At 65.0% G+C, this 111,164-nt stretch carries 111 protein-coding genes (1 of these 111 running past the window's edge); 53 read left to right on the forward strand and 58 right to left on the reverse strand.

Annotated features, from left to right (window positions below; all coding sequences use genetic code 11):
- The first annotated feature begins 169 nt into the window (after positions 1-169).
- Positions 170-457, forward strand: a complete 288-nt coding sequence (locus LZA78_RS10040; protein WP_233676803.1) for a hypothetical protein — start codon at positions 170-172, stop codon at positions 455-457.
- The gene (locus LZA78_RS10045) at positions 454-1,170 is read left to right on the forward strand and encodes a DUF6602 domain-containing protein (protein WP_233676804.1); all 717 of its coding nucleotides are present in this window, start codon (positions 454-456) and stop codon (positions 1,168-1,170) included. Before LZA78_RS10040 ends, LZA78_RS10045 begins: the two co-directional genes overlap by 4 nt.
- A 424-nt stretch (positions 1,171-1,594) precedes the next feature.
- Here the strand turns inward: LZA78_RS10045 and LZA78_RS10050 are convergent, their stop codons facing one another.
- The 5 genes from LZA78_RS10050 to LZA78_RS10070 all read right to left on the reverse strand — a co-directional run bounded on the left by LZA78_RS10050 (position 1,595) and on the right by LZA78_RS10070 (position 3,584).
- Positions 1,595-1,756 (reverse strand): hypothetical protein, encoded by a 162-nt coding sequence (locus tag LZA78_RS10050; RefSeq protein ID WP_233676805.1) that lies wholly within the window; start codon positions 1,754-1,756, stop codon positions 1,595-1,597.
- Positions 1,757-1,822: 66 nt separating this feature from the next.
- The gene (locus LZA78_RS10055) at positions 1,823-2,041 is read right to left on the reverse strand and encodes a hypothetical protein (protein ID WP_233676806.1); all 219 of its coding nucleotides are present in this window, start codon (positions 2,039-2,041) and stop codon (positions 1,823-1,825) included.
- A 56-nt stretch (positions 2,042-2,097) separates the two neighbouring features.
- Positions 2,098-2,304 carry a cold-shock protein gene (locus LZA78_RS10060; protein WP_096431786.1) on the reverse strand — a complete coding sequence of 69 codons (207 nt, stop codon included), beginning with the start codon at positions 2,302-2,304 and terminating at the stop codon, positions 2,098-2,100.
- Positions 2,305-2,519: 215 nt separating this feature from the next.
- Positions 2,520-3,326: a transglutaminase-like domain-containing protein gene (locus LZA78_RS10065; protein ID WP_438811073.1), complete on the reverse strand. Its 807-nt coding sequence runs from the start codon at positions 3,324-3,326 to the stop codon at positions 2,520-2,522.
- Between the two features lie 75 nt (positions 3,327-3,401).
- Entirely contained in the window at positions 3,402-3,584 is a 183-nt protein-coding gene (locus LZA78_RS10070; protein ID WP_233676807.1) for a hypothetical protein, read from the reverse strand.
- 822 nt (positions 3,585-4,406) lie between these two features.
- Between LZA78_RS10070 and LZA78_RS10075 the strand changes: the two genes are divergently transcribed.
- Both LZA78_RS10075 and LZA78_RS10080 read left to right on the forward strand, forming a co-directional pair.
- The gene (locus tag LZA78_RS10075; protein WP_306798974.1) at positions 4,407-4,676 is read left to right on the forward strand and encodes a DUF982 domain-containing protein; all 270 of its coding nucleotides are present in this window, start codon (positions 4,407-4,409) and stop codon (positions 4,674-4,676) included.
- A 55-nt stretch (positions 4,677-4,731) separates the two neighbouring features.
- Positions 4,732-5,445: a lysophospholipid acyltransferase family protein gene (locus LZA78_RS10080; RefSeq protein ID WP_233676808.1), complete on the forward strand. Its 714-nt coding sequence runs from the start codon at positions 4,732-4,734 to the stop codon at positions 5,443-5,445.
- A 646-nt stretch (positions 5,446-6,091) separates the two neighbouring features.
- On the opposite strand, the gene LZA78_RS10085 is transcribed toward LZA78_RS10080, so the two are convergent.
- Complete coding sequence (locus LZA78_RS10085) at positions 6,092-7,153, reverse strand: LacI family DNA-binding transcriptional regulator (RefSeq protein ID WP_233676809.1); 1,062 nt, start codon at positions 7,151-7,153, stop codon at positions 6,092-6,094.
- 112 nt (positions 7,154-7,265) lie between these two features.
- Here LZA78_RS10085 and LZA78_RS10090 point away from each other — a divergent pair, with 112 nt between their 5' ends.
- The 4 genes from LZA78_RS10090 to LZA78_RS10105 all read left to right on the forward strand — a co-directional run bounded on the left by LZA78_RS10090 (position 7,266) and on the right by LZA78_RS10105 (position 11,743).
- Positions 7,266-8,207, forward strand: coding sequence for a dihydrodipicolinate synthase family protein (locus tag LZA78_RS10090; RefSeq protein ID WP_233676810.1), 942 nt, complete (start codon positions 7,266-7,268; stop codon positions 8,205-8,207).
- 58 nt (positions 8,208-8,265) lie between these two features.
- Complete coding sequence (locus LZA78_RS10095) at positions 8,266-9,267, forward strand: TAXI family TRAP transporter solute-binding subunit (protein ID WP_233676811.1); 1,002 nt, start codon at positions 8,266-8,268, stop codon at positions 9,265-9,267.
- A 67-nt stretch (positions 9,268-9,334) separates the two neighbouring features.
- Complete coding sequence (locus LZA78_RS10100; RefSeq protein WP_233676812.1) at positions 9,335-11,248, forward strand: TRAP transporter permease; 1,914 nt, start codon at positions 9,335-9,337, stop codon at positions 11,246-11,248.
- A gap of 147 nt (positions 11,249-11,395) precedes the next feature.
- A complete protein-coding gene (locus LZA78_RS10105) occupies positions 11,396-11,743 on the forward strand; it encodes a hypothetical protein (protein ID WP_233676813.1) in 348 nt (115 codons plus the stop codon).
- A 482-nt stretch (positions 11,744-12,225) separates the two neighbouring features.
- On the opposite strand, the gene LZA78_RS10110 is transcribed toward LZA78_RS10105, so the two are convergent.
- Genes LZA78_RS10110 through LZA78_RS10125 form a run of 4 tightly spaced genes read right to left on the reverse strand, consistent with a single transcriptional unit; the run spans position 12,226 to position 14,613 of the window.
- The gene (locus tag LZA78_RS10110; protein WP_233676814.1) at positions 12,226-12,681 is read right to left on the reverse strand and encodes a DoxX family protein; all 456 of its coding nucleotides are present in this window, start codon (positions 12,679-12,681) and stop codon (positions 12,226-12,228) included.
- Entirely contained in the window at positions 12,675-13,439 is a 765-nt protein-coding gene (locus LZA78_RS10115) for an HvfC/BufC N-terminal domain-containing protein (RefSeq protein WP_233676815.1), read from the reverse strand. Before LZA78_RS10115 ends, LZA78_RS10110 begins: the two co-directional genes overlap by 7 nt.
- On the reverse strand, positions 13,426-14,283 hold the full coding sequence (bufB, locus tag LZA78_RS10120; protein ID WP_233676816.1) for an MNIO family bufferin maturase: 858 nt from the start codon (positions 14,281-14,283) through the stop codon (positions 13,426-13,428). The genes LZA78_RS10115 and bufB overlap by 14 nt, the downstream gene beginning before the upstream one ends.
- A 51-nt stretch (positions 14,284-14,334) precedes the next feature.
- A complete protein-coding gene (locus LZA78_RS10125) occupies positions 14,335-14,613 on the reverse strand; it encodes a BufA1 family periplasmic bufferin-type metallophore (protein WP_233676817.1) in 279 nt (92 codons plus the stop codon).
- Between the two features lie 105 nt (positions 14,614-14,718).
- Here LZA78_RS10125 and LZA78_RS10130 point away from each other — a divergent pair, with 105 nt between their 5' ends.
- A complete protein-coding gene (locus LZA78_RS10130) occupies positions 14,719-15,351 on the forward strand; it encodes a sigma-70 family RNA polymerase sigma factor (RefSeq protein ID WP_233676818.1) in 633 nt (210 codons plus the stop codon).
- Positions 15,348-15,980 (forward strand): NrsF family protein, encoded by a 633-nt coding sequence (locus LZA78_RS10135; protein WP_233676819.1) that lies wholly within the window; start codon positions 15,348-15,350, stop codon positions 15,978-15,980. The genes LZA78_RS10130 and LZA78_RS10135 overlap by 4 nt, the downstream gene beginning before the upstream one ends.
- 1 nt (position 15,981) lies before the next feature.
- Here LZA78_RS10135 and amaB read toward each other — a convergent pair whose 3' ends face one another.
- From amaB to LZA78_RS10160, 5 genes are all read right to left on the reverse strand, one after another.
- The gene (gene amaB, locus LZA78_RS10140; RefSeq protein ID WP_233676820.1) at positions 15,982-17,493 is read right to left on the reverse strand and encodes an L-piperidine-6-carboxylate dehydrogenase; all 1,512 of its coding nucleotides are present in this window, start codon (positions 17,491-17,493) and stop codon (positions 15,982-15,984) included.
- 88 nt (positions 17,494-17,581) lie between these two features.
- A complete protein-coding gene (locus tag LZA78_RS10145; RefSeq protein WP_233676821.1) occupies positions 17,582-18,925 on the reverse strand; it encodes an NAD(P)/FAD-dependent oxidoreductase in 1,344 nt (447 codons plus the stop codon).
- A 141-nt stretch (positions 18,926-19,066) separates the two neighbouring features.
- Positions 19,067-19,324 (reverse strand): DUF6455 family protein, encoded by a 258-nt coding sequence (locus LZA78_RS10150; protein WP_233676822.1) that lies wholly within the window; start codon positions 19,322-19,324, stop codon positions 19,067-19,069.
- Positions 19,325-19,348: 24 nt separating this feature from the next.
- A complete protein-coding gene (locus tag LZA78_RS10155) occupies positions 19,349-19,654 on the reverse strand; it encodes a DUF6455 family protein (protein WP_233676823.1) in 306 nt (101 codons plus the stop codon).
- A 153-nt stretch (positions 19,655-19,807) separates the two neighbouring features.
- Positions 19,808-20,533, reverse strand: coding sequence for a M48 family metalloprotease (locus tag LZA78_RS10160; protein ID WP_233676824.1), 726 nt, complete (start codon positions 20,531-20,533; stop codon positions 19,808-19,810).
- A 123-nt stretch (positions 20,534-20,656) separates the two neighbouring features.
- Between LZA78_RS10160 and LZA78_RS10165 the strand changes: the two genes are divergently transcribed.
- A complete protein-coding gene (locus LZA78_RS10165) occupies positions 20,657-20,911 on the forward strand; it encodes a DUF8831 family protein (protein WP_233676825.1) in 255 nt (84 codons plus the stop codon).
- Between the two features lie 70 nt (positions 20,912-20,981).
- Here the strand turns inward: LZA78_RS10165 and LZA78_RS10170 are convergent, their stop codons facing one another.
- Positions 20,982-21,230 (reverse strand): DUF167 domain-containing protein, encoded by a 249-nt coding sequence (locus LZA78_RS10170; protein WP_218628988.1) that lies wholly within the window; start codon positions 21,228-21,230, stop codon positions 20,982-20,984.
- 46 nt (positions 21,231-21,276) lie between these two features.
- On the opposite strand from LZA78_RS10170, the gene LZA78_RS10175 reads away from it, so the two are divergent.
- The 3 genes from LZA78_RS10175 to LZA78_RS10185 are packed head-to-tail and all read left to right on the forward strand — an operon-like array spanning position 21,277 to position 23,717.
- Positions 21,277-22,368, forward strand: a complete 1,092-nt coding sequence (locus tag LZA78_RS10175) for a class II histone deacetylase (RefSeq protein ID WP_233676826.1) — start codon at positions 21,277-21,279, stop codon at positions 22,366-22,368.
- A 57-nt stretch (positions 22,369-22,425) separates the two neighbouring features.
- On the forward strand, positions 22,426-23,031 hold the full coding sequence (locus LZA78_RS10180) for a nitroreductase family protein (protein WP_233676827.1): 606 nt from the start codon (positions 22,426-22,428) through the stop codon (positions 23,029-23,031).
- Positions 23,028-23,717, forward strand: a complete 690-nt coding sequence (locus LZA78_RS10185; RefSeq protein WP_233676828.1) for an EI24 domain-containing protein — start codon at positions 23,028-23,030, stop codon at positions 23,715-23,717. Before LZA78_RS10180 ends, LZA78_RS10185 begins: the two co-directional genes overlap by 4 nt.
- On the opposite strand, the gene LZA78_RS10190 is transcribed toward LZA78_RS10185, so the two are convergent.
- The 5 genes from LZA78_RS10190 to mce form a co-directional block, all read right to left on the reverse strand.
- A complete protein-coding gene (locus tag LZA78_RS10190) occupies positions 23,714-24,493 on the reverse strand; it encodes an anti-sigma factor family protein (RefSeq protein WP_233676829.1) in 780 nt (259 codons plus the stop codon). The two genes, LZA78_RS10185 and LZA78_RS10190, sit on opposite strands and share 4 nt — an antisense overlap.
- On the reverse strand, positions 24,490-25,005 hold the full coding sequence (locus LZA78_RS10195) for a sigma-70 family RNA polymerase sigma factor (protein ID WP_233676830.1): 516 nt from the start codon (positions 25,003-25,005) through the stop codon (positions 24,490-24,492). The genes LZA78_RS10190 and LZA78_RS10195 overlap by 4 nt, the downstream gene beginning before the upstream one ends.
- 39 nt (positions 25,006-25,044) lie before the next feature.
- Positions 25,045-25,413: a COG4315 family predicted lipoprotein gene (locus tag LZA78_RS10200; protein ID WP_233676831.1), complete on the reverse strand. Its 369-nt coding sequence runs from the start codon at positions 25,411-25,413 to the stop codon at positions 25,045-25,047.
- A gap of 81 nt (positions 25,414-25,494) precedes the next feature.
- Positions 25,495-25,764: a DUF1467 family protein gene (locus LZA78_RS10205; protein WP_233676832.1), complete on the reverse strand. Its 270-nt coding sequence runs from the start codon at positions 25,762-25,764 to the stop codon at positions 25,495-25,497.
- Positions 25,764-26,168, reverse strand: coding sequence for a methylmalonyl-CoA epimerase (mce, locus tag LZA78_RS10210; protein ID WP_218628618.1), 405 nt, complete (start codon positions 26,166-26,168; stop codon positions 25,764-25,766). Before mce ends, LZA78_RS10205 begins: the two co-directional genes overlap by 1 nt.
- Before the next feature lie 147 nt (positions 26,169-26,315).
- On the opposite strand from mce, the gene LZA78_RS10215 reads away from it, so the two are divergent.
- On the forward strand, positions 26,316-27,017 hold the full coding sequence (locus LZA78_RS10215; RefSeq protein ID WP_233676833.1) for a response regulator: 702 nt from the start codon (positions 26,316-26,318) through the stop codon (positions 27,015-27,017).
- On the opposite strand, the gene LZA78_RS10220 is transcribed toward LZA78_RS10215, so the two are convergent.
- The gene (locus LZA78_RS10220) at positions 27,014-27,730 is read right to left on the reverse strand and encodes a GNAT family N-acetyltransferase (protein WP_233676834.1); all 717 of its coding nucleotides are present in this window, start codon (positions 27,728-27,730) and stop codon (positions 27,014-27,016) included. The genes LZA78_RS10215 and LZA78_RS10220 overlap by 4 nt on opposite strands.
- A gap of 138 nt (positions 27,731-27,868) precedes the next feature.
- Between LZA78_RS10220 and LZA78_RS17790 the strand changes: the two genes are divergently transcribed.
- Positions 27,869-28,003 (forward strand): hypothetical protein, encoded by a 135-nt coding sequence (locus LZA78_RS17790; RefSeq protein ID WP_255697358.1) that lies wholly within the window; start codon positions 27,869-27,871, stop codon positions 28,001-28,003.
- A 71-nt stretch (positions 28,004-28,074) separates the two neighbouring features.
- On the opposite strand, the gene aspS is transcribed toward LZA78_RS17790, so the two are convergent.
- A complete protein-coding gene (gene aspS, locus LZA78_RS10225) occupies positions 28,075-29,856 on the reverse strand; it encodes an aspartate--tRNA ligase (RefSeq protein ID WP_233676995.1) in 1,782 nt (593 codons plus the stop codon).
- Between the two features lie 229 nt (positions 29,857-30,085).
- On the opposite strand from aspS, the gene LZA78_RS10230 reads away from it, so the two are divergent.
- The 6 genes from LZA78_RS10230 to LZA78_RS10255 all read left to right on the forward strand — a co-directional run bounded on the left by LZA78_RS10230 (position 30,086) and on the right by LZA78_RS10255 (position 37,795).
- Positions 30,086-31,378 (forward strand): glycosyltransferase family 87 protein, encoded by a 1,293-nt coding sequence (locus tag LZA78_RS10230; protein ID WP_233676835.1) that lies wholly within the window; start codon positions 30,086-30,088, stop codon positions 31,376-31,378.
- Positions 31,379-31,501: 123 nt separating this feature from the next.
- Complete coding sequence (gene carB / locus LZA78_RS10235) at positions 31,502-34,834, forward strand: carbamoyl-phosphate synthase large subunit (protein WP_233676836.1); 3,333 nt, start codon at positions 31,502-31,504, stop codon at positions 34,832-34,834.
- A gap of 199 nt (positions 34,835-35,033) precedes the next feature.
- The gene (locus LZA78_RS10240; RefSeq protein ID WP_233676837.1) at positions 35,034-35,627 is read left to right on the forward strand and encodes a rhodanese-like domain-containing protein; all 594 of its coding nucleotides are present in this window, start codon (positions 35,034-35,036) and stop codon (positions 35,625-35,627) included.
- 306 nt (positions 35,628-35,933) lie between these two features.
- Positions 35,934-36,275 (forward strand): carboxymuconolactone decarboxylase family protein, encoded by a 342-nt coding sequence (locus tag LZA78_RS10245; protein ID WP_233676838.1) that lies wholly within the window; start codon positions 35,934-35,936, stop codon positions 36,273-36,275.
- Positions 36,276-36,374: 99 nt separating this feature from the next.
- A complete protein-coding gene (locus LZA78_RS10250) occupies positions 36,375-36,875 on the forward strand; it encodes an EF-hand domain-containing protein (protein WP_233676839.1) in 501 nt (166 codons plus the stop codon).
- A 95-nt stretch (positions 36,876-36,970) separates the two neighbouring features.
- Positions 36,971-37,795: a GH25 family lysozyme gene (locus tag LZA78_RS10255; protein ID WP_233676840.1), complete on the forward strand. Its 825-nt coding sequence runs from the start codon at positions 36,971-36,973 to the stop codon at positions 37,793-37,795.
- A 51-nt stretch (positions 37,796-37,846) separates the two neighbouring features.
- On the opposite strand, the gene LZA78_RS10260 is transcribed toward LZA78_RS10255, so the two are convergent.
- The gene (locus tag LZA78_RS10260) at positions 37,847-39,289 is read right to left on the reverse strand and encodes an ArnT family glycosyltransferase (protein ID WP_233676841.1); all 1,443 of its coding nucleotides are present in this window, start codon (positions 39,287-39,289) and stop codon (positions 37,847-37,849) included.
- A gap of 17 nt (positions 39,290-39,306) precedes the next feature.
- Positions 39,307-40,293: a 2-hydroxyacid dehydrogenase gene (locus tag LZA78_RS10265; RefSeq protein WP_233676842.1), complete on the reverse strand. Its 987-nt coding sequence runs from the start codon at positions 40,291-40,293 to the stop codon at positions 39,307-39,309.
- A 175-nt stretch (positions 40,294-40,468) separates the two neighbouring features.
- Between LZA78_RS10265 and LZA78_RS10270 the strand changes: the two genes are divergently transcribed.
- Positions 40,469-41,035: an SH3 domain-containing protein gene (locus LZA78_RS10270; protein WP_438811068.1), complete on the forward strand. Its 567-nt coding sequence runs from the start codon at positions 40,469-40,471 to the stop codon at positions 41,033-41,035.
- A 48-nt stretch (positions 41,036-41,083) separates the two neighbouring features.
- Positions 41,084-41,968, forward strand: a complete 885-nt coding sequence (locus LZA78_RS10275; protein ID WP_233676844.1) for a cation diffusion facilitator family transporter — start codon at positions 41,084-41,086, stop codon at positions 41,966-41,968.
- 23 nt (positions 41,969-41,991) lie between these two features.
- Here the strand turns inward: LZA78_RS10275 and LZA78_RS10280 are convergent, their stop codons facing one another.
- From LZA78_RS10280 to LZA78_RS10305, 6 genes are all read right to left on the reverse strand, one after another.
- Positions 41,992-44,010 (reverse strand): M3 family metallopeptidase, encoded by a 2,019-nt coding sequence (locus LZA78_RS10280; protein WP_233676845.1) that lies wholly within the window; start codon positions 44,008-44,010, stop codon positions 41,992-41,994.
- Positions 44,011-44,078: 68 nt separating this feature from the next.
- Complete coding sequence (locus LZA78_RS10285; RefSeq protein ID WP_233676846.1) at positions 44,079-45,119, reverse strand: HesA/MoeB/ThiF family protein; 1,041 nt, start codon at positions 45,117-45,119, stop codon at positions 44,079-44,081.
- Between the two features lie 3 nt (positions 45,120-45,122).
- The gene (dut, locus tag LZA78_RS10290) at positions 45,123-45,593 is read right to left on the reverse strand and encodes a dUTP diphosphatase (protein WP_233676847.1); all 471 of its coding nucleotides are present in this window, start codon (positions 45,591-45,593) and stop codon (positions 45,123-45,125) included.
- 1 nt (position 45,594) lies between these two features.
- Positions 45,595-46,800, reverse strand: coding sequence for a bifunctional phosphopantothenoylcysteine decarboxylase/phosphopantothenate--cysteine ligase CoaBC (coaBC, locus tag LZA78_RS10295; RefSeq protein ID WP_233676848.1), 1,206 nt, complete (start codon positions 46,798-46,800; stop codon positions 45,595-45,597).
- A gap of 61 nt (positions 46,801-46,861) precedes the next feature.
- The gene (locus LZA78_RS10300) at positions 46,862-47,689 is read right to left on the reverse strand and encodes a ChaN family lipoprotein (RefSeq protein WP_233676849.1); all 828 of its coding nucleotides are present in this window, start codon (positions 47,687-47,689) and stop codon (positions 46,862-46,864) included.
- Positions 47,686-48,564, reverse strand: coding sequence for an RNA polymerase factor sigma-32 (locus LZA78_RS10305; RefSeq protein ID WP_233676850.1), 879 nt, complete (start codon positions 48,562-48,564; stop codon positions 47,686-47,688). The genes LZA78_RS10300 and LZA78_RS10305 overlap by 4 nt, the downstream gene beginning before the upstream one ends.
- 205 nt (positions 48,565-48,769) lie before the next feature.
- Here LZA78_RS10305 and LZA78_RS10310 point away from each other — a divergent pair, with 205 nt between their 5' ends.
- Positions 48,770-50,275: a YifB family Mg chelatase-like AAA ATPase gene (locus tag LZA78_RS10310; RefSeq protein WP_233676851.1), complete on the forward strand. Its 1,506-nt coding sequence runs from the start codon at positions 48,770-48,772 to the stop codon at positions 50,273-50,275.
- Here the strand turns inward: LZA78_RS10310 and gshB are convergent, their stop codons facing one another.
- The 3 genes from gshB to rsmI are packed head-to-tail and all read right to left on the reverse strand — an operon-like array spanning position 50,276 to position 52,490.
- Positions 50,276-51,217 carry a glutathione synthase gene (gene gshB / locus LZA78_RS10315; RefSeq protein WP_233676852.1) on the reverse strand — a complete coding sequence of 314 codons (942 nt, stop codon included), beginning with the start codon at positions 51,215-51,217 and terminating at the stop codon, positions 50,276-50,278.
- A gap of 59 nt (positions 51,218-51,276) precedes the next feature.
- Positions 51,277-51,633, reverse strand: a complete 357-nt coding sequence (locus LZA78_RS10320; RefSeq protein ID WP_233676853.1) for a YraN family protein — start codon at positions 51,631-51,633, stop codon at positions 51,277-51,279.
- On the reverse strand, positions 51,630-52,490 hold the full coding sequence (rsmI, locus tag LZA78_RS10325) for a 16S rRNA (cytidine(1402)-2'-O)-methyltransferase (RefSeq protein ID WP_233676996.1): 861 nt from the start codon (positions 52,488-52,490) through the stop codon (positions 51,630-51,632). Before rsmI ends, LZA78_RS10320 begins: the two co-directional genes overlap by 4 nt.
- Positions 52,491-52,634: 144 nt before the next feature.
- Here rsmI and LZA78_RS10330 point away from each other — a divergent pair, with 144 nt between their 5' ends.
- The 3 genes from LZA78_RS10330 (at position 52,635) to murJ (ending at position 58,165) form a co-directional block, all read left to right on the forward strand.
- The gene (locus tag LZA78_RS10330; RefSeq protein ID WP_233676854.1) at positions 52,635-53,807 is read left to right on the forward strand and encodes a penicillin-binding protein activator; all 1,173 of its coding nucleotides are present in this window, start codon (positions 52,635-52,637) and stop codon (positions 53,805-53,807) included.
- Positions 53,808-53,903: 96 nt separating this feature from the next.
- Positions 53,904-56,618 carry a [protein-PII] uridylyltransferase gene (locus LZA78_RS10335; RefSeq protein ID WP_255697374.1) on the forward strand — a complete coding sequence of 905 codons (2,715 nt, stop codon included), beginning with the start codon at positions 53,904-53,906 and terminating at the stop codon, positions 56,616-56,618.
- Entirely contained in the window at positions 56,618-58,165 is a 1,548-nt protein-coding gene (gene murJ, locus LZA78_RS10340; protein WP_233676856.1) for a murein biosynthesis integral membrane protein MurJ, read from the forward strand. Before LZA78_RS10335 ends, murJ begins: the two co-directional genes overlap by 1 nt.
- Here murJ and LZA78_RS10345 read toward each other — a convergent pair whose 3' ends face one another.
- A complete protein-coding gene (locus LZA78_RS10345; RefSeq protein ID WP_233676857.1) occupies positions 58,166-58,849 on the reverse strand; it encodes a rhomboid family intramembrane serine protease in 684 nt (227 codons plus the stop codon).
- A 98-nt stretch (positions 58,850-58,947) separates the two neighbouring features.
- Here LZA78_RS10345 and trpS point away from each other — a divergent pair, with 98 nt between their 5' ends.
- The gene (trpS, locus tag LZA78_RS10350) at positions 58,948-59,988 is read left to right on the forward strand and encodes a tryptophan--tRNA ligase (RefSeq protein WP_233676858.1); all 1,041 of its coding nucleotides are present in this window, start codon (positions 58,948-58,950) and stop codon (positions 59,986-59,988) included.
- A 46-nt stretch (positions 59,989-60,034) separates the two neighbouring features.
- Here the strand turns inward: trpS and LZA78_RS10355 are convergent, their stop codons facing one another.
- The 3 genes from LZA78_RS10355 to LZA78_RS10365 are packed head-to-tail and all read right to left on the reverse strand — an operon-like array spanning position 60,035 to position 62,311.
- Positions 60,035-61,348, reverse strand: a complete 1,314-nt coding sequence (locus LZA78_RS10355; protein WP_233676859.1) for an MATE family efflux transporter — start codon at positions 61,346-61,348, stop codon at positions 60,035-60,037.
- A gap of 7 nt (positions 61,349-61,355) precedes the next feature.
- Positions 61,356-61,868 carry a PaaI family thioesterase gene (locus tag LZA78_RS10360; RefSeq protein WP_233676860.1) on the reverse strand — a complete coding sequence of 171 codons (513 nt, stop codon included), beginning with the start codon at positions 61,866-61,868 and terminating at the stop codon, positions 61,356-61,358.
- The gene (locus tag LZA78_RS10365) at positions 61,865-62,311 is read right to left on the reverse strand and encodes a PaaI family thioesterase (RefSeq protein ID WP_233676861.1); all 447 of its coding nucleotides are present in this window, start codon (positions 62,309-62,311) and stop codon (positions 61,865-61,867) included. Before LZA78_RS10365 ends, LZA78_RS10360 begins: the two co-directional genes overlap by 4 nt.
- A 193-nt stretch (positions 62,312-62,504) precedes the next feature.
- Here LZA78_RS10365 and LZA78_RS10370 point away from each other — a divergent pair, with 193 nt between their 5' ends.
- The 9 genes from LZA78_RS10370 (at position 62,505) to LZA78_RS10410 (ending at position 70,676) form a co-directional block, all read left to right on the forward strand.
- Positions 62,505-62,873, forward strand: coding sequence for a MerR family transcriptional regulator (locus LZA78_RS10370; RefSeq protein WP_233676862.1), 369 nt, complete (start codon positions 62,505-62,507; stop codon positions 62,871-62,873).
- Between the two features lie 241 nt (positions 62,874-63,114).
- The gene (locus tag LZA78_RS10375; RefSeq protein ID WP_233676863.1) at positions 63,115-63,513 is read left to right on the forward strand and encodes a MerR family transcriptional regulator; all 399 of its coding nucleotides are present in this window, start codon (positions 63,115-63,117) and stop codon (positions 63,511-63,513) included.
- A 24-nt stretch (positions 63,514-63,537) separates the two neighbouring features.
- Positions 63,538-65,313, forward strand: a complete 1,776-nt coding sequence (locus tag LZA78_RS10380) for an acyl-CoA dehydrogenase C-terminal domain-containing protein (protein ID WP_233676864.1) — start codon at positions 63,538-63,540, stop codon at positions 65,311-65,313.
- A gap of 37 nt (positions 65,314-65,350) precedes the next feature.
- Positions 65,351-65,797, forward strand: coding sequence for a GFA family protein (locus LZA78_RS10385; protein WP_233676865.1), 447 nt, complete (start codon positions 65,351-65,353; stop codon positions 65,795-65,797).
- Complete coding sequence (locus LZA78_RS10390) at positions 65,797-66,009, forward strand: hypothetical protein (RefSeq protein WP_233676866.1); 213 nt, start codon at positions 65,797-65,799, stop codon at positions 66,007-66,009. Before LZA78_RS10385 ends, LZA78_RS10390 begins: the two co-directional genes overlap by 1 nt.
- Positions 66,010-66,146: 137 nt before the next feature.
- Entirely contained in the window at positions 66,147-66,773 is a 627-nt protein-coding gene (locus LZA78_RS10395) for a glutathione S-transferase family protein (protein ID WP_233676867.1), read from the forward strand.
- Between the two features lie 9 nt (positions 66,774-66,782).
- Positions 66,783-67,994, forward strand: coding sequence for an acetyl-CoA C-acetyltransferase (locus LZA78_RS10400; protein ID WP_233676868.1), 1,212 nt, complete (start codon positions 66,783-66,785; stop codon positions 67,992-67,994).
- Positions 67,994-68,494: a cupin domain-containing protein gene (locus tag LZA78_RS10405; RefSeq protein WP_233676869.1), complete on the forward strand. Its 501-nt coding sequence runs from the start codon at positions 67,994-67,996 to the stop codon at positions 68,492-68,494. Before LZA78_RS10400 ends, LZA78_RS10405 begins: the two co-directional genes overlap by 1 nt.
- Positions 68,487-70,676: a 3-hydroxyacyl-CoA dehydrogenase NAD-binding domain-containing protein gene (locus LZA78_RS10410; protein ID WP_233676870.1), complete on the forward strand. Its 2,190-nt coding sequence runs from the start codon at positions 68,487-68,489 to the stop codon at positions 70,674-70,676. The genes LZA78_RS10405 and LZA78_RS10410 overlap by 8 nt, the downstream gene beginning before the upstream one ends.
- A 48-nt stretch (positions 70,677-70,724) precedes the next feature.
- Here the strand turns inward: LZA78_RS10410 and LZA78_RS10415 are convergent, their stop codons facing one another.
- Complete coding sequence (locus LZA78_RS10415; protein ID WP_233676871.1) at positions 70,725-71,381, reverse strand: Hint domain-containing protein; 657 nt, start codon at positions 71,379-71,381, stop codon at positions 70,725-70,727.
- A 59-nt stretch (positions 71,382-71,440) separates the two neighbouring features.
- Positions 71,441-72,343 (reverse strand): DMT family transporter, encoded by a 903-nt coding sequence (locus tag LZA78_RS10420; RefSeq protein WP_233676872.1) that lies wholly within the window; start codon positions 72,341-72,343, stop codon positions 71,441-71,443.
- A gap of 124 nt (positions 72,344-72,467) precedes the next feature.
- Between LZA78_RS10420 and LZA78_RS10425 the strand changes: the two genes are divergently transcribed.
- Positions 72,468-74,093 carry an AMP-binding protein gene (locus LZA78_RS10425; protein ID WP_233676873.1) on the forward strand — a complete coding sequence of 542 codons (1,626 nt, stop codon included), beginning with the start codon at positions 72,468-72,470 and terminating at the stop codon, positions 74,091-74,093.
- Positions 74,094-74,217: 124 nt separating this feature from the next.
- Positions 74,218-75,231, forward strand: coding sequence for a hypothetical protein (locus LZA78_RS10430; protein ID WP_233676874.1), 1,014 nt, complete (start codon positions 74,218-74,220; stop codon positions 75,229-75,231).
- Between the two features lies 1 nt (position 75,232).
- Here LZA78_RS10430 and LZA78_RS10435 read toward each other — a convergent pair whose 3' ends face one another.
- The 5 genes from LZA78_RS10435 to LZA78_RS10455 form a co-directional block, all read right to left on the reverse strand.
- Entirely contained in the window at positions 75,233-75,874 is a 642-nt protein-coding gene (locus LZA78_RS10435; RefSeq protein WP_233676875.1) for an SPOR domain-containing protein, read from the reverse strand.
- Between the two features lie 64 nt (positions 75,875-75,938).
- On the reverse strand, positions 75,939-76,571 hold the full coding sequence (gene upp / locus LZA78_RS10440) for a uracil phosphoribosyltransferase (protein WP_233676876.1): 633 nt from the start codon (positions 76,569-76,571) through the stop codon (positions 75,939-75,941).
- A gap of 16 nt (positions 76,572-76,587) precedes the next feature.
- Entirely contained in the window at positions 76,588-77,811 is a 1,224-nt protein-coding gene (locus tag LZA78_RS10445) for a phosphopentomutase (protein WP_233676877.1), read from the reverse strand.
- The gene (locus LZA78_RS10450; protein WP_233676878.1) at positions 77,808-79,130 is read right to left on the reverse strand and encodes a thymidine phosphorylase; all 1,323 of its coding nucleotides are present in this window, start codon (positions 79,128-79,130) and stop codon (positions 77,808-77,810) included. Before LZA78_RS10450 ends, LZA78_RS10445 begins: the two co-directional genes overlap by 4 nt.
- Positions 79,130-79,522 carry a cytidine deaminase gene (locus LZA78_RS10455; RefSeq protein WP_233676879.1) on the reverse strand — a complete coding sequence of 131 codons (393 nt, stop codon included), beginning with the start codon at positions 79,520-79,522 and terminating at the stop codon, positions 79,130-79,132. Before LZA78_RS10455 ends, LZA78_RS10450 begins: the two co-directional genes overlap by 1 nt.
- A gap of 181 nt (positions 79,523-79,703) precedes the next feature.
- Here LZA78_RS10455 and LZA78_RS10460 point away from each other — a divergent pair, with 181 nt between their 5' ends.
- Positions 79,704-81,980 carry an NADP-dependent malic enzyme gene (locus LZA78_RS10460; protein WP_233676880.1) on the forward strand — a complete coding sequence of 759 codons (2,277 nt, stop codon included), beginning with the start codon at positions 79,704-79,706 and terminating at the stop codon, positions 81,978-81,980.
- Between the two features lie 228 nt (positions 81,981-82,208).
- Positions 82,209-84,104: a propionyl-CoA synthetase gene (locus tag LZA78_RS10465; RefSeq protein ID WP_233676881.1), complete on the forward strand. Its 1,896-nt coding sequence runs from the start codon at positions 82,209-82,211 to the stop codon at positions 84,102-84,104.
- A gap of 56 nt (positions 84,105-84,160) precedes the next feature.
- Here the strand turns inward: LZA78_RS10465 and LZA78_RS10470 are convergent, their stop codons facing one another.
- Positions 84,161-84,922: an NAD kinase gene (locus tag LZA78_RS10470; protein WP_233676882.1), complete on the reverse strand. Its 762-nt coding sequence runs from the start codon at positions 84,920-84,922 to the stop codon at positions 84,161-84,163.
- 168 nt (positions 84,923-85,090) lie between these two features.
- On the opposite strand from LZA78_RS10470, the gene glyA reads away from it, so the two are divergent.
- A complete protein-coding gene (gene glyA / locus LZA78_RS10475) occupies positions 85,091-86,383 on the forward strand; it encodes a serine hydroxymethyltransferase (RefSeq protein WP_233676883.1) in 1,293 nt (430 codons plus the stop codon).
- 44 nt (positions 86,384-86,427) lie between these two features.
- Here glyA and LZA78_RS10480 read toward each other — a convergent pair whose 3' ends face one another.
- Positions 86,428-86,793 (reverse strand): hypothetical protein, encoded by a 366-nt coding sequence (locus LZA78_RS10480; protein WP_233676884.1) that lies wholly within the window; start codon positions 86,791-86,793, stop codon positions 86,428-86,430.
- A gap of 77 nt (positions 86,794-86,870) precedes the next feature.
- On the opposite strand from LZA78_RS10480, the gene LZA78_RS10485 reads away from it, so the two are divergent.
- Complete coding sequence (locus LZA78_RS10485; protein ID WP_233676885.1) at positions 86,871-87,638, forward strand: alpha/beta fold hydrolase; 768 nt, start codon at positions 86,871-86,873, stop codon at positions 87,636-87,638.
- A gap of 3 nt (positions 87,639-87,641) precedes the next feature.
- Here LZA78_RS10485 and LZA78_RS10490 read toward each other — a convergent pair whose 3' ends face one another.
- The 4 genes from LZA78_RS10490 to LZA78_RS10505 form a co-directional block, all read right to left on the reverse strand.
- Positions 87,642-88,133, reverse strand: coding sequence for a cytochrome b (locus LZA78_RS10490; RefSeq protein WP_233676886.1), 492 nt, complete (start codon positions 88,131-88,133; stop codon positions 87,642-87,644).
- Positions 88,134-88,207: 74 nt separating this feature from the next.
- Positions 88,208-88,393: a CTP synthetase gene (locus LZA78_RS10495; RefSeq protein ID WP_233676887.1), complete on the reverse strand. Its 186-nt coding sequence runs from the start codon at positions 88,391-88,393 to the stop codon at positions 88,208-88,210.
- A gap of 131 nt (positions 88,394-88,524) precedes the next feature.
- A complete protein-coding gene (locus tag LZA78_RS10500) occupies positions 88,525-88,848 on the reverse strand; it encodes a hypothetical protein (RefSeq protein ID WP_233676888.1) in 324 nt (107 codons plus the stop codon).
- Positions 88,849-88,908: 60 nt separating this feature from the next.
- Complete coding sequence (locus LZA78_RS10505; protein ID WP_233676889.1) at positions 88,909-89,229, reverse strand: antibiotic ABC transporter; 321 nt, start codon at positions 89,227-89,229, stop codon at positions 88,909-88,911.
- Positions 89,230-89,575: 346 nt separating this feature from the next.
- On the opposite strand from LZA78_RS10505, the gene LZA78_RS10510 reads away from it, so the two are divergent.
- Together LZA78_RS10510 and LZA78_RS10515 are read left to right on the forward strand one after the other, a co-directional pair.
- Positions 89,576-90,670 (forward strand): efflux RND transporter periplasmic adaptor subunit, encoded by a 1,095-nt coding sequence (locus tag LZA78_RS10510; protein ID WP_233676890.1) that lies wholly within the window; start codon positions 89,576-89,578, stop codon positions 90,668-90,670.
- Positions 90,671-90,680: 10 nt separating this feature from the next.
- On the forward strand, positions 90,681-93,749 hold the full coding sequence (locus tag LZA78_RS10515; protein ID WP_233676891.1) for an efflux RND transporter permease subunit: 3,069 nt from the start codon (positions 90,681-90,683) through the stop codon (positions 93,747-93,749).
- 35 nt (positions 93,750-93,784) lie between these two features.
- Here the strand turns inward: LZA78_RS10515 and LZA78_RS10520 are convergent, their stop codons facing one another.
- The gene (locus tag LZA78_RS10520) at positions 93,785-95,380 is read right to left on the reverse strand and encodes a GMC family oxidoreductase (protein WP_233676892.1); all 1,596 of its coding nucleotides are present in this window, start codon (positions 95,378-95,380) and stop codon (positions 93,785-93,787) included.
- A gap of 200 nt (positions 95,381-95,580) precedes the next feature.
- Here LZA78_RS10520 and LZA78_RS10525 point away from each other — a divergent pair, with 200 nt between their 5' ends.
- The 5 genes from LZA78_RS10525 (at position 95,581) to rocF (ending at position 100,832) form a co-directional block, all read left to right on the forward strand.
- Positions 95,581-96,813 (forward strand): 3-deoxy-D-manno-octulosonic acid transferase, encoded by a 1,233-nt coding sequence (locus LZA78_RS10525; protein ID WP_233676893.1) that lies wholly within the window; start codon positions 95,581-95,583, stop codon positions 96,811-96,813.
- Positions 96,814-96,867: 54 nt separating this feature from the next.
- On the forward strand, positions 96,868-97,299 hold the full coding sequence (locus LZA78_RS10530; protein ID WP_233676894.1) for a DUF1178 family protein: 432 nt from the start codon (positions 96,868-96,870) through the stop codon (positions 97,297-97,299).
- Between the two features lie 92 nt (positions 97,300-97,391).
- Positions 97,392-98,036, forward strand: coding sequence for an SDR family NAD(P)-dependent oxidoreductase (locus LZA78_RS10535; RefSeq protein WP_233676895.1), 645 nt, complete (start codon positions 97,392-97,394; stop codon positions 98,034-98,036).
- 74 nt (positions 98,037-98,110) lie between these two features.
- Positions 98,111-99,820 (forward strand): methionine--tRNA ligase, encoded by a 1,710-nt coding sequence (gene metG / locus LZA78_RS10540; protein WP_233676896.1) that lies wholly within the window; start codon positions 98,111-98,113, stop codon positions 99,818-99,820.
- A 91-nt stretch (positions 99,821-99,911) separates the two neighbouring features.
- The gene (gene rocF, locus LZA78_RS10545; protein WP_233676897.1) at positions 99,912-100,832 is read left to right on the forward strand and encodes an arginase; all 921 of its coding nucleotides are present in this window, start codon (positions 99,912-99,914) and stop codon (positions 100,830-100,832) included.
- Between the two features lie 3 nt (positions 100,833-100,835).
- On the opposite strand, the gene LZA78_RS10550 is transcribed toward rocF, so the two are convergent.
- The 6 genes from LZA78_RS10550 to LZA78_RS10575 form a co-directional block, all read right to left on the reverse strand.
- On the reverse strand, positions 100,836-101,312 hold the full coding sequence (locus LZA78_RS10550) for a holin family protein (RefSeq protein WP_233676898.1): 477 nt from the start codon (positions 101,310-101,312) through the stop codon (positions 100,836-100,838).
- The gene (locus LZA78_RS10555) at positions 101,303-101,914 is read right to left on the reverse strand and encodes a holin-associated N-acetylmuramidase (protein WP_233676899.1); all 612 of its coding nucleotides are present in this window, start codon (positions 101,912-101,914) and stop codon (positions 101,303-101,305) included. The genes LZA78_RS10550 and LZA78_RS10555 overlap by 10 nt, the downstream gene beginning before the upstream one ends.
- Before the next feature lie 70 nt (positions 101,915-101,984).
- Complete coding sequence (gene ccmE, locus LZA78_RS10560) at positions 101,985-102,428, reverse strand: cytochrome c maturation protein CcmE (RefSeq protein ID WP_233676900.1); 444 nt, start codon at positions 102,426-102,428, stop codon at positions 101,985-101,987.
- Between the two features lie 67 nt (positions 102,429-102,495).
- Positions 102,496-103,524, reverse strand: a complete 1,029-nt coding sequence (gene argC, locus LZA78_RS10565; protein WP_233676901.1) for an N-acetyl-gamma-glutamyl-phosphate reductase — start codon at positions 103,522-103,524, stop codon at positions 102,496-102,498.
- A 27-nt stretch (positions 103,525-103,551) separates the two neighbouring features.
- Complete coding sequence (locus tag LZA78_RS10570) at positions 103,552-104,364, reverse strand: glutamate racemase (RefSeq protein ID WP_233676902.1); 813 nt, start codon at positions 104,362-104,364, stop codon at positions 103,552-103,554.
- An 88-nt stretch (positions 104,365-104,452) separates the two neighbouring features.
- Positions 104,453-107,848: an indolepyruvate ferredoxin oxidoreductase family protein gene (locus tag LZA78_RS10575; RefSeq protein WP_233676903.1), complete on the reverse strand. Its 3,396-nt coding sequence runs from the start codon at positions 107,846-107,848 to the stop codon at positions 104,453-104,455.
- 147 nt (positions 107,849-107,995) lie between these two features.
- On the opposite strand from LZA78_RS10575, the gene LZA78_RS10580 reads away from it, so the two are divergent.
- Together LZA78_RS10580 and purL are read left to right on the forward strand one after the other, a co-directional pair.
- On the forward strand, positions 107,996-108,904 hold the full coding sequence (locus LZA78_RS10580) for a LysR family transcriptional regulator (protein WP_233676904.1): 909 nt from the start codon (positions 107,996-107,998) through the stop codon (positions 108,902-108,904).
- Positions 108,905-109,284: 380 nt separating this feature from the next.
- Positions 109,285-111,164, forward strand: the 5' portion of a protein-coding gene (purL, locus tag LZA78_RS10585) for a phosphoribosylformylglycinamidine synthase subunit PurL (RefSeq protein ID WP_233676905.1). Its footprint extends 283 nt past the window's final position; 1,880 of the gene's 2,163 nt are visible here — the first part of the coding sequence; the start codon lies at positions 109,285-109,287; the stop codon falls past the right edge of the window.

Genomic DNA, 111,164 nt, shown 5'->3' on the forward strand with positions numbered 1-111,164 from the left:
ACGACAGACCCTCGAATATCGGCGCTTGCAGCACCACAAGCTCGCCGCATAACATCATCCCACAGACGAGGCCCGCTCTCCGCTAATCTACGCCACGAGTTGCGCCAAATGTTCTGACGACGGACACCACATCAATACTGTTCGGAATTCCGGACGGGCCGAAGAAATCATGATCGTGAAGGCGTGGCGGGAACAGAAGCGGCTTACATTCCCGTCTTTCTATTTGGAACTCGTCACCATCGAGGCCTGCCGCGGACGCAAGGTTGGTGATCTGTCGAAGAATGTATGGGCGACATTCGCCTATATCCGCGACAACATCAAAACAACCGTTTTTATAGACCCTGCAAACACCAACAACAGAATCTCCGACGACTTGACCGCAACGGAGAAGCAGGCCTTGGCCAATGCAGCTTCCATCGCACGGCAGGCCACCAACTGGAGCCAGATTGTCGTATGAACTGGTCTCTTCCCATCCTTCTCGACGAGCTGAATGCTTCCGTGACTGCCGACCTGCAGCGCGCGCGGAAAACTCTTGGGCATCCTACCGATCTTGGAGATGCGACCGAAGAAATCTGGATCGAGCTCTTCAACAAGTATCTTCCCTGCCGGTATCACGCCCTCAAGGCAACCGTCGTTGATAGTACAGGCACCTTCAGCGAGCAGATGGATGTGGTCATACACGACCGCCAGTACACGCCGCTCGTTTTCACGTTCAAGGACAAACATATCGTGCCAGCCGAGAGCGTCTATGCGGTGTTCGAATCAAAGCAAGAAATGAACGCAAACCATATCAGTTATGCCCAGAAGAAGATCGCCTCTGTACGCAAGCTACACCGCACCTCGCTTCCCGTCCCGACGATCGACGGAACAAAAAAGGCGAAGGATCTAACGCCGGTACTCGGCGGAATTCTAACGCTCAGTTGCAAATGGCACCCTGTCTTCGGTGATACCATGAGGCTCCATCTTGAAGCGGGGCAGGACGATGATCGTCTCGATGTCGGCTGCGTCGCCGAAAGCGGAAATCTCTGGCTCCATGAGGATGGCGGTTACCGATTGGCGGAGGAAACCAAGCCCGTCACGCGCTTCCTGTTGGAACTGATGTCGAGGCTGCAAGCGGTCGCAACTGTGCCAATGATCGACATGCGTGCCTATGCCAAGAAGTTGGAATAGGAGTCCGGTTGCAACCGAGGAGCGGGCGCCGCCATAGGGCGGCATCCATTAGCAGGCCCAAGCTTCGCGAAGCGCTTAACCGACACCTTGCGAAACCGACGACCTGATGAACGCGCTCGGCCCGAAGCCGACGTTCATGGGCAATGCGGCAAGCGCTGGGGGCTATGCGAACGCAACATTCCAGACGTAGCGCGGCCCCTGTCGCCTCTGCGGTAAAGCAAACATTTGTCACGCATTACAGAGTGCGCAGATTGCTCGGCTCGCCCTGGCCCGGGGGACCTGTGAAAAGCGAAACGGCAAGGAATTCCCCCTGCCGCTCCACCTCCCGGTGCGTGGATCGACGAACACAGATCGGCTCCACGTAGAGCCCTATCGCGCTCAGTCGCCGCACAGGGAATACCCACCGCCGAGGCGGTGAAAGCCGCTACTCCTGAATCCCCTGCGGCAACGCACGCCGCCGGTCCGGGGATATCTCGGTCACGAGGCTCTGGAAGAATTCGTCCCAGCCGAGGCCCGGATCTTCGTCCCGATGTGGTGCCTTGTGCGCCCCGTGGGTCTTGCCCGAAGGCATCTTGTCGGCAGGCATATTTGGCCCTCCGTAACATCCCGGAGAGAACCCCCGGGAATATCGTCTGATGGCGAAGCGCGCAGCTCAGTCGCGCGCATTCGCCTTTGCTGGTGGCGCGGCGGATGCCGGTCCAGCCCCCTTGCGCGCGATGCGGGCCGCGCGCAGCCGCGCAGTCAGATCTGCGCGGGTCTCGGCCTCGGTCTCGCGGATCAGCTTGACGGCGGCATCGGTGCGCTCCTGCGCCGTGGACGGCGCCTGAGCAATATCGCGGAAGAAACCGCTGGTCTTGTCCTTGCGGGGCATGACGCCTCCTTGATCGAGTGATCCGGCCATTGCGGCCGGATCCCGGATCGATCCGATCAGGCGACTTTCAGATCGCAAGCGGATTCACGGCCGTCGCGGCCGGATTCGACTTCGTAGGTGACCGGCTGGCCGTCATTGAGCTGCGCGATACCCGCGCGCTCGAGGGCCGAGATATGGACAAAAATGTCCCGCCCGCCGTTTTTCGGTTCGATGAAGCCGAAGCCTTTGGTGGTGTTGAACCATTTCACGGTGCCATTGGCCATCGTGAGATCTCCTCAAATGAATACCGCCCGCATGATGCGGCGGTCTGGCCCAGTCAATTCAAAAAGGCAGACTGAAGCCGACGAAGGAGACAGATGCAGTTGGGAACAACGTAGCTCATCCTCCCTATACGGTTTATCGGCCTTTAGCAAAGGAAAAGGCCCGCCACCGGATTTTCGCACCGATGGCCGGCCCTCGCCCGAACCTTTTGCACGGTTCAGTCGATCTGATCGGTCCAGACCTCGAAGCCCGTCAGCACATTCGCACCGAAGGAATGGATCAGCGGCACATCGGCAGCATCGCGCCCCCGGGCGACCAGCACGCGGCCGATGCGGGGGGTGTTGTTGCGCGGGTCGAAAACCCACCAGCGGCCATCGAGCCAGACTTCCATCCACGCTGCGAAATCGCCCGGCGGGTAGGGTGGTGGCATGCCGATGTCGCCCAGATATCCCGTGCAGTAGCGCGCAGGAATATTCATGCAGCGACAGAACGCGATCGCCAGATGCGCATAGTCGCGGCATACGCCCTGCGCCTCGGCATAGGCCTGCGCGGCACTGCGTGTCGCGCGCGCCGCCATGTAGTCGAACCGGATATGACGATGCACGAAATCGCAGATCGCCTGCACCCGGGCATGCCCGGGCGGGGTGTGCTCGAACAGGCGCCAAGCTGTATCGGAGAGCACATCTGTCTCGCAATAGCGGCTGCCCAAGAGGAAAGCGAGCGTCTCGTCGGGCAGGGTCTCGACCGGGCTCTGTCCGCCTTCTGGCGGCCGCGGGTCCGGCAAGCCACTGTCGCCGATCACCCCCTCGGTGCCGATGCTGAAATCCCCTGCCGGCGCCATCATGCGGGTGCACCAGTTGCCGAACCCGTCGCGATAGGCGCTCAGCGGCACGGGCGGCCAGGTTCGCACATGGTCGGGAAATTCCATATCGCCCACGCGCGAGAAATGCACATTCAGGAGCGCAATCATCGGCGTCGGTTGTGGCAGGCTCAGGGTGAACCGGCATCCGAGCTTGATCCGGATATCAGAGGCGCTCATCACGGATCTCGCAGATGGGGAAGACGAAAGGGGCACAGGCCGGGTCGGTCGCCGCGTGCCTCATTGCTTCTTGCGATCGAAACGGGACCAGGCCTTGGTCAACTCGGCGCCCTCGGGCGCGTAGGAGGTGTCGAAGATCGACGCGCGCACCGGCGGCTGCGGGGATTCGGGCTTCTGCGAGGTTACGGTCGTGGGACGCGCAGCCTCTGCGGGCGCGCGGTCTTCAGTTTCTGGCGATGTCATCTTGCTGCTTCCTTTTCTGGCAACACGTCCACTCAGGGTCTGATGACGCGTCGCACGGACGGAGGGCGCCGTCGCGATCAGGCCTTCGGCCTGCAGGTCCGCGGGATCGGATGGGCCGGGTGAACAGCCCAGCTCTCAGATCGGCGCCTCGGCGCCCGCGGAGGTCGGCTTCCGCCCCAGGGATGAACACTGCAGTTCCTAATGATATGGGCAAACCCCGCTCGATTGCGAGCCCTCGTTCCGCAAAGCTGGCGCGCGACGGCGCAAATGGCCCTTCCGCACGTTCCATGCGACTGGATTTTCAAAATAATCTCCTTTGACAGGAAGGGGTTGCCGGAACCGCGCGGCAGGAACGCTTTATTTTCTCGCAATTCGAGTAGCGAGCCCTTATCTCGGTCGTGCATCTCTTCTTCTCGGACCCTGTTCCTTCCGGCTCAGCTACGATCTTAAGCTTTGCCAAGCCCCTGCATCCTGCGGGCGGCACTTCGGAAAGGAACGCTCGATGACCGAAACAGGTCGCGTGAAACAGGTTGACCAGACCAGACAAAAGGTCCGAACCGCCGTGGCGGTCGACAGAAGGGATGGGCTCGTCCATGCCGCGGCATGCAGGCAATCCGAACTTGCCACCGGGCACAGGCCAGCTTGCGACGCGCGACGTAGCGCTTGACCACACTGGCAGGCTTCATGGCGTGCGCATTGCGCGGTCTGAGCCGATGCCGAACAAATCAATCTGGCGCAATCGGCCGCACCGGCGGAGCGCCTTTCGTGAGAGGAGCACCGGCTGTGTCGCGTGCCTCTCGTTTTTCAAGAAAGACCAATACTTTGATCGAAATCTACTGGGGTGAACCCATGTCGCTCGTCATCTCGCCGGAAGGCGACGTTCAGAAGTTCAGCACGATCGAACAGGCGCAATACTGGCTGCGCAGGAAATGGCCCGTCGCTGACGCGGCGCGCCAGCATGCGCTTGGCCGTCTCGAGGCTGCAATGGACTGCCTGGGCTCGGTCGGCGAGGCGCGCCACGCCTTCCTGAATGCGGCCCGCAGCGCCGGCTTTGTGCTGCAAGGCCGCCCGGACCTACCCCTCGCCGCCTGATATCGGTCAGGCCGAACCCGACGGCAGGCTTATGACACGGAGCACGAGGCCAAGGATGCTGATCGTCCGATCAAGACTTTTCGACGTGTTTTTCGGGCTCTGGACCTTACGGCAGAGTCCCTTCATCCCGACCCTTGCCCTGCTGCAACGCCCAAGCCTGACCCGCGCCGCTATCCGCTTCTGGACCCGCGGCGTGCTCGGCCTGTCGCGCCGCATCCTCGGGCTGCGTCTGCGCGAGGACGGCGTCGAAAACAAGCATCTCGGCGCCCCCTGCATCTATGTCTGCAATCACCAGTCCACTTGGGAAACGCTGGCGTTCAACCAGCTGGTGCCCGATGTCTGCATCATCGCCAAACAAGAGCTGCGCAAGATCCCGATCTTCGGCTGGTTCTTGAGCCATGCGCCGATGATCCTGATCGACCGCAGCGGCGGCGGCCGGGCGATGGCAGCGATGATCTCCGAGGCGCGACACGAGGTGGCGCGCGGCCGCTCGATCCTGATCTTCCCCGAAGGCACCCACATCGGCGTGCATGAGCAACGCAAGTTCCAGCCCGGACTGATCGCGCTCTATCGCAAGCTCGATCTGCCGGTGGTTCCGGTGGTTCATAATGCCGGGTGCTTCTGGGGCCAGGGCCCAAAGAGAGGCGGCACGATCGTCGTGTCCTATTTCCCGACGATCCCGCCGGGCCTCCCGCCCGCCGAAGTGATGGCGCATGTCGAGCAGTTGCTAAACGCCGAGAAGGGCCGCCTCGTCCAGGCAGAGACCTAGGGGCCCGCACTTCCCACCATCCTGTCCTCCTCACCGAGAAAGACCAACTTCCCGCACCTATTAATGCGGCTCGACTTCCCTCGGGGCTGTCTCGCATTCTCGAAAACGGAGTGAGGAAGATACCATACAAGTCATTCCGCCCGCGACCGACATCGCGCTCCAGCTGCGATCAGAGGCAAGGCTTCCGTGGCTGGTAGCGGGGCAATAGCTTCATTGCTTTGTGGCCAGGCGGCCCGGATGGATGTCCCTCGTCCGCATCCCCCATTACAGGGCGCAACGTAGGGGATACGCAGCAACTCGCATGAACGGCCGCTTTGCCAAGATTTCAGCGAGCGCCAAGCCGCACCGCCGTCAGGCCGCTCTCCGTCCTTAGTGCCCGACGTGAACCAGCAGAAGCAACTCCTCAGAGCCGTTCGGAAGCTTACCGCAAACGATCCATTTGATAATGAGTGCCAGTCACAACCGCTTAAATAATGAAGAAATTCCGCCCTCGCAGGTAACGGAGGATAGTTCTGCCGAGATCAGTTGCGGGAGGAATGGCCCCACCGTCGAACGTTCTCCATCTGGATCATCTACGCCCACCCCGATATGCGCAAAAAGAGGCGCGCCACCGGCACTCTACGCAAGCTTGGACGTAATGCGTGGTTTAGGGACGCGACGCGACTGCATTGCCATGCGCATCATGCCACCGCCTCGTTGACTTGCGCGGTATCAGTGTCGGAGCCACGCGTCGGATTGGCTGGCCGATCTCTTCCATGTCCTCTGATAGGAGAGACAGTGCCTCATGCGCGATCTGATCAAACGGGACTCGCACAGATGTCAGCGGCGTGGGCAAATGGCTAACGATCGGCACATCGTTGTAGCCCACCAGAGACATATCATCGGGGACCGACAACCCTATACTGGCAAGACCTGACAGGGCACCGATTGCCGTATTATCATTTACGGCGAAGATTGCGGTCGGTCGCCTGGGGAGTTCGAGGAGTTGACGCGCAGCTTCAACGCCGGCTTCAATGCTGAAACTCGAGCCGACAATCAGGTCTGGATCGGATTCCAGATCGGCTTCACGCATCGCCTGAAGGTAGCCAGCCCGCCGACCGGTTGCACTCGAGGCGTAGGACGGTCCCGCGATCAGGGCGATCCGCCTGTGTCCAAGGTCGATCAAGTGCCGCGTGGCAAGATATCCGCCGAGTTGATCGTCACCGACCGCCGAGAGGCTTACCCCGTCCGTCCTCAAGGTGAGGACATAGGGGACACCGCGGGCACGCAGTTCTTTGGTATAGATGTCTTCGTCGCGTGCGGTCGAAAGGATGAGACCATCCACACCACGGCGCAGCAACGCTTCCGCCGCATGTCGGACCGCGCCGGGTTCGTCTTCGGTCGAGGCAACGATCGTGAACTTTCCGAGCCGCATCGCGGCCCGAGCCAGCGATTCGTAAAGCATCGCCATCACGGTGTCAGTTAGGCGCGGAACAATTACCCCGATCATACCCGTCTCGCCGCGCCTCAGGCTGGCCGCAGAGATGTCGCGCACGTACCCGAGCTGCTCTGCGATCTTGCGAACATGTCGTGCTTTTTCGCTGTCGGAGCGCGGGAGGCGTTCGTCCAACATGCGGGAAACAGTTGATTTTGAAACACCCGCCGCACGGGCAACATCGTGAATCGTCACCTTGGAGCCGGTCACGTTGTGCTGGTTGCTATCGGTCATGATCGTGATGCCCTCTCTGTGCCAGCCGAGAATAGCACTTGACAGAAGGTTTGGGCAATGCAATTTTGGGAACGTTCCCACAATCGTTCCCATTTATCGGAGGAGAACCAGAATGACCCCCATGGACCTGCGCGGCCTCAGCCCTGCCCCCGTCACCGCGTTCAAGAAAAACGGCGATGTCGATTTCGACGCCAACGTGCGCATCGCGAAATGGCTCGCGTCGTTCGATGACGTGAAATCGCTCGTCATCCTCGGCCATGCCGGCGAAGGCACCTTCCTGACCGAAGGCGAGCGGCTCGACCTGATCCGCGCCTATGCGGATGCCGTCGACATTCCGATCATCGCCGGCATCACCGGTGAGGGCACCAAGGTCGCCGCAGAAGAGGCAAAGAAGTGCAAGGATGCCGGCGCGACCGGCGCGCTTGTATATCCGAACCACGGCTGGCTGCGTTTCGGCTTCCAAAAAGGCGCACCGCAGGATCGCTACAAGGCGATCTGGGAAGCCTCCGGCCTGCAGGAAATTCTGTTCCAATACCCGGCCGCAACAAAGGCGAATTATGATCTGGACACCCAGCTCGCAATCGCCGCCCAGGAAGGCGTCGTCGCCACCAAGAATGGTGTGCGCGACATGAAGCGGTGGTATGTCGAGATCCCGGCGCTGAAGAACGCGCAGCCTGATCTTCAGGTTCTGTCCTGCCATGATGAGTGGCTGCTCCCGACGATGTTCGACGTCGACGGCTTGCTGGTCGGTTATGGCAACATCGCGCCCGAACTTCTGATCGCGCTGATCAAGGCCGGCAAGGCGCAGGACTATACCGCTGCGCGCCAGATCTTCGAACGCCTCCTGCCGGTCACGCGCGCCGTTTACCACCGCGGTTCGCACATGGAGGGCACCGTGGCACTCAAGATTGGCCTGCGCCACCGCGGCGTGCTGGATCACGCAACGATCCGCGAGCCTCTCAAGGACCTGGGCGCTGCGGCTGAGCGTGAAATCGAGGCAGCCTTCGAGGCCGCCGGCATCGGTCGCGTAGAGAACCTGATGGCTGCCGAGTGATCGGCTTGCCCCCGCGCGTGTCGCGGGGGCAATCTACATTCAACGGGAGGAAACCAAAATGATCCGCAACTTTCTCGGACGCGCAAGCGCCGCCGCCCTCATGACAGGCTTGATCGTCTTCTCCGCCGGGACAGCTTCTGCCCAAGAGGTCCGCATTGGCGCAATGCGTGAAGGCACTTCCTGGTATATCTTTGCGGCGACACTCGAACAGATGGTCGAACCGATTCTGGGTGCCAATTCGGTCGAGGTCATTGCCCGAGGTGGCGGTGTCGCGAACCCGATGGTCGTTCAACAGGGCAAGGCAGAGATTGCTCTCTCGAACGTCGCCACGGCTAAGTGGGCCTACGAGGGCAACCCGGTTTACGAGGGCGCGTCAGCTCCTGACATCCGGTCGCTCGTCGGTGGACTGAACAATGTCTACATCGGCGTGATGGCAACCCAGAGCTTCATCGACGCCGCAGGCACAACTGATCTGGCCGAGATCATCAAATCCGGCAAGGGCTTCCGCCTGCTGCTGAAGCCGACCGGCTCCAGCTCGGTCCCTGCTGCCGAACTGATCCTGCAAGCTGATGGCTCTAGCTTTGAGGCTCTCAAGGCATCTGGTGGCGACGTGATCCAGGTTGCCGAGTCCCAGATCGCGGACTCGATCCGCAACGGCAACGCCGACATCTACGTCGACACGATGATCAAAGGCCACCCGACCATTACCGAGGTCAACCTGACCGCCGACACCGTGTTCCTGGACATCCCGCAAGAGGGTCTTGATCTTCTCGCAGCCAACGGCCTGACACCCGGCAAGTACGGCCCTTGGTTTGATGACCAAAAAGCTGAGAACACCGGCGCCAACCTCGGCACGGTGCTGATCGCCAACGCCTCGCTCAGCGACGACACGGCGTACCTCATCACCAAGACCCTGATCGAGAACGCGGCTGAATTGGGCGAAGCGCATGCCGCTTGGAAGGCGTTCGACCCCAAGACCGCCTTCCTGCCTGAGAACACTGGTGTCCCGCTGCATCCGGGCGCCGAGCGGTACTACCGCGAAATCGGCCTGATCAACTGATCGGGCAAGAGCCAGCGTTTCGGCGCTGGCTCGTATTCCTTCGCCGCCAACCTGAGAGGAGCAGGTCATGCGCACCGACACCCCCCTTCTGTCCACCAGGGCACTTGCCTTTGCCATCGGCATCGGACTGACCCTGTTTCAGATATGGTTGCTTTTCTACCCGCAGCAGCCGCTGCTTGAGCGCCCGATCCACCTCTGTGCAGCGTTGATCCTGCTGTTCCTGTACAAACCTCTTGAGACGCCTGCGCTTCCCGTCTGGCTTAAGCGCGGGATCGATGCCGTGCTCATCTTGGCAACACTTCTTGTCGGCGCCTACTATCTTCAGGGCTTCGAGCGGCTAACGACACGCATGGAGAACGTCTCGCCGGTCTTCCCGATCGACATCGCGGCCGGGTTTGCACTCGTTGCTCTTCTTCTGGAGGGGGCCCGCCGGGCCGTCGGCTGGATCTTGGTTTGGGTCTTGCTTGCCTTCATCGCATACGCGTTCTGGGGCAACTATTTGCCTGGCTGGCTGTCATTCCGCGGCTTCGGCATTGAGGCTGCGACCGAGATTACGACGATGACCACTGCGGGCGTCCTCGGCATCACCACCTCGACCTCGGTCGGATTCATCTTCTACTTCATCCTGTTTGGCGCCTTTTACGCGGCGGTGGGCGGTGGCCAATTCTTCATCGACCTCGCAATCCGTGCTGCGGGACGCGCGACCGGCGGAACCGCCAAAGCAGCCATCATCGGGTCGAGCCTGATGGGCTCCATCTCGGGAAGTGCCGTAGCAAACGTTGTCTCGACCGGTGTTTTCACGATCCCCCTCATGAAGCGCACCGGCATCCCCGGGCACCGTGCCGCCGGGATCGAGGCCATCGCATCAACCGGCGGTCAGATCATGCCGCCAGTGATGGGCGTGGCTGCCTTCATCATGGCGGAACTCCTCGGGATCCCCTATGTCGAGGTCGCGCTCGCAGCGCTTATCCCCGCGGTGGCGTTCTATCTGGCGCTGATCCTCGTCGTCGACCTTGCCGCGCGCCGTGATGGCGTACGCGCCATGACCGCCGAAGAGGTTGCCGAAACCGAGACCATCATTCCGCGGCTGCATCTAATCCTGCCCCCGCTGGTACTTATTGCTCTCCTGGTTTCGGGTTATTCCGCACCCTATTCGGCGGTCATTGCCTCTGTGTCCTGCCTTGTAGTGCCGTTTCTGCGCCGCAACACCTGGATTGGCTGGAAAGAAGTGCGCGAAGCATTTCTGGAGGCGCCGAAGCAAGCTGCCGAAGTCGCTGTTCCCATTGCCGCGATCGGCCTAGTGATCGCAGTTGCGGTCCAATCGAACCTCGCGCTGAAGTTTGCCGGATCGCTTATGGCACTGTCAGAGGGATCCATCTATGCCTCGCTCGCATTGGCCATGCTCGGCTGCATCGTCATGGGAATGGGCCTGCCGACTGTTGCGGCCTATATCATTGGCGCCGTGCTCTTCGTCCCGGCGATTCAGGACTTGGGCATCCCTCCGCTCGCCGCGCATTTCTTCATCTTCTACTACTGCGTCCTGTCGATGGTGACGCCCCCCGTAGCGCTTGCATCGTTCGCAGCAGCAGCCGTCGGACAGGCATCTACGATGAAGACCAGCCTTTCGGCCTTCGGACTGAGCCTCGTCGCCTTCTTTATTCCCTTTGGTTTCGTCTTCGACGTCGGGATCTTGGGAGAAGGGACGTTCATGGGCGTGGCCTTCAGTGCCTTCGGCCTCCTGATTTCGACGGCGCTCTGGGCGATCGCATTTGGCGGTTGGTGCGTCCGTCCCCTCGCCATTCCGACACGTGCGGTCATCGGCGCTGCGGGCCTTGCGGCCGTCATCGCCCCTTCCGGCTCCATCGTATGGCTCGGGGGACTGCTTGTCGGCTGGGGCGTCGTGGCAGCACTTGTGGTGTTCGGCAGAGGTAATCCGGCCTGGCTGTCAGGGCCAGTGTTCACCAAGCCAGCGATCGAATAGGTCGTAAGCGAGGTTACAAATAACCGCAGCGCCTGTTCGGGCGCTGCGGTTATTCCTTGGTTCCTAGATAGTCCGCAATTCTCCTTGGGAACAGTCCGAGCCTCTCGTTTCTGGCTTTCCGCTATCCCTGTCATTAACCTGGAAGCGATGCAGATCAATCCGCATAGGCATCCAGCAGTGCGGGCAGGACGACATCAACCCTGTCACCATGGCCATATCGGCCTTGAGCTGATCGACTTTGAGTTCGATCAAGAATACGCAAGGCAAACTGCGCTCGAAATTCCTAGCGCCATCCTTTTGAAGGAAGGCCGCCCTCCAGATGTGTTAGATGTGTTCTTGCCAAACCTGCGCGTGGATGAAGCGGACGCTTCGATTTCAAGGATCCGCTTCACCCGGATTGAAAACAGGAAATGCGTTCCATTGCTAGTCAACTACAAGAATACGGGGGCCCGCTTCTTCCGCATAGCTGAGCCTGATAGGCATTGCCGCGAATAATCGTTCTCCGCCTGATCTCGGAACTGTGTGTCGCCCACAGCAGATTCCTTGAGCGAGCCGAAGCTGGGCTATCAAAAGTTATGTTCAAACCCGATTAGCCTGACGCCATGGGTGCACTGCCTGAATGGCTCAACGGTTTCCCTGAACCCTCGAACACCTTCCCTGTTCCGCCAAATTGTTTCCCTGTTCCTTTGCCTAGGGAAACATCGGACAAGGCATTGAAAAATCTTCGCCAATCCGCACCGAGATCACCCTCAAGGCCCACAACTGCAGCGTTTTCCCTGTTTTTTCGCTGAAAAACAGGGAAAACCATGCCGAGACCAGTTCGCCCAGGCCTCCCTGCACTGCCACGCTCTCCCACACAGAATTAGCGATGCATCGCCCCGGCAGATTTGGTCTGCGTATGGCCGCCAACCACCTGACATCACGCAATAAACAAGGGAAACCCACCTCGGGCCGCCCCGCTCTTCCAGGTGTGGCGCCTAGACGTGGCGCGCCATCTCGGTCTCGGCGCGGCCGCGCAGCAAGAGCGCGTCCAGCGACAGCCGCCCCGGACCGCCCGAGATGAGGCCAAGGAAACAGGCGGCCCAGATGCCATGCACAGGCCAGGCGTCAGGATAAACGAAGACCTGGATCACCGTCGTCATCCCAAGCAGCGCCAGCGCCGCCAGACGTGTGCCTAGCCCCAAGACCAGAAGGATCGGCAGCGTCAGCTCGGCGCTGGTTGCCATTACTGCGGCAAGCTTCGAGGGGATCAGCGGCAGGGCGTATTCGTGCTCGAACAGGAAGAAGGTGCTGTCCTTGATCGAGAAACCCTCGATCTTGGTCTGCCCCGAGGCCCAGAAGGTCCAGGCAGGGAACAGGCGCAGCGCAAGCCCGGCAATATCCCAGGGCAGCCGTGCCAGAAGCGTGTCGGCGCGGTTCAACAGGTTCAGCATGTGCAGTCCTCCCATCCGATGATTGCGCCCGCCGCGAAGAGGCGGAACAGGATTGGCCCGACATCAAAGCCGGGCTCGGCCGTTGCTGCGGCCTCGGCCGCGCGGATCAGGGGCGCTTGCCCCAGCAATTCCCGCACAAAGGCCGCCTCGCCTGGGCCAAGTGACCAGACCGGCACGTCAAGCTTGCGATCGCGCAGGACAAGCGCCGTCTCGGGGCGGTCCTCGATCTCTTGCGGGGCGGCGCCGGGCTGGTTCGCGGCCCAGATCGCGCGGATCGCGTGGCTCGAGGCGATCAGGGTGACCGACGGGTGCAGCACCAGCCGGATCGCATCGGCACGCGCGGCCAGCGCGCCCAGATCGGCCGGGGCTAGCGCAGGCAGGTCGGCGGCGTGATAGGCCTGCCCGCGCGCATATTCGAGCCGCGCGACATCGGGCAGATAGGGCAGCGCAGCAACCGGCGGAAAACTCTCCAGAAATTCGGCGAACCCGCCCCCCCAGGCAAACAACATGGGTGAGCTCGGCGGATCGGCCTCGGCATAGACCCGCGCCATGGCGTTGAAGAAATCGGCACCCACGAGGCGCTCGATCACCGGAAAGCGGGCGGCCAGCGCACGGCCTAGCGAGTGCAGCACGTTGTTGCGATAGACGGCGAAACGCTGCCCGGCCTCGGCCGGGTCGCGCGCGGTCACGCCTTGCGGCAGCGCGCCGTCGAAGATGCCGCGGCGAAACGACTGCGCGAAGGCCTCATGCGCAGACATGGGTCCGCTCCGCCTGGGGTGCATGGGCGCGCAGGATATGGGCCGCGCGGCGGGCCTCGCCCAATAGGACCGGGTAATCGGGCACATCGTTGTCCCACTCGATCAGGCTGGGCAGCGGTCCGGTGCGGGCGATGACCTCGTCGAACAGCGTCCAGACCGGATCAGCCACCGGCGCGCCATGGCTGTCAATCAGCAAGGGCCCCGAGGGCAACTCCTCGACCGCGTGACCGCCCAGATGGATCTCGCCCACCCGATCGAAGGGGAAATCGGCCAGATAGGCGCGCGCATCGGTGCGGTGGTTCGTGGCCGAAACGAAGACGTTGTTCACATCGAGCAATAGCCCGCAGCCGGTGCGCTGCGCGACGGCGCGCAGGAATTCAGTCTCGGGGATGGTCGAGGTCTCAAAGAGAACATAGGTCGAGGGGTTTTCCAGAAGCATCCGGCGCCCGAGGGCCTCTTGCACCTCATCAACATGATCGCAAACAATACGCAGGGTCTCGTCGGTATAGGGCAAGGGCAGCAGGTCGTTGAGATAGGCCTCGCCATGGCTCGACCAGGCCAGATGCTCGGAAAAACTCTCGGGTTGGTAACGATCGATCAGCGCGCGTAGCCGCGTCAGATGCGCCGCGTCCAAGCGTCCCGGACCGCCAATCGACAGCCCCACCCCGTGCAGCGAGATCGCAAAATCGGCGCGCAGCGCGGCCAGCATCACATGCGGCGCCCCACCGGCGCCCATGTAATTCTCGGCATGGATTTCGAAGAACCCCAGATCGGGGTCGCACTTGATCTGCGAGAAATGCTCGGGCTTGAAGCCAAGGCCGGGGCGGGCGGGAAGCTGGGTCATCGTCTCTCTCCTCAAGGGGAAAGGGGCGCGGCAAGACCGCGCCCCGCCAGATCACATCTTGATCGGTTCGAGCGAGCCCATCCCGTGCGGCGTCTTGATCGTCGCGCAGGTGCCGGCGGGGACGTATTTCCAGGCGTTGCCTTGGTAGTCCTTGGTCGCGGTGCCGGCGCAGGTGGTGCCGGGGCCGGCGGCGCAATCGTTCTTGCCGGCCATGGAAACGCCATAGCACTTTTCCATCTCGCCCTCGGCATGGGCGGCCTGCGCGGCAACCAGCGTCAGCGCGGTGGCCAGCGAGGCGGTGAGCGGGAGGGTCTTGGAAATGATCGACATTGAAGGTTCCTCATCTGTTGTGCAGAGGCGCTCTTGCGTCCTCGGGATGTCCATTCGCGCCGCCTGGCCCCGGGGTTACAGGCCTCACGCACTGGTGATCATTTCGTGATCGTCAAAGTTTTTTGCCCCGACGTCACGCGGGCGTGTAACAATCGGGTCGCTGTGAACGAATGGACCGGCACGATGTCAGACACCGAAGAGCTTTGGTCCGGAATGATGCGGGCGGCCAATCGCGGTGACGCGCAGGCATATGCGCGTCTGCTGCATGCGATCTCGCCCGTGCTGCGCGGCGTGGTGCGGGCGCGGGGGCGCACGCTGCCGCCCGATCAGCACGAGGATATCGTGCAGGAGGTGCTCATGGCGATCCACGCCAAGCGCCACACCTGGCGCGAGGATCAGCCGATCCGCCCGTGGCTTTTCGCGATCACGCGCTACAAGGTCGCCGATGCTTTCCGCCGCCGGGGTGTCGCGGCCACGCCGATCGAGGATGTCGCGGAGCGTCTGGCGGATGAAGGGGCCGGTGCCGCCATCGAAGAGATGGAGGCCGCGCAAGAGATCGAGCACCTGCTAAGCGTGCTCGACGCGCGTTCGGCCGAGATCGTGCGCGCCTTGAAGCTGCGCGAAGAGGCCCCGGCGCAGGTCGCAAAGGGGATGGGCATGTCCGAGGGCGCGCTGCGGGTCAGGCTGCACCGCGCGCTGAAGAAACTCGAAGGTTTCAGAAGGAGGAACCTGTCGTGAAGACCGATGATCTGATTGCTGAACTGGCGGGTGCTCCGGCACCGCAGCCGCTGAACACCGCGCGGATGGCGGGGTCGGTTCTGGCCGCTATCGCCCTGCCCGCCGTGCTGTTTCTGACGGCGCTTGGCGTGCGCGACGGGCTTGGCGGTTATCTGGCGCAGCCGGTCGTTGCGCTCAAGACGCTGCTGCCCGCGCTGATCTGCGTGGCCGCGCTGACGGCCCTCCTGCGCCTTTCCCGCCCCGAGATCACCCGTCCGGGCCTTGGCTGGCTGGCCCTGCCGCTGGCCATCGCCGCGGCGCTGGTGCTGCGCAGCCTCTTCACCGCCCCGCCCGATGCCTGGTTCGCCGAAGCCACCGTCTTTTACGTCGCCGAATGCATGGGCGGTATTCTGGTGCTGTCGCTTGTGCCCGCATGGGCCGCCCTGCGCGTTGCGCGTCAGGGCGCCAGCACCGCACCGCGCCTGTCGGGGCTGATGGCGGGGCTTGCCGCCGCCTCGGGGGCGGCGACCGGCTATTCGCTGTTCTGCGTTCAGGACAACCCGATGTTCTTCGTCATCTGGTATGGGCTGATCATCACCGCCGTGACGCTGGTGTCGGGCGCGCTCGGCGCCCGACTGCTGCGCTGGTAGATCAGTCGATATCGAACACGACGCCCTGCGCCAGCGGCAGCTCGCGCGAGAAGTTGATCGTATTCGTCGCCCGGCGCATGTAGCCCTTCCACGCGTCCGAGCCGCTCTCGCGCCCGCCGCCGGTCTCTTTCTCGCCGCCGAATGCGCCGCCGATCTCGGCGCCCGAGGTGCCGATATTGACGTTGGCGATCCCACAGTCAGAGCCGCGTGCCGACAGGAAGGTCTCCATCTCGCGCATATCAAGCGTGAAGATCGACGACGAAAGCCCCGCGCCGACCGCGTTGTGATCCTCGATCACCGCGTCGAAATCGCTGTAGCGCATGACGTAGAGGATGGGCGCAAAGGTTTCCTCCAGTACCGGACCAGTCTGCGCGGGCATCTCGACCAGTGCGGGGCGCACGTAATAGGCCGCGTTCGAGGCCACCGCCTCGCGCGCGCCGCCATGCACCGTGCCACCCGCCGCGCGTGCAGCCTCAAGCGAAGCCTGCATCGCGTCAAAGGCCTGCTTGTCGATCAGCGGCCCGACCAGCGCCTGCGTCTCCAACGGGTTGCCGACCGAGACGCTCTCGTAGGCCTTGATCAGCCGCGGCACGAGCGCGTCATAGACGCTGTCGTGCACGAAGAGGCGGCGCATCGTCGTGCAGCGCTGCCCGGCCGTGCCCATGGCGCCAAAGGCCACCGCCCGCAGCGCCATGTCGAGATCGGCCGAGGGGCAGACGATCCCCGCGTTGTTCCCGCCCAGTTCGAGGATCGTGCGCCCGAAGCGCGCCGCAACCTTCGGCCCGACGATCCGTCCCATCCGGGTCGAGCCGGTGGCCGAAACCAGCGCGACATCGTGGCTTTCGACCAGCGCATTGCCAACATCCGCGCCGCCGATCAACACCTGGCTCAGCCCCACGGGCGCCGCACCAAAGCGCGCCAGCGCGCGCTCAAGAATCGCCTGGCAGGCCAGCGCGGTCAGCGGGGTCTTTTCCGAGGGCTTCCATACCACCGGATTGCCGCAGACAAAGGCCAGCGCCGCGTTCCACGACCAGACCGCCACCGGGAAGTTGAAGGCCGAGATTACCCCCACCACCCCCAGCGGATGCCAGGTTTCCATCATCCGGTGGCCCGGACGCTCGGTCGCGATGGTCAGACCGTAAAGCTGGCGCGAGAGGCCCACGGCGAAGTCGCAGATGTCGATCATCTCCTGCACCTCGCCCAGCCCCTCGGAGGGGCTTTTGCCCGCCTCGATCGAGACCAGCCGGCCAAGTGCCTCTTTCGAGGCGCGCAACTCCTCGCCCATCAGGCGCACCAACTCGCCACGCTTGGGCGCGGGGATCGTGCGCCAGACCCGGAACGCGGCTTTTGCCCGCGCGATGGTGTCGGCGACGGTTTCGACGCTGTCGGGTGTCAGCGCACTGATCTGCTCACCGGTGACGGGGCTGAAGCTGGACATCGCGCCGCCCGTGTAGCGGTCGGGATCGACGCCCAGATCGTCAAGCAATTGCTTCGCTTGGGCTTGCAGGGACATGGTGGCTCCTTCCAGATTTTCGGGCGGTGCTCCCGCCGCCTGTCTCAAATGTTAGTCGATGGCGGCGGGGCGTGCAGCCCGGAACCGCCTAGATCCGATCCTGCGCAAGATGCGCGAGCACCGCGCCCGCGCGATAGCCCGCCGTGCGCACCCCGCGCAGTCCGGCGGGTTGCGGGGCGCTGACCGGCAGGGGCATCGCCTCCAGCGGCAGATCCCCGATGATATGGCGCGCGATGGCCCGCCCCGAGACCGTGCCCGGCGCGATCCCCCGCCCGTTATAGCCGCAGATCGTCAGCGCGTTCGGCCCCAACACATGCAGCCGTGGCAGGTTGTCGGCGGTCATGCCGATGCGTCCCCACCATTCGCTCTCGAACCCAACGCCCATGAGCTGTGGGAATAATCGACCAAGCGCGCGGCTGGCCCAATCCCGGTGCGCATCGCGCTCCAGCGCGCCCAACTGCCCGACCGAGCCGAAGACCAGCCGCCCCGCCGCATCCATGCGGAACGACGACAGCACCTCGCGCGTGTCCCAACAGCCCTCGCACCCCGGCAGGATCGTGGCGCGCAGAACCTCGGGCAGCGGCGCGGTCGCCATGTTGAAATAAGGCAGGATGACCTGCTCCGAGGCGATCTGGGGGAAGACCTGCGCGGTATAGGCGTCCGAGGCCGGGATCAGCCATTTCGCCCGCAGCCGCCCTTGCGGCGTTTGGACAAGCCAGTCCTGCCCGAGGCGCGAGACCGACTGAACGGGGCTATCGGCATGGATATGCGCCCCCGCCGCCAGCGCCGCACGGGCCAGCCCCCGCGCATAGGCCAGGGGCTGGATCGTGCCCGCCCGCCGATCAAGCAGCGCGCCTTGGTAGCGCCCGCCGCCAAGGCGCGCCCGCGTGGCCTCGGCCGAGAGCAGCTCGACCGGCGCGCCAAGGGCGGACCACTGGCGATGCCGCTCGGCGATCTCGGTCTGGCCTGCGGCCCCGACCGCCAGATGCAGCGTGCCGTTATGCGTGGCCTCGCAGGCGATGCCATGCCGCGCGATCAGTTCGAACACCACACTCGGCGCATCGCCCAGAAAACGTAGAAGACGCGGGCCGTATTCGGGACCAAGCCCTGCCAGCAGCGCCTCGGGCATGACCCACATGCCCGCATTCACCAGCCCGACATTGCGCCCCGCGCCCCCGAAGCCCGGCGCGACGGCCTCCAGCACGCGCACCGAAACGCCCGCCTCGGCCAGATGCAGTGCCGCCGAAAGACCCGTGTAACCCGCACCGATAATGGCCACCTCGGCCTCTTCCGTGCCCACAAACGCGGGCGTCGGCGGTGCCGCCGGGGCCGAGATTTCCCAAAGACCGTGAGACCGAGGATCGTTGCGCATCAATATGTCCGGCAGCGTGAGGCTTGCCTCATATGAGCGCAACTCGTCGCGCTGCGCCATGCGGATAGCGCGGAGCGATCATTCCATTTGGGCATGATTGGCCCGGCGCATATGCGTGGATGGCTTGGTTCGCAAAAAAGACGGGCGGCGCAAGGGCCTTGCACCGCCCGCCACCAATCAAACCGGCCCCGAACCGGGCGCCTAGTTCAATTCCGAAAGCTCGCGCAGCACCGTGGCGTTGTAGCACCAGTCGGGGGCGGCACCCTGCGCGCCCGGCTCTGACAGGAAGGCCAGACACCCCGCGGCCCCGCTGCATCCCCGGCAGCGCGCGACCATCTCGGCGAAGTCTGCCTGGGTCAGACAGCCGTCATGCATGGACTGGGTCAGATTGACCCCCATCCGGCGCGCCATGCCCCGCGTGATCCAGAAATGCAGATCGATATTTCCCTGAACTCCCATCGGAATGTCCCCTCTGTGGATAACTCAGACCTGTTCCGAATGTGTCAGAAGTTCCGCGCGCAACCGCCCCATCAGAAGACGATTGTTGCAAAAGTCCGGGGCCGCCTCGGCCGTCGCCGCACCTTCGTGATCCTCGGGCGCATCCTTTTGCGCGAGCCAGTGCAGGCATCCCTCCGGGTCCGAGCAGCCGGTACAGCGCACGACCGCGTCACGCCAGTCGGTGCCCGACAGGGCGCTCTTGGCCATGGCTTCAGTCAGATCGACGCCCAGCACTTCGGCCATGCGGTTCATCAAGGCAGCGTGCCGGTTCAACGTCCTGGCTCCGAACATCTCGCATTCTCCTGTCACATCTGTGGCGAGGATGAGTTCGGCGACGGTGTTGAGCCATGATTCAGATCAAAGGCGACAATGCGCCCGCGATGAATGGCGGCAAACCGCCGAGCATTGCTGAAAAGCCCGGCATCTGCCGCGGAAAACAGCGCCCTAGACGCGCCCGGCGCGCAGGTCCGCGACGGTGCGCTGCACGGTTTCCATGCGTTTGCCGTTCGCGGGGTGAGTTCCGAGGAAGACGTTACCCGGATCGGGGATGCGCTCAAAGAATTGCGCACCGCGCAAGGGGTCGTAGCCCGCGTTCCAGGTGATGATCGTGCCCAGCCGGTCGGCCTGAAGCTCGTAATCTTTCGAATAGGTGCGGCTGCCGACCTGCGCGCCGATATTCTGCACCTGCGAGACGACGCCGTTATCGGCCCCGGTTGCAGCGGCCAGTGCGCCAAAGATCATGGCGCCGGCCATGGCGTTCTGTTCCTTGGATTGCAGATGCCCGGCGATATGGTGCGCGGCCTCGTGACCCATGACGAAGGCCAGTTCGTCCACATTCCGCGCGCTGGCGATCAGGGCGAGGTTGAAGGCCACCACCGGGCGGCCCGCGCGGTCGATCGTCTGGTAGGCGTTCGGGTCGGTCGTCGGGCTGTCGTCCACCACGATCTGATAGTCGCAATTGCGGCCACGGGTGCGGGCATAGCATTCGGCCTCGATCTGCGGCTCCATCTTGCGGGCGACCGAGATGAAATTATCCGCTGCCTGCTCGGGCGAGGGCAGGTCGTCTGCGGCGTAGTGCTGCAAGGGCGCGCGCGCGGGCTCTGTCGGGACGCAGGCCGTCAGGGCGGTCAGGGCAAGCAGGATGCAAGCGCGGGCGATGAGGGTCTGCATGAAGCCTCCGGGAAATCAGCGCGCGAATTTTATCGCTGCAGGGCAGCGAAGCAATGGCTGGCGGCGGCGTTCACCAAAATGTTTCCCCTTTCGCGTGTCGGCGGGGCGGGCTAGCATCGCCCCATGTTTACCATCGAACACGAATTCGACGCGACCGTAATCACCCTTGTGGACGAGGGCGATGACCCGCGCGACTATCTGCAAGAGGATATCACCATCCAGTCTTTCGAGGATTGCGTGGTGCTGGAGCAGGTGGACGACCAGACCGATCAAGTCCAGCGCATCGTTTTCTCGCATGCGCAACTGCGCGAGCTGGCAGCGGCACTGAACCTGCCGGAAGGCGTCTATCGGCTGCGCCAGGTCGAAAAGAAGAAATAGGGGGCGCTGCCCCCTCGGCGCGCCGCGCCTCACCCCCGAGGTATTTCGGCCAAGAAGAAGGGCTGGCGGTTCAGTCGAGCCGGAAGACCTTGTCGCGTGCGGTTTGGCCGCGGATCAGCGTCAGGCGCGATTTGGCGACGCCGAGGGCCTTGGCGAGGAGTTTCGTGACCTCGGCATTGGCCTTGCCGTCCTCGGGCACCACGGTGACATAGGCGCGCAGCCCATCCTCAGCCGCGACGATCTGGTTGCGCGAGGCTTTGGGCGTGACGCGCAGCGCGATCTCGGCGCCGGGCTTGGCAAGGTGGCTTAGGTCGGTCATGGTTTCGTGCATAACCTGACCGCGCCCCGACGAAAAGGACCCCGCCATGCGCACCGCCTTCTTTCATGACGAGCGCTGTTTCTGGCATGGCGGCGGGAATTATGCGCTGACCCTGCCGGTCGGGGGCTTTGTGCAGCCTGGTGGTGGTCTGCCCGAGAACCCCGAGACCAAGCGGCGGCTGGTGAACCTGCTGCGCGTCTCGGGGCTGATGGCCGAAATCGACGCGGGATCGGGGGCCGAGGCCAGCCACGAGGATCTGTTGCGGGTGCATCCGGCCTCTTACCTCGATGCATTTAAGGCGGCCTCCGATGCGGGCGGCGGCGAGTTGGGGTTGCGCACGCCTTTCGGGCCGGGCGGATACGAGCTCGCCGCACTTTCGGCGGGGCTGACGAAGGCCGCGACTTTCGCGGTGCTCGAGGGGCGGGCGCGCAATGCCTATGCGCTGTCGCGTCCGCCGGGTCATCATTGTCTGCCCGACTGGCCGAACGGATTTTGCCTGATCAACAACATCGCCGTGGCGATCCGGGCGGCGCAGGCTGCGGGTCTTGCACGCCGTTTCGCCGTCGTCGATTGGGATGTGCATCACGGCAACGGGACCGAGGCGGTGTTTCTTGACGACCCCGAGGTGCTGACGATCTCGCTGCATCAGGAGTGGAACTATCCACTCGATACCGGTTCGGCGCGGGTGCGCGGGGCCGAGGGCAGCAATATCAACATCCCCCTGCCCCCCGGCACCGGCGAGGAAAGTTACCTTGAAGCCTGGGACCGGATCGTCGCGCCCGCGCTGGCCAAGCATCGCCCCGAGGCGATCATCGTGGCCTGCGGCTTTGACGCCTCGGCCATGGACCCGCTGGGGCGGATGCTCTTGCGCGCCGAAAGCTTCCGCCGCCTGACCCGGCGCGCCATGCACGCGGCCGAGTCACTGTGCAACGACCGGCTGATCCTGACCCATGAGGGCGGCTATTCCGAGGTTCATGTGCCCTTCTGCGGTCATGCCGTGCTGGAGGAACTGTCGGGCAGCGCGATCCGCGTTCTCGACCCATTGGGCGACACGATCGGCGCGCGCCAGCCCACGATGCGCTGGATCGACGAGACCTCGCGCTATCTTGCGGAACTGGCGGCGGAATTCGAGCTTTGAGCCGTTGCATTCCCCTCAGGCTGCCCCGATATGAGGGGCAACAGAAGGAGAGACGCGATGGAGATCGCCCCGGGCACCGTGAACCCCGCCACCCGCAATGACGAGGTGCTGCGCTTCCTGCTGACGCGCCGCTCGCGGCCGCCGAAGACGCTCAAGGCCCCCGCGCCGGGGCGTGCGGAGTTGACCGAATTGCTGACCGCCGCCGCCCGCGTGCCCGATCATGGCAAGCTTGAGCCGTGGCGCTTTGTCGTGCTCGAACGCCCCGCGCTGGAGCGGCTGGCGCGTGACGCGGGTGCCTATGCCACGGCCAAGGGGATCGACGAGGCCACCGCCGCCAAGGGCGTCAGCCAGTTCGCCGACAGCCCGCTTTGCGTGGCGGTGATCTCGGTTCCCCGCCCGACCGACAAGGTGCCGCAGATCGAGCAGACGCTCTCGGTGGGTGCCGCGTGTTACGGGCTGGTCAGCGCAGCGTTGGCCGCTGGCTGGGGCGCGGGTTGGCTGACCGGATGGGTTGCGCATGACCGTGATTTCACCGCCGGGGCCTATGGCCTGCAAGAGGGCGAATGGGTTGCGGGCCTTGTGCATATCGGCACCGAAGGCGCGACGCCCCCCGAGCGCCCCCGCCCCGATATGGACCAGATTGTTACCTGGGTAGAGGCATGATCTTTCAAAGTTTTCTGACGGGTTGGGCGGATCTGTTCCGGCCCGGCTCGATGAAGGTACTGTTCAAGGGTATCGGCCTTGCGCTGGCGCTTCTGGTGGCGCTGTGGCTGGTGCTGGTGCAGCTGATCGGCTTCTTCGTGCCCGACACGATCACCCTGCCCCGGATCGGCGAGATCGGCTGGGTGGACAACGCGCTGTCTTTCGCCTCAATCGGGCTGATGCTGGTTCTGTCGGTCTTCCTGATGGTGCCGGTCGCCTCGATCTTCACCGGCTTCTTCCTTGAAGACGTGGCCGAGATCGTCGAGGACGCGCATTACCCCAACCTGCCCGCCGTGCGCAAACTCACGCTGGCCGAGACCTTCGGCGACACCTTGCGCTTTTTCGGCGTGATCGTGGCGGCGAACCTTGTCGCGCTGATGATCTACCCCTTCGTGATCCCACTGGCGCCGTTCCTGTTCTTCGGCCTGAACGGCTACCTGCTCGGGCGTGAATATTTCCAGATGGCGGCCTTCCGCCGGATGCACCGCGACGAGGCGAAGGCGCTTTATGAGCGCAACCGCACCACGATCTGGGTGGCCGGCGCGCTGATGGCGGTGCCGCTGTCGATCCCGCTGGTGAACCTCGCCATTCCGGTGGTGGGGGCCGCGACCTTCACCCACCTCTTCCACGCGCTGCGCCGGCGTTAAAGCGCCAGCGCCTCGTAGGTGGCCTCGGCCAGTGGCCAAAGCTGCGCGCGGTCAAGCGGGGCCGAGATCGCACAGCCATACCCCTCGTCGAGCCAGGCAAGGCTCGACACCCCTTCGGCGCTGCGGCTGTAGCGAAAGGCGCTTTCGTCGCCCGGCATCGCGGTGATGTAGATCGTTGCGCGCAGGCCCGAGGCATCTTCATACATCAGTTGCGCGGCGGGGCCGGCGCCTGCGGGCAAAAGCCGCCCACCCACCAACTCAAACCCATGCGCGCTAAGGTCCGGGGCCGCAAGCTTGCGCCCGAGCCGTTTTGACAGCCAGGCCATCAGGTGCTCGCGCTCTTCGGCGCGCACCTCGACCGGGTGAACCACTTCGACCGCATAGACCGCATGGGCCACGCGGGCCTCTTGCGCGAGAGCGGTTTCATCCTGTGCTACGCGGATGCCCGAGGGCAGCGGATGCTCGGCCCCCCAGTCGCGCCCAAGGCCCCAGCCAAGGCCGATCCCCACGGCAAAGATCGCGGCGGCAGCGGCCATGCGGGCCATTCCCCCGGTGGCGGGCGGAGGTAGGCGCAGCCGCTCGGGCACCGGCTCGGCAGCACGCCTCGCCAGCGCGTTGCGCAAGGCGTCGCGATCGGCGATCTGGCCCTCAATCTCGGCCGCCAGCGCCGGGTTGTCGGCCAGCGCACGTCGCACCGCCTCGGCCCGCGCGGGGTCTAGGCGACCGTCGATATAGCGTTGCAGCTCGTCCTCGGTCATGGCCGCATCTCTGGTCATTTCACTCTCCGCAAGTTCGGCCGCCCGCCAGTTTCCCGCCCGGTCGCCGCGCGCAGGGCCGCCCTGCCCCGCGCCAGCCGCGACATCAGCGTGCCCACCGGTACATCGAGAATCCGCGCGGCGTCTTCGTAGCTGAAATCCTCGACGCCGATCAGCAGGATCGCCTCGCGCTGATCGAGCGGCAAGGTCCAAAGCGCCCGCAGCACCTCGGCCAGTTCCAGCGCACTCTCGGCACCGCCCGGATGGGCGGGTTCGGGCGCCTCGTCGAGCGTCACCGCTCCGCGCCGCCCGCGCGCCCGCAGCGCGTCGATATGCAGGTTGCGCAGCACGCGAAACAGCCAGGCCCGCAACTCGGGGCCGGTGCGCAGCAAATGCCAGCGCGACAGCGCGCGTTCAAGACAGTCCTGCACGAGGTCATCGGCCAGCGCCCCATCGCGCGCCAGCGCATAGGCAAAGCGGCGCAGCGCGGGGATCTGCGCCTCGATCAGATGGCGTTTGCGGGGCTGTCGCATGGGGGTCGGGCGACGCCGCGCGGGCGCCGCCCCCTTTCGTCAGGGCTGCGCGACATGCCAGACGCCGTTGAACCCGTCGCCCGTCACATCGCCCGGTTTGGTATCCTTGACCCACGTATACAGCGGTTTGCCATCATAGGCCCACTGTTTCGCGCCATCGTCACGGGTGATCACCGACCACGCGCCCTCGGCCATCGCGCCATCCTCTGCCATCAGCGGAGGCCAGTTCGCGGCACAACCGCCATTGCAGGCCGAGTTGCCATCGGAATCCTTGTCGAAGGTATAAAGCGTCATGCCCGCCGCATCGACCAGCGTCTGGCCCTTGGCGGTCTCGGCCACCATCGCCGGATCGGCCTGCGCTACGCCAGCGGCCAGCACCACAGCCATCGTCATCATCGCTCGTTTCATGGTCATCTCCCTGTCTGGACCACAAGGAAAACGACACAGGGCCGGGAATAATCCCGGCCCTGCTGAAAAAATCGCGGATGCTCAGTGCTTGATGCGCCCGAACCAGTCGAGATCGCGGATCGAGATCACCCCCGACAGGATGATCGAGGCGATGACGCCCCAGAGCACCACGGCGATGCCGGTCGTGATCAGGGCCTTCTTCTTCAGGTTCACCTCATGCGGGGCCGAGGCGGGCGTGCCCGGCACGATATGCCCGGCCTCGTCCTGGCTCTGGAACCGGATCGGCAGCACCACGAAGAACACCATGAACCAGATCACGGCGAAAAGGACGATGCCACCGGTCAGGTTCATCAGACCTGCTCCAGCTCAATCAGGCAGCCGTTGAAGTCCTTGGGGTGCAGGAACAGCACGGGTTTGCCATGCGCGCCGATCTTCGGCTCGCCGGTGCCAAGGACGCGCGCCCCCCCGGCCTTGAGCTGGTCGCGCGCGGCCAGGATGTCATCGACCTCAAAGCACATGTGGTGGATGCCGCCCGAGGGGTTCTTTTCCAGAAACCCTGCGATGGGCGAGTTTTCCCCGAGCGGGTAGAGCAGCTCGATCTTGGTGTTCGGCAGTTCGATAAAGACCACGGTCACGCCGTGATCGGGTTCGTCCTGCGGCGGGTTTACCTTCGCGCCAAGGGTCTCACGGTATTTCGCCGAGGCTGCCTCAAGGTCAGGCACGGCGATGGCGACATGGTTCAAACGTCCGATCATGGTGGGCCTCCATTTTCCTCGCCTTCCGCTTTAGGGGGGGGCTGGCCGCGATGCAAGCACTGCGAGCGGTAGCAGCGTTAACGGGGCATTAGGCAAAGGTAGCCCTTACTGGGCCGATAACCGTGATTCCTCTGCCAGGGTGGTCCCATGTCCGATGATCTTTCGACCTTTCTTGCCAAGCGTTCCGCCTCGGCCGAGCGCCCGCTGGCCGGGCTGACTGTGCTGGTGGTCGAAGACAGCCGCTTTGCCTGCGAGGCGCTGCGGCTAATGTGCTTGCGCTCGGGCGCGCGTATCCGCCGGGCCGATTGCCTGCGCGCGGCGCGGCGGCATTTACAGACCTACCACCCCAATGTGGTGATCGTGGATCTCGGACTGCCCGACGGGTCTGGGGATGAGCTGATCGCGCAGATCAAGGCCACCGCTGCTGCGCCCGCGGTCTTCGGTATTTCGGGCGATGCCAAGGGGGCGGTATTGGCGATGGCGGCGGGCGCGGACGGATTTCTGGAAAAGCCGATCGAGAGCCTTGCACTGTTTCAGAACACGATCCTTGCCGGGCTACCCGATCACGCACGCCACGCCGGCCCGCGCCGCATCGACGAGATGCCGCTGATCCCCGACCCGCTGGCATTGCAAGATGACCTCAGCCAGATGGCCCAAGCGCTGCGCGAGCCGCCCGAGGCCGCGCGGCTTGGCTATGTCGCGCAATTCCTCACGGGTGTCGCGCGGGTCGCGCATGATGTTGCACTGGCCGATGCGGCCACGGCGCTGGACCGCACGCCCTCACCCGCCACCGTGGCGCGGCTCAGCGGCCTTGTGAATGCGCGGCTCGCCGCTCGGGCGATGCTTTAATCGGCGCCCAGCGCGGGGTCCGCGCTGACCCGCACCAGCCGGGTCAGGTCTCCCAGCCGCTCGATCTGGCACCCCTCTGCGTCGAAGTTCGAGGGCGCAAGCCAGGCGTCATAGGCGGCCTTCAGCCCGGGCCACTCCTTGTCGATGGCAGCAAACCAGGCAGTGTCGCGGTTGCGCCCCTTCACCACCGTCGCCTGACGGAATATCCCCTCATAGCTCAGCCCTAGCCGCTGCGCCGCGCGGCGCGAGGGCAGGTTCAGCGCATCGCATTTCCACTCGAACCGCCGGTAGCCCGCCTCGAAGGCCCAGCCGATCATCAGCATCATCGCTTCGGTCGCGGCGCGAGTGCGCTGCAACTGGGGCGAGAGGTTGATATGCCCCAGCTCGATCGAGCCCGCCGCAGGCGTGATCCGCAGATAGGACATCACGCCGCCCACCTGTCCGCTCGCCTTGTCGCGTAGCGCGTAGAAGAACGGATCGCTCTGCCCGGCCATATCCTGCACCCAGCGAATGAAGGGCACCTCGGAATGGAACGGGCCATAGGGCAGGTAATCCCAGATTGCGTCATCGGCGGAATTCGCGCGGTAAAGCGGGTCGGCATGGGTCCAGGCAAGACGCTCCAGCCGCACATAGCGCCCCTCCATCACCGCCGCATCGGGGGTGCGCGGGGGCGTCCAGCCTGTCAGTTCCTCGCCGAATTTCTTCTGCTGCATCGTCGCCTCCCCGCCTTTTCACCGCACGCTATCCTGCGCCCAGCCGACACGCAATTGCCCCCAAAGAGCACGAAAGCCTTCCAAAAGCTGCCGCAATCCGAGGGCAGCCTGATCCTACTCCCTCCTGAGGATCAGCCGATGAAACACCACGCCCGCCGCCTGTTTACCGATCACCGACTTATCGATCGTTCGCATCGGGCCATGTTCGCCATCGGGATCGTCTCTCTGGCGGTATCCATCAGTGCGATGGCGCTGCGCCTGGCGACAAGCTGATCCATCCTCCCTGCGCAAACTGAAAAGGCGCGCCGTTTTCGCGGCGCGCCTTTTCGTTTCTGTCGGGATGCTTAGGCTTCCTTGGGCAGAGCCCGCAGGCGCAGCTCGCGCATCTGTTCGTTGGTGGGCTCGGACGGGGCGCCCATCATCAGATCTTCGGCGCGCTGGTTCATCGGGAACATGATGACCTCGCGGATGTTGATCTCGTCGGCCAGCAGCATGACGATCCGGTCGATACCGGCCGCGCAACCACCGTGCGGAGGCGCGCCGTATTTGAACGCCTTGACCATGCCGCCGAAACGCTTCTCGACTTCCGACGCAGGGTAGCCCGCCAGTTCGAAGGCCTTGTACATGATCTCGAGCTTGTGGTTCCGGATCGCACCGGACACGAGTTCGTAGCCGTTGCAGGCGAGGTCATACTGGTAGCCCAGCACCTTGAGCGGATCGCCCGACAGTGCCTCAAGCCCGCCCTGCGGCATCGAGAAGGGGTTGTGCGAGAAGTCGATCTTGCCCTCGTCATCCTTCTCATACATCGGGAAATCGACGATCCAGGCGAATTTGAACACACCCTCCTCGGTCAGGCCAAGTTCTTTGCCGATCTCGTTACGGGCGCGGCCCGCGATCGCCTCGAAGGCCTCGGGCTTGCCGCCAAGGAAGAAGGCCGCGTCGCCCTCGCCCAGCCCCAGCTGTAGACGGATCGCCTCGGTGCGCTCGGGGCCGATGTTCTTGGCCAGCGGGCCTGCGGCCTCCATCTCGCCATTGTCGCCCTTGCGCCAGAAGATGTAGCCCATGCCCGGCAGACCCTGGCTTTGTGCGAAGGCGTTCATCCGATCGCAGAACTTGCGCGAGCCGCCGGTGGGCGCGGGAATCGCGCGGATCTCGGTGCCTTCCTGCTCCAGCAGCTTGGCGAAGATCGCAAAGCCCGAGCCCGCGAAATGCTCGCTCACGATCTGCATCTCGATCGGGTTGCGCAGGTCGGGCTTGTCCGAGCCGTATTTCAGCAGCGACTCGGCATAGGGGATCAGCGGCCAGTCGGGATCGACGGTCTTGCCGTTACCGAATTCCTCGAACAGGCCTTGGATGACCGGCTGGACGGCCGCGAACACGTCTTCTTGCGACACGAAGCTCATTTCCAGGTCGAGCTGGTAGAAATCGGTGGGCGAACGGTCGGCGCGCGGGTCTTCGTCACGGAAGCAGGGCGCGATCTGGAAGTAGCGGTCGAAGCCCGCCACCATGATCAACTGCTTAAACTGCTGCGGTGCCTGCGGCAGCGCGTAGAACCTGCCCGGATGCAGGCGCGAGGGCACGAGGAAGTCGCGCGCGCCCTCGGGCGAGGAGGCCGTGATGATCGGCGTCTGGTATTCGTTGAAACCGATGTCCCACATGCGGTTGCGAATGGACCGCACGACGTTCGAGCGCAGCATCATCTTGTTGTGCAGGCTGTCGCGGCGCAGGTCGAGGAAGCGGTAGGTCAGACGGGTTTCCTCGGGGTAGTCCTGATCGCCGAAGACCGGCAGCGGCAGCTCGCCATCGACGGCGCCCAGAACCTCGACCTCGCGAACGTAAACCTCGATCTCGCCGGTCGGGATCTTGGCGTTCACAAGGCTCGCGTCGCGCAGCTTGACGGTGCCGTCAATGCGGATGACCCACTCGGCGCGGACCTTTTCCAGCTCTTTGAACGCGGCCGAGTCGCCGTCGCACAGGACTTGGGTGATGCCGTAATGGTCGCGCAGGTCGATGAACAGCACGCCGCCGTGATCTCGCACCCGATGGACCCAGCCCGAAAGGCGGACGGTTTCACCGGCATTGGCGGCAGTAAGCGCGGCGCAGGTATGGCTGCGATAGGCGTGCATCATCGTTCCCTTTCAACGGGCATTGGCGTCAGTCGGCCCGATACACAGCTTGGAGGCGCGGAAGTCAAGCAAATGGGTGAAAATCACCCTGCTTCGCGGCGCTCTCACGCGTATTTGCGCGCTCTCACGCAGGATGCGCGGCGCAGGCATTCTTTCTGCCTCGCGAACAATCGCCCTAATGTCGTCAGATTTCACCCCTAACAGGGATAAACGCAGACCCGGTACGCCCATGAGCCTGACCCCGCCCCTCACCGCCTCCGCCGCGCGGCCCTCGCAGGTCGATCGCGTGGTCGGCTATGCGGTTTTGGTGCTGTGGCTTGTCTGGGCCTGGGGCGCATTTCAGGGCGCATGGGCCAATGACCTCGCCGCGCTCTGGTTCGCGGGGCATTTCCACGCCAGCGGCCAGCCCGATCTGATCTACGCGGCCCCGCCCATGTTTTTCGGCGGCACCCCGCCCGCGTGGGAGGGCTTGCACGCCGCCCTTGGCCTTGCCCCGAATCAACCCGCCTATCCCTATATATACCCGCCGCTTTGGGCGGGGCTGGCCGCGCCCCTGACGCGCGTGCTTGCGCCGCAAGCCTTCTTCGATCTGGCGCTTGCGGTGCATCTGGCGATGCTCGCGGGGTCCATCCTGCTGGCCGAGCGTCTGGCGCGCCCGACCTTCCTGCCCTTTGCAGGCTTCATCATCTGGGCGCTTCTGGTGCTGACGCAGACCGCCTCGGGCTTTGCGCTCCTGTCGCTCAACCAGCCAACGATCACGGTCAGCTTTTTTACACTACTGGCGATCTGGCTGATCCGCCGCGCCCCGGCAGCTGCGGGCACGGCATTGGCGCTCGCCGCTGCAATTAAGCTCACCCCCATCGTGTTCGCCGCACTCTTAGTGCAGGCCCGCCGTCCGCGCGCCATTGCCGTGATGGTGCTGACCGGTGGCGCGCTCGCGCTTGCCTCGGTTGCGCTGATGGGCTGGCCTTTGCATCGCGCCTTCCTTGCGCAGCTCGACCTCGCTTCGGAAAAATCCGTCTGGGGCATGGTGAACCCCTCACTGCGCATCCTGATGCTGGATATCGCCAGCCAGCTCGGTCTGGCCGAGCCCCTGCCCCAAGGCGCAGGCAATGTGACCGTCCTGATCATGCCCCACTGGACCAAACTTCTGGCGGTGGTTCTGGCGCTTGCCATCGCTGTGCCGGTCGTTCTGGCAGCACGCAAACGCCCCTCGGCCCAAGCCGTCACGCTGGTCGCGCTCGGGTTCTCGGTCGCACTCTTCCTGTTCGGCCCGCTCTCGTGGCTGCATTACCTCGAACTGCCGCTCTTACTGCTTCCCGCACTTGGGTTCGGATTCGGCCGCGTGCCCAGCCTCGCCCTGCTGGCAGCGATGGCCGCGCTCAACTCGTCGGAACTTCTGTTGCTTCTTGGCCCGATGCCGAACGGCCTCGCGATCTACAGCTGGGCCATGGTTCTGGGCTGGTCCGCGATCCTCACCGCTACCTTCGTCGCGCTCATCCGGCAGCCGCGCGGCGAATGACGCAAACAGGGTGCCTTTCGCCCTTGCACCCCGGGCCAAGCTGACTATAACCCCCACCAATTTGCGCGGAGCCTGGACAAGACTCCGCCTATAGTGCTGCCGAACAGAATCAAAGGGTCCACCATGCCGAAGAGAACCGACATCAAGTCCATCCTCATCATCGGCGCAGGGCCCATTGTAATCGGCCAGGCCTGCGAGTTCGACTACTCGGGCGCCCAGGCCTGCAAAGCGCTGCGCGAAGAGGGCTACCGCGTCATCCTGGTCAACTCGAACCCGGCCACGATCATGACCGACCCCGAGATGGCCGACGCCACCTATATCGAGCCGATCACCCCCGAGGTCGTCGCCAAGATCATCGAGAAAGAGCGCCCCGACGCGCTGCTGCCCACCATGGGCGGCCAGACCGGCCTCAATACCTCGCTCGCCCTTGCCGACATGGGCGTGCTGGAGAAATTCGGCGTGGAGATGATCGGCGCCAAGCGCGAGGCCATCGAGATGGCCGAAGATCGCAAGCTGTTCCGCGAGGCGATGGATCGCTTGGGCATCGAGAACCCCAAGGCCACCATCGTCGCCGCGCCGAAACTGCCCAACGGCAAGTATGACATCAACGCCGGCGTCGCGCAGGCGATGGCGGATCTGGAGCATATCGGCCTGCCCGCGATCATCCGCCCCGCCTTCACCCTTGGCGGCACTGGCGGCGGCGTCGCCTATAACCGCGACGATTACGAGCGCATCTGCCGTTCGGGCCTCGACGCCTCGCCGATGGCGCAGATCCTTGTCGATGAATCGCTTCTGGGCTGGAAAGAATACGAGATGGAGGTTGTGCGCGACAAAGCCGACAACGCCATCATTGTCTGCTCGATCGAGAACGTCGATCCGATGGGTGTGCACACCGGCGACTCGATCACCGTCGCGCCCGCGCTGACCCTGACCGACAAGGAATACCAGATCATGCGCAACGGCTCGATCGCCGTGCTGCGCGAGATCGGCGTCGAAACCGGCGGCTCGAACGTGCAATGGGCGATCAACCCGGTCGATGGCCGCATGGTCGTGATCGAGATGAACCCGCGCGTGTCGCGCTCCTCGGCGCTGGCGTCGAAGGCCACCGGCTTCCCGATCGCCAAGATCGCCGCGAAGCTGGCCGTGGGCTACACGCTCGATGAGCTGGACAACGACATCACCAAGGTCACGCCCGCCAGCTTCGAGCCGACCATCGACTATGTCGTCACCAAGATCCCGCGCTTCGCGTTTGAGAAGTTCCCCGGCTCCAAGCCCGAGCTGACCACCGCGATGAAATCGGTGGGCGAGGCCATGGCCATCGGCCGCACGTTCCACGAATCGGTGCAGAAGGCGCTGGCCTCGATGGAGACCGGTCTGTCGGGCTTCGACGAGATCGAGATCCCCGGCGCGCCCGACAAGGCCGCCATCGTCAAGGCGATCTCCTCGCAGACCCCGGACCGCCTGCGCCTGATCGCGCAAGCCATGCGCCACGGGCTGAGCGATGACGAGATCGTCGCCGCGACCTCCTTCGATCCGTGGTTCCTGGCCCGCATCCGCGAAATCATCGACGCCGAGACCGAAGTGCGCAAGCACGGCCTGCCGCTGACTGAAGAGGGGCTGCGCAAGCTCAAGATGATGGGCTTTACCGATGCCCGTCTGGCCAAGTTGACCGGTCGTGACGAGGCGCAGGTGCGCCGCGCACGCCGCAACCTCGGCGTCAAGGCAGTGTTCAAGCGCATCGACACCTGCGCCGCCGAGTTCGAGGCCCAGACCCCCTACATGTATTCGACCTACGAAGCCCCTGCGATGGGCGACGTGGAATGCGAGGCGCGCCCCTCGGACCGCAAGAAGGTCGTCATCCTCGGCGGCGGTCCGAACCGCATCGGTCAGGGGATCGAGTTCGACTATTGCTGCTGCCACGCCTGTTTCGCACTGACCAAGGCGGGCTATGAGACCATCATGGTCAACTGCAACCCCGAGACCGTGTCCACCGACTACGACACCTCGGACCGCCTCTACTTCGAACCGCTGACGCTGGAATCGGTGCTGGAGATCCTGCGCGTCGAGCAAGAAAACGGCACGCTGCACGGCGTGATCGTGCAGTTCGGCGGCCAGACCCCGCTGAAGCTGGCCAATGCGCTCGAAGCCGAAGGCATCCCGATCCTGGGCACCACCCCCGACGCCATCGACCTCGCCGAGGACCGCGAGCGCTTCCAGAAGCTGCTCCACGATCTCGAGCTCAAGCAGCCGGTCAACGGCATCGCGCACAGCGACGCCGAGGCCTTCGAGATCGCGGGCCGCGTGGGTTACCCGCTGGTGATCCGCCCCTCCTACGTTCTGGGCGGCCGCGCGATGGAAATCGTGCGCGACCTCGACCAGCTCAAGCGCTACATCACCACCGCCGTGGTCGTTTCGGGCGACAGCCCCGTGCTGCTCGACAGCTACCTTTCGGGCGCGATCGAGGTGGACGTGGACGCGCTCTCGGACGGCAAGACCGTGCATGTCGCGGGCATCATGCAGCACATCGAAGAGGCGGGCGTCCACTCGGGCGACTCGGCCTGCTCTCTGCCGCCCTACTCGCTCTCGGCCGAGACCATCGCCGAACTCAAGGTCCAGACCGAGAAGATGGCGCTGGCGCTTGGCGTCGTCGGCCTGATGAACGTGCAGTTCGCGATCAAGGACGGCGAGATCTACGTGCTCGAAGTCAACCCGCGTGCCTCGCGCACCGTGCCCTTCGTCGCCAAGGCCACCGACTCGGCCATCGCCTCGATCGCCGCGCGCCTGATGGCGGGCGAGCCGATGGCGAACTTCCCGCAGCGCGCGCCCTACCCGGCGGGCGTCGGCCCCGAGACGCCCCTACCCTTCGCCGACCCGCTGACGCTGGCCGACCCGAACACGCCGTGGTTCTCGGTCAAGGAGGCCGTCCTGCCCTTCGCCCGCTTCCCGGGCGTCGATACGCTGCTCGGGCCGGAAATGCGCTCGACCGGCGAGGTCATGGGCTGGGATCGCAACTTCCCGCGCGCCTTCCTCAAGGCGCAGCTTGGTGCTGGCACCAACCTGCCCGAAGAGGGCCGCGTGTTCCTCTCGGTCAAGGATAGCGACAAGTCGGCCGAACTGGCCGAGGCCGCGCGCGAGCTGATCGCCATGGGCTTTGCCCTCGTCGCCACCCGCGGCACCGCCGCCTGGCTGAAAGAGGCCGGGATCGAAGCCGAGGCCGTCAACAAGGTCTATGAAGGCCGCCCGAACATCGTGGACCGCCTGAAGAACGGCGACATCCAGCTGGTGCTGAACACGACCGAGGGCAACCAGTCGATCTCGGACAGCCGCGACATCCGCGCCGTGGCGCTCTACGACAAGATCCCCTACTTCACCACCGCCGCCGCTTCCATCGCCGCCGTCGCCGCGATGAAGTCCCGCGCCGAAGGGGAAATCGACGTGCGCCCGCTTCAGGCCTAAGGGCAGACACACCGATCATGAAAGGCGGCCCCACCGGGCCGCCTTTCGCGTTTACGCTTCAAGTCGCGAATCTTCTCGTTCCGTGCTAGTTTGACCACTTGAGCCGGGGCCGATGTTACCCGTGTTACTCGTCCCGATCCCGCCTTTAGCTAGTATCTCCGTGCTCAAAGCGGCCCGCCATTGCGCGAAAGGGAAGCCGATGCACAGACTGCTCAGGACACTGTCGACGGGGCTTCTTTCCGTTGCCCTCCACACCCCGGCCCATGCCGAAGACCCCGCGCGCGTGCCGACTGACAAAATCACGAAGTCGGGCCACTACCTTACCGCGCTCGAAGCCGCCGAGATGTTAAGGGATTCAGGCGTCATCTTCCTTGATGTGCGCAGCCGTGCAGAGGTTGCCTTTCTTGGCATTCCCGAGCGTGTGAACGTGCACATCCCCTATCTCATGCTCCCCGCCCCGGCGAATTATGACCCGACCCGGCTCAGCTACCCGATGGTCTTCAACCCCGACTTCGAGATTGCCTTTCTGGACTATGCCGACGCAGCCATGATTGAGGATGATACCCCGATCGTCGTCATGTGCCGCTCGGGGACGCGCAGCGCAAAGGCGGCAGACGCCCTGTTCGATCTGGGCTACAGCAATGTCTATTCGATCGTGGACGGCTACGAAGGCGACCTTGCCACCGATGGGCCCGAGCGCGGTCATCCCGTCGTCAACGGCTGGAAAAACGCCGGCCTGCAATGGTCTTACGGCATCTCCCCCGGACAGGCCTATCCCGAGGATCTGCACTGAACACCTAGTGCCAGCGCCTTCGTTAAATAAACGGAATAATCGGGATACCGTCCCCACAGGCTGCCAGCATCAGAACCAAGCCCAGCGCCACAATCACTCGCATCGCACCCTCCATTGGCCGATTGCGACGAGCCTACGCGCACGCTCTGAGTCGGGCCAGTTCCTCCGCATTCCCGCGCATATTTTGTCGCGGGGCGGACCTGGGCGCACGCAAACATTCATCTCCGCGCATATGATTGATACAGGTCAATGCCTCGTGCGGGCGACTCTGGCATGTGGGAGGGGAACTTCGGATAGGAGAACGCCATGAGCTACAAAGAAAAACTCGACGACATGCGGAACGAGTTGCGCGTGATGTACAAGGCAATTCCCGACGCCACGCAGGGCTTCGGCGTGCTGTCGAAGGCCGTCAAGGATAACGGCCCGCTGGACCTGAAGAACAAGGAATTCATCGCGCTCGGCATGGCCGTCGTGCTGCGTTGCGAGCCCTGCATCATGTTCCACACCGAGGCCCTGATGAAAGCCGGCGCCACCCGCGAGGAGTTGGGCGACGTGCTGGCGATGGCGATCCAGATGGGCGGCGGACCGGGCGTCATGTATGCCGGTCACGCGCTGGCTTGCTGGGATGAGTTGGCCGCCAAGGCCTGATCCCCCTGCGACAAGTTGGCAGGCCCGCGCCGGAAGGCGCGGGCTTTCGCGTTTCATCAGCAAATATGCTTTGGAAAGGCACATGCCATGAAACGCTTGATGACACTCACCACTGCCCTGGTTCTCGGCGCAGGCCTCGCGCAGGCTCAGGACTTCACGCCTGGCGCGGATTTCATGAACCAGTGGGATCTGGATTCGAACGGCGGTGTCTCGCTGGTCGAAGTGCGCGAGCAGCGCGGCAATATCTTCGCGATGTTCGACGAGAATAGCGACGGCCGGCTTTCGGCAGCCGAATTCGTCGGGATGGATGAGCACAAACAGTTGCAGCGCGAAGCGGGCATGGGGCCGGGTCGTAACCGCCCCGAGGGCATGACCGGCCCGATGGGCAACGGTGTGGGCAAGGGGCGCGGCGGCCAGATGGGCCATCAGAGCGGCTTTGACCGGCCCGCTGCCGAGGAAATGCGCAGCCTCGATGCCAATGGCGACGGCATCGTCACCACGGCGGAATTCGTCAATGGCTCGGCCAACTGGCTCCGGATGCGCGACCGCAACGGCGACAATATGCTGACATCGGCGGATTTCGGCCCTCCGCGCGGGTAAGCGAAAGGCAATTCGTCGGCAAGGCGCAAGACCCCCGTGACAGCGACGTGATTTTGCGCGATTCTGCTCCAAAATAGTCATGAGGGAGCAGTCTCATGTGGATAAAAGCAGTTCTCACGACGGGCGTTTCCGCCCTTGCCTTGGCAGGCTGTGGCGGGGATAGCGGCCCGCGAACCGGCCAGATGATGGCCCCGGCGCATCTGAGTGCGTCGAACTACCGTGCCTTCGGTGTGCCTGCGCATTTCGGCGACACAGATCCGCACGAATGGGAAGGGCTGACCCCCGCCCACTACCCGGTGCATGGCATCGACGCCGCGCGTTATCAGGGCCATATCAACTGGCCCGAGGCCAATGCGGCCGGGGTGAACTTTGCCTGGCTCAAGGCGACCGAGGGCGGCGATTGGGTCGATCCGGGCTTCCAGGCAAATGCGCAGGCTGCGCGGGCAGCCGGAGTGCCGGTGGGCGGCTATCACTTCTACTATTTCTGCCGCACGCCCGAGGAGCAGGCCAACTGGTATATCCGCAACGTGCCGCGCGTGGCGGGCGACCTGCCCCCGGTGCTGGATATCGAGTGGAACCACCAGTCGCGCACCTGTCAGCGCACCCCCGACCCCGCGACCGTTCAAGCCGAGATGCGGCGCTTCCTCGAAATTGTGACGCAGCACTACGGCGCGCGCCCGGTGATCTACACCACGCCCGATTTCTACGAGGAAAACGCCCTCGTATCGCTGAATGGCTACGAGTTCTGGCTGCGCTCGGTCGCGGCACATCCGGCCGAGCGTTACCCGGGCGAGCAGTGGTCCTTCTGGCAATATACCGGCACCGGGGTCGTGCCGGGCGTGGGCGGCACGGTCGATATCAACACCTTCGCAGGGTCGCCCGACGCCTGGATGAACTGGCTGGCCACCCGCCGCCTGTAATCAATCGCACCACGCGCGAGGGTTAGCCCTCGCGCGATGGTACCGCCCCTGTCAGGGAAGGCGCCACACCTCAAGGCTCACGCCCATGCCCTCGCGCGGGTCGATCCGGTCTGGCACCCGGATGAGACGGCTTTGCTCCAAAACTGCGGCGGGTTGCGGTGGAGTGCCTGCGGCACCGTCATCGCTCGCGCGCAGTTGAACGATGCGAGAGGCGGGAGCAAGCGCGGGGCCAAGCGGCGGCGGGCGTTTGACCGGCCAGTCGGGTTCGAGAAGCGCAAGGCTGCCCATCAGCCAGCCAGCGCCGGTCAAGCGTTCAATCCCCGGACTGGCGGTTTCGGCAAGAATACCCGACACCTCGGCGCGCAGCGGCGCGAAATCATAGCTGAGCCGCGAGGACTTCAACCCGAAGACCACGAAAATCCCAACGGTCACCGCGATGCCGACAATCCCTGACGCAGTAGCAATTACTTGCCCCGCCCGGCGGGTCCCGGCCTCAAGCGCCCAAAGCATCAGCCCGAGCGCGCCGGGCATCGCCAGCGGGATCAGCCAGCGTGGCGTCACGCGCGTGGCATCGGCCACGCCCATCATGACCGCGATAAGGGCGCAGCCGATCAGCGAGATCGCCAGCAGCAGCTTACGCAACCAGACCGCGTTGGCCTCCGCCAGAGGGCGCGGCGCGCCCCCGCGCGGCCAAAGGCGCGCCAGCAGTGCGATCAGCCCCGCCAGGATCAGCGCAAGCAGGTAACCTTGCAGGGTTTCCGCGACTCCCCCCAGGAAGGGCAGGTCGAGCACCGCGCGCTCGGACCGCCGGATCTTCGATGCCGAGGCAAAGGCGATGTCGGGATGCTGTGCGATCCACAGAACCGGGCCGGCCAGGATTGCCAGAGCCGCCATTGCGGCAGCCCCGATGCGCCCCCAGGACAGCGCCACCCAACCCCGCGGCGGCGGCAAGATCCACAGGGCCAGTGCGGTCGAGAAGGGCAGGATCCAGAAATTGTATTTAGACAGACCGCCAAAACCGATGATCACTCCAAGCGCGATCCAGTCGCGCCAGCGCCCGTTACGAGCGGCGCCGAACAACGCAAAAAGGAAGGCAGAGGTCGAAAGGATCAATGCAACCGAATGCGACAGCGTGCGCTGCGCCTCCCACGCGATCTCGGGCAGCAAGATCAGCCCCACAGTCGCGATGGCCGCGCGCCCCGGCTGGACGAAACGGGCAAGCGCGAGGTAGGCCAGCAGATAGCCCAGCCACAGGCAGGCGTTCTTGGCAATCGCCAGCGCAGCGACATTCACACCCATCAGCTTGAAGGTCAGGAATTGCAGCCAGTTGAACAGCGGCAACTGGGGCCCATAGCCCCAGTGAAACTCCTGCGCGCGCATGACAAGCTCGGCCTCGTCGAGCTGAAGGCCCGTGCCGATCCAGATCCGAAGCAGCACTTGCAGCGCGAAATAGGCTCCAAGGACAAGCGCCAGGGTCAAACTCTCTCGGCGCATGTCCTTGGTCCTTCGCGTCAGATCATCCCAGGCACCACCAGATCCGGCGGACGGTGGCCGTCCGCGAAGGTCTTGATGTTCACGATCACCTTCTCGCCCATCTCGGCGCGGCCTTCAACCGTGGCCGAGCCCATGTGCGGCAGAAGCACGACATTGGGCAGCGAGCGCAGCTCGGGGTTCATCTCGGATCCGTGTTCGAACACATCGAGGCCCGCCCCGGCGATCTCGCCCGCCTTCAGGCCGCGCACCAGCGCGTTCTCGTCGATGACCTCGCCGCGCGAGGTGTTCACCACCACCGCCGTCGGCTTGAGCATCTTCAGGCGTCGCGCGTTGAGCAGGTGGAAGGTCGAAGGCGTATGCGGGCAGTTGACCGAGATCACGTCCATCCGGGCAACCATCTGGTCGATGCTGTCCCAATAGGTCGCCTCCAGCTCCTCCTCGATCTCGGGGCGCAGGCGGCGGCGGTTGTGGTAGTGGATCTGCATCCCGAAGGCCTTGGCGCGGCGGGCAACGGCCTGACCGATTCGGCCCATGCCAAGGATGCCAAGACGCTTGCCGCCGATCCGCCCGCCAAGGAAGGCGGTGGGCGACCAGCCGGACCATTCGCCAGCCTGCATCGCCGCCAGCCCCTCGGGGATGCGGCGGGTCACGCCCAGAATCAGCGCCATCACCATATCGGCGGTATCGTCGGTCACCACGCCGGGCGTGTTGGACACCAGAACCCCACGCTGGCGCGCCGAGGCCACGTCGATATGGTCCACGCCCGCACCATAGTTGGCGATCAGCCGCAGCCGCTCGCCAGCCCGTGCAAGCATGTTGGCATCAATATGATCGGTCAGCGTCGGCACGAGGACATCCGCGCGGGTCATCGCCTCGACCAGCTCTTCGCGGGTCATCGGCGTATCATCCTCGCGCAGTTCGACATCGAACAACTCTTTCATCCGGGTCTCGACGACCTCGGGCAACCGTCGCGTCACGACAACACTCAGCCGCGGTGCGGGCATGGTTGGGCTCCTCTCTCTTCCAAACGCCTGTGCTTGGGTGCAAAGTGACCTCCAACGGGGCGAGACACAAGGCCTCGAGAGAGCAGAAATGGCGTTTTTTATCGTGTTAGCGCAATTTTCTTGCGCGACCGATTTTTAAGGACGCCTGATGGCGTGCTTTTTGGGCGGAACGGAAATGCAGGCAATCTGGAGAAAATACTTTTGCGGCGCGGTGTTGGTTGCCCTTCTGACGGCGGGACCGGTCGCGGCGCAGGAAGAGGACGAAACGCCCCCTGACGCGCTGGCCGTGGCGCAGGCCGTCGCGAACCAGAACGGGCGCGGCCCGGTGACCAACCTGCCCATTCCGCGCTTCGTCTCGCTGAAGGGCTCCGAGGGCAACGCGCGGCGCGGCCCCTCGCTTGGGCACCGCATTGACTGGGTCTTCACCCATTCCGGAATGCCGCTGCGCGTTACCGCCGAATTCGGCCACTGGCGCCGCGTCGAGGACCGCGATGGCGCGGGCGGCTGGATCCATTACTCGCTGCTGTCCGGGGTGCGCTCGGTCATCGTCGAGGAAGACCTGACCAACCTGCATGCCCGCCCGGACGAGAAATCCGCGGTCGTGGCACGGGCCGAGGCAGGTGCCATTGCGCGTCTTGGTGAATGCAATCGCGACTGGTGCGAGATCAGCTCTGACGATGCCGATGGCTGGGTGCCCAAGACCGCGATTTGGGGGGTTGCCCCGGACGAGTTGCGCGACTAACCGAACCGCAAACCACAGGCGGAGCCGGGCCTGTCCCGGATAAAGACCATGTCCTATAACGACGCTCAGACACGGCTGAACCTGTCGGCGGGGCTTGCCTCGGTCGCGGTGGCGGCTGTTCTGGTGGGGATGAAGCTTTGGGCGCTTTGGGCGACGGGTGCGTTGTCCATCGCCGCCTCGCTGGCCGATTCCGCGATGGACCTGCTGATCTCGGGCGCGGGGCTTGGGGCGATTATCTACGCCGCGCGGCCCGCCGATGACGATCACGCCTTCGGCCATACCTCGGTCGAGGATCTGGCCTCGCTCGGGCAGGCGCTGTTCGTCAGCGTCTCGGCCATAGCCATCGCGGTGGCTGCGGGCGGGCGGCTGCTGTCGCAAACGCCGCAGGCGCTGGCGGCCGAGGGCGCAGGCATCCTGGTCATGGCGCTTTCTGCAACGCTGACGCTGGGGCTGGTCGCATGGCAGGCACGTGTGGCGCGCAAGACCGGCAACAAGGTCGTTGCTGCCGACATGCTGCATTATGTGGGCGACCTGCTGCCCACGATTGGCGCGATCCTCGCACTGTGGCTATCGTCGCGCTTCGGCTGGTCGAAGGTCGACAGCATCGTCGCGCTGATCGCGGCGGCGATCATGCTGCGCGGCGCCGGTCAGATCGGGGTTTCCGCCTGGCACGCACTGATGGACCGCGCCGCCCCGCAGGAGATCATCGACGGCATCGCCGAAATCGCCCAGATCTGGCCAGGCGTTATGGGCTTTCATGACCTCAAGACCCGCACCGCGGGCGCCAAGATCTTCGTGCAACTCCATATCGAACTCGACGGCGCACAGTCGCTTGATGCCGCACATGAGATCGCTGCCAGCCTCAAGCGCGCGATCATCGAGGCCTATCCGCAAGCCGAGGTCATCATCCACAAGGACGTCTGGCGCGGCTAGGCGGGGGCCGAAGCCCCCGACACTCAGGCCGGTTCCAGCAGACCGCGGCCTTTCAGCAGCGCCTCGACCCCCGGCATCTTGCCGCGGAATTCCAGATACAACTCATCGGCCGGGCGCGAGCCGCCCGCCGACAAGATGAACTGCTCCAGCCGGTCGGCGGTGACCGGGTCGAACACGTCGCCCGCTTCCTCGAAGGCCGCGAAAGCGTCGGCATCCATCACCTCGGACCACATGTAGCTGTAATAGCCCGCCGAGTAGCCGTCGCCCGAGAAGACATGGGCGAAATGCGGCGTTGCGTGACGCATACGGATCGCCTTGGGCAGGCCGATCGCGACCAGAACCTCGTCCTGCTTGGCCATCGGATCGGAGGGCGCCGGGCCGTCGTGGAACTCCAGATCGACCAGCGCCGAGGCGACATATTCCACCGTCGCAAAGCCCTGATCGTAGGTCGAGGCCGCCAGCAGCTTGTCGAGCAGCGCCTTCGGCATCGGCTCGCCGGTCTTCCAGTGCCGCGCGTGCTGTTCGAGAACGGCAGGAACCTCCAGCCAGTGCTCGTAGAGCTGGCTCGGCAGTTCGACGAAATCGCGCGCAACCGAGGTGCCCGAGATGAACTGATAGGTCACATCCGACAGCATCTGGTGCAGCGCATGGCCAAACTCGTGGAACAGCGTGCGCGCATCGTCATAGCTGAGCAGCGCGGGCGCGCCCTTGGTGAAATTGCACACGTTGACGACGATGGGCGCGGTCTCGCCACCCAGCTTCTTCTGGCTGCGCATGGCCGAACACCAGGCCCCCGAACGTTTCGAGGCGCGCGCGAAATAATCGCCCAAGAAGACCGCGACATGCTTGCCCTTGCGGGTAACCTCCCAGCCGCGCACATCGGGGTGGTAGAACGGCCCGTCGATCTCGTGGAACTCCAGCCCGAAGAGGCGCCTTGCCGTGTCGAAGGCCGCACCGATCATCGCGTCGAGCGAAAGGTAGGGCTTAAGCGCGGCCTCGTCGAAATCATGCTCGGCCACGCGGCGCTTTTCGGAATAGTAGCGCCAATCCCAGGCCTCCAGATCGCCGTTGATCCCATCGGCATGCATCATTGCGGTCAGGGTGGCGGCATCGGCCTCGGCCTTGGCCTTGGCGGGCGCCCAGACCCGCATCAGCAGATCGCGCACCTGATCGGGCGTCTTCGCCATCTCGGTATCAAGCTTGAACGCGGCGAAATTCGCGAAGCCCAGAAGGCGGGCACGCTCCTCGCGCAGGCGCAGGATCTCGGCGGCGTTTTCGCGATTGTCGGTCTCGCCGCCATTGGCGCCGCGTGCGACCCAGGCCTCATAGGCGATCTCGCGCAGATCGCGGCGGGGCGAAAATTGCAGGAAGGGCACGATCAGCGAGCGGTTGAGCGTCAGCACCGGCCCATCCTGCCCACGCTCTTGCCCGGCGGCTCGGGCGGCGGCCACGACGAATTCGGGCAGCCCCTCAAGATCCGCTTCGCTGAGCGGGCGGAACCAGTCGCGCTCATCGGCCAGAAGGTTCTGGCTGAAGGCGGTGGAAAGCACGGCAAGGCGCTCTTTGATTGCGGCCATGCGGCTGGCGGCTTCACCATCCAGCGCGGCACCTGCGCGCACGAACATCTGGTGATAGAGCTCCAACACGCGGGCCTCTTCGGGCGCCAGCCCCAGACCCTCGCGCCCCTGCCAGAGCGTGTCGATGCGCTCAAACAGCGCCCGGTTCATCGTGACCTCGGAGGAGAACGCCGCCATTTTCGGCGCCAGATCGCGCATCAGCGCCTCACGCGCGGGCGTGCTGTCGGCCCCGGAGAGGTTGTAAAACACCCCCGCGACCCGGTCGAGCAGCGCCTCGGCGCCCTCCATCGCCTCGATCGTATTGGCAAAACTGGGGGCCTCCGGGTTGTCCGAGATCGCGTGGATATTGGCGCGGGCCTCGGTCAGGGCAGCCTCAAAGGCGGGGGCGAAATCATCGTCTTGCAGCGCGCCGAACGGCGGAAGCGAGAAAGGGCCGGTCCAGTCGGACAAAAGCGGATTGGTCATCGCAAGATCTCCTTTGGGCACAAGCTAGGGTGCCGCGCGGGGAATAGGAAGGGGGGGCCGTGCCGGGCCTAGTGCCGCGCGCCGCAAACTGCGCAATCGCTGCGCCGTTTCACGCCGATCTGCCGGTTTTCACCCCAGAGCGCATCGTAGATCATCAGCCGCCCGCGCGCGCTGGCGCCTGCACCGACGATCTCCTTGATCGCCTCGGCGGCCATCATCGCGCCCACGACGCCCGGCAGCGCACCGACCACCCCGGCCTCTGCGCAGGAGGGCGCGAGACCCGACGCCGGGGCCTGCGGGAAGACGCAGGCATAGCAGGGTGCGTCGCGCGCCGGATCGTACAGCGACAACTGCCCTTCCCATTGCGCAATCGCGCCCGAGATCAGCGGCTTGCCGGCAGCCACGCAGGCGGCATTGACCAGATAGCGCGTGTCGAAATTATCCGTCCCGTCCAGCACAAGGTCATATTCGGCCACCAGTTCGGCGGCGTCCTCGGCGCTCAGGCGGCGGTTATAGGGGCGCACCTCGATGAACGGGTTGAGCGCCTGCATCGCTGCCTGCGCGGAAAACACCTTGGGCTTACCGATATCGGCGTCGCGGTGGATCACCTGCCGCTGCAGGTTCGAGTTCGAGACCTCGTCATCATCGACCACGCCAATGGTGCCCACCCCCGCCGCAGCAAGATACTGAAGCACCGGCGAGCCAAGCCCCCCTGCCCCGACGACCAGAACCTTGGCATTGCGCAGCTTCTTCTGGCCCGGACCGCCGATCTCGCGCAGCATGATGTGGCGCGCGTAACGGTCAAGCTCGGCCTCGGCGAAACTGGATTTGGGCGCGGCAGTCTCGGGCGCAAGGGGACGAGCGCGGGCCTTCAGCCGCCGCAGGCCCCAGGCATAGGCCAGCACCACGGCGGCCACTCCGCCCAGCCCGAGCCAGGCGGCAAGGCTGCCGCCCACGGCCATGCGCAGCGGATGCCCGCCGGGCAGCGCCAGATGCGCAAGCGTGAAGGCGCCCCACAGGATGCCCAGCATCAGAACGATAAGCCGCCCGGGCGCCCGCAACACAAGCCCAAGCGCCACCACTCCGACCAGAAGCCAAAGCCCGATCATGGCTCACCCCTTGCCGGTCGAGCCGAACCCGCCCTGCCCCCGCGCGGTATCGCCCAGTGCCAACGCCACCTCGTAGCGGGCCTGAACGACGGGGGCGATGACGGCCTGCGCGATGCGCTCGCCATGCTGGACGACATAGGGCTCGGCCCCGAGGTTGATCAGCAGCACGCCAAGCGGGCCGCGATAGTCGCTGTCGATAGTGCCGGGCGTGTTGGGCAGGCTGATGCCATGTTTGAAGGCCAGGCCCGAGCGCGGCCGGATCTGCATCTCGAACCCCTCGGGAATCTCGACGCGCAGGCCGGTCGGGATAATCGCGCGCTGCATCGGGTGAAGGGTGAAGCCAGCCGCGCGGTCCTCGGGCAGCAGGTTGGCGCGGATATCGGCGCCCGCCGCGCCGTGGGTTTCATATGAGGGCAGCGCGATCGCCAGATCGGCCCAATCCTCGCGCAGGACCCGGATGATCGGAGCGCTCATGTCATTCCCCCTTGGTCAGGGCTGCGGCAACGCGCGCGGCCAACTGGCGCGCGACGGCGTCCTTGGCCATGCGCGGCCAGTGCTCGGCCCCCTGCGCATCGAGGATGATCACCGCGTTTTCCGTGCCGCCCATGATGCCGGTAGCGGGGCTGACGTCATTTGCCACGATCCAGTCGCAACCCTTGCGGGCGCGCTTGGCGCGGGCCAGGGCCTCGACGTCATGGGTTTCGGCGGCAAAGCCCACGACAAGACGCGGGCGCCCGTTGGTCATCTGCGAGACGGTAGCGAGAATGTCGGGGTTCTCGGCGAATTCCAGCGCGGGGGCGCGGCCCGAGCCATCCTTCTTCATCTTCTGACCGGCGGCATTGGTCACGCGCCAGTCGGCCACGGCGGCGGCAAAGATCGCGGCCTCGGCGGGCAGGGCGGATTGCACGGCCTCAAGCATCTCACGCGCGGTTTCGACGCGCACCACCTGCACGCCGGGCGGCGGCGGCACAGTTGCCGGCCCCGTCACGAAGGTCACCCGCGCACCAAGATCCCGCAGAGCCGCAGCCAGCGCCGTCCCCTGCGCCCCCGAGGAGCGGTTGGCGATATAGCGCACCGGGTCGATCGGCTCATGCGTGGGGCCTGAGGTCACCAGCACATGGCGCCCGCTCAGCGGCCCGTCCGACAGCAGCGCGCGGATCGCGCCGAGGATCTCGGCCGGTTCCGACATGCGCCCCTCGCCGAACTCGCCGCAGGCCATCTCGCCGGCGTTCGGCCCGACGAAGCGGATGCCATCGGCGGCCAGCGTGGCGCGGTTGCGCTGCGTCGCGGGGTGTTCCCACATACGCACGTTCATCGCCGGGGCGATCAGCACCGGCTTGTCGGTGGCCATCAGCAATGTCGAGGCAAGGTCATTCGCCAACCCGCCCGCCATCTTGCCCATCAGGTCAGCCGTTGCCGGGGCCACCACCACCAGATCGGCCGCGCGCGACAGCTGGATGTGCCCCATCTCGGCCTCGGTCGTCAGGTCGAACAGATCGCTGTGCACCGGGTTGCCCGTCAGCGCCGCAATCGAAAGGGGCGTGACGAACTCGGCCCCCGCGCGCGTCAGCACCGGCACCACCGAGGCACCCTCGGCCCGCAGGCTGCGGATCAGCTCGGGCACCTTGATGGCCGCGATACCGCCGCCGATGATCAGAAGAATTCGCTTGCCAGCCAGCATTCCCGCCTCCGCGCTTTGGGACAGGTTTAGGTTGCGGGGAGGCTCGGCGCAAGCGCCGCGCCTATTGCCGGAACGCGGCGCAGGGGTCTTCGCGCGGCGCGGGCGGGGTGACGATCCACCAATCAAAGGGTTGATCGGGGGAAAGGCTCTCGCCCGGCTCGGCCTCAAGCTGGCCAAGGCTGAGGACGCGCACCCCCGGATTGGCCTGCGCGATCATCGCGGGAACCGCACGATCGTTGCGTGCGTGCCCGGTGCCGGTGATCACCGCGACCGGCCCGCCCGTCGTCTTGAGCGCCCGCAGCGCGGTGCGCGCAAAGGCCCCGTCGCGCAGGCGCTGCGCCGCTACCATGCCGGGCAACATCTCGGGGTGCAGCGCATCGCAATGGTCGGCCTGCGCCTCGGCCTCAAGCTGTGCCTGAAGCTCCTGCGTATAGGGCTGGTCCAGCCCATAGCGCGGCGCATCGGGGCCGAAGACGCGATCGAGCGGCTCGGACATCGCCCGGCGGACCTCGTCGCGCGGGAGCGCCGCACCAATGATCAGCGCATCGGGCGCGGCGGCGAAGATCGGGGCGTAGAGGGCGAAATCTGGCCAGCCTGCCTCCTCCCAGCCAAGCGCCTCGCCAAGTGCCGCCGGATCGGCGCGCAGATCGGGGGTGACGCGCGCGGCCTGATCGGGGCTAAGCATTTCAAAGACCAGCGCACGCGGGCGCAGCGAGGCAACCGCCGCCGCCTGATTGAGATGATGGGCTGCGTTGTCATGCACCTCGCCCAGGACCGCGATCTCGGGCGGGTCGGCACTGAGGCGCGCGGGAAGATCGGCAGCCGCGATCTCCTCCGCCGAGGCGGGGGAGAGGGCCAGACAGGCGAACAGGGCAACAAGTTTCTTCATGCGAAGAAACTTGCGACCTCCTCGCCATGGGTTTCAAGGCTTTTGCGCATCTTGCCAAAGGCCTGCGCCTCAAGCTGCCGGACGCGCTCCTTGGACAAACCCAGTTCCTGCCCAAGGCTTTCAAGGGTGCGGGGCTCTTCGATCAGACGCCGCTCTGTGACGATATACCGCTCCCGGTCGGTCAGGCGATCCATCGCCTCGCCCAGCCAGCCGCGCATCAGTGCGCCATCGTGGGAATCGACCACATCGGCCTCGGGGCTGGCGGTCTCATCCTCCAGCGCATCGACCCATTCGCGGCCTTCCTCATCGCTCGATTGCGGCGTGTTGAGCGAGAAGTCGGAGCCGGCAAGCCGCCCCTCCATCATCTCGACATCGGCCAGCGGGACGCCGATCAACTCGGCCACACGCAGGCGCATCTGCGCACCATCGAGCGCGACGCCACCGGCATCCGCCTCGCGCTCGACCTGGGCCTGAACGCGGCGCAGGTTGAAGAACAGCGCCTTTTGTGAAGAGGTCGAGCCGGTGCGCACCATCGACCAGTTGCGCATCACGAATTCCTGGATCGAGGCCTTGATCCACCACACCGCATAGGTCGAAAAACGCACCCCGCGATCGGGGTCGAACTTGTCGGCGGCCTTCATCAGCCCGAGGCTCGCCTCCTGGATCAGATCGCTCATCGGTGCGCCGTAGCGGCGGAACTTGGAGGCCATCGAGATCGCCAGCCGCATATAGGCCATCACCAGACGGTGCAGCGCGGCCTCGTCGCGGTGATCGCGCCAGGCGCGGGCCAGGTTTGCCTCGGTCTCGGCGTCCAGATACTCCGCGCGCATCGCCTCGCGCGGCAGGCTTTCATCGGTCATTCCTTCGAGTGCCATGGCCAGTCTCCCGGGGTCTCCCAACCCACATTTGGCGTGCTCAGCGCTAACATTATGCGGAATGGCGGCGGGGATGTCTTCTACTTTAGAATGATTCTCACAAAAAAATGTTCAGTTGAAATGCAGGTTTCGTCGTCGCGCCTCCGTTAACCTTTCATCAACCATGAGCCGCTAGCCCTGCTGAAACGGGTTCCGGGGGCGGCACATGGTAGTCAAAACCTATACGGTCGCCTTCGAGGGCGTCGACGCGCGGCTGGTCGAGGTGCAATGCGCGCTGGCACCGGGGATGCCGGGTTTCGCCATCGTGGGCCTGCCTGACAAGGCGGTCTCAGAGGCGCGTGAGCGGGTGCGCGCGGCGCTGGCCGCACTGTCGATTGCCTTGCCGATGAAGAAGATCACGATCAACCTCTCTCCGGCCGACCTGCCAAAGGAGGGCTCGCATTTCGACCTGCCACTGGCGTTGGCGGTGCTGGCGGCGACGGGCATCGTGCCGCCCGAAGAGGTCGAGACCATCGTCTCGATCGGCGAGCTGTCACTGGACGGGCGGCTGATTGCGGTCTCCGGCGCGCTGCCTGCGGCGATGACCGCAACCGCACAGGATTGCGCGCTGATCTGCCCCAAGGCCTGCGGCGCCGAGGCCGCCTGGGTTGGCGCCGGGTCGGTGTTCGCGCCCGCCTCGCTTGGCGAGGCAATCAGGCACCTGACCCAGGCCGCCCCCCTGTCCCCCGCGACGCCCGGCGAGGTTAGCCCCACCGCGCACCCGCGCGATCTGCGCGATGTGAAGGGGCAGGAACGCGCCAAGCGCGCGCTTGAGATCGCCGCCGCCGGACGGCACCACCTGATGATGGTTGGCCCACCCGGTGCGGGGAAATCCATGCTCGCGGCGCGCCTGCCGGGGATCTTGCCGCCGCTCAGCCCCGCCGAGGCGCTTGAAACCTCGATGATCCACTCGCTTTCCGGGCTGCTGACCGAGGGAGGTATTTCCCGCACCCGCCCCTATCGCGAGCCGCACCACACCGCCTCGATGGCCGCCATGATCGGCGGCGGGCGCGGCGCCCGGCCGGGCGAGGTGAGCCTGGCCCATAATGGCGTCCTCTTCATGGACGAATTCCCCGAGTTTCCCCGCGCCGTGCTGGAAACCCTGCGCCAGCCGATCGAGACGGGCGAGGTCGTCGTGGCGCGCGCCAACGCCCATATCCGCTACCCCTGCCGCTTCCTGCTGGTGGCCGCCGCGAACCCCTGCCGCTGCGGCTATCTGGGCGATGCGGCGCGGGCCTGCGCCAAGGCGCCAAACTGCGGCGCCGATTATCTGGGCCGGGTGTCGGGCCCACTGATGGACCGCTTCGATCTGCGTATCGAAGTGCCCGCGGTGTCATTCACCGATCTCGATTTACCCTCGGCGGGCGAAAGCTCAGCCAGCGTGGCCGAGCGCGTGGCCCGCGCGCGGACGGTGCAGGCTACGCGCTTTACCGATCACCCCAAGCTGCGCGTGAATGCCGAGGCCGACGGCGCGATCCTTGAAGAGATCGCCACCCCCGATGCCGAGGGCCGCGCGCTGCTGACCCGCGCGGCGGATCGCTTCGGGCTTTCGGCGCGCGCCTATCATCGGCTCTTGCGCACAGCGCGCACCATTGCCGATCTCGATGGATCGGATCAGGTGCGCGCCCCGCACCTGGCCGAGGCGATCAGCTACCGGCTGAGCGCGGCCTGATCAGGCGCGCTTGGCCTCGATCACCTGCCAGATCTTCTCGGCGATATTGACGCCATCGAAGCGCTCCAGCTCTTGAATGCCGGTGGGCGAGGTCACGTTGATCTCGGTCAGCCACTCGCCGATCACGTCGATACCGACGAAGATCTGCCCCTTCTCGCGCAGGACCGGGCCGATGGCAGCGCAGATTTCACGGTCGCGCTCGGTCAGGCCGACCTTCTCGGGGCGCCCGCCGACATGCATGTTCGAGCGCGTCTCGCCCTCGGCCGGCACGCGGTTGATCGCGCCCACGGGCTCGCCATTGACCAGGATGATGCGCTTGTCACCCTTGACCACGGCAGGCACGTATTTCTGTGCGATCAGCGGCTCGCGGTTGATGCCGGTGAACAGCTCGTGCAGCGAGGCGAGGTTGCGGTCGTTCGGATCGAGCCGGAACACCCCCGCGCCACCGTTGCCGTAAAGCGGCTTGAGGATGATGTCGCCATGCTTGTGCTTGAAATCGCGGATCGTTTGCAGGTTGCGCGCGATCAGCGTGGGGGGCGTGAGGTCGGGGAAGTTCAGCACCAGCAGCTTTTCGGGATAGTTACGCACCCAGAACGGGTCGTTGACGACCAGCGTCTTGGGGTGGATGCGCTCGAGAACATGGGTCGTGGTGATATAGCCCATGTCGAAGGGCGGGTCCTGACGCAGCCAGACCACGTCGAAGGTGGACAGATCGACCTCGGTCTCTTCGCCCAGAGTGAAGTGATCGCCCTGCACACGGCGCACGGTCAGCGGCCAGCCGCGCGCGTAAACGCCGCCCTCGCGGTAGGCCAGCTTGTCGGGCGTGTAGTAGAACAGCGAGTGCCCACGCGCCTGCGCCTCTTCGGCAATGCGGAAGGTGCTGTCGGCGTTGATATTGATGGGCCCGATCGGGTCCATCTGGATTGCAACTTTCAAGGCCATGTCCGCCCCCTTTCGTTGCCCCCTTGATGCCCTGAGGTTTCGCCCGATGCAATCCGCGCTCAGTCGGACTGCGCCGCATTCTCGATGATCGAGATACGGCCCTGCGCATCCACAAGCGCCAGATCGAAGCGGGCATCCTCGGCCTGAATGTGCCCAAGCGCCATAAATTCCTCGGCCGAACGAAAAATGCGCGCGAGTTGGCGCGGCATCAGATGCGTCGCCGCGGCCTCATGGCTGCGCGAAAATTTGACCTCGACGAAGACCAGAAGCGGCCCGTGTCGCGCGATCAGATCGACCTCTCCGCCGTAGCGGCCGCGCCAGCGCCGCGCGACGATCTCGAAACCCGCCTCCTCGTAGTGGCGCGCCACCTGATCTTCGGCGGCGGCGCCCGCATGATAGGAAAGCGCGCCGCTCATTCCTCCCGGTCCAGCTTGAGCGCCGCCTGATAGACATCGCGCCGCGGCAGGCCGAGCGCTTCGGCAACCTCACTCGCGGCATCCTTAACGCTCATCCGGTCAAGGCGTTCGCGCAGCGCGGCCTCGATATCCTCAGGGCCGACCTGCGAGCCGCGCGCGCGGTCCACCAGCACGACGATCTCGCCCTTCGGGGCATCGCCCGAAAACTGCTCGGCCAGATCGCCAAGGCTGTCGCGGCGGACCTCTTCGAAACGCTTGGTCAGTTCGCGGCAAACCGCGCCCTGCCGGTCGGGGCCGAAGACCTCGACCATGTCGCGCAGCATCTCGCTGACGCGCTTGGGCGATTCATAGAAGACAAGCGTCGCGGGAACCGTGGCGAATTCCTTGAGCCACCTGCGCCGCGCGCTTCCGGTATTGGGCGGGAAGCCCGCAAACAGGAAACGGTCCGAGGGCAGCCCCGACACAGTCAGCGCCGCCAGCACCGCCGAAGGCCCCGGCGCGGCAAAGACCGGATGCCCGGCCTCGATCGCGGCGCGGCCGAGTTGATAGCCCGGGTCCGCGACCAGCGGCGTGCCCGCCTCAGAGGCATAGGCGACCGTCTGCCCTTCCTCGAGCGCACGCAGGATCCGCGGGCGCACCTGCGCGCCGTTGTGATCGTGATAGGCGATCAGAGGGCGATGGTTCGGCGCGATGCCGTGGATCTCCATCAGGTGGCGCAGGGTACGCGTATCCTCGGCCGCGATCACATCGGCCGAAGCCAGAATATCGAGCGCCCGCAACGTGATATCGCGCGCTGTTCCGATGGGCGTCGCGAGGAAATAAAGACCCGGCGCAAGCGGTTTCGCGCCACGTCCCATCGTGCCGCCCGGCGGGGTTTCGCCGGTGCCGTGCAATTCGCTCATCGTTGCGCCTTTCGTATTCCGGGAAAGTTTACTTCACTTCGGGAAAAGCATAGGGTTCGCCGGTGTTTACCCCCTGCTCCCGGATCAGAGGACGATTTCATGTTCGCCATTTTACGCAATGCCCGCAACCCTTTGCTGCGAATCGGAGTGGTGCTGTCGGCCCTTTGGCTGGCCGCATGCCAACCGGGCGGCGGCAACACCGGGCAGCGCATCGACACCTCGGACACGGTCGCCGTAGCACTACTTGTTCCGGGCGGCTCGGGCCAGCCCGGAGATGAGACGCTGGCCCTTTCGTTGCAGCAGGCCGCGCAGTTGGCGATTGCCGATCTTCAGGGCGTCAAGATTGACCTGCGCGTCTACAACACCGGCGCGAGCCCCGCACTGGCCGCGCAGATGGCCAACAAGGCCGTCGATGATGGCGCCAAGGTCATCCTTGGTCCGGTCTTCGCCGAATCCGCGAACGCGGTGGGCCTTGCGGTCGCGAACCGCAATGTGAACGTGCTGTCCTTCTCGAACAACGCCGATATCGCGGGCGGCAACGTCTTCGTTCTGGGCCAAACCTTCCAGAACACCGCCAACCGTCTGGTCGGCTATGCCGCCTCGCATGGCAAGCGCCGCATCCTGATCGTGAACGACCAGACGCCTGCGGGCGAGGTTGGCGCGCGGGCGATCCAGAACGCAATCTCGCGCTCGGGCGCGACGTTTGCGGGCAAGGCGTCGTATTCGTTCTCGCAGCAGGGCGTGGCCTCGGCCGTTCCGGGCATCGCCAGCCGCGTGAAGGCGGGCGATGTGGACGCGCTGTTCCTGACCGCCGATACCGCAGGCGCCCTGCCGATGCTCGCGCAATTGCTGCCCGATCAGGGCGTCAGCGCACAGCAGACCACCTTCATTGGCCTGACCCGTTGGGATATCCCGAACGCGACGCTGTCGATCCCGGGCCTGCAGGGCGGCTGGTTCGCCATGCCTGATCCGGGCCCGAACCTGCAATTCCAGTCGCGCTACCAGGCGGCCTATGGCTCGGCACCGCATCCGATCGCGGGGCTTGCCTATGACGGCGTGGCGGCCATCGGCGCGCTTGTGCGCTCGGGGCGGCCCGATGCGCTGACCCGTTCGGGCCTGACGCAGGGCGCGGGTTTTGTCGGAGTGAACGGCATCTTCCGCCTGCTGCCCGATGGCACGAACGAGCGTGCGCTGTCCGTGGTTGAGATCCGCAACGGCCAGACCGTGGTGATCGAGGGCGCGCCCAGATCCTTTGGCGGCGCCGGGCTCTGACCCGGCACCGCCCCCGAAACGAGACCCGCAGCAGGACATGGGGAACACGTGAACGAAACGACCTATTTCGCCCCGACACCGGCCGGGGCGCCCCTTCTGCTCAAAGACTCAGAGCTTGTCAGCCAACTTGATGCTGCGTTGGTCGACGCGCAGGACGAACGTGCAACGCGCACCGCCACAGTCCAGTTCCTGCAAAAGGCCCGCGCCGAGGCGACGCAGTGGATCGAGGCGGATTTCGCCACCCATCCCAGAACAGCGCGCGACACGATGCGCTTTTACGCGCAGATGACCGACGGGCTGGTGAACGCGATCCGGCATGTCGCGATGGGCCGCCTGCACCGGCTGGGCAACCCCACCGACGCCGAGAAGCTGGCCGTTCTGGCCGTGGGCGGCTATGGCCGCGCCGAGATGGCCCCCGCCTCTGACGTTGATCTGCTCTTCCTGACTCCATGGAAGATCACCCCCTGGGCCGAAAGCGTGATCGAGTCGATGCTCTACATGCTGTGGGATCTCAAGCTGAAAGTCGGCCACAGCTCGCGCACCATCGAGGATTGCATCCGGCTCGGGCGCGAGGATTACACGATCCGCACCGCGATGCTGGAGCAGCGCTACATCGGCGGCGACGCGGCACTGGCGCAGGAGCTGACCGAGCGACTGCGCGCCGATCTCTTCCGCGGCACCGGCGCCGAATTCACCGAAGCCAAGCTGGAAGAGCGTGATGCGCGCCACCGCCGTCAGGGCGGTCAGCGCTACGTTCTCGAACCCAACGTAAAAGAGGGCAAGGGCGGGCTGCGCGACCTACAGACGCTTTACTGGATCGCGAAATATATCCACCAGGTGAACCGCGCGGCAGATCTAGTGCCGCTTGGCGTCTTCACCGCCGACGAATACCAGCATTTCCGCGATGCCGAGGATTACCTCTGGGCGGTGCGCTGCCATCTGCACATGATCGCGGGGCGTGCCGCCGACCAGCTGACATTTGACATGCAGGTCGAGGTGGCGCGCCGCATGGGCTATTCCGACACCGCCGGGCGCCGCGCGGTCGAGGTTTTCATGCAGGACTACTTCCGCCACGCCACCAAGGTGGGCGAGGTCACGCGCATCTTCCTGACCGCGCTTGAGGCTCAGCACGTCAAGCGCCCGCCGGTGCTTAAGCGCCTGTTCCGCCGTCGCCGCCCGCTCAAGGTGCCGTTTGTGGACGACAACGGCCGCATCAACGTGGCCGACAAGCGCGCCTTCCTGGCCGACCGGCTGAACTTGCTGCGCATCTTCGAAGAGGGCCTGCGCACCGGGATGCTGATCCACCCCGATGCGATGCGCATCGTCAGCGCGAACCTGAACCTGATCGACGACGATCTGCGAGACAACCGCGAAGCACAGCGGATCTTCCTCGACCTGATGCTCAAGCACGGGAACCCCGAGCGCGCCCTGCGGCGCATGAACGAGCTGGGTGTGCTGTCTGCCTTCATCCCCGATTTCGAGCCGATCGTGGCGATGATGCAGTTCAATATGTATCACAGCTACACGGTGGACGAGCACACGATCCAGGTCATCTCGACCCTCGCCCAGATCGAACGCGAAGAGCTGATCGAGGAGCTACCGCTCTCGTCGCATATCCTCAAGGAAGGCGTGAACCGCCGTGTCCTTTACGTCGCGCTTCTGCTGCATGATATCGGCAAGGGCCGGCCCGAGGATCACTCGATCCTCGGCGCGCAGATCGCCCGCCGCGTAGCACCGCGCCTTGGGCTGAATGCCGAGGAATGCGAGACAGTCGAATGGCTGATCCGCCACCACCTGCTGATGTCCGACGTAGCGCAAAAGCGCGACCTGTCCGACCCGCGCACGATCCGCGACTTTGCCAAGATGGTGAAGACGCGCAAGCGGCTTGACCTGCTGACGGTGCTGACCGTCTGCGATATCCGCGGCGTCGGCCCGAACGTCTGGAACAACTGGAAAGCCACCCTGCTGCGCAGGCTTTACGCCGACACCGCCCGCGCGCTTGAACATGGCATGGAGGCCATCAACCGCGAGCAGCGCACCACGGACGCCAAGCGCGCGCTGCGCGAGGCGCTGGCCGACTGGGAGGCCAAGGATCTGCGCACCGAGACCGCGCGCCATTACGACCCCTACTGGCAGGGCCTCTCGACCGAGGCGCATATGGTTTTCGCCATGCTGCTGCGCGAACTGGGCGACAACGAGATCCGCATCGACCTGCACCCCGACCCGGACCACGATGCGACCCGCGCGGCCTTCGCGCTGGCCGACCATCCGGGCATCTTCTCGCGCCTTGCCGGGGCGCTGGCGCTGGTGGGTGCGAACGTCGTGGACGCGCGCACCTATACCTCGAAGGATGGCTACGCCACGGCGGTCTTCTGGATTCAGGATGCCGAGGGACACCCCTACGAGGCCGCCCGCCTGCCGCGTCTGCGCCAGATGATCGACAAGACGCTCAAGGGCGAGGTCGTGGCGCGCGATGCGCTCAAGGACCGCGACAAGATCAAGAAGCGCGAGCGCGAATTCACCTTCCCGACCCATATCACCTTCGACAACGAAGGCTCGGATATCTACACCATCGTCGAGGTGGATACCCGTGACCGCCCCGGCCTGCTTTATGACCTGACACGGGCGCTGGCGACCTCGAACATCTACATCGCCAGCGCGGTGATCGCGACCTATGGCGCGCAGGTGGTCGATACCTTCTACGTCAAGGACATGTTCGGCCTGAAACTGCACGCCAAGGGCAAGCAGGAGGCGCTTGAAAAACGCCTGCGCGAAGCGATCGTGTCGGGCGCCAAAAGGGCCGGGAACTGATGCAGCCCGTTCGCCTAGTGCGCGGTTTCCTGACGGTCGGCCTCTGGACCTTCGCGAGCCGCCTGCTGGGGTTCGCGCGCGACATGATGATGGCGGCCTATCTGGGTGCCGGACCGGTGGCCGAGGCCTTCATGGTCGCCTTCTCGCTGCCCAACATGTTTCGCCGCTTCTTCGCTGAGGGCGCCTTCAACATGGCCTTCGTGCCGATGTTCGCCAAGCGGCTGGAGGCGGGCGACGATCCGCAGGGCTTTGCGCGCGACGCCTTCAAGGGACTGTCGGCGGTGCTGGTCGTCTTCACCCTGCTCGGCACCTTCGCGATGCCCTGGCTTGTCTGGGCGATGGCCGCAGGTTTCGCGGGCGATGCGCGCTTTGACCTTGCCGTTCTCTATGGCCAGATCGGGTTTTCCTACATCCTCTTCATCTCGCTCGTCGCCCTGCTCTCAGGCGTGCTGAACGCATTTGGTCATTTCACCGAGGCCTCTCTGGTGCCGGTGCTGATGAACCTGATGTTCATCGTCGCGATGTGGCTGGCCGATGTTTTCGGCTGGGACATGGGCCTGACGCTGGCCTGGACCGTGCCGCTGACCGGGATCGCGCAATTTAGCTGGACGTGGTTTTCGGCGCGTCGTCTGGGCTACACGCTGCTGCCGGGTCGCCCGAGGATGACGCCCGAGCTTAAGCGTCTACTGATCATCGCCGGGCCTGCGGTGCTGGCAGGCGGTGTCGTGCAGATCAACCTGCTGGTCGGGCGGCAGGTGGCCTCGTTCACCGAAGGGGCCGTGGCCTGGCTCAGCTATGCCGACCGGCTTTACCAGTTGCCGCTTGGGGTGGTGGGCATCGCCATCGGCACGGTGCTGCTGCCTACCCTGTCGCGGCAGCTGCGCGCGGGCGATGATGCCGCCGGGCGCGAGAGCTTTTCGCGCGGGGCCGAGTTTGCGCTGTTCCTGACCCTGCCCGCCGCCGTCGCGCTGGTGGTGATCGCCGAGCCGCTGATTTCTGTGCTCTATGATCGCGGGGTCTGGACAGATCAGGACACCTGGGCGACCTCGGTCGCGCTGGCGGCCTATGGGCTGGGCTTGCCCGCCTTCGTGCTGCAAAAGGTCGTCCAGCCGCTGTTTTACGCGCGCGAGGATACGCGGCGGCCCTTCTACTACGCCGTTGCCTCGATGATCGTGAACGCGGGCTTTGCCGTGGGGATGATGCCCGTGATGGGCTTCATGGCCGCCGCGCTGGCCACCACGGTCTCCGGCTGGGTGATGCTGGCGCAGCTGTGGTGGGGCGCGCGCAGCATGGGCGAGGCCGCCCGGCCCGACCCGCGCTTCTGGGCGCGGCTGTGGCGCATTGCGTTGGCCTCGGCGCTGATGGGCGTGGTGCTGTGGCTTGCGGCGCAGGGGCTTGCGCCGATGCTGGCCAAGGGCGGTGCGCGCTGGCTGGCGCTGGCGCTGCTCTGCGGATCGGGGATTGTCGTTTACTTCGGCGCAGGCGCGCTGCTTGGCGCCTACAGCCTTGGTGATCTCAAGCGAAACCTGCGGCGGCGGCGCGGCTGATCAGCGCCGCCGGATGATCGTCAGCGTGTGGCGCCAGCCGCCCGGCGCAACGACGAAGCTCAGCCCGAAACCCGCCACGAAACCCGCCAGATCGGCGACCCAGTCCGGGCGCCCGCCGAAAAGCAGGCCGAAGATCAGCTGGATCGCCATCAGCATCCCGATCAACGAGAACGCGCGTGCCCGGTTCGAATGGGTCTGCCCCAGGCGTAGCCAGAGGATCCAGGTGAAGGCACCGATCAGGCCATAGGCGCCGGGGTAAGCGCCGTAGATCGCCATATCCGCGAAAGGCATCAGCGCGTAGACCAGCGCCCCGAAGATCACCGAGCCCAGAAACACCGTCGCCACCGCGAGGCCCGAGAAGACGTCGCCCACCATCTTGCCAAGCGCGAGGATGAACACGAGCGCCATCAGCGCATGGGTCACCGTGCCATGGACGAAGGCATAGCTGGCCACGCGGATCAGATGGTGCGGCGGGTAGACCCCCTGCTCGACCATGGCGCGCGCGATACCCGGATCGAAGGCGAAGCGTTGCAGCGCATCCATCCGCCACCCCGCCGCCAGAGGGCCCATCAGTCCGGACTGGCCAAGGCCGAAGGCCAGCTCACCCAAGATGATCGGCGCGGCAAGCAGCCAGACCACCGGCGGCAGCGGGTTGATGGGATGTTCGTCGTAACCTTCGCGCATTGGCCTGCTCCGTTTCGACGGGGTCCGGTTGACGCCCCGCGCGCTTTAGCGATAAGCCCTCGGCAAGAGTTTTTCCAGCCTGCCTGCAGGAGCCGTCCATGACCGACCAGCACGCCGATCTCAACGCCAAGTTCCAAAAGCGCATTTTCTCGGGCATCCAGCCCTCGGGGAACCTTACGCTCGGCAACTACCTCGGCGCGCTCAAGCGCTTCGTGCAAAAGCAGGACGAGGGGATCGAGACGATCTACTGCCTCGTCGATCTGCATGCGATCACCGTCTGGCAGGACCCCGAGGCGCTGCGTCGTCAGACCCGCGAGGCGGCAGCCGCCTTCATCGCGGCGGGGATCGACCCCGCGCGCTCGATCCTGTTCAACCAGAGCCAGATCTCGGCCCATGCCGAGATGGGGTGGCTGTTGAACTGTGTGGCGCGGATGGGCTGGATGAACCGCATGACGCAGTGGAAGGACAAGGCCGGCAAGAATGCCGAGAAGCAATCGCTTGGCCTCTTCGCCTATCCGACGCTGATGGCCGCCGATATTCTTCTGTATCACGCGACCATGGTGCCCGTGGGCGAGGACCAGAAGCAGCATGTCGAGCTGACCCGCGACATCGCGGCCAAGTTCAACCATGACTACAAGACCGAGTTCTTCCCCTCGCCCGCGCCGCTGATCGAGGGCGCCGCGACCCGCGTGATGAGCCTGCGCGACGGCTCGAAGAAGATGTCGAAATCCGACCCGTCGGATGCGAGCCGCATCAACATGACGGATGATGCCGACACGATCGCCAAGAAGTTCCGCAAGGCCGTGACCGATCCCGAGCCGCTGCCCGAGACGCTGGAAGGCTTGGAAGGCCGCGCAGAGGCGCGCAACCTCGTCAACGTCTATGCCGCGCTGGCCGATATCTCGCCCGAACAGGTGATCGCCGAGTTCGGTGGCAAGGGTTTTGGCACGTTCAAGCCCGCGCTGGCGGATCTGGCGGTGTCGAAGCTGGAGCCGATCTCGACCGAGATGAGCCGCCTGATGGCGGACCCGGCCGAGATCGACCGTATCCTGGGTTCGGGCGCGGAGAAGGCCGATGCGATCGCGCAGCCGATCCTGGCCAAGACGCTCGATATCATGGGGATGATCCGCTCGCGGTGAGGTCAGAGGCGGGGGTTTTGCACCCCCGCGCCCCCGCAAGGTATTTTCACCAAGAAGAAAGGGCGGCCTTGGCCTCGGCGCGCGGGTAGAGGCGGGCCATTGTCAGGCCGCGGGTGGTGTTGAGCACCATGAGCGCGGCCCAAAGGCCGTGGTTCCCGAATGCGGGCAGCAGGATTGCCAGCGCGGCGACATAGACCGCGACCGAGGCAAGCATGGCGTTGCGCATCTCGCGCGTCAGGGTGGCGCCGATGAAAATGCCGTCGAACATCCAGCTCGCGATGCCGATGAGTGGCGCGAAAGCCAGCCAGGGCAGGTAGTGTCGCGCGGTTTCGCGCACTTCGGGGGCCGTCGTCATCGTGTCGATGATCGCGGGCCCGGCAAGCAGGAAAACAAGCCCAAGCAGCGCCGCGCCGCCCACACCCCATTGCGAGCTGACCACCGCCGCGCGGCGCAGGCGTGTCGGAGAGCGCGCGCCGACCGCCTGCCCCACAAGGCTTTCGGCGGCGAACGCGAATCCATCGAGCGCATAGGCGGTGATTTCGAGAAATTGCAGCAGCACCTGGTTGGCGGCGAGTTTCACATCGCCCTGCCCCGCGCCAAGGAACAGGAAGGCCGTGAAGGAGCCTTGCAGCAGGACCGAGCGGATCATGATGTCGGTGTTGACGCGCGCCATCTGCGTCAGACGGGTACGGTCGAATATCTTCCCGGCGCGCCACAATCCGCCCGCGAAGGCTTCGCGCGCGAGCCAGAGCGCCAGCACTACGCCTGACCATTCCGCAATCAGCGTCGCCGCAGCCACGCCTTTTACGCCCAACCCCAGCCCCAGCACGAACCACAGATCGAGCGCCACGTTCAGCCCGTTCATCCAGAGCTGGAGCACCAGCACCGCGCGGGTGCGTTCAAGCGCGATCAGCCAGCCGGTGAAGGCGTAAAGCGAGATCGTCGCGGGCGCGCCCCAGATCCGCAGGCCGAGGTAGTCGCGGGAGAGTTGCTCAACCTCGGGGCTGGCGGGAGCGATCTGGAAGGCTAGCGAGAAGAGCGGATATTGCAGAACGATCAGTCCAAGCCCCGCGAGGACTGCGATGATCAGGGCGCGCATTAGGCCAGCGGAGACCTCGCCACGGTCGCCCTCGCCCGCCGATTGGGCGACAAGGCCCGTCGTGCCCATGCGCAGGAAGCCGAAGATCCAGTAGAGCGAAGCGAGGATCACCGCGCCGATACCCACGGCGCCAATCGGGGCGGCCTGCCCGAGCTGCCCGACCACGCCGGTATCCACCGCCCCGAGGATCGGGACGGTCGCGTTCGACAGCACGATCGGCGCCGCGATATTCAGAACGCGCCGATGCGTGATGTCGGCCATGCCGGGATCAGCCGTTATCGAGCGCGGGCATCAGGAAATGCCCCGTCGCCTGCGCGAAAAGCCGCGAGCGGTTGTCTTGCCACGCCTCGACATGCACCGAGGCGTAGCGCCGCCCCGAGCGATTGACGCGCGCCCGCGCATAGGCATCGCGCGGCAGGCCCGAGCGCAGATAGTCCACGCTAAAGTCGATGGTCTTGGGCAGGCGCGGCAATTGCACCTCGGCGGCCTGACTCAGGTCGATGCGGCCGGCCTCGATATCCTCCCACAGTGTGGCCCATCCCAGTTCAATGATCGCCGCGACCTCAAGGAAAGCCGCAGTGACCCCGCCGTGCAGCGCGGGCAGCATCGGGTTGCCGATCAGCTTTTCGTCGAAGGGCAGAACGGCGGTCAGCTCATCCCCGCGGCGGTCGAACTCGATCCCCAGGAAGCCGATATAGGGCACGCCTTCGACCAGTGCGCGCAGGGCGGCGTCGCGGCGTTGCTTGACGACCTGGACGGGTTCGGGCTTGCGGCGGTTCATTTCTCGGCTCCTTCGAGGCGCTCGACGGTGAAGGCGCCGGTTGCGGTGGCGACGGGCAGGCCCGCTTCCTCGTCATGGGCGGTGGCGCGCAGGAAGGCGACCGAGCGGGTGATGTGATAGACCTCGGCACGGGCAGTGATGCGCTGGCGCGGCGTCGCGGCGCGCATGTAGTCGATGCGCAGGTCAATGGTCGCGGTGCCCGCCGGGGCGTCGGGGTGGCTCATGACGGCGGCGCCGCAGCAGGTGTCCATCAGCGCCGAGACCGCGCCGCCATGGATGACGCCGGTGCGCGGATCGCCCACCAGACGCTCATCCCAGGGCATCGAGATCACCGCACGTCCGCCACCGATCATGTCGAGATGCATCCCGAGCGCATGGCTATGCGGGATCGCCTCGATGAACTGCCGCGCCAACTCCAGCTTGGCCGCATCGTCGTGACTCATGGAAACTCCGCCAGACTCGGTCATTTGCATCCTCCGACTGTTCAGCCGACTATCCTGCGCCTCTTTGACACAGGCAAGCCGGTCGCGCAGTGCCGTAGCGGCATTTGGGGTTTGCGCCCATCGAACCGGGCCGCAAAGCCGGTTGAAGACGAAAGTCTCACCGGATAGCTTGCCTCCACGCAGGGAGGGGCCGATGGCGGATGTTCTGAGCTTCAAAGAGATGTGCGCGCGCTTCGATGTGACCCCGCGCACGCTTCGCTATTACGAATATATCGAGCTTCTCTCGCCGCAAAAATCGGGCCGTTCGCGCTTTTACGGCGCTCGCGAAATCGCCCGGATGACCCTGATCCTGCGCGGACGGCGCTTCGGCTTCTCGCTGGAAGAGCTGCGCCAGTGGCTGCTGATCTACGATCAGAAGGGCACCGAAGAGCAGAACCGGGTCTGGATCGAACTGGCCGACCGGCAGCTTGATGTGCTGCGCAAAGAGCGCGACGAGCTGGAAGTGACCATCGCCGATCTCAGGCAATTGCGCGACGACGTCGCAAAAACGCTTGATTCCTGACGCTCAAATCGGTTCGAATCCAAGTTGACCCTGGGGCTTATTCCGACCCCACGCACCCTGCGCCATAACCGCGCGGCGTTCGAAAATTGCTTTTCCCATACGTCAATTTGAACTGACATTACGTCAGTAAATTTGTGACGCCACGTTATAGTGACGTTAAGGTCAACTTAGCTTGTAATGTGGAGGTGGAAATTGAATCTGCCGCCTCAACGTTACGTCAGGACAACGAGAGGCTCGTGCAATGAGTGAAGAGGTGATGACGATCCGAGAGATGTGCGACGCGTTCGATGTGACGCCCCGCACGCTGCGGTTCTACGAAAGCAAGGAACTGCTGTTCCCGATCCGTGAAGGGCAAAAGCGGCTCTTTACCCGGCGCGACCGGGCGCGGCTGAAACTGATCCTGCGCGGCAAGCGCTTTGGCTTCAGCCTCGAAGATATCCGCCAGCTGCTCGACATGTATTCGATGGGCGACCAGCAGAAGACGCAGCTTGCCGAGACGCTCAAGGTGGCGCGTCGGCGGCAGGAGGAAATGACGCGGCAACGCGACGAGCTTGGTGAGGCCATTGCCGAGCTGCAGGAACAAATCGAATGGGGCGAGCGGGAGCTGGCCGGGCAGAACCCGGAGTCTTCCGCCGCCTGAACAAGGTGACTTAGGGAGAGAGAAATGCCCAGCTATACCGCCAATACCAAGGACATGCAGTTCGTGCTGCATGAGGTCCTGAAAGTCTCGGAGGCCGGCATCCCCGGCTACGAGGAAATGGACCGCGATTTCACCGAAGCCGTGCTGGATGCCGCGGCCAAGGTCTCTGCCGAGGTATTGGCGCCGCTCAATGTCGTGGGCGACACCGAGGGCTGCGTGCTGGAAAACGGTATCGTGCGCACCCCCAAGGGGTTCGACGCGGCCTTCGAGGCAATGAAGGATGGCGGCTGGACCGCACTTGATTGCGACCCCGAGTTTGGCGGTCAGGGCATGCCCTACCTGCTCAACTGCGCCGTGGGCGAGATGTTCGTCTCGGCCAACATGGCCTTCAACATGTATCAGGGCCTGACGCATGGCGCCTATTCGGCGATCCATGCCCATGGCACCGATGAGCAGAAGGCCAAGTATCTGCCCAAGATGGTGTCCTGCGAATGGACCGGCACCATGAACCTGACCGAGCCGCATTGCGGCACCGATCTGGGCATGATGCGCACCAAGGCCGAACCCCAGGACGACGGCAGCTACAAGGTGACCGGCCAGAAGATCTTCATCTCGGCGGGCGATCACGATCTGGCCGAAAACATCATCCACCTGGTGCTGGCCAAGGCGCCGGGCGGCGGCGAGGGCACCAAGGGCGTGTCGCTCTTCATCGTGCCGAAGGTTCTGGTGAACGAGGATGGCTCGCTTGGGGCGCGCAACGCGGTCTCGGTCGGCAAGATCGAAGAGAAGATGGGCATCCACGGCAACTCGACCTGCGTGATGAACTATGACGGGGCGACGGGCTGGCTGCTTGGCGATCTGCACAAGGGCATGCGCGCGATGTTCACCATGATGAACGAGGCGCGTCTGGGTGTGGGCCTGCAAGGCTATGCCGTGGCCGAGGCCGCCTATCAGAACGCGCTCGCCTATGCCAAGGACCGCCTGCAAGGCCGTGCCGTGACCGGCGTCGAGAACCCCAATGGCCCGGCCGATCCGCTGATCGTGCATCCTGATATCCGTCGCTCGCTGATGGATCAGAAGTCGTTCCTCGAGGGCGCCCGCGCCTTCACCTTCTGGGGCGCCTCGTTGATCGACCGCGCGCATAAATCGGGCGACGACGCGGCCGAGGGGCTGATCTCGCTGATGACGCCGGTGATCAAGGGCTTCCTGACCGACAAGGGCTTCGAGACGACCGTGCTCGCGCAGCAGGTCTATGGCGGCCATGGCTACATCGAGGAATGGGGCATGTCGCAATTCGCGCGCGATGCCCGCATCGCGATGATCTACGAGGGCGCGAACGGCGTGCAGGCGCTGGACCTCGTGGGCCGCAAGCTGGCGCAGGACGGCGGCAAGCACGTCATGGCCTTCTTCGAGATGGTCAAGGCCGAGTGCAAGGCGCATGAGGCGGACGAACGGATGAAGCCCTTCACCGACGCGCTGAAAGGTGCCTCGAAGCAGCTCCAGGCTTCGGCCATGTTCTTCATGCAAAGCGGCATGAAGAACCCCAACGCGGCGCTTTCGGGCAGCTATGACTTCATGCACCTGATGGGCCATGTCTGCCTTGGCCTGATGTGGACGCGGATGGCGGCGGCGGCCCATGCGGCGCTGGATGCCGGGGCCTCGGACAAGGCCTTCTACGAGGGCAAGATCGCCACCGGCCGCTACTACATGGCGCGCCAGCTTCCGGCCTGCGCGATGCACCTGGCGCGGATCGAATCCGGGGCCGATCCGGTGATGGCGCTTTCCGTCGATCAGTTCTAAGCTTTAGGGGCGCGGACATCCCGCCCCGGAGGATTTCATGAACCTGGAGAAAGACTGGCAGACCCTTCCGGCCTTTTCCGGCGGCTGCCAATGTGGGGCCGTGCGCTACGATGTGGCGCCCGGCCCTTCCTTTGCGTCGATCTGCCATTGTCGGATGTGCCAACGCGCCACCGGCAGCCCCTTCGCGGCTTTGCTGAAGGTCGCGGCCAGCCAGGTGACATGGCAAGGAACGCCGGGTGTCTTCGCCTCGTCGAACATCGCCGAGCGCGGCTTTTGCCCCGCCTGCGGCACGCCGCTTTTCTATCGCCAGACCGCCGGGGAGTGGATCGAGCTCACCTCAGGCTCGATGCCGTCCTCGGTGCCGTTCCGCCCTGTGCAACAATGGGGGATCGAAGGGCGGCACGACTGGCTTGCCGGGCTGAATATCCCCGGCGCGCCGACCGTCGAGCGCGACGTGATTTCCCACCAATCGAAGGACGCCTGATGCCCAAGCGCCTGCGCATGACCCGCCGCTTTCCGGTCGCGATGACGAATGATGCCTACCGCACGCTGCATCGCTTCGCGGCCGAAGCGGGCCTGACCCCGGACGAGTCGCTGTGCTTCCTGTTCGAGCATTTCAACTCGGTCACGCATCACGAAAACCTCACCGCCCGGTTGCGCCTGTTCAAGGCCGAGCTGGAGGATCGCAAGGCCTGATCCCTGCCCCGCACGAAAAGACGTGCGGTCATTTCGTCTCGTGACGTTACGCAACTTCCCCCTGCGGGGCTTTACCCGCGCGTCAGCGTCGAACAACTATGTTTGAGCCCGACGCGATCGGGCCGGGAGGACTGAGGATGACGGCGAAACTCTACTGCTTTGGCGAGTCCGGCAATGCCTACAAGGCGGCGCTGACGATGACCCTTGCGGGCTATGACTGGCAGCCCGTCTTCGTCGACTTCTTCCGGGGCGAAACCCGCTCGCCCGAGTATCTCGCTCTCAACGAGATGGGCGAGGCGCCCATTTTCATCGAGGGCGATCTGACGCTGACCCAGTCGGGCGTGATCCAGATGCATATCGCCGAGAAGACCGGAAAGCTGATGGACGGCGATCGCAACGAGATCCTGCGCTGGCTGTTCTGGGACAACCACAAGGGCAGCTCACAGTTCGGCGCTTTGCGGTTCATGATGAACTTCCTGCCCGAGGAAAAGCGCCCGCAGGCCGCGATCCAGTGGCTGTCCGGCCGCGCTCAGGCCGCGCTCAAGACGCTGGAGCACCACCTCGAAAACCGCGACTGGATGACGGGCGATGCCCCCACGCTGGCCGACACGGCCTGCTGCGGCTACCTCTATTACCCCGAGCCCTTCGGGTTCGAGCGGACGAATTTCCCCGCCATTTCGGCATGGCTCGACCGCATCGCGGCGCTGCCCGGATGGAAACACCCTTACGACATGATGCCCGGCAACCCTGCGGACCGGGCCTGAGGAGGAAAGATGACCGAAGCCTATATCTACGACGCCTGCCGGACCCCGCGCGGCAAGGGCCGCCCGGATGGCAGCCTGCACGAGGTGACCTCGGTCGCGCTCTCGGCGCGGCTGCTGAACGCGGTCAAGGCGCGCAACGGCCTTGAGGGCCACGCGGTCGAGGATGTGATCTGGGGCAACGTCACCCAGGTTGGCGAACAGGGCGGCTGCTTGGCCCGCTCGGCCGTGCTGCTGTCGGATCTGGACGAGCGCATTCCGGGCCTGTCGATCAACCGCTTCTGCGCCTCGGGCATGGAGGCCGTGAACCTGGCCGCCAACCAGGTCAAGGGCGGCGCGGGCCAGGCCTATATCGCCGGCGGGGTCGAGATGATGGGCCGCGTGGCCATGGGTTCGGATGGCGCGGCCATCGCCGTTGACCCGGCGCTGACCTTCAAAACCTATTTCGTGCCGCAAGGCATCTCGGCCGATATCATCGCCACCGAATACGGATTTACGCGCGAGCAGGCCGACGCGCTGGCCGTTGAATCGCAACGCCGCGCCGCCGAGGCCTGGGCCGAGAACCGCTTTGCCAAGTCGATCGTCCCGGTGGTGGATCAGAACGGCGTCGTCATCCTTGACCACGACGAATACATGCGCCCGGGCACGCAGGTCGAAGACCTCGCCAAGCTGAAGGCCTCGTTCAAGGATATGGGCGAGGTGATGCCGGGCTTCGACAAGGTTGCGATGCTCAAGTATCCGCATCTGAGCCACGTCAACCACATCCACCACGCAGGCAACTCGTCGGGTATCGTGGATGGCGCGGCCGCCGTGCTGATCGGCACCAAGGAATTCGGCGAGGCGCACGGCCTCAAGCCGCGTGCGCGCATCCGCGCCACCGCCAAGATCGGCACCGATCCGACGATCATGCTGACCGGCCCGGTTCCGGTGACCGAGAAGATCCTGCGCGACAGCGGCATGGCGATTTCCGACATCGACCTGTTCGAGGTGAACGAGGCCTTCGCCTCGGTCGTGCTGCGCTTCATGCAGGCCTTCGACGTGTCGCCCGACAAGGTCAACGTCAACGGCGGCGCGATGGCCATGGGCCACCCGCTCGGCGCTACCGGCGCGATCATCATCGGCACCCTTCTCGACGAGCTGGAGCGCCGCGACCTGTCCACCGGCCTTGCCACCCTGTGCATCGCATCGGGCATGGGTGCGGCCACCATCATCGAGCGCGTCTGATGCCGAAACTCGACCTCGCCAAGGCACCCGTGAAGACGGGTTCGATCTACCCCGAGCCCTATGCCGCGCAGATGGTGGGCCGGTCCTCGATCCGTCTGGGCGAACTGGCAGGTCTGACGCAGTTCGGCGTCAACATCGTCACGCTGGAACCCGGCGCCGTGGCCTCGCTGCGACACTGGCACCTGCGCGAGGACGAGTTCGGCATGGTCCTTGAAGGGGAGCTGACCCTGATCGAGGACGAGGGCGAAACCATTATGCGCCCGGGCGATTGCGCCGCGTGGAAGGCGGGGGTGGCGAACGGCCACCGCTTCGTCAACCGCTCGGACCGGCCGGGCAAGTTCCTGATCGTCGGCACCAAGTCGCCCGAAGAGGTTGCGACCTATTCCGACGTGGACATGCAGATCCATATCGCGGGCGGCAAGGCTCGCTTCACCTATCAAGACGGCAGCGATTGGGCGGGGCACCGCGACCGCGCGCCGAAGGGAGAGAACAATGGCTGACTTTACCTATGCGCTCGGCGCCGACGGCGTGGCCGTCATCACCTGGGACGTGCCGAACAAGTCGATGAACGTGATGAGCCTTGAGGGCTTTGCGCTGCTCGACAGCTTCATCGACAAGGCGCTGGCCGACGAGGCCTGCAAGGGCGTCGTCATCACCTCGGGCAAGAAGGACTTTGCCGGCGGGATGGACCTGAACGTCATCGCGCAGATGCGCGCGGGCGGCGCGCAGGCGATCTTTGACGGTGTGATGCAAATGCACGCCGTACTGCGCAAGATCGAGCGCGCGGGCATGGACCCGAAGACCCTCAAGGGTGGCAAGCCGATCGCCACCGCTCTGCCCGGCACGGCGCTTGGCATCGGGCTGGAGCTGCCGCTGTCCACCCACCGCATCTTTGCCGCAGACAACCCCAAGGCCAAGATCGGCCTACCCGAGATCATGGTCGGCATCTTCCCCGGCGCGGGAGGCACCACCCGCCTCGTGCGCAAGATGGGCGCGATGGTCGCGGCCCCCTTCCTGCTGGAAGGCAAACTGAGCGACCCCAAGAAGGCCCGCGCCGCCGGTATCATCGACGAGGTGGCCGAGGATCCGCTGGCCGCCGCCAAGGAATGGGTGCTGAACGCCAAGGACGCCGATCTGGTCAAGCCGTGGGATGCCAAGGGCTACAAGATGCCCGGCGGCGCGCCCTATCACCCGGCGGGCTTCATGACCTTCGTCGGCGCCTCGGCCATGGTGCATGGCAAGACAATGGGCGTCTATCCGGCGGCCAAGGCGTTGCTGTCGGCGGTCTATGAAGGGGCGCTCGTACCCTTCGATCAGGCGCTGCGCATCGAGGCACGCTGGTTCACCTCGGTTCTGATGAACCCTTCGTCCACCGCGATGATCCGCTCACTCTTCATCAACAAGGAAGCGCTGGAGAAAGGCGCGAACCGTCCGAAGGTTGCCGACCAGACGGTGAAGAAAGTGGGCATCCTCGGCGCGGGCATGATGGGTGCCGGTATCGCCTATGTCTCGGCCAAGGTGGGGATCGAGGTCGTGCTGATCGACGCGGCGCAAGAGGCCGCTGACCGGGGCAAGGCCTATTCGACCGGCCTCATGGACAAAGCGATCAGCCGCAAGAAAGCCACCGAAGAGCAGAAAGAGGCCCTGCTGGCCAAGATCACCGCGACGACCGATTACGCCGCGCTGACCGGTTGCGATCTGATCGTCGAGGCGGTGTTCGAAGACCCGACCGTCAAGGCCGGGGTTACCGCGCAGGCCGAGGCGGTGATCCCTGCCGATGCGGTCTTCGCCACCAACACCTCGACCCTGCCGATCTCGATGCTGGCCAAGGCCTCGGCCCGCCCCGAGCAGTTCATCGGCATCCACTTCTTCAGCCCGGTGGACAAGATGCTGCTGGTCGAGATTATCAAGGGCGCGCAAACCGGTGACGTGGCCGTCGCCAAGGCGCTCGACTTCGTGCGGCAGATCAAGAAGACCCCGATCGTGGTCAACGATGCGCGCTTCTTCTACGCCAACCGCTGCATCATCCCCTATATCAACGAGGGCATCCGCATGGTGGCCGAGGGTGTCTCGCCCACGCTCATCGAGAATGCCGCGAAGCTGGTTGGGATGCCGCTCGGGCCCCTGCAACTGGTCGACGAGACCTCGATTGATCTGGGCGTCAAGATCGCCAAGGCGACCAGGGCCGCGATGGGCGACGCCTATCCCGATGGCGCTGTGGACGAGGTGGTCTTCTGGATGGCCGAGCAGAACCGTCTGGGCCGCAAGAACAAGGCGGGCTTCTACACCTATGACGAGGCCGGCAAGCGTGGCGATTTCTGGGAAGGCATTGCCGCGAAATACCCCGAGGCAGCCGAGCAGCCCGAGCTGGCCGAGGTGCAGCACCGCCTGCTGATGGCTCAGGTGCTGGAGGCCGTGCGCGCCTTCGAGCAGGGCGTGCTGGAGGACATCCGCGAAGGCGACGTGGGCGCGATCCTGGGCTGGGGCTTTGCGCCCTGGTCGGGCGGCCCGTTCTCGTGGCTCGACATCCTTGGTGCGGGCCGCGCGGCCGAGATATGCGACGACCTGACCGCCCGGTTCGGCACGCGGTTCGAAACGCCTGCCCTGATCCGCGACATCGCGGCCAAGGGCGATGGCTTCTACGCCCGCTTTGGCGGCGGTCAGGCTGCGAAAGCCGCCTGATCTACCGGACGAACATCGAAACGCCGGGGTCAGTGGCCCCGGCGTTTTTCATTCTGCCCGCTCATCCTCGATCAGCGCCTCGACCAGCCGCCGCGCCTTGTCGAGCGGCAGGACGCGATAATCCCCGCGCCCCTCCATCAGCGCATCGAGCGACGTTCCATCGGCCGAGCCGCACAAGATCATCCCCGCGCCATTGGCATAGACGACCTCTTCGCCCTCGAACTGAAGGAAGATCACCTCGAAAGACTGCTGCGGCGCGATCCGCGCAACGCCGCGATAACCCTCAAGCGCCGCGGCGGGGATCAGCGCGAAGGGATCGTCATAGAGGGTCTCGGCCAGATCGCTTTCAATCAGCACGATCTGCTCAGGCAGCAGCATCATGGCCTCGGCATTGCCCAACACGCCGGGCGGCACCTCAAGCGGCAGCATATGCGGCGGGCGGTGGCTACAGCCATCGCTCAGCGTGGCGCGCATGATCTGCTGCACCCGGCGCGGCCCGTGATCGAAGGTCAGGACACGCTCGCCCGGGTTGATCGTCTCGACCCGGCGCCAGCCGTCCTCGGTGGCGATACGCGTACCCGCCGCGATGCCCTCGGCCAGACCTGCGCCATAGGGGTTATCGTTGGCCTCCCCAAAGAGGGGGCGCTCGAACAGGCCGTCATCCTCGGTGCCCGGACCGCTTTCCTCGTCGAACAGACCTGCCATCGCCTCCCCTACTTGCCTGCGCAAAGGCTAGCACCCGTCGCACGGCAAGGGAATGCGCACTAGCGCCCGCGCATCACGATCAGCATCCCCGCGACCCAGATCAGCGCCATGCCAAGCCATTCGCGTGCCACGGGCATCTCGCCCCAGAGCGTCCAGCCCCAAAGCGCGGCCGCGGGCAGAACGACATATTCGAACACGGCGACACGCGACGGTTCAGCCAGCTGATAGCCACGCACCATAAGCCCGACCCCGACCAGCGAACCCGCTGCCTGCACGAAGACCCAGAAGGTGACCGGCAGCGAGGCCCAGGTCGCCCCGCGCAGCAAGAACCCGGCGGCGCCGGGCGGCACCTCCAGCGGCAACGCCGAGGTTAGCGCCAGGCCGATCGCGCCAAAGATACCAAGTGCGGCAAAGAAGCCCGCCGTCAGGGTCACCGCACCCTCGCCCGGACACCAGCGGCGCGTCGCGATATTGCCCATTGCGTAAAGCGCGCCTGCGATCACCGGCACGATGGCAGCAGGGCCAAGGCGGGCGCTCTCGGGGCCGAGGATCAGCAGAATCCCGGCAAAACCCACCGCCACGGCAAGGATGCGAAACGGGCCGATCCGCTCGCCATAAGCAAAGCGCGAGATCAGCAGCACGAAGATCGGTGCGGTGAACAGTCCGGCGGCAACCTGCGGCACTGGCAGAAACCCAAGCGCCGCGAAATAGCACAGCATCGCGCTGCCATGCACCGCCGAGCGTGCGACAACGCCGCGCAGGTTCACCGGCCGCAGCCGCAGCCCAAGCAACGGCGCCGCGATTACCAGAAGCCCCGCCACCATCAGAGAGCGCATCAGGTGAAACTGCCAAAGACCAATTTCGCTTGCGATCACACGCACATAGTTGTCGGTGAACCCGATCAGCACGGCATAGCCGCAGATTGCCGCAGCCGCCTGCACGGTGTGATTTCCACGTATCATGACGTAACGTAAATTCCTTGAAACGGGTTCCGATCCCCCCTTCCCTTTCGCCTTCCCCCGGCCAATTATCGCGCCCGTAAGCGACATTTTTTCCGACATCTTCACGCGACTTGGGAGGATTGCCATGGGCTGGTTGGCCGACGAAACGGGGCTTGAGAAATGCGCGGCGAATTACGTGCCGCTGACGCCGCTCTCGCATCTGAACCGCGCGCTTGAGGTTTTCCCCGACCGCACTGCGCTGGTCTATGGCTCGACCCGCCGGACCTATGTTGAATTCCATGCCCGCGTGAGCCAGCTTGCCTCGGCGCTGCAAGCGCGCGGCATTCAGTCGGGCGACGTGGTGGCCTCGATCCTTCCGAACACCGGCCCGCAGGTCGAGGCGCATTTCGGCGTGCCCGCCTGTGGCGCGATCCTGAACGCGATCAACACGCGTCTCGATGTCGATACCGTGTCCTATATCTTCGAGCATTCCGGCGCGAAGATGGTGCTCGTCGACACCCAGTTCCTGAAACTGGCCGAGGCCGCGATCAAGCAGATGCACGGCACGCCGCCCCAGATCATCGAGGTCGCGGACCCCGAGCATGGCTTCCAGCCGGGCGGGCATTACCTCGAATATGAAGAACTGGTCGCCATGGGCGATCCGATGTTCGACTGGGTCATGCCGCAGGACGAATGGGAAAGCATCGCGCTGAACTATACATCGGGCACCACGGGCAAACCCAAGGGCGTCGTCTATCACCACCGCGGCGCCTATCTGGCGACGATGGGCAACGCGATTTCCTGGCGGATGCAGCTTTACCCGGTGCTGCTGACCATCGTGCCGCTGTTCCACTGCAACAGCTGGACCCATCCCTGGCTGATGCCGATGATGGGCGGCACCACGGTCTGCTGCCGCGACGTGACCGCCAAGGCGATTTATGACGCCATCGCCGACCATGGCGTGACCCATTTCGGCGGCGCGCCGATCGTGCTCAACACGATCATCAACTGCAAGGAGGCCGACCGCCGCCCCTTCGACCATATCGTCGAGGTCTTCACCGCCGGCGCCCCGCCGCCCGCCTCGACCCTGGCCGCGATTGAGCCGCTCGGCTTCAACGTCACGCAGGTCTACGGCCTGACCGAGGTCTATGGTCCCGCGACCGAATGCACCTGGAAGCCCGAATGGGACGGCATCACCGGCGATGAGCGCGCCGACCTCAAGGCCCGCACCGGCGTTCTGATGCCGATGATGGAGCAGATCACTGTCCATGATCACGGTCAGGAGGTCGCCCGCGACGGTCAGCACCTGGGCGAGATCGTGATCCGCGGCAATGCCACGATGAAGGGCTATTTCAAGAACCCCGAAGCCACGCGCGAGGCTTTCAAGGACGGCTGGTTCCACTCGGGCGACATCGCCTTCATGCACCCGGACGGCTATATCAAGATCACCGACCGCGCGAAGGACATCATCATCTCGGGCGGCGAGAACGTCTCCTCGGTCGAGGTCGAGGGCGTGATCGCGGCACATCCGGCGGTGCTGCTGGCCTCGGTCGTGGCCAAGCCCGACGAGAAATGGGGCGAGGTGCCCTGCGCCTTCATCGAGCTGAAAGAGGGCGCCAGCGTCACCGAGGAAGAGATCGTCAAATTCTGCCGCGAGCGGCTGGCAGGCTTCAAGACGCCCAAGCGGGTCGTCTTCGCTGATCTGCCGAAAACCTCGACCGGCAAGATCCAGAAATTCGAGCTGCGCGCCGTCGCCAAGCTGCTGGACTGAGCGGACCATCGGCATAAAGTCGCGAAGGGGGGCCAAGCGCCCCCCTTTTCCCATCCCTCGCCGCAATTGACCCCGGGGCGCGTTCGGCTATCCTGCGCCAAACAAGAGCAGTTCAAAGGTCCGAATGACCGCACTCCCGCAATACGAGCGCCTCGAAGCGCCGGGCATCTGGCGTGAAAGCCCCGAAGCGCAGCGCCAGGAGGTGATCGTGTCCTTTGGTGACGCGACGCTGGTGATTGCGGATGACCGCTCGGTCACAGCGCTGGCGCATTGGTCGCTGCCCGCGCTGGTGCGGCGCAACCCCGGCAAGCTGCCCGCGATCTACGCGCCCTCGGACGAGCTGGGCGAGGAGTTGGAGATCGACGACGAGACGATGGTCGAGGCGATTGAGCGGGTCCACTCGATCCTCGAGTCGCGCCGCCCGCATCCGGGGCGTCTGCGCGGCTGGCTGACCGGGGGCACGCTGGCCTTGGCGGGTTTGCTGGCGGTGTTCTGGCTGCCCGGCGCGCTGATTGCGCAGGCCGCGCGGGTCGCCCCGCAGGCCAAGCGCGTCGAGATCGGGCATCAGGTGCTGGCCGAGCTGACCACGCTGACCGGGATGCCCTGCTCTACGGGCCAAGGGCGGCGTGCGCTGAATGCCCTGAGCGCGCGGCTGGCAGGCCCCGAAGAGATCGTGGTTCTGCCGCAGGCCCTGAAAGGTGCCCGGCGTCTTCCGGGCAAGGTTGTGGTGATCGGGCGCGACACGATCTCGGGCCTCGACACGCCCGAGGTCGCCGCGGGGCATATCATCGCGGCCGAACTGGCCAGCGCAGGGGAAGATCCGCTGCTGTCGCTGCTCGAATGGGCCGGGGCGGGCGCGGCCTTTCGCCTGCTGACCACCGGCGATCTGCCCGATTCCGCGCTGCGCGGCTATGGTCAGGTCTTGCTGGCGAACCCACCCGCGACGCCGGACACGGACCTTCTGCTCAAGGCTTTCGCGCAGGTGGGCGTTTCCTCGACGCCCTATGCCTATTCGCTCGATCCCTCGGGCGAGAGCGTCCTGGCGGTGATCGAGGCAGACCCGTTCAAAGGCGCCCCGGCGCCGCGCCCGGTTCTGGACGATGCGCAATGGATCGCGCTGCGCGAGATTTGCGACTGACCTAGCGGATATAAGCGTCCGAGAACCCTGCCCGGCGCACAGCGCGCAGGGCCTCTTGCAGCTCATGCGGTTCCAGCGGACCGGCAAAGACAATCGTCAGCCCGCTGACCTGCTGGGTCGACACCGTCAGCCCCAGATCGCGCAGCCGCGCCTTGGTGCGTTCGGCGTTCTGGGCGATGCCGAAGGCGCCAACCTGCACATATTTCCCCGCCAGCGGGTCTTTGCGTGCCGGAGCTTTCTTCTTGGCGGGCTTGGACGGGCGCGGCGCCTCGACCATCGGTTTGGCGGGTGCGGGCTCGGCCACCGCAACGGGCGCCGGATCGGCCAGAACAGGCGGGGTTACGGGCAGCACCAGTTCCTGTGCGGGAGGAGCCGCTTCAACGGGCGGCTCGGCGATTTCCACAACCTTGGGGCTCGGCGGGTAGCCACAAAGCGGCTGGCCGTCGCGCGTCACGCGCGCCACCCATTTCTCGTCGGCCCCCGCGCTTTCCAGCAGGAAAACACAGCCCGTGGAATCGACATACTGGCGCCCGACAAAGCCCGGCGGAGGCAGCTCGGCCGGGCCCGCGATCTCGGCCCAAGCGGCCGGGACGCAGAAAAATGCCGCCATCGCCGCCGATGCAATCCCTCGCCCAAGCCTCATCTCTGCCCCCTTTTGGTTTCCCCGGAAGATGCCGCAGCTTGGCCGGACAGTAAAGCCGCCCGGACTATTTGGTGCCAAACATCCGGTCACCCGCATCGCCCAGACCCGGCACGATATAGCCGTGATCGTTCAGCCGCTCGTCCAGCGCCGCAGTGACGACGGGCACGTCGGGATGGGCCTCTTTCATGCGCGCAACGCCCTCGGGCGCGGCCAGCAGGCACAGGAAGCGAATGTTCTTGGCGCCCTTCTCCTTGAGCAGGTCGATCGCCGCGACCGAGCTGTTGCCGGTGGCCAGCATCGGGTCGACCACGATCACCAACCGGTCCTCAAGCTCTGCGGGGACCTTGCAGTAATATTGCACGGGCTTGAGCGTCTCAGGGTCGCGGTAGAGCCCGATGAAACCCACGCGCGCGGCGGGGATCAGTTCCAGAATGCCGTCCAGCAGCCCGTTGCCCGCCCGCAGGATCGACACCAGCGCCAGCTTCTTGCCCTCGAGGATCGGCGCCTTCATCTCTTGCAACGGCGTCTCGATCCATTTCGAGGTCAGCTCCATCTCGCGCGTGATCTCATAGGCCAGGAGCAGGCTGATCTCGCGCAGCAGGCGGCGGAAGGACGCGGTCGAGGTATCCTTCTCACGCATGAGGGTCAGTTTGTGCTGCACCAGCGGATGTTTGACGACGGTCAGATGCTCGGTCATGTCCCTTGTTCCATTCTCATTCGGTCAGAAAACTGTGGCCCGCGCCGCGTTCAGTCAGGCCAAGATGATGGGCGAGCGTGGCGCCCAGATCGGCAAAGCCCACCTGCCCCACGCAGCGTGGCTCAAGACCGGGGCCGTGACAAAGCACTGGCACGCGCTCGCGCGTGTGGTCGGTGCCGCTCCAGCTCGGGTCGTTGCCATGGTCGGCGGTAAAGATCGCCAGATCACCGGGGCGCAGCCGTTCCATGAAACGCGCGGCGCCCGTGTCGAACCACTCCAGCGCGCGGGCATACCCTGCAATATCGCGGCGATGGCCATAGAGGCTGTCGAACTCGACGAAATTGGCGAAGGTCAGGCTGCCCTCCTTGGCCACGTCGGCGAGGCGGACAAGATGTTCCATCAGGTCGGCATCACCCTTGCCCTTGTGCAGATGGCTGACGCCGCGATGCGAGAAGATGTCGCCGATCTTGCCGATCGCATGGGTCACCCGCCCGGCGCCATTGGCCCAGTCGAGCAGCGTCGGCGCGGGCGGCGCGATGGCGAAGTCGCGCCGATTGGGCGTGCGGGTGAAATGCCCCGGCGCACCCACGAAGGGCCGCGCGATCACCCGCCCCACCTTCATCGCGTGCAAGGTGGGCGCGATATCCTCGCACAGCTTCAGCAGGCGTTCGAGGCCGAAGGTCTCTTCATGCGCGGCGATCTGGAACACACTGTCGGCCGAGGTATAGCAGATCGGCCAACCAAGGCGCATATGCTCGGCCCCAAGCCGTTCGATAATCGCGGTGCCGGGGGCGTGGCAATTGCCCAAGATCCCCTCGGTGCCCGCCGCGCGGGCGACCTGCGCGATCAGATCGGGGGGGAAGCTGTTCTCGACATCGGTGAAATAATGCCACTCCCACGGGACCGGCACGCCCGCCAACTCCCAATGGCCCGAGGGCGTGTCCTTGCCCTTCGATACCTCGGTCGCGGCGCCCCAGAGGCCCTTGGGCAGCGCGCCAAGCCCCGGCGCGTTGAGGCCGGAGGCCAGCTCGACCGCCGCCCCAAGGCCGAGCGCATCAAGGGCGGGAAGGCACAGCGGCCCGGTGCGCCCCAGATCGGCGCGGCCCGCCGCGCAGGCCTGCGCGATATGGCCCACGGTGTTGGCGCCTGTATCGGGGCGGCCTTCGTTAAAGAAACCTGCGGCATCGGGTGCACCGCCGATACCCACGCTGTCCATCACGATCAGGAAGGCGCGCGTCATGCCACGTCCTCCGGGCCGATGCGTTCATGGATCAGCGGCGGCTCGTCGGGCATCTTGCCAGTCAGCTCATAGGCGGCCAGCACGGCCTGCACGGCGGCGTCCGCCTTGTCATCGGTGCTGGCGTGAACCATCGCAATCGGCTCGCCGCGCTGCATCTCCTCGCCGATGACGGCAAGGCCGGAAAGGCCGACCGAGGGGTTCACCCGGTCGGTGCCCACCAGCCGTCCGCCGCCCAGATGCACGACGGCCTCGCCCAAAGCGCGCGCATTGACGCGGGCGACATAACCGTCGCGCGGACTGGGGACGATCCGGAAGACCGGGGCCGAGGGCAGCCGGTCGGGGTAGCGCTCGACGAAATCCATCGGCCCGCCAAGCGCGCCGACCATCCGCCCGAAGATCTCGGCCGCGCGGCCCGATTCCAGCGCATGGTCGATCAGCGCCGCACCCTCGTCGAGATTGGCGGCCTTGCCCGCCAGCGTCAGCACCTCGCCGCCAAGCGCCGAGGTCACATCCCACAGCGCCTCGTTCACCGAGGTGCCGGTCAGCGTTTCCATCACCTCGATCACCTCCAGCGCATTACCGGCGGAGTGGCCAAGACTCTGGCTCATGTCGGTGATCAGCGCCGAGGTGTGGCAGCCCGCGTCATTCGCCGTCCGCACAAGGCTTTGCGCCAGCGCGCGGGCATCCTCGATATTCGCCATGAACGCGCCCGAACCCACCTTGACGTCCAGCACCAGCGCGCCAAGCCCGGCTGCCAGCTTCTTCGAGAGGATCGAGGAGGTGATCAGATCGATCGACTCGACCGTGCCCGAGATATCGCGGATGCCATAAAGGCGGCGGTCGGCAGGGGCGATTTCGTCCGTCGCGCCAACGATGGCGCAGCCCACGTCCTTGACCACCTGGCGCAAGGCCTCGATCCCCGGCAGCGCGCGATAGCCCGGGATTGCCTCCATCTTGTCGAGCGTGCCGCCGGTATGCCCTAACCCGCGCCCCGAGATCATCGGCACATAAACCCCACAAGCCGCCAACGCCGGGGCAAGCAGCAGCGAGACGGAATCGCCGATCCCTCCGGTCGAATGCTTGTCCACCACCGGGCCGGGCAGATCCCAGGTCATGACCTGCCCAGAGTCGCGCATCGCCTCGGTCAAAGCCACGCGCCCATCGGCGCCGATGCCCTTGAGCAGAACCGCCATGGCAAATGACCCGGCCTGCGCATCGGAGATCGACCCATTCGCCAACCCGCGCGCAAACCATTGCGCCGCCTCGGGCGCGAGGCCCTTGCCGTCGCGCACCGCCATGATGACCGAACGCGCGTCCATCAGCACTTGTCCATATGGCTCACATCGAAGCGACCGGGCAGCAACTCGCCGATCGTGGTATCGAGCCGCGCGCCATCCGTAGTGGCCAGCGTCACCGGCACGTCTGCGCGGCCGAACTCGGCCAGTTTCTGGCGACACCCGCCACAGGGCGGCACGGGCGCGGGGCTGTCGGCGATGACCGCAACCTCGATCAACTCGGTCTCGCCCGCCGCGATCATCGCGGCAATCGCCCCCGCCTCGGCGCAGGTGCCTTCGGGATAAGCCACGTTCTCGACGTTGACGCCCCTGTAGATCGTGCCTGATCTGCCGCGCACCGCCGCACCGACCTTGAAGCGCGAATAGGGTGCATAGGCGTTCTCGCGCACCTCGCGCGCGGCCTCCAGAAGCGACATCGGCCTTCCCTCCTGCATGATTTTTCCAAGCGGTTCAGTTTTACCGATCCTGCGCCCTGCGCGTGCGCGATGCAAGCGGGATACAGCCCATGCAGCCGCGTCTTGCAGTGATTACGCTACCAGCCTATTCCCCTGCATAAGAAAATAGTTTAAGGCTAAACCAATTCGATGGGAGGCATTCATGACCGACGGAAGACACGAAGCGGGGCGCCATCCCGCGCTGGACTACCACGAATACCCCAAGCCCGGAAAACTCGAGATCCGGGCGACCAAGCCGCTGGCCAACGGCCGCGACCTGAGTCTGGCCTATTCGCCCGGCGTGGCTGAGGCCTGCCTTGAGATCAAGGCCGATCCGTCAACCGCCGCCCGCTACACCGCGCGCGGCAACCTTGTTGCCGTGGTTTCTAATGGCACCGCCGTTCTGGGCCTGGGCAATATCGGTGCACTCGCCTCGAAGCCCGTGATGGAAGGCAAGGCGGTCCTGTTCAAGAAATTCGCCAATATCGACTGCTTCGACATCGAGCTGGACCAGCCCGACCCGGAAAAGCTGGCCGAGATCGTCTGCGCGATGGAGCCCTCGTTCGGCGCCATCAACCTTGAGGACATCAAGGCCCCCGACTGTTTCATCGTCGAAAAGATCTGCCGCGAGCGGATGAATATTCCGGTCTTCCACGACGACCAGCACGGCACCGCCATCGTGGTGGGCGCGGCGGCCACCAACGCGCTGCGTATCGCTGGCAAGAAATTCGACGAGATCAAGATCGTCTCGACCGGCGGCGGTGCTGCGGGCATCGCTTGCCTCAACATGCTGCTCAAGCTCGGCGTCAAGCGCGAGAACGTCTGGCTCTGCGACATCCACGGCCTCGTTTACGAGGGCCGCGAGGTCGATATGAACCCGCAAAAGGCCGCCTATGCGCAAAAGACCGATCTGCGCACGCTTGATCAGGTGGCCGAGGGCGCCGACATGTTCCTGGGCCTCTCCGGCCCCGGCGTGCTGACCAAGGAGATGGTCGCCAAGATGACCGATCGCCCGATCGTCTTCGCGCTGGCCAACCCCACCCCCGAGATCCTGCCCGACCAGGTGCGCGAGGTTGCCCCCGAGGCGATCATCGCCACCGGCCGCTCGGACTTCCCCAACCAGGTCAACAACGTGCTGTGCTTCCCCTTCATCTTCCGGGGCGCGCTGGACGTGGGTGCCACAACCATCAACGACGAGATGCAGCTGGCCTGTATCGAGGGGATCGCGGCCCTGGCCCGCGCCACCACCTCGGCCGAGGCCGCCGCCGCCTATCGCGGCGAAAAGCTGACCTTCGGCGCGGATTACCTGATCCCGAAACCCTTCGACCCGCGCCTGATCGGTGTAGTGGCCTCGGCCGTGGCCAAGGCCGCGATGGAGACCGGCGTCGCCATCCGCCCGATCGAAGATCTGTCGGCCTACAAGCGCAAGCTCGACGGCTCGGTCTTCAAATCGGCCCTGCTCATGCGCCCGGTCTTCGAGGCTGCCGCCACCGCGACCCGCCGCATCCTCTTCACCGAGGGCGAGGACGAACGCGTCCTGCGCGCCGCGAACGCGATGATGGAGGAAACCACCGATCGCCCGATCCTGATCGGCCGCCCGGAGGTCATCGAACGTCGCTGCGAACGTGCGGGCCTGCCGCTGAAGCTTTCCGACCTTGAGATCGTCAACCCCGAGAACGACCCGCGCTACCGCGATTACTGGGAAACCTATCACCGATTGATGGCGCGGCGCGGCGTCACCCCCGATCTCGCGCGGGCGATCATGCGCACCAACACCACCGCCATCGGCGCGGTTGCGGTCTATCGCGGTGATGCCGACAGTATGATCTGCGGCACCTTCGGTCAGTATCTGTGGCACCTCAACTATATCCGGCAGGTTCTGGCCCGTGGCGGGCTGCACCCGGTTGGCGCACTCAGCTTGATGATCCTTGAGGACGGGCCGCTGTTCATCGCGGACACCCATGTCCATCACGAACCGACCCCTGCGGAGATCACCGAAACCGTGCTGGGGGCCGCGCGTCATGTGCGCCGTTTTGGCCTGACACCCAAGATCGCGCTATGCTCGCACAGCCAGTTCGGCAATCTCGAAACCGACTCGGGCCGTCGGATGCGGGCGGCGATGGAAATGCTCGACGCACGCGAGCCGGACTTCGTCTACGAGGGCGAGATGCATATCGACGCGGCACTCGACCCGGCGATCCGAAGCCGCCTGCTGCCCGACAGCCGGATGCAGGGCACCGCGAACGTGCTGGTCTTTGCCAATACCGATGCGGCCTCGGGTGTGCGCAACATCCTCAAGGCCAAGGCTGGCGGGCTTGAGGTCGGGCCGCTGCTGATGGGCATGGGCAACAAGGCGCATATCGTGACGCCCTCGATCACTGCGCGCGGGCTGCTGAACATGTCGGCGATCGCCGGAACCCCGGTCGCGCATTACAGCTGACATGGCGGCGGGCGGAGCAATCCGCCCGCCTTGCAAACTTCGCAAATTTGCAAAGCCCCGCGCAGACCCGCCGATATCTGTATATAGAAACCTGCTTTGCAAAACTTTGCCGCTTAAATCGGCGCAATTCTGCAAATTTTTGACAGGTTCACAATATGACGAGCGGTAACATTCTTGCTCGAATCTTTCAGCCTGCCTAACAAGCATTAAGCTTGGAGGAGGCATACTATGGGATACAAAGAGGTCTACTCTGCCTGGAAGGCCGACCCGAACGGGTTCTGGATGCAGGCAGCCGAGGGAATCGACTGGGACGCGCAACCCTCGAAGGCACTGTTCGACGAGAATGCTCCGCTCTACGAGTGGTTCTCGGACGGCATGGTCAACACCTGCTGGAACGCGGTTGACCGCCACGTGCTGGCCGGTCGCGGCGACCAGATCGCGATCCAGCATGAAAGCCCGATCACCCATTCGACCAAGGGCATCACCTACAAGGAATTGCAAACCCGCGTGGCCTCGCTGGCGGGCGCGCTGCGGATGCGCGGCGTCGAAAAGGGCGACCGCGTCATTATCTACATGCCGATGATCCCCGAGGCGCTGGAGGCCATGCTGGCCTGTGCCCGTCTTGGCGCCGTCCACTCGGTCGTGTTCGGCGGCTTCGCCGCGCATGAACTCGCCGTCCGCATCGACGACTGCCAGCCAAAGGCGATCATTGCTGCCTCCTGCGGTCTCGAGCCGAACCGCGTCGTGCATTACAAGCCGCTGCTCGATGCCGCCATCGACCAGGCACAGCACAAGCCCGAATTCTGCGTCATCTTCCAGCGCGAGCAGGAAGTGGCCAAGCTGGTCGAGGGTCGCGACTTCAACTGGCACGGCTTCCAGTATGGCGTGAAACCTGCGGAATGCGTTCCGGTCGAGGGCAACCACCCGGCCTATATCCTTTACACCTCGGGCACCACGGGCCAGCCCAAAGGCGTCGTGCGCCACACCGGCGGGCACCTTGTCGCGCTGAACTGGTCGATGAAGGCAATCTACAACATCGAGGCAGGTGACCGCTTCTGGGCCGCCTCGGACGTCGGTTGGGTCGTGGGTCACTCCTACATCTGCTATGGCCCGCTGATCGCCGGTGCGACCACCGTCGTCTTCGAGGGCAAGCCCGTCGGCACCCCGCACCCGGGCGTCTTCTGGCGCATCATCCAGAACAACCGCATCAAGTCGTTCTTCACCGCGCCCACCGCGCTGCGCGCGATCAAGCGCGAAGACCCGACCGGCGAGTGGATCAAACGCTACAAGCTGCATGACCTTCAGGCGCTGTTCCTGGCTGGCGAGCGCGCCGACCCGGATACCGTGAAATGGGCGCAGCAGCACCTTGGCGTGCCGGTGGTTGACCACTGGTGGCAGACCGAGACAGGCTGGGCCATCGCCGCGAACCCGATCGGGCTTGAAGTATTGCCGACCAAGGTTGGCTCGCCCTCGGTGCCGATGCCGGGCTATGACGTGCAGGTTCTCGACGAGGGCGGCCATCCGCTCAAAGCGGGCGAGTTGGGCGCCATCGCGATCAAGCTGCCGCTGCCTCCGGGCACGCTGCCGACGCTGTGGAACGCCGAGCCGCGCTTCAAGAAGAGCTACCTTGAACACTTCCCCGGCTATTACGAGACCGGCGATGCGGGCTACATGGACGAGGACGGCTACCTCTACATCATGGCGCGCACCGATGACGTCATTAACGTCGCGGGCCACCGCCTGTCGACCGGCGCGATGGAAGAGGTTCTGGCTTCGCACCCCGATGTCGCCGAATGCGCGGTGATCGGCATTGCCGACGACCTCAAGGGCCAGCAGCCGCTTGGCTTCCTTTGCCTCAACAAGGGCTGCGAGCGCGACCACAAGACCATCGTCAAGGAATGCGTGGGCCTCGTGCGCGACCAGATCGGCCCGGTTGCGGCCTTCAAGCTGGCCACGGTGGTGGATCGCCTGCCCAAGACCCGCTCGGGCAAGATCCTGCGCGCGACCATGGTCAAGATCGCCGATGGCGAAGACTACAAGATGCCCGCGACGATCGACGATCCGGCGATCCTCGACGAGATCACCGAGGCGCTGAAAGCCCTCGGCTTCCCGGCGGCGAAGTAAGACGTAAGACGACAAAGGGGGCCGAACATCGGCCCCCTTTGCATTTGCCCGGATACTCAGGCGAATTGTTCGCGCATCAGGCGCTCTTCCAACCCATGCCCCGGATCGAACAGGATGCGGTGGGCGACCTTGGGCTCGGAACGGATCTCGACCGATTTCACCGGCGTGACCGAGCGCGAATCCGCATCCGCCATCACCGGACGCTTGTCGGGCTCCAGCACATCGAACCGCACCACCGCCGACGCGGGCAGGATCGCGCCGCGCCAGCGCCGCGGCCGGAACGAGGCGATGCCGGTCAGCGCCAGCACCTCGGACCCGATGGGCAGGATCGGACCATAGGCCGAGTAGTTGTAGGCGGTAGACCCGGCCGGGGTCGACAGGATCGCGCCATCACAGACCAGCTCGTCCATCCGCACCTTGCCGTTGATCGATATCTTCAGCTTGGCCGCCTGCGGGCCTGCGCGCAAAAGCGCGACCTCGTTGATCGCCAGTTCTTCATGTACAACGCCCTCCACTGTGACCGCGCGCATCGCGAGCGGATGGATCACCGCCTCCTCGGCAGAGGCCAGACGCTCGGGCAATTCATCGGGCGCATAGTCGTTCATTAGGAAACCCACCGTGCCACGGTTCATCCCGTAAACCGGCAGGCCCGTGCCCTCGTGCAGGGTCTGGAGCATGAACCCGTCGCCGCCCAAGGCCACGATCACATCGGCCGCATAGCGCGGCACCTGCCCGTAGCGGCCAGTCAGTTCGACCAGCGCCTCCTGGGCGATCTCGCTGTTCGAGGCGGCGAAATGGATGTGATTGGGCCTGTTCACGCGCGTTTTCCCTGTTTCTGGAAAAGGTGTGACAAGCGACGATCGGAAACACAAGCACGAAAGCCGCCCCAAATTGCCGCGCCAAAATGGCTTTTGGTCGCTTTGGGCGCTTCCGAAGCCTTTCTTTCTGCGATAAACGACCGGCAAAGTTCCCTATAGGAGACGTCCATGACCGATCAACGCGATGCCGGCTTCTTCACCGAAAGCCTCGCCACCCGTGACCCGGAGCTGTTCAACTCGATCACCGACGAGCTTGGCCGCCAGCGCGACGAGATCGAGCTGATCGCTTCCGAAAACATCGTCTCGAAGGCGGTGATGGAGGCCCAGGGCTCGGTGATGACTAACAAATACGCCGAGGGCTACCCGGGCAAGCGCTACTATGGCGGCTGCCAGTTCGTGGACGTGGCCGAGAACCTGGCCATCGACCGCGCCAAGGCGCTGTTTGGCTGTGAATTCGCCAACGTGCAGCCGAACTCGGGCTCGCAGGCGAACCAGGGCGTGTTCAACGCGCTTCTGAAGCCCGGCGACACCATCCTTGGCATGAACCTCGCCTCGGGCGGTCACCTGACCCACGGCGCGGCCCCGAACCAGTCGGGCAAGTGGTTCAACGCCGTGCAATACGGCGTGCGCCAGCAGGACAACCGCATCGATTACGATGAGGTCGCCGCCCTCGCCAAGGAACACCAGCCCAAGCTGATCATCGCTGGCGGCTCGGCCATTCCGCGCCAGATCGACTTCGCCAAGTTCCGCGAAATCGCCGACTCGGTCGGCGCCTTCCTGATGGTGGATATGGCGCATTTCGCGGGCCTCGTGGCTGGCGGCGCGCATCCTTCGCCCTTCCCCTATGCGGATGTGGCCACCACCACCACCCACAAGACCCTGCGCGGCCCGCGCGGCGGCATGATCCTGACCAACAACGAAGAGATCGCGAAGAAGGTCAACTCGGCCATCTTCCCGGGCATCCAGGGTGGTCCGCTGATGCATGTCATCGCCGCCAAGGCCGTCGCCTTCGGCGAGGCCCTGCGCCCCGAGTTCAAGGTCTATGCCGAGCAGGTCATCGCCAACGCTCAGGCGCTGGCGGATGAGCTGATGAAGGGTGGCCTCGACATCGTCACCGGCGGCACCGACACCCACGTCATGCTGGTGGACCTGCGCCCGAAAGGCGTGAAAGGCAATGCGACCGACAAGGCCCTTGGTCGTGCGCATATCACCTGCAACAAGAACGGCATCCCGTTCGACCCGGAAAAGCCGACTGTGACCTCGGGCATCCGTCTGGGCACCCCGGCCGGCACCACCCGCGGCTTCGGCGAGGCCGAGTTCCGCCAGATCGGCCGCATGATCATCAAGGTCGTCGATGGTCTCGCCGCCAATGGCGAAGACAACAACGACGCGGTCGAGGCCGAAGTCCGCAAGGAAGTCTCGGAGCTCTGCGCCAAGTTCCCGCTCTATCCGGGCATGTGATCCAGGCGATCAGATGACGAAAGGGCCCCTCGCGGGGCCCTTTTTCATTTCAGCCACAGCGCCAGCGCACCAAGCGCCGCCACCATCAGCCCGACGCCGAACACGGTCGAGGTGATCGCATCGCGCGCCCGCCCCCAGAAGCGCCGCCCGGCGTTCAGATGCTCCAGATACTGGGCGCTGGTGTCATAGGCCGCCTGAAGAGCATCGAGATCGAGATGCCGCACCATCTTGGGCGAGGCCGCCACCCCCTCGGCCGTGGCCAGCACGCGCACCGCCTGCCGGATGCGGCGCGGCAGCGCCCGCGAACGGCTGTCGAGCCGCTGCGCCAAGTTATGCCCCTTCGCCCCCAGCCGGTCGGCCAGAAGCTCAGAGATATGCGCGATCATGGTCTGGACCTGTGCTGGCGTCATCTGATCCCCTTCCCTCTCAGGCTAATCCGGCGACATGCCCTCTGGAAGAGGCCACGCGTTCGGGTTAGCAAAGACACATGTTGAACCTGCAGATTCATGGCTCGCCGACCGAGCACCCGCCGCTTCTGATCGTGCATGGGCTTTACGGCTCGGCGCGCAACTGGGGCGTGATCGCCAAGCATCTCTCGGCGGACCGCGAAGTCATCGCCGTGGATCAGCGCAACCATGGCGACAGCTACTGGACCGAAAGCCATACCTACGAGGACATGGCCGCCGATCTGGCGCATGTGATCGATCAACACGGAGGACGCGCCGATGTGCTAGGGCACTCGATGGGCGGCAAGGCGGCGATGCAGCTGGCGCTGACCCGGCCTGAGATGGTGCGCAAGCTGGTCGTGGCCGATATGGCGCCGGTCAGCTACAGTCACGGCCCCGCGCATCTGGCGCTGCAACAGGCGATGAAAGTGCTGCATGTCGAGGACCTCACGCTGCGATCCGAGGCCGACAAGCGTCTGGCCGAGGCGATCCCCGATCCCGCGACCCGTGCCTTCCTGCTGCAATCGCTCGACCTCAAGGCGACGCCGCCGCGCTGGAAGCTGAACCTCGACATCCTGGGCGCCGAGATGGACACGATCCTCGGTTGGCCGGGCACGCCGGGCGTTTTCGAGGGACCGGCGCTGTTCGTTTCCGGTGCGCTGTCGAATTACGTCAAGCCCGAGTATCACCCGGCCATTCTGGCGCAATTCCCGCAGGCCGAGTTCGCGAAAATTGAAAACGCGGGGCATTGGCTGCACGCCGAACAACCCCGCGCCTTTGAGGCCTCTGTGGCCGCCTTCCTCGGCTGAGGATCAGGCCGCAGGGCGCTTCATCCGCTCCATCAGGTTCGTCTTGAGGACGAACTGGTGGTAAAGCGCGCCGACCACATGCAGGCCGATCAGCACCAGCAGAACGCCGGTCAGCACCTCATGCACCTCGGCCGCGGTGCGGTTGCCAAGGAACCATGCCGCGCCGCCGGTGGGGACCAGAACGATCATCAGCAGGTAAAGCCCGCCATGCGCCAGCTTGGCCAGCAATTGCAGCGGCGGCGCCTCTTCGGCAGGCGGCGGCGGGGCGCCGCGGGTCTTGCGTAGCACAAGCCGCCACAAAACCAGAACAAAGATCGCGATGCCGCCAAAGACATGCGCCGCGACAAGCGGGTTGAAGCCCACCTCCTCGCCGCGCATGGCCGCGCGGAACGCGCCACCAATCGCATCGTTCAGCAGGAACTGTGCCGCGATCAGCAGCGCCACGATCCAGTGCAACGCGATCTGCGTTGCGGAATAGCCTTTTACCACAGCCATTTAACTCGCCTCCGTTCATGGGCCAAGCACCCACTCGATCCTTGAACGGAGCAGGCAGGGAATTCCGGCGCCAATCAAGCGTTTTCGTTGATCTGCTTTGCGACGACCCAGGCGATTGGGACGGCAACGACAAAGCCGATTGCGGCCGAGTAGATCATCGACATCGTGTCGAACTTGTTCATCGTCAGCGCCGCGGTGATGATGATACCGGCAAGCGTGGGGCCGGCGAGAGCATAGATAATGCCAAAAAGGCGGAACATGGGAGCCTCCATAAGCACGCGTTTCATACATTGATGAATCACGTTTCATGCATGTGAACTTTGATCTGAGTCAGGTGCTCCGCCTGGCAGGCCGCGGCAGTCGGTCGCAGGGTCGTCGCGATATCAACTGCTTAGCAATCCATCAGATAGCGCGCCTCGCCGCTGTCTCCGGGCAGGGAGGGCGACCGCGCGAAGCCGCCAAGCGGCCCTGAGATCCGACAGCCAGTGGCAGCTTCCGCAGCCTCCAGCAACCCGGCCCGCGCCCGCGCATGATCCCGCCGCCCGATACTATCCAGACGGATCACTTCGACCGCATCACCCTTGACGAAGACCGCATAGCGCAGCCCCTGCGCCATCACATCATGGCGCGCGGCGCCGAAAAACTGCGGCGCGGGCGAGGCCCCGCAGCCGCCCAGAAGCACCGAGGTCACCATCCAGATAGAGACGCGCCGCATGAGCCCTCCGATAGTGGAGCACTCTGCGGGATCAAGGTTAACGAAGCGTTAAGCCGACCCTCAATCGCGACCCGGTGCGAAAGCAGGGCCCATCTCGCTCAGCCGCGCGAGGTTGCTTGAGGTGTAGCGGCCGATCTCGCTCATCCCGGCCTGTAGCGCCTTGTCGGCCCCCTCGCCGCGCAAGACCGCGCGGGTCGCCGCCTCGACCGCCTCGGCGGTGGCTTGCGGCTTTTCGGCGATCATCCGCAGCACTTCGGAATTGGGCGTTCCCCAAAGCCCCGCCATCCCCGCCAGCCGGAGCGCGATGACGGTATGCGCCTCGACCCCGATACGGGCGGCCTGAAGGGTCAGTGAAAAAGGAGAGAGAGGATCAAAAAACATCCGAGGCTTTCAATTCTGCCGGATCAGACCGGCCATTTCGCGCCCCGAAGCAAAATCAGATCGCATTACCAAACCTTTATGGGTGCAATCCCCGCGTCGAGGAAGGGCGAAAAACGCATGGCTACGTTGCGGCAACCGCTCGGTGATGCGTCTAGACCCCCAGCGGCCGGCTCCGTCTGTGCGCAAAAGCACATAAATCGGGCGCTATCGTGCTTGATTTCCGGCCCATCCCAGCCAAATCCTGACCTAATGGTAATTGACTCTTCTTTCTCATTCTGAACCCATTCGTTCAGAAAATTTCCTGCCCCTACGGCAAGCAATCAACACTGCGCGTTCCGGAGTTCTCATGATCAAGCGCCTTATCATCGCCATTCTGCTCCTTGGCCTCGTCGGCGGCGGGATCGTCGGCTTCAACCTGTTCCGTTCGAAAATGATCGCGCAGTTCTTTGCCACCATGACGCCTGCGCCCGTTCCGGTGACCGTGACCGAGGTCGAACCGATCAACTGGATGCCGGGCATCGAGGCCATCGGCACGGCAACTGCCGCCCAGGGCACTGACCTTGCCGTCGAAGCCGCAGGCGTGGTGCGTGAGATCAAGTTCGCCGCCAACGACCGGGTCGAGAAGGGCCAGGTTCTGGTCCAGATCGACGACCGTCAGGAGCGCGCCGATCTGGATGCCGCCAAGGCTGCGCTGGATCTGGCCGAAATTACACTCAAGCGCGCGCAGGAACTGCGCGATCGCGGCGTGTCGGCCACGACCACGCTCGACACCGCCGAGGCCGAGGCGATCTCGGCCCGCTCCAGCGTTGCCAAACTGGCAGCCGCGCTTGAGACCAAGCAACTGACCGCGCCCTTCGGCGGCACCATCGGCATCCCGCAGATCGAGATCGGCCAGTTCGTCACCGCTGGCACCACCTATGCGACCCTTCAGGACCGCAGCCACATGCGCGTCGATTTCTCGCTGTCGGAACAGCAGGCCGGCATGGTTACGGCCGGGCTTCCGGTTACCGTCACCTCCGAGGTCGGCGATCTGACCCTGACCGGCACCGTCGTGGGGATCGAGCCGAAGATCGACCCGAACTCGCGCCTTGTGACGATCCGCGCGGATGTCCCCAATGCTGCCGATCAGCTGACGCCCGGCCAGTTCCTGCGCGTGCGCGTCGATCTTCCGGCCGAGGATGGCGTCATCGCCCTGCCGCAGACGGTTGTATCCTCGACGCTATATGGCGACTCCGTTTACGTCGTGCGCGAAGAGAAAACCGAGGGTGCCGAGCCGTCGCTGGTCGTGCGGCAGGTCTTCGTGAAACTGGGTCGCCGCAGTGCCGATCTGGTCGAGATCCGTGAGGGGCTTGAGACGGGCGACAAGGTCGTCAACGCCGGACAGAACCGCCTCAGCTCGGGTGCGCCGGTCACGCTGGCCGACGCCCCGACCGGCAACTAAGAGGCGCGCGATGCATTTCACCGAGATCTTCATCCGCCGGCCCGTGCTTTCGACAGTGGTCGGCGCCTTCATGCTGCTTCTGGGCATTCAGGCCTTCTTCAGCCTGCCCGTGCGCCAGTATCCCGAGGTCGACGAAACCGTGGTGACGATCACCACCGTCTATCCCGGTGCTGCGCCCGAACTGATCCAGGGCTTCATCACCGCACCCATCGCGGCAGCCGTCGCGACGACCGAGAATATTGACTATGTGACCTCATCCTCTCGCCCCTCGGCCTCGGTCGTGTCGGTGAACATGAAGCTGGGCGCCGACCCGGACGTCGCGCTGACCGATGTTCTGGCCAAGGTACAGCAGGTACGCAGCGCACTGCCCTCGGACGCCGAAGACCCGGTCATCGTCAAGGGCACGGGCCAGACCTTCGCGCTGATGTATCTCGCGGCGATCAACCCGAACATGACGCCCGAGCAGCTGACAGAATATCTTGAGCGCGTCATCCGCCCTCGCATGTCCACCATCCCCGGCGTGGCCGAGATCGAGGTCATCGGTGCATCGAACTACGCCATGCGGGTCTGGATCGACCCCGACAAGCTGGCCGCGCGGGGCGTGACCGCCTCGGAGGTGCTGGCCGCGATCCAGGCCTCGAACTTCCTCTCGGCTCCGGGCAAGACCGAGAACGAATTCGTCACCCAGTCGATCACGCTTAAATCGACCTTGCAAACGCCCGAGGCATTCGGTGCCCTGCCGATCCGCGCCGATGGCGATGCGGTCGTGCGCTTGCGCGATGTCGCGCTGGTCGAACTGGCCTCGGATGGCGAGGGCGAGATCGTGACCTTCAACGGTCAGGGCGGCACCTTCATCGGCATCTACCCGACGCCTTCGGCCAACCCGCTTGATACTGCCGCCGCCGTGGTGGCCGAGTTGCCAGCGATCAACAACACCCTGCCCGAGGGGATGGAAATCGAGCTGGTCTACGACTCGACCGAGACCATCTCGGCCTCGATCGAAGAAGTGTTCAAGACCATCGCCGAAGCCGTGGTGATCGTGGTCATCGTGATCTTGCTGTTCCTTGGCTCGGTGCGCTCGGTTCTGATGCCGCTGGTCACCATTCCGCTCTCGCTGGTGGGGGTGATGGCGGTGCTGCTGGCACTCGGCTATTCGATCAACCTGCTGACGCTGCTGGCCATGGTGCTGGCCATCGGCCTTGTCGTCGATGACGCGATTGTCGTGGTCGAGAACATCCACCGCCATATCGAGGACGGCATGAAGCCGATCCCCGCCGCCGTGCAGGGGATGAAGGAAATCACCGGCCCTGTCATAGCTATGACGATCACGCTGGCCGCCGTTCTGGCGCCGCTCGCCTTCACCGGGGGCCTTACCGGCGCGCTCTTCAAAGAGTTCGCCTTTACCCTTGCGGGATCGGTGATCCTGTCGGGGGTGATCGCGCTGACGATCACGCCGATGATGTCGGGCCGCATCCTGACCCCGGGGCACGCCAAGGGCTTCCAGGCCTGGGTTGACCGCACCTTCGAGCGCATCGCCGGCTGGTATGAGCGCCGCGTGGATGGCTCGCTCAGCTACCGCTCGATCACCGTTCTGGTGGTCAGCGTCCTTGTGGGTGTGATGGGCTTCATGTTCGTCAACACCTCGACCGAGCTTGCCCCGGATGAGGATCAGGGCGCGCTGTTCGCGATCCTGAACGGGCCGCGCTACGCGACCTCGGACTACACCTCGAAGTATATCGAGGAAATCGGCGCGCTGACCGAGGATATCCCCGAGGTGCGCACCAAGTTCTCGGTCGCCGGTTTCGGCGGGGACGACGCGCAGGGGATCTATATCTGGGCACTCAAGGACTGGTCCGAGCGTGACCGCTCGCAGGCAGAGATCCAGGCGCAGATCCAGGGCGCGCTGGACCAATCGACCGGCTTGCAGGGGTTTGCCTTCGCGCCGCCCACCCTGCCCGGCTCGGGCGGCGGGCTGCCGATCTCGGTGGTGCTTCAGTCGATCCACTCGGCCGATCGCGTGGCCGAGGTGGCCGAGGAGATCCGCCTCAAGGCGCAGGCCAGCGGCAAGTTCATCGTGGTGCAGAACTCGCTCAGCTTCGATGCCCCCGAGGTGCGCGTGACGATCGACCGCGACCGTGCGGCCTCGCTCAACGTCTCGGTCTCGGACATCGGCACGACGCTGGGGCTGCTTGTCGGCGGCGCCTCGGTCGCGCAGTTCGACCGCGACTCGAACAGCTACGACATCATCACCCAGGTTCCGCAGGAATTCCGCGCCAACCCCGAGCAACTGGGCAGCTACTTCGTGCGCGCCTCGACGGGCGACATGGTGCCGCTGTCCTCGGTGGTGAAGATCGACACCGGCGTGCGCGCCGCGGCGATTGAGCAGTTCAACCAGCTCAACTCCGCCACGCTCTCGGCCCTGCCGCTGCCCGGCGTCTCGACCGGCGATGGTCTGGCCGAGATCGTCAACGCTGCGACCGAGGCCATGCCCGAGGGCTTCTTCCTCGATTACTCCGGCCAGTCGCGGCTTGAGGTCACGCAGGGCAACACGATCCTGCTGGCCTTCGGCGCGGCGGTTCTGGTGATCTACCTTGTGCTGGCAGCCCAGTTCGAGAGCCTGCGCGACCCGTTCATCATCATGATGTCGGTGCCGCTGACGATCTTCGGGGCAATCCTGCCGCTCAACATCGGGCTTGGAACGCTGAACATCTACTCGCAGGTGGGCCTGATCACGCTGGTCGGGCTGATCACCAAGCACGGCATCCTGATGGTCGAGTTCGCCAACCAGCAGCGCGAGGAGCACGGCGCCACCCGCCGAGCGGCTATCGTTGCCGCGGCGCGCACCCGTCTGCGCCCGATCCTGATGACCACCGCCGCGATGGCGCTGGCGGTGATCCCGCTGGTGATGGCGCAAGGCGCGGGCGCGGCGGCGCGTCAGGCGATGGGGATCGTGATGTTCTCGGGGCTGATCATCGGCACGATGTTCACGCTGTTCGTGGTGCCGATGTTCTACAGCTTCATCGCGCCTTCCGACAAAGCGATGCGCACAGCGCGCGAAAAACGGATCGCAGCAGGATAAAGACAAAGGGCGGGGATCTCCCCGCCCTTTTCATGTCAGCCCTTTGCATCCTCAAGCATCATCTGCGCGGCTTTCTCGGCGATCATCATCGTGGGCGCATTGGTATTGCCCGAGGTAATGGTGGGCATGACCGAGGCGTCGGCGATGCGCAGACCCCGCAGCGCCTTCAGCCGCAGGCGCGGATCGACCACCGCGCCCGCGTCCGCGCCCATCCGGCAGGTGCCAACCGGGTGGAAGATTGTGGTGCCGATCTCGCCCGCAGCACGCACGAGGTCATCTTCGGTGCGGTAGTCGGGGCCGGGCTTGTATTCCTCGGGCGAGAACTGCGCAAAGGCGGGCTGCTGCGCAATCTCGCGCGTCAGGCTGATTGAGCGGGCGGCGACGCGGCGGTCGCCCTCGGTGCTCAGGTAATTCGGTGCGATTACCGGCGCTGCGCGGAAATCCGGGCCACGCAGGTGAACATTGCCACGGCTTTCGGGGCGCAGGTTGCACACGCTGGCCGTCATTGCCGGGAAGGGGTGCACCGCGTCGCCGAACTTGTCCAGGCTGACCGGCTGGAGGTGGTATTCCAGATCTGCGGTCTCTTTCTCGGGGAAGGAGCGGGTGAAAATCCCCGCCTGGCTTGGCGACATCGACATCGGACCCGAGCGGAAGAGCGCATATTCCGCCCCGATCATCGCCTTGCCAAACAACGAATTCGCCATGGTGTTGAGAGTCTTGACCCCGTTCACCTTGAAGATCAGCCGCAGTTGCAGATGGTCTTGCAGGTTCTCGCCCACACCATCGACCTCGGCCACCGGGGCGATCCCGTTTTCCGCCAGCACATCGCCGCGCCCAATGCCAGATAGCTCAAGGATCTGGGGCGAGCCGATAGCGCCTGCGGCCAGCACGACCTCGCCCGCCTCGACCTCATAAGGCGCATTGTCGCGCTGGTAGCGCACGCCCGTCACGCGCCCCTCGCGGATCAGCAAGCGTTCGACCTGCGCCTCGGTAATGACGCGCAGGTTCGGGCGGCCAAGTGCGGGCTTGAGAAACGCGCTTGAGGCCGACCAGCGCCAGCCGCGCCGCTGCGTGACGTGGAAATAGCCGCCGCCCTCATTGTCGCCCCGGTTGAAATCGTCGGTGCGCGGAATGCCCGCCTGCTCGGCCGCCGCAAGGAACGCGTCGAGCACATCCCATTTCACGCGCGCCTCCTCAACCCGGATCGCGCCACCCGCGCCATGCAGGTCCGACGCGCCGCGGTAGAAATCCTCCTGGCGGCGGAACAGCGGTAGGATGTCGTCCCAACCCCAGCCGCTACAGCCAAGCTGCGCCCAGTGATCATAGTCGCGCGCCTGACCGCGCATGTAGATCATACCGTTGATCGACGAACACCCGCCCAGGATCCGCCCGCGCGGATAGATCAGCGAACGGCCGTTCAGGCCAGGGTCTGCCTCGGTCTTGAAGCCCCAGTCGGTGCGCGGATTGCCGATGCAGTAGAGGTATCCCACCGGGATATGCACCCAGTGGTAATCGTCCTTGCCGCCTGCTTCGAGCAGCAGCACACGGTTGCGCGGATCTTCGGACAGGCGATTTGCCAGCACGCAACCGGCGCTGCCGGCCCCTACGACGATGTAATCGTAACGCTCCATCGCTTCCCCCGGTCGCGTGTGGCGCCTGCCAGCGCTTTGACTTTTCCAATGGATAACGCGAGGGGAGCCGCGTTCCATACACCAAATTATGCAAAACGTTTCTTGCAGAACCGGGTGAATGCAGGTGCAGCATGAGCCACGCCCCCTTGCATCCCCCCCGCCCCCTCGCATTATGGCGCGACCCAAAGGCCCCGGACCCGATGTTTCTGTACCGCTTGCTTCTTGCCATTGCCCTGCCGCTGCTGCTGATGCGGCTGGTCTGGCGCGTGCTGCGCGGTCAGGAAAGCCTGTCGGACCTGAACGAGCGTCTGGGGGGCGGCTCCGTCAGCCCCGCACGGGCGATCTGGCTGCACGCCGCCTCGAACGGGGAACTCGCCTCGGCCAAGCCGCTGGTCGAGGCCCTGCTGGCGCAGTCGCACAGCGCGGTCCTGATCACCTCGAACACCGTCACCGCGCGCACTCTGGCACAGAGCTGGGGATTACCGCGCGTCTCGGCGCGGCTTGCGCCGCTGGATGCGTGCTGGATGCTGAAGCGGTTTCTGGGGCGCTTCCAGCCCGAGGCGCTGATCGTCGTCGAGAATGAGCTGTGGCCGAACCGCCTGACCCTGACGGCGCAGCGCGGCGTACCGATCATTGCCGTCGGCGCGCGCATCTCGGCCCGCTCGGCGCGGCGCTGGCGCAAGATTGGGCTGGGGCCGCACCTGATGAAGTCGCTGACCGCGCTTTCGGCGCAGGATGCCGCGAGCGAGGCCGAATTCCGCGCGCTCGGCCTTCCGGCCCGCAACACGCTGGCGCGGCTGAACCTGAAAACCGCCGTCGCGGCCCCGCCTCCGCGCGAACGCCTCGACTGGCCGCGCGCGGCGACCGTTCTGGCGGCCTCGACCCATGAGGGCGAGGAAGAGATCGCCCTGGCCGCCTTCGCCAAGGCCCGCGCGCAGAACCCGGCACTAGGCCTGATCATCGCTCCGCGCCACCCCCGCCGCGCCGCCGAGGTCGCCCGCGCGATCGAGGCCGCCGGGCTGCCCTACGCGCAGCGATCAAAAGGCCAGGCCCCTCAGCATCCCGTCTATCTGGCCGACACGATGGGCGAGATGGCCAATTGGTATGCCAGCGCGGGCATCTGCCTGATTGGGGGCACGCTGGCCCCGAAGGGCGGCCATACCCCGTTCGAACCTGCGGCCTATGGCTGCGCCCTGTTGCATGGCCCCGATATCGCGAACCATGCCGAGGCCTTCGCGGCGCTTGATGCCGCGGGCGGCGCCCTCCAGATCACGCCTGACACGCTGGCCAACACACTGGTCAGCCTTGATGCGGCGCGCCAAGCCAGGATGGCGCAGGCCGCCACCCTTGCGCTTGGCGCGCTGAGCACCACGGACGGCGCCACGCGGCTGACGCAAAGCGTTCTGGGACGCATGACACCGGCGCAGGGCTAGGCTTGCATTCGCGCCCCCTTCGCTTATGTGGTAGCCTATCGCGATAGGTGCCCAATGATCCGCTACACGCTGAAATGCGAGTCCGACCACAGCTTTGACAGCTGGTTCCAGTCGGTCGAGGCTTTCGACAAGCTTCTGGCTGCGGGCATGGTTGCGTGCTCGGTCTGCGGATCTTCCAAGGTCGCCAAGGCACTGATGGCCCCCACCGTTCAGCCCGCGCGCAAGGCCGCCACGCAGCCCGAGGCTCCGCTGGCCGCGCCGCAGGGTGAGGTCGAGCAGGCGCTGGCCGCCATGCGCCGCCATGTCGAGGAGAACTCGGACTATGTCGGGATGAATTTCGCCGCCGAGGCGCGCGCGATGCATGACGGCGAAGCCCCCGAACGCGCGATACATGGCGAGGCGAAACTGGAAGAAGCCAAGGCCCTGCTGGAGGACGGCATCCCCGTCAAGCCCCTGCCCTTTTTGCCGCGCCGCAAGACGAACTGACCTGCAACCCTCTGATTTTCGTTGAAACCCCGGGCGATTGCGCCATCCTTGGGGAAAGCGGCCACAGGGTCGGCACAAGGGGGGCAACTGCAATGAGCGTTCTGATCACCGGAGCAAGCCGCGGCATCGGCGCCGCACTGCTGGAGCATTACCGCGACATCGGCAAGGCCGCCTTCGGCACCGCGCGCAGCCCATCGGGCGATCTGCTGCCGCTGGATGTGACCCTTGCCCAAAGCCATCAGGCGCTTGCCCTTCGGCTTAACGGGCTGCCGATTGACCTGCTGGTGTGCAACGCCGGGATTTACCCCGACAAGGGTCAGACGCTGGCGACCGGATATCGCGCCGCGCTTTGGTCGCAGGCTTTCGCGACCAATGTGACCGGCGTCTTCCTGACCATCCAGAGCCTGCTGCCCAACCTGCGCGCGGCCAAGGGCAAGATCGCCATCACCTCCTCGGCGATGGGCTCGGATGAGCGCGCGCCGGGGGGCAGCTATATCTACCGCGCCTCGAAGGCCGCCGCGCTCAACCTCGGGCGCAACCTGGCCACCGACCTGCGCACCGAGGGCATCGCGGTCGGCATCTATCACCCCGGCTGGGTCAAGACCGACATGGGCGGCCCAGGTGCCGAGATCAGCCTTGCGCAATCCGTGAACGGCCTTGCCGCGCGCTTCGCCGCCCTCGACATTTCCACGACCGGGTGTTTCGAGAATTATGACGGAACCCAGATTCCGTTCTGAGCGGGCCGTGAACCCTCTGGCCTTGGCCGCCCAAGCGCGCTAAACCCCCGCAAAACCGCTTAAAGGACGGGAAAATGGCGCGCCATCTGATCACCTCGGCAATTCCCTATATCAACGGCATCAAGCATCTGGGCAACCTCGTGGGCTCGCAGCTGCCGGCAGACCTGTTCGCGCGCTACCTACGCGGGCGCGGGCATGAGGTGATGTTCATCTGCGCCACCGACGAACACGGCACCCCGGCCGAGCTGGCCGCCGCCAAGGCGGGCAAGGATGTCGCCGACTATTGCGCCGAGATGCATGACGTGCAGGCCGAGATCGCGCGCGGCTTCCGCCTGTCCTTCGATCATTTCGGACGCTCGTCCAGCGCGCAGAACCGCGCACTGACCCAGCATTTCGCCCGCGTTCTGGCCGAAAACGGGCTGATCCGCGAAGTCACCGAAAAGCAGATGTATTCGGTGGCCGATGGCCGCTTCCTGCCCGACCGCTATATCGAGGGCACCTGCCCGAACTGCGGCTATGAAAGCGCGCGCGGCGATCAGTGCGACAACTGCACCAAGCAGCTTGACCCGGTCGATCTGATCAACCCGCATTCGGTGATCTCGGGCTCGACCGAGCTTGAAATGCGCGAGACCAAGCACCTGTTCCTGCGCCAGTCGGCGATGAAGGACAAGCTGGCCGACTGGATCGACAGCAAGGCCGACTGGCCGGTGCTGACCACCTCGATCGCGAAGAAATGGCTCAACGATGGCGACGGGCTGCAAGATCGCGGTATCACCCGCGATCTGAGCTGGGGCGTGCCCGCGCAATTCGACGGCGCGCCGTGGAAGGGCATGGAAGGCAAGGTCTTCTATGTCTGGTTCGACGCCCCCATCGAATATATCGCGGCAACGCAGGAATGGGCCGACAAGAGCGGCGGTGACTGGGCGCGCTGGTGGCGCACCGACAAGGGCGCGGAAGACGTCACCTACACCCAGTTCATGGGCAAGGATAACGTGCCCTTCCACACGCTCTCGTTCCCCGCGACGATCCTTGGCTCGGACGAGCCCTGGAAGCTGGTCGATTACATCAAGTCGTTCAACTACCTGAACTATGACGGCGGCCAGTTCTCGACCTCGCGCGGGCGCGGCGTGTTCATGGACCAGGCGCTCGAGATCCTGCCCTCGGACTACTGGCGCTGGTGGCTGCTGAGCCACGCCCCCGAAAGCGCCGACAGCGAATTCACCTGGGAGAACTTCCAAACCTCGGTGAACAAGGATCTGGCCGACGTTCTGGGCAACTTCGTCAGCCGTATCACCAAGTTCACCCGCTCGAAATTCGGCGAGGCCCTGCCCGAGGGCGGCACCTGGGGCGAGCGCGAAGAGGCGCTGATCGCGGAACTCACGACCCGCGTGCGCGAGTATGAGCGCCACATGGACGACAAGGAGGTCCGCAAGGCGGCGACCGAATTGCGCGCGATCTGGGTGGCGGGCAACGAATACCTGCAATCGGCTGCGCCCTGGACTGTCTTCAAGACCGAGCCCGAGCAGGCCGCCGCGCAGGCCCGCCTCGCGCTGAACCTGATCCGGCTTTACGCGGTGCTTTCCGCCCCCTTCATCCCGGATGCGACCGACACGATGCTCGCCGCCATGCAGACCGAGGATCGCAGCTGGCCCACCGATGTGCGCGCCGCGCTTGAGGCCCTGCCCGCAGGCCACGCCTTCACCACGCCCGAGGTTCTTTTCCGCAAGATCGCGGATGAGGAGCGCGAGGACTGGCAGGTCCGTTTCGCCGGCAAGCGCGAGTGATCTAAAAAGGGGGCCACGCGGCCCCCTTGCTTTTTGCCCTCATTTGCATCCCCCGCCCCTTTGCCCCATCATCGGGAAAACGGAGGCGTAGATGACCCATTGCATCCTGATCGGGGCCCCGGTGGACAGCGGCCAGAAACGCGCGGGCTGCCTGATGGGCCCGGCGGCTTACCGCGTTGCCGGGCTGGCGCAGACGCTGGCCACGCTTGGCCACGGGGTCGAGGACCGGGGCGATGTGAGCCCCGCTCCGCGCGATCCGATCCCCCATGCCAACCCGGCCGTGCATCATCTGGCCGAGACCATCGGCTGGACCGAGGCGCTGAGCGAGGCGGGATCCGACGCGATGGCCAACGGGTTTCCGATCTTCATGGGGGGCGATCACTCGCTCTCGCTCGGCTCGGTCGCCGGGGTGGCGCGTCACGCGGCGCGCGTGGGGCGGCCGCTTTTCGTGCTTTGGCTCGACGCCCATACCGATTTCCACACGCCAGAGAGCACGCAAAGCGGCAACCTGCACGGTACGCCCGTCGCCTATATCGCGGGGCGCCCCGGCTTTGACGATTTCCCGCCCTTCCCGGCCCCTGTGCCGCCCGCCAATATCTGCATGTTCGGCATCCGCTCGGTCGATGAGGCCGAGCATTCGGCGCTGATGCCCGAAGAGGTCGAGATCAACGACATGCGCGTGCTGGATGAGCGCGGCATCGGCGCACCGCTGCGCGAGTTTCTGGCGCGGGTCGAGGCCGAGAACGGATTGCTGCATGTCTCGCTCGACGTCGATTTCCTCGACCCGACCATCGCGCCCGCCGTCGGCACCACCGTCCCCGGCGGCACGACCTTCCGCGAGGCGCATCTGGTGATGGAGCTGCTGCATGAATCGGGGCTGGTCACTTCACTCGACCTGGTCGAGTTGAACCCCTTCCTCGACGATCGCGGGCGCACCGCGCGGCTGATGGTCGACCTGGTTGGCTCGCTGATGGGCCGGAAGGTCTTCGACCGGCCCACCCGCAGCTTCTGATTATCAGGCGCCAGCGCGGCGAGCCTCGATCTCGCTCAGCGCCGGGTTGTCATCCACGGACGCAGGGGCAGCCGCCACAACGGGTTTGGTGCGAAAGTAATAGGCCTCGCGCGCACCGAAATAGAAGCTGACGATGGCCCCCAGAAGCCACCAAAGCGGCTCTGGCACCGCGTTGAGCCCCACCATCCGGCGCGAGAACCCCTCGGGATCAATCATCGCATAGACGAAAAGCCCAAGCGTGCCGAGCGCGAGCATCGGCCGGGGCATCCGGTTCAACCCGTTGACGAACCGGTCAAACAGGCCCGGCCGGACGTATTGGAACTCGGCACCGTGTTCATCCAGTGCGGCGCGATAGGCATCATGCGCCGCCTCCATCTTCTTGGTGGCATTGGGCACGAAGACCTCGGCCACGGTCGCGGCGGCATTGCCAAGCGCGGTGGTGGTGGCCGAGCCACCGACGACTTTCTCGATCAGGCCCATTTCGCCACCCGTGCCTTGTGATCGGCCGCGCTCAGGTGAAAGCGGGGCGAGATGAACTCTTCCGCGCGCAAGATCCAGCCGCCCTTGGCGCCCTTGCGGGTGGTCGCGTATTTGCGCGAGGCGGGGCGGCGGTCGGCGAGTTGGTAGTAATAGTTGCGTCGCGCGATCCCGTAGGCATCCGCGATCAGGTCAGGCGCGCTGTCAGTCGCCGCCTGCGCGGCGGCCAGCGTCTGCGGCCCAAGCACGCCATCGACAGCGACGGGATGGCCCATGCGGGTCAGCAGGCCTTGCAGAACGCGAATCGCATTGGCCCCGGCGTTGACATACATGTCAAAGACGCTGGCGCGCAGCACCTCGGGCAGGCGCGCAAGGCCCGGCGCCTCGTAGTAATGCTGCACGAAAATCTCGACCGCCTTCTCGCGGCTCAGCGCGCGCACATCGGCCCCGGTCACCCGGCCATCGCCGGTCAGGTCGATCCCGAGGCGCTGCATCGTGCCAAGAGTCACACCATATTTCGTGGCCCCGCCGGGATCGTCGGGATCGTTCACATAGCCGCCCTCGCGGGCAACGATCTCGCTGGCAATTTCGGTGACTGATTTCATGGACATCCCCCAGACATAGCCGGGGAATGGTCACACGATCAGGTTAACGCCGCGCCGAGGCAGCGCGCGCTCAGGAGTTCGGCTCCTGGTAGACGCCCTGCTCTTTCAGCGCGTCCACGACTTCCTTGGGCATGTAGCTTTCGTCGTGCTTGGCCAGGATCTCGCTGGCGACGAAGACATCGCCCTCCATCGTGCCGGTGCCAATCATGCCCTGGTTCTCACCAAAGAGGTCCGGCAACACGCCGGTGAAGCGCACCGGAACACTTGCGCCGCCATCGGTGACGCTGAAGGTGACGGTCTCACCCTCGCCGCGCTTGATGGTGCCTGCCTCGACCAGCCCGCCCAGACGGAATACCTCACCCGGTTTGGGCGGGTTCTCGGCCAGTTGCGCCGGGGCGCGGAAGAAATTGATCCCGTCGCGCATCGCATAGCCGATCATCGCGGTCGAGACGGCCAGCGCCACGGCAGCGACCAGCAGCACCTGGATGCGGCGCTTTTTCTTGAGGCTCTTCATTCGCGTTTCCTCCTCAATCTGCTGGCGGCCTTATCGGCCGCCCGCCGTTCCTGTTCCCTGACTTAAATCAAGGGAAGACCGGTGCAAGCATCAGGCCCGCCGTCTCCTCAAGACCCAGCATCAGGTTGGCGTTCTGAATCGCCTGCCCAGACGAGCCCTTGGTCAGGTTATCCAGCGCCACCATCACCACGGCCCGGCCCGGAATACGGTCACCGATCACGCCGACATGGACGAAATTGGAGCCAGCGATCGAGCGCGTCGAGGGGAGTGCGCCGAAAGGTAGCACCTCAAGGAAGGTCTCATCGGCGTAACGCGCGGCCAATGCGGCGTGAATCGCCTCCGGCTCGCCGCGGACATAGGCGTCCACGAGGATACCGCGGTTGAAGGGCATCAGGTGCGGGGTGAACTGGATGCGCACGGGGCGGCCCGCCAAGAGGCTGAATTCCTGATCGAATTCGCCCAGGTGACGGTGTTTGCCGCCCGCCGAATAGGGCATGGTGCCGCCCGCGAGTTCGGCATGCAGCAGGTTTTCCTTGAGCGAACGACCCGCCCCCGAGACGCCCGCCTTGAGGTCGATCACAATCTCGTCAAGGTCGATCACGCCCGCCTCGATCAGCGGCCGGATGGCGTATTGGCCGGCGGCGGCGTTGCAGCCCGTACCCGCGCACAGCCGCGCGCCGCGAATCTCGCTGCGGTAAAACTCGGTCAGGCCGTAGACCGCCTCTTTCTGCAAATCGACGGCCGAATGCGGCTTCCCATACCATTTTTCATACTCGGCCGGGTCGCGCAGACGGAAGTCGGCGGACAGATCGACGACCTTCAGATCGCGCGGCAGTTCGGCAATGACCGCCTGCGAGGTCGCGTGTGGAAGCGCGCAGAAGGCCAGATCGACCTTGAAAAAGTCAATCTCCTCGATTTTTTGCAGATCCGGCAGGCCAAGGTGGCGCAGGTGCGGGAAGACCTCGCCCATGCTCATACCGGCCTTGCGGTCGCCCGACAGCGCGGTGATCTTCATCGAGGGGTGAGTGGCGATGATCCGGGCCAGTTCGGCGCCGGTGTAGCCCGAGGCGCCAAGGATCGCGATGTTCTGCGTCATGGGAATCTCCCTGCAAATCTAATGAGTTCAGGCGGCTTCGAAGGCAATTCTACGTCGCAGGAACTGCGTCGCATGGGTCGAGACCGAGGCCGGTTTGCCCGTGGTCAGGAATTTCGACACCTTGCCCGCGCCCTCGAATTCGGGGTGGCGGGTGAGGTAGTCGGTCAGGCTTTCGGCCACGAGGTTCGCCTGGCTGTAGACGGTCACTTCGGGGCCCAGCGCCTCCTGGAAGACCGACTGCATCAGCGGGTAGTGGGTGCAGCCCAGGATGGCGGCCTCGGGGTGCGGCATCCGACGCTTGAGCGCCTCGACATGGCTGCGCACCAGCGCCTCGGCCAGGATCTCGTCTCCCGTCTCGATCGCATCGACCACGCCGCCGCAGGGCTGCGCCTCGACATCCACGCCGATGGCGCGATAGGCCAGCTCGCGCTGGAAGGCGCGGCTCGCGACTGTGGCGGGGGTGGCAAACAGCGCCACATGCTTGACGGCGACCTCACGCGGGGGGCTGTTATCGCCCCATTTGCGTTCGGTCAGGGCCTCGATCATCGGCACGAAGACGCCCAGAACCCGCTTGTCCTTGGGCACCCAGCTTTCCTGCATCCGCTTGAGTGCTGCGGCCGAGGCGGTGTTGCAGGCCAGGATCACCAGATCGCAGCCCTCTTCCCACAGGCGCTCCACGCCCCGGCAGGTCAGATTGAAAATGTCATCTGCATCGCGCACGCCATAGGGGGCATGGGCATTGTCGCCATAATAGACGAAGGCCACATCGGGCAACCGCTTGGAGACGGCGTCATACACCGTCAACCCGCCGAGCCCGCTATCGAAAACCCCAACAGCCATGCCTGCCTCCCGCCCCTCAGGGTGCCCCGCGCGCGGCGGGGAATTGGCCCCTAATAAGCCCCGCGCGCGCGGAAATAAACGCCTGAAATCATTCCGCCGCGAGTTGTGACGGCGGTGCGCCCTGATCGAAGGCCGCCAGAAGCTCGGCCCGGCGCTTCGCGGCGCGGGTGACCGCTTCGACCTTGACCGGGCCGAAACCGCGGATGGATAGCGGCAGTTCCGCCAGTTCGCGCACGATTTCCAGCGTCTCTGGCCCCACTTGCGGCAGAATCCGCGCCATGTCGGCCTCGTATTCGGCGATCAGCGCGCGCTCGGTGCGGCGCTCTTCCGAGCGACCGAACGGGTCGAATGCGGTGCCGCGCAGCCCTTTCAGCCGCGCAAGCAGCCGGAAGGCGGGAATCATCCAAGGCCCGAAACTGCGCTTGATCGGGCGCCCGTTCGGCCCCTCACCCGCGAAGAAGGGCGGCGCGAGGTGGAAGGTGGGTTTGAGATCGCCCTCGAATTCCGCGCGCGCCTTATCCATCGTCTCCAGATGCAGCCGCGCGACCTCGTATTCGTCCTTGTAGGCCAGAAGCTTGTGATAGCCCTTGGCGACAGACAGGCGCAGCTCTTGCGGGGCGCGGGCGACAAGCGCGTTGAAGCGCGTGGCAAGGGCGGCATCCTGATAGGCGGTCAGATGCGCGGCGCGGAAGGCGATGGGATCGGCTTGCCCGGCGGGCTGCTCATGCGCGATCAGCTTCGCGGCGTCTTCAGGATGCGCCTCGGCCCAACGGCCAAGCTCGAAGGCGCGTTTATTGGCCTCGGCCGCGGTCTCGTTCAGCTCGATCGCGCGGTGAATGGCGGCGTGGCTCAGCGGCAGATAGCCCGCCTGCCAGGCCGCCCCAAGGACGACCATGTTCGAATAGATCGAATCCCCAAGCGCGCGGCGGGCAAGCTCGGAGGCATCGAAGAAACTGACCCGGTCGCGCAGCCGCGCCTCGAGCGCCAGCCGCAACTGCCCCACCGGCAGGTGGAAGTCGCGATTGCGGGTGAACTCGCCAGTCACGATCTCATGCGCGTTGACGACCGCCCCGGTGCGCCCGGTGGTCATGAGGCCAAGTGTCTTGGCCCCGGCGCTGACCACCAGATCGCCGCCGATGACGCAATCGGCTTCGCCCACCGCCACGCGAATGGCCGAGATGTCCTGCGGGCGGTTCGCCAGACGCAGGTGGATATGCACCGCGCCGCCTTTTTGCGCGAGGCCGGCCATCTCCATCATGCCCGCGCCCTTGCCATCGACATGGGCGGCCATGGCCAGCACCGCGCCCACGGTGACAACCCCGGTGCCGCCGACCCCGGTGATCACGACGTTATGCGTGCCGTGGATCGCGGGCAGAGTGGGCTCGGGCAAGTCTGGCAGATCCAGCGCCTTGGGTTGCGCCTTGCGCGGCTTGGCGCCCGAGAAGGTCACGAAGGACGGGCAGAACCCGTTCAGGCAAGAGAAGTCCTTGTTGCAGCTCGACTGGTCGATGGCGCGCTTGGTGCCAAGCTCGGTCTCGACCGGCACAATCGAGACGCAGTTCGATTGCACCCCGCAATCGCCGCAGCCCTCGCAGACATCGGTATTGATGAAGACGCGCTTGTCGGGATCGGGGAAGGTGCCGCGCTTGCGGCGACGGCGCTTCTCGGCGGCGCAGGTCTGGACATAGACGATGGCCGAGACGCCTTTGGTTTCCTCAAGGCGCTTTTGCACCTCCATCAGCCCTGCGCGTTCGACCTTTTCGACTTCGGGCGGGAAGCTGGACAGATCCAGCGCTTCTTTTTCGTCATAGACCACGACGACCGGCTTGACTCCCATCGCGCGGATCTCACTCACGATCTGCTGCGCGGTCAGTCCGCCCTCGTTCGGTTGTCCGCCCGTCATGGCGACGGCATCGTTGAAGAGGATCTTGTAGGTGATGTTGACGCCCGCCGCCAAGGCCGCCCGGATCGCGAGGCTGCCCGAGTGGTTATACGTCCCGTCGCCGAGGTTCTGGAACACATGCGGGCGGGTCGAGAACGGCGCCTCGCCGACCCAGTTGGCGCCCTCGCCGCCCATCTGGGTGAATCCGGTGGTCTCGCGCCCCATCCATTGCACCATGTAATGGCAGCCGATCCCGGCATAGGCCCGCGCGCCTTCGGGCAGGCGGGTTGAGCTGTTATGCGGGCAGCCCGAGCAGAACCACGGCACGCGGGTCGCGATCTCGGGGGCGTTGTCGGCGCGTCGAGCCTGTTCAATGCGCGCCAGCCCGGCCTTGACGGCCTCGGTCGCGCGACCTTCCTCGGTCAGTATGCCCGCAATGCGCTCGGCGATCATCATCGGGTCAAGCGCGAAGCGGGTCGGGAACAGCTCGGCCCCGGTGCGATCGTGGTGCCAGCCCAGAACGCGCCGCCCCTTGCGGTTGTCAAAGATCGCCTCCTTGACCTGCACCTCGATCAGCTTGCGCTTTTCCTCGACCACGACGATCAGTTCGAGCCCCTCGGCCCATTCGTTGAACGAGCGCATGTCCATCGGGAAGGTTTGCGCGACCTTCCAGGTGGTGATGCCAAGGCGCTCGCATTCCGCCGCAGTCAGGCCAAGCAGGCTGAAAGCGTGGACAAGGTCGAGCCAGTTCTTGCCCGCCGCGACAAAGCCGATCTTGGCGCCGGGGCGGCCATGCATCCGCTTGTCCATCCGGTTGGCGCGGGCGAAGGCCTCGGCGGCGAAACGCTTGTAATCGATCATCCGCGCTTCTTGCGCGACGGGCGTATCACCCAAACGGATATTCAACCCGCCCGGCGGCATCTTGAAATCGGGGGTGACGAAGCTCAGCCGATGCGGGTCGCCATCGACGACCGCCGTCGCCTCGACCGTGTCCTTCATCGTCTTGAGGCCCACCCAGACCCCGGCAAAGCGGCTCAGCGCCCAGCCATAAAGCCCGAAATCGAGGATCTCCTGCACCCCGGCGGGGCTCAGCACCGGCATATAGGCATCGACCAGCGCCCAGTCTGACTGATGCAACACGGTCGAGCTTTCGCCCGTGTGGTCATCCCCCATCGCCATCAAGACGCCGCCAAGCCGCGAGGTGCCCGCCATATTGGCGTGGCGCATCACATCGCCCGAGCGGTCCACGCCCGGCCCCTTGCCATACCATAGGCCGAAAACGCCGTCATAGGCGCCCTCGCCGCGCAGCTCGGCCTGCTGGGTGCCCCAAAGCGCCGTGGCGGCCAGATCTTCGTTCAGGCCGGGCTGAAAGCGGACCTGCGCGGCCTCCAGTTCCCGCCGCGCGCGGCTCATCTGGATATCCACCGCGCCTAGCGGCGAGCCGCGATAGCCCGTCACATAGCCCGCTGTATTGGTTCCCGCCGCGCGATCGCGCGCCGCCTGCATCAGGACCAGCCGCACCAGCGCCTGTGTCCCGTTCAACAGAACCGGATTCTTGGATAGGTCGAAACGGTCCCTGAGGGACACTTCCTGCCTGCCCATTGTGCACCTCCCCTTGCGCCAAGAGCATAAGGCAATGATAGGTCGGAAAAGCTGACCTACAAAGTCAATTTTGGGTCAAAGTGGTTTGTTAAATTCGGCGAATGAATATAAGTGTAGAGCGCTTCTAGTGATCAGAAAGTGACCCCGATGGACTGGGACAAGTTGCGAATCTTTCATGCGGTGGCCGATGCCGGCTCCCTCACCCATGCGGGGGATGCGCTGCATTTGTCGCAGTCGGCGGTCAGCCGACAGATACGAGCGCTGGAAGAGTCGCTTGGAACGACGCTTTTCCACCGCCATGCCCGGGGACTGATTCTCACCGAACAGGGAGAGCTTCTGTTCGACGCCACCTCGACCATGGCAAAGAAGCTTGATTCAGCCGCCGCGCGCATCCGCGACAGCGAAGAGGAAGTCTTTGGAGAGCTGCGCGTGACCACCACCGTGGGCTTTGGCACGCTCTGGCTCGCGCCGCGACTGGTGAAGCTGTACGAACGCTACCCCGAGCTCAAGATCGACCTGCTTTTGGAAGAGCGTGTGCTGGACCTACCGATGCGCGAGGCCGACGTTGCCATCCGCATGAAGGAACCCGCGCAGGCCGACCTGATCCGCAAGCGGCTGCTCAACATCCGGATGCGTCTCTATGCAACCTCGGAATACCTCGCGCGCAGTGGTCGGCCCGAAAGCCTGGCCGATCTGCGCAACCACCGCCTGATCTGCCAGAACCCGGCGACGCCGCAGGTTTCGGCGGGCGCGCATCTGGTGCAGCAGATCCTGTCGCATGAGGTCCACTCGACGCTGACGGTGAACAACTACTTCGGCGTGCTTCAGGGTGTGCTGAATCACATCGGCATCGGGGTTTTGCCCGATTATCTGACGGTGGACTTCCCCGGCCTCGAACGCGTCCTGCCCGAAGTCGAGTCGGTCGAGGTGCCGGTCTTCTTGGCCTACCCGGAAGAGCTGCGCCAGTCGCGTCGCGTCACCGCCTTCCGGGACTTCGTTCAGGAAGAGATCCTGGCCTATCGCCGCCAGCAGATGGGCGACACCAGCGCTGAATAATCAGCTATAACCTGAACGCATAGCGGGCATGCTGCATCCGCAGCATGATTCTCCTTGATCGATTCTAACTCTGCACATAAATGCAGCTTCGAAGGCGATGATTTGAGGAAACTCTCATCACCTTCTACCTCCCTGTTGGACTACGGCCGAGCTTTTGCTCGGCCTTTTTTTTAGCTGGGCCGCTTTTCGTCTATAGTTCGCGCGCGAAACCACCCGGACTGACGGGCCCGCGGCGCGGCAAATCCGCCCGCGTCGCCGTTTCCCCCCCATGCGCCCCGTGCAAACTGTGTTTTCCGCCCGCATTTGCACGCCATCGCCCCTTTTCCCGCAGGCCCACATGTCCTAAAGAACGCGCAAACCCGCGCCTTCGGAGGAGTTTCATGAACGAGCCGCAGATCACCCCCGACCTCGTCGCTGCCCACGGCCTGAAACCCGACGAATACCAGAGCCTGCTGGAGATCATGGGCCGCGAGCCCACCTTCACCGAACTGGGCATCTTCTCGGCCATGTGGAACGAGCATTGCTCGTACAAATCCTCGAAGAAATGGCTGCGCACCCTGCACACGACCGGCGATCAGGTCATCTGCGGTCCGGGCGAGAATGCGGGCGTCGTGGACATCGGCGACGGTCAGGCGGTCATCTTCAAGATGGAAAGCCACAACCACCCCTCCTACATCGAACCCCATCAGGGCGCGGCGACCGGCGTCGGCGGCATTCTGCGCGACGTCTTCACCATGGGCGCGCGCCCGATCGCGGCGATGGACAGCCTGAGCTTCGGCCTGCCCTCGCACCCAAAAACCCCGCACCTCGTGAAGGGCGTGGTCGAGGGCGTTGGCTCCTACGGCAACTGTTTCGGCGTTCCGAACGTGGGTGGCGAGGTGCGCTTCCACGCCGCCTATAACGGCAACTGCCTTGTGAACGCCTTCGCTGCGGGCCTCGCGGATACCGACAAGATCTTCTACTGCGCCGCCTCGGGCGTGGGTATGCCGGTGGTGTATCTCGGCGCCAAGACCGGGCGTGACGGCGTCGGCGGGGCCACCATGGCCTCGGCCGAGTTCGACGACACTATCGAAGAGAAGCGCCCCACCGTTCAGGTCGGCGACCCCTTCGTCGAGAAATGCCTGATGGAAGCCTGCATGGAGCTGATGCGCACCGACGCCGTCATCTCGATCCAGGACATGGGCGCCGCTGGCCTGACCTGCTCGGCCGTCGAGATGGGCGACAAGGGCGGCCTTGGCATCAAGCTGCAGCTTGACGCCGTGCCGCAGCGCGAAGCCAACATGACCGCCTATGAGATGATGCTCTCGGAGAGCCAGGAGCGGATGCTCATGGTGCTCAAGCCCGAGAAAGAGGCCGAGGCCCGCGCCATCTTCGAGAAATGGGATCTCGACTTCGCCATCGTCGGCGAGACCATCGCCGAGGATCGTTTCCTGATCATCCACGGCAATGAGGTCAAGGCCGACATCCCGCTGTCCAAGCTCAGCTCGGCCGCGCCGGAATACGACCGCCCCTGGGTGCCGACCCCGGCCGCCAAGCCGCTGACCGAGCTGCCCGCGATTGGCCCGATCGAGGCGCTCAAGGCGCTGATCGGCTCGCCGAACTATGCCGCCAAGAACTGGGTGTTCGAGCAGTATGACACGCAGGTCATGGCCGATACCGTGGTGCGTCCGGGCCTCGGCGCCGGCGTCGTGCGCGTGCATGGCACCGACAAGGCAGTGGCCTTCACCTCGGACGTGACGCCGCGCTACGTGCGTGCCAACCCCTACGAGGGCGGCAAGCAGGCCGTGGCCGAAGCCTATCGCAACCTCTCGGCCGTGGGCGCCCTGCCGCTGGCCACGACCGACAACCTGAACTTCGGCAACCCCGAGAAGCCCGAGATCATGGGCCAGTTCGTCGGCGCGATCAAAGGCATCGGCGAGGCCTGCCTTGCGCTGAACTTCCCGATCGTGTCTGGGAACGTCTCGCTTTACAACGAGACTGACGGCAAGGGCATCCTGCCCACCCCGACCATCGGCGCCGTGGGCCTGCTGAAATCGCTCGATGACCTGATCGGCGGCCAACCCGCTGAGGGCGACATCGCGCTGGTGATCGGCGTGACGCATGGCCACCTCGGCCAGTCTGCGCTGGCCTATGAAGCCTTTGGCATCGAGGAAGGCGACGCCCCGGCCGTCGATCTCGATGACGAGCGCAAGCACGGCGAATTCCTGCGCGCCAATGGCAAGCTGGTCAAGGCGGCGTCGGACCTGTCCGATGGCGGCCT

The organism is Rhodobacter flavimaris, from assembly GCF_021378075.1.
Taxonomy (GTDB): Bacteria; Pseudomonadota; Alphaproteobacteria; order Rhodobacterales; family Rhodobacteraceae; genus Rhodobacter; species Rhodobacter flavimaris.

Coding starts and splice junctions, on each gene's coding strand:
- LZA78_RS10190 (WP_233676829.1), bottom strand. CDS start 24,493: ATGACCAGAGATGCGGCCATGACCGAGGACGAGCTGCAACGCTATATC.
- LZA78_RS10530 (WP_233676894.1), top strand. CDS start 96,868: ATGATCCGCTACACGCTGAAATGCGAGTCCGACCACAGCTTTGACAGC.
- LZA78_RS10330 (WP_233676854.1), top strand. CDS start 52,635: ATGTTCGCCATTTTACGCAATGCCCGCAACCCTTTGCTGCGAATCGGA.
- LZA78_RS10085 (WP_233676809.1), bottom strand. CDS start 7,153: ATGACCGATAGCAACCAGCACAACGTGACCGGCTCCAAGGTGACGATT.
- LZA78_RS10395 (WP_233676867.1), top strand. CDS start 66,147: ATGACGGCGAAACTCTACTGCTTTGGCGAGTCCGGCAATGCCTACAAG.
- LZA78_RS10515 (WP_233676891.1), top strand. CDS start 90,681: ATGCATTTCACCGAGATCTTCATCCGCCGGCCCGTGCTTTCGACAGTG.
- LZA78_RS10400 (WP_233676868.1), top strand. CDS start 66,783: ATGACCGAAGCCTATATCTACGACGCCTGCCGGACCCCGCGCGGCAAG.
- LZA78_RS10250 (WP_233676839.1), top strand. CDS start 36,375: ATGACACTCACCACTGCCCTGGTTCTCGGCGCAGGCCTCGCGCAGGCT.
- LZA78_RS10110 (WP_233676814.1), bottom strand. CDS start 12,681: ATGCTGAACCTGTTGAACCGCGCCGACACGCTTCTGGCACGGCTGCCC.
- LZA78_RS10200 (WP_233676831.1), bottom strand. CDS start 25,413: ATGAAACGAGCGATGATGACGATGGCTGTGGTGCTGGCCGCTGGCGTA.
- LZA78_RS10495 (WP_233676887.1), bottom strand. CDS start 88,393: ATGTTCCGCCTTTTTGGCATTATCTATGCTCTCGCCGGCCCCACGCTT.
- LZA78_RS10480 (WP_233676884.1), bottom strand. CDS start 86,793: ATGACGCCAGCACAGGTCCAGACCATGATCGCGCATATCTCTGAGCTT.
- LZA78_RS10155 (WP_233676823.1), bottom strand. CDS start 19,654: ATGTTCGGAGCCAGGACGTTGAACCGGCACGCTGCCTTGATGAACCGC.
- LZA78_RS10320 (WP_233676853.1), bottom strand. CDS start 51,633: ATGAGCGGCGCGCTTTCCTATCATGCGGGCGCCGCCGCCGAAGATCAG.
- LZA78_RS10390 (WP_233676866.1), top strand. CDS start 65,797: ATGCCCAAGCGCCTGCGCATGACCCGCCGCTTTCCGGTCGCGATGACG.
- LZA78_RS10205 (WP_233676832.1), bottom strand. CDS start 25,764: ATGAACCTGACCGGTGGCATCGTCCTTTTCGCCGTGATCTGGTTCATG.
- gshB (WP_233676852.1), bottom strand. CDS start 51,217: ATGGCCTTGAAAGTTGCAATCCAGATGGACCCGATCGGGCCCATCAAT.
- LZA78_RS10080 (WP_233676808.1), top strand. CDS start 4,732: ATGCTGATCGTCCGATCAAGACTTTTCGACGTGTTTTTCGGGCTCTGG.
- LZA78_RS10045 (WP_233676804.1), top strand. CDS start 454: ATGAACTGGTCTCTTCCCATCCTTCTCGACGAGCTGAATGCTTCCGTG.
- LZA78_RS10365 (WP_233676861.1), bottom strand. CDS start 62,311: ATGAGTCACGACGATGCGGCCAAGCTGGAGTTGGCGCGGCAGTTCATC.
- LZA78_RS10500 (WP_233676888.1), bottom strand. CDS start 88,848: ATGCGGCGCGTCTCTATCTGGATGGTGACCTCGGTGCTTCTGGGCGGC.
- dut (WP_233676847.1), bottom strand. CDS start 45,593: ATGAGCGCTCCGATCATCCGGGTCCTGCGCGAGGATTGGGCCGATCTG.
- LZA78_RS10370 (WP_233676862.1), top strand. CDS start 62,505: ATGGCGGATGTTCTGAGCTTCAAAGAGATGTGCGCGCGCTTCGATGTG.
- LZA78_RS10185 (WP_233676828.1), top strand. CDS start 23,028: ATGATCTTTCAAAGTTTTCTGACGGGTTGGGCGGATCTGTTCCGGCCC.
- LZA78_RS10410 (WP_233676870.1), top strand. CDS start 68,487: ATGGCTGACTTTACCTATGCGCTCGGCGCCGACGGCGTGGCCGTCATC.
- LZA78_RS10300 (WP_233676849.1), bottom strand. CDS start 47,689: ATGAAGAAACTTGTTGCCCTGTTCGCCTGTCTGGCCCTCTCCCCCGCC.
- LZA78_RS10265 (WP_233676842.1), bottom strand. CDS start 40,293: ATGCCCGCACCGCGGCTGAGTGTTGTCGTGACGCGACGGTTGCCCGAG.
- LZA78_RS10260 (WP_233676841.1), bottom strand. CDS start 39,289: ATGCGCCGAGAGAGTTTGACCCTGGCGCTTGTCCTTGGAGCCTATTTC.
- LZA78_RS10520 (WP_233676892.1), bottom strand. CDS start 95,380: ATGGAGCGTTACGATTACATCGTCGTAGGGGCCGGCAGCGCCGGTTGC.
- LZA78_RS10525 (WP_233676893.1), top strand. CDS start 95,581: ATGTTTCTGTACCGCTTGCTTCTTGCCATTGCCCTGCCGCTGCTGCTG.
- LZA78_RS10050 (WP_233676805.1), bottom strand. CDS start 1,756: ATGCCTGCCGACAAGATGCCTTCGGGCAAGACCCACGGGGCGCACAAG.
- LZA78_RS10405 (WP_233676869.1), top strand. CDS start 67,994: ATGCCGAAACTCGACCTCGCCAAGGCACCCGTGAAGACGGGTTCGATC.
- LZA78_RS10425 (WP_233676873.1), top strand. CDS start 72,468: ATGGGCTGGTTGGCCGACGAAACGGGGCTTGAGAAATGCGCGGCGAAT.
- LZA78_RS10455 (WP_233676879.1), bottom strand. CDS start 79,522: ATGTCGCTTCTGGAGGCCGCGCGCGAGGTGCGCGAGAACGCCTATGCA.
- LZA78_RS10505 (WP_233676889.1), bottom strand. CDS start 89,229: ATGTTTTTTGATCCTCTCTCTCCTTTTTCACTGACCCTTCAGGCCGCC.
- LZA78_RS10245 (WP_233676838.1), top strand. CDS start 35,934: ATGAGCTACAAAGAAAAACTCGACGACATGCGGAACGAGTTGCGCGTG.
- LZA78_RS10100 (WP_233676812.1), top strand. CDS start 9,335: ATGCGCACCGACACCCCCCTTCTGTCCACCAGGGCACTTGCCTTTGCC.
- LZA78_RS10385 (WP_233676865.1), top strand. CDS start 65,351: ATGAACCTGGAGAAAGACTGGCAGACCCTTCCGGCCTTTTCCGGCGGC.
- LZA78_RS10310 (WP_233676851.1), top strand. CDS start 48,770: ATGGTAGTCAAAACCTATACGGTCGCCTTCGAGGGCGTCGACGCGCGG.
- LZA78_RS10170 (WP_218628988.1), bottom strand. CDS start 21,230: ATGACCGACCTAAGCCACCTTGCCAAGCCCGGCGCCGAGATCGCGCTG.
- LZA78_RS10215 (WP_233676833.1), top strand. CDS start 26,316: ATGTCCGATGATCTTTCGACCTTTCTTGCCAAGCGTTCCGCCTCGGCC.
- LZA78_RS10040 (WP_233676803.1), top strand. CDS start 170: ATGATCGTGAAGGCGTGGCGGGAACAGAAGCGGCTTACATTCCCGTCT.
- LZA78_RS10070 (WP_233676807.1), bottom strand. CDS start 3,584: ATGACATCGCCAGAAACTGAAGACCGCGCGCCCGCAGAGGCTGCGCGT.
- rocF (WP_233676897.1), top strand. CDS start 99,912: ATGACCCATTGCATCCTGATCGGGGCCCCGGTGGACAGCGGCCAGAAA.
- LZA78_RS10485 (WP_233676885.1), top strand. CDS start 86,871: ATGTTGAACCTGCAGATTCATGGCTCGCCGACCGAGCACCCGCCGCTT.
- LZA78_RS10220 (WP_233676834.1), bottom strand. CDS start 27,730: ATGCAGCAGAAGAAATTCGGCGAGGAACTGACAGGCTGGACGCCCCCG.
- LZA78_RS10360 (WP_233676860.1), bottom strand. CDS start 61,868: ATGAACCGCCGCAAGCCCGAACCCGTCCAGGTCGTCAAGCAACGCCGC.
- LZA78_RS10285 (WP_233676846.1), bottom strand. CDS start 45,119: ATGATCGGGCTTTGGCTTCTGGTCGGAGTGGTGGCGCTTGGGCTTGTG.
- LZA78_RS10150 (WP_233676822.1), bottom strand. CDS start 19,324: ATGGGAGTTCAGGGAAATATCGATCTGCATTTCTGGATCACGCGGGGC.
- LZA78_RS10490 (WP_233676886.1), bottom strand. CDS start 88,133: ATGGCTGTGGTAAAAGGCTATTCCGCAACGCAGATCGCGTTGCACTGG.
- aspS (WP_233676995.1), bottom strand. CDS start 29,856: ATGCACGCCTATCGCAGCCATACCTGCGCCGCGCTTACTGCCGCCAAT.
- glyA (WP_233676883.1), top strand. CDS start 85,091: ATGACCGATCAACGCGATGCCGGCTTCTTCACCGAAAGCCTCGCCACC.
- LZA78_RS10055 (WP_233676806.1), bottom strand. CDS start 2,041: ATGCCCCGCAAGGACAAGACCAGCGGTTTCTTCCGCGATATTGCTCAG.
- LZA78_RS10175 (WP_233676826.1), top strand. CDS start 21,277: ATGCGCACCGCCTTCTTTCATGACGAGCGCTGTTTCTGGCATGGCGGC.
- LZA78_RS17790 (WP_255697358.1), top strand. CDS start 27,869: ATGAAACACCACGCCCGCCGCCTGTTTACCGATCACCGACTTATCGAT.
- LZA78_RS10415 (WP_233676871.1), bottom strand. CDS start 71,381: ATGGCAGGTCTGTTCGACGAGGAAAGCGGTCCGGGCACCGAGGATGAC.
- murJ (WP_233676856.1), top strand. CDS start 56,618: ATGCAGCCCGTTCGCCTAGTGCGCGGTTTCCTGACGGTCGGCCTCTGG.
- LZA78_RS10230 (WP_233676835.1), top strand. CDS start 30,086: ATGAGCCTGACCCCGCCCCTCACCGCCTCCGCCGCGCGGCCCTCGCAG.
- LZA78_RS10105 (WP_233676813.1), top strand. CDS start 11,396: ATGCAGATCAATCCGCATAGGCATCCAGCAGTGCGGGCAGGACGACAT.
- LZA78_RS10420 (WP_233676872.1), bottom strand. CDS start 72,343: ATGATACGTGGAAATCACACCGTGCAGGCGGCTGCGGCAATCTGCGGC.
- argC (WP_233676901.1), bottom strand. CDS start 103,524: ATGACGCAGAACATCGCGATCCTTGGCGCCTCGGGCTACACCGGCGCC.
- LZA78_RS10305 (WP_233676850.1), bottom strand. CDS start 48,564: ATGGCACTCGAAGGAATGACCGATGAAAGCCTGCCGCGCGAGGCGATG.
- LZA78_RS10165 (WP_233676825.1), top strand. CDS start 20,657: ATGTTTACCATCGAACACGAATTCGACGCGACCGTAATCACCCTTGTG.
- LZA78_RS10280 (WP_233676845.1), bottom strand. CDS start 44,010: ATGACCAATCCGCTTTTGTCCGACTGGACCGGCCCTTTCTCGCTTCCG.
- LZA78_RS10460 (WP_233676880.1), top strand. CDS start 79,704: ATGACCGACGGAAGACACGAAGCGGGGCGCCATCCCGCGCTGGACTAC.
- rsmI (WP_233676996.1), bottom strand. CDS start 52,490: ATGGGACGTGGCGCGAAACCGCTTGCGCCGGGTCTTTATTTCCTCGCG.
- LZA78_RS10435 (WP_233676875.1), bottom strand. CDS start 75,874: ATGAGGCTTGGGCGAGGGATTGCATCGGCGGCGATGGCGGCATTTTTC.
- mce (WP_218628618.1), bottom strand. CDS start 26,168: ATGATCGGACGTTTGAACCATGTCGCCATCGCCGTGCCTGACCTTGAG.
- LZA78_RS10095 (WP_233676811.1), top strand. CDS start 8,266: ATGATCCGCAACTTTCTCGGACGCGCAAGCGCCGCCGCCCTCATGACA.
- LZA78_RS10270 (WP_438811068.1), top strand. CDS start 40,469: ATGCAGGCAATCTGGAGAAAATACTTTTGCGGCGCGGTGTTGGTTGCC.
- LZA78_RS10240 (WP_233676837.1), top strand. CDS start 35,034: ATGCACAGACTGCTCAGGACACTGTCGACGGGGCTTCTTTCCGTTGCC.
- LZA78_RS10570 (WP_233676902.1), bottom strand. CDS start 104,364: ATGGCTGTTGGGGTTTTCGATAGCGGGCTCGGCGGGTTGACGGTGTAT.
- LZA78_RS10125 (WP_233676817.1), bottom strand. CDS start 14,613: ATGTCGATCATTTCCAAGACCCTCCCGCTCACCGCCTCGCTGGCCACC.
- LZA78_RS10580 (WP_233676904.1), top strand. CDS start 107,996: ATGGACTGGGACAAGTTGCGAATCTTTCATGCGGTGGCCGATGCCGGC.
- LZA78_RS10510 (WP_233676890.1), top strand. CDS start 89,576: ATGATCAAGCGCCTTATCATCGCCATTCTGCTCCTTGGCCTCGTCGGC.
- LZA78_RS10575 (WP_233676903.1), bottom strand. CDS start 107,848: ATGGGCAGGCAGGAAGTGTCCCTCAGGGACCGTTTCGACCTATCCAAG.
- LZA78_RS10090 (WP_233676810.1), top strand. CDS start 7,266: ATGACCCCCATGGACCTGCGCGGCCTCAGCCCTGCCCCCGTCACCGCG.
- LZA78_RS10550 (WP_233676898.1), bottom strand. CDS start 101,312: ATGGGCCTGATCGAGAAAGTCGTCGGTGGCTCGGCCACCACCACCGCG.
- LZA78_RS10450 (WP_233676878.1), bottom strand. CDS start 79,130: ATGGACGCGCGTTCGGTCATCATGGCGGTGCGCGACGGCAAGGGCCTC.
- LZA78_RS10275 (WP_233676844.1), top strand. CDS start 41,084: ATGTCCTATAACGACGCTCAGACACGGCTGAACCTGTCGGCGGGGCTT.
- LZA78_RS10115 (WP_233676815.1), bottom strand. CDS start 13,439: ATGTCTGCGCATGAGGCCTTCGCGCAGTCGTTTCGCCGCGGCATCTTC.
- trpS (WP_233676858.1), top strand. CDS start 58,948: ATGACCGACCAGCACGCCGATCTCAACGCCAAGTTCCAAAAGCGCATT.
- LZA78_RS10535 (WP_233676895.1), top strand. CDS start 97,392: ATGAGCGTTCTGATCACCGGAGCAAGCCGCGGCATCGGCGCCGCACTG.
- LZA78_RS10375 (WP_233676863.1), top strand. CDS start 63,115: ATGAGTGAAGAGGTGATGACGATCCGAGAGATGTGCGACGCGTTCGAT.
- LZA78_RS10145 (WP_233676821.1), bottom strand. CDS start 18,925: ATGGCGCAGCGCGACGAGTTGCGCTCATATGAGGCAAGCCTCACGCTG.
- upp (WP_233676876.1), bottom strand. CDS start 76,571: ATGACCGAGCATCTGACCGTCGTCAAACATCCGCTGGTGCAGCACAAA.
- LZA78_RS10060 (WP_096431786.1), bottom strand. CDS start 2,304: ATGGCCAATGGCACCGTGAAATGGTTCAACACCACCAAAGGCTTCGGC.
- LZA78_RS10255 (WP_233676840.1), top strand. CDS start 36,971: ATGTGGATAAAAGCAGTTCTCACGACGGGCGTTTCCGCCCTTGCCTTG.
- LZA78_RS10465 (WP_233676881.1), top strand. CDS start 82,209: ATGGGATACAAAGAGGTCTACTCTGCCTGGAAGGCCGACCCGAACGGG.
- LZA78_RS10380 (WP_233676864.1), top strand. CDS start 63,538: ATGCCCAGCTATACCGCCAATACCAAGGACATGCAGTTCGTGCTGCAT.
- LZA78_RS10345 (WP_233676857.1), bottom strand. CDS start 58,849: ATGCGCGAAGGTTACGACGAACATCCCATCAACCCGCTGCCGCCGGTG.
- LZA78_RS10195 (WP_233676830.1), bottom strand. CDS start 25,005: ATGCGACAGCCCCGCAAACGCCATCTGATCGAGGCGCAGATCCCCGCG.
- LZA78_RS10430 (WP_233676874.1), top strand. CDS start 74,218: ATGACCGCACTCCCGCAATACGAGCGCCTCGAAGCGCCGGGCATCTGG.
- coaBC (WP_233676848.1), bottom strand. CDS start 46,800: ATGCTGGCTGGCAAGCGAATTCTTCTGATCATCGGCGGCGGTATCGCG.
- ccmE (WP_233676900.1), bottom strand. CDS start 102,428: ATGAAGAGCCTCAAGAAAAAGCGCCGCATCCAGGTGCTGCTGGTCGCT.
- LZA78_RS10355 (WP_233676859.1), bottom strand. CDS start 61,348: ATGGCCGACATCACGCATCGGCGCGTTCTGAATATCGCGGCGCCGATC.
- LZA78_RS10555 (WP_233676899.1), bottom strand. CDS start 101,914: ATGAAATCAGTCACCGAAATTGCCAGCGAGATCGTTGCCCGCGAGGGC.
- metG (WP_233676896.1), top strand. CDS start 98,111: ATGGCGCGCCATCTGATCACCTCGGCAATTCCCTATATCAACGGCATC.
- carB (WP_233676836.1), top strand. CDS start 31,502: ATGCCGAAGAGAACCGACATCAAGTCCATCCTCATCATCGGCGCAGGG.
- LZA78_RS10160 (WP_233676824.1), bottom strand. CDS start 20,533: ATGCAGACCCTCATCGCCCGCGCTTGCATCCTGCTTGCCCTGACCGCC.
- bufB (WP_233676816.1), bottom strand. CDS start 14,283: ATGACCCAGCTTCCCGCCCGCCCCGGCCTTGGCTTCAAGCCCGAGCAT.
- amaB (WP_233676820.1), bottom strand. CDS start 17,493: ATGTCCCTGCAAGCCCAAGCGAAGCAATTGCTTGACGATCTGGGCGTC.
- LZA78_RS10180 (WP_233676827.1), top strand. CDS start 22,426: ATGGAGATCGCCCCGGGCACCGTGAACCCCGCCACCCGCAATGACGAG.
- LZA78_RS10445 (WP_233676877.1), bottom strand. CDS start 77,811: ATGACGCGCGCCTTCCTGATCGTGATGGACAGCGTGGGTATCGGCGGT.